Source organism: Methanospirillum hungatei (genome assembly GCF_019263745.1).
In the GTDB taxonomy this organism is placed as follows: domain Archaea; phylum Halobacteriota; class Methanomicrobia; order Methanomicrobiales; family Methanospirillaceae; genus Methanospirillum; species Methanospirillum purgamenti.
In genome coordinates this window covers 3,055,489-3,170,831 of sequence record NZ_CP077107.1, presented here as the reverse complement: position 1 = coordinate 3,170,831, position 115,343 = coordinate 3,055,489, and the positions used below count along the sequence as shown (strand labels likewise).

106 protein-coding genes and 2 pseudogenes (2 of these 108 only partly in view) are annotated in these 115,343 nt (G+C 40.6%); 50 read left to right on the top strand and 58 right to left on the bottom strand.

The genetic code is table 11. The annotated features are described in order from the left end of the window. From KSK55_RS15350 to KSK55_RS15285, 14 genes are all read right to left on the bottom strand, one after another. A protein-coding gene (locus KSK55_RS15350) for an FHA domain-containing protein (RefSeq protein ID WP_218607562.1) crosses the window boundary here: on the bottom strand, positions 1-400 show its 5' portion. Its footprint begins 101 nt before the window's first position; only the first 400 of its 501 coding nucleotides appear in the window; the start codon lies at positions 398-400; its stop codon lies beyond the left edge, outside the window. 16 nt (positions 401-416) lie between these two features. After that, positions 417-1,436 carry an AAA family ATPase gene (locus KSK55_RS15345; RefSeq protein WP_218607561.1) on the bottom strand — a complete coding sequence of 340 codons (1,020 nt, stop codon included), beginning with the start codon at positions 1,434-1,436 and terminating at the stop codon, positions 417-419. Between the two features lie 134 nt (positions 1,437-1,570). Continuing rightward, complete coding sequence (locus tag KSK55_RS15340; RefSeq protein WP_218607560.1) at positions 1,571-2,209, bottom strand: hypothetical protein; 639 nt, start codon at positions 2,207-2,209, stop codon at positions 1,571-1,573. A 146-nt stretch (positions 2,210-2,355) separates the two neighbouring features. After that, complete coding sequence (locus KSK55_RS15335) at positions 2,356-4,959, bottom strand: serine/threonine-protein kinase (protein WP_218607559.1); 2,604 nt, start codon at positions 4,957-4,959, stop codon at positions 2,356-2,358. Between the two features lie 50 nt (positions 4,960-5,009). Further along, the gene (locus KSK55_RS15330; protein ID WP_218607558.1) at positions 5,010-6,617 is read right to left on the bottom strand and encodes a hypothetical protein; all 1,608 of its coding nucleotides are present in this window, start codon (positions 6,615-6,617) and stop codon (positions 5,010-5,012) included. Further along, positions 6,617-7,411, bottom strand: a complete 795-nt coding sequence (locus KSK55_RS15325) for a PP2C family protein-serine/threonine phosphatase (RefSeq protein WP_214421041.1) — start codon at positions 7,409-7,411, stop codon at positions 6,617-6,619. The genes KSK55_RS15330 and KSK55_RS15325 overlap by 1 nt, the downstream gene beginning before the upstream one ends. Positions 7,412-7,532: 121 nt before the next feature. Then, positions 7,533-9,776: an efflux RND transporter permease subunit gene (locus KSK55_RS15320; RefSeq protein ID WP_218607557.1), complete on the bottom strand. Its 2,244-nt coding sequence runs from the start codon at positions 9,774-9,776 to the stop codon at positions 7,533-7,535. Between the two features lie 12 nt (positions 9,777-9,788). Continuing rightward, on the bottom strand, positions 9,789-11,249 hold the full coding sequence (locus tag KSK55_RS15315) for a COG1361 S-layer family protein (protein WP_256664054.1): 1,461 nt from the start codon (positions 11,247-11,249) through the stop codon (positions 9,789-9,791). A gap of 81 nt (positions 11,250-11,330) precedes the next feature. Continuing rightward, on the bottom strand, positions 11,331-11,774 hold the full coding sequence (locus KSK55_RS15310) for a MarR family winged helix-turn-helix transcriptional regulator (RefSeq protein ID WP_218607556.1): 444 nt from the start codon (positions 11,772-11,774) through the stop codon (positions 11,331-11,333). Positions 11,775-11,931: 157 nt separating this feature from the next. Next, a complete protein-coding gene (locus tag KSK55_RS15305) occupies positions 11,932-12,378 on the bottom strand; it encodes a MarR family winged helix-turn-helix transcriptional regulator (RefSeq protein ID WP_214421037.1) in 447 nt (148 codons plus the stop codon). A gap of 150 nt (positions 12,379-12,528) precedes the next feature. After that, positions 12,529-13,707, bottom strand: a complete 1,179-nt coding sequence (locus KSK55_RS15300; protein ID WP_218607555.1) for a radical SAM/SPASM domain-containing protein — start codon at positions 13,705-13,707, stop codon at positions 12,529-12,531. Continuing rightward, entirely contained in the window at positions 13,704-14,189 is a 486-nt protein-coding gene (gene ahbB, locus KSK55_RS15295) for a siroheme decarboxylase subunit beta (RefSeq protein WP_218607554.1), read from the bottom strand. The genes KSK55_RS15300 and ahbB overlap by 4 nt, the downstream gene beginning before the upstream one ends. Beyond that, entirely contained in the window at positions 14,176-14,670 is a 495-nt protein-coding gene (locus KSK55_RS15290) for an Lrp/AsnC family transcriptional regulator (RefSeq protein WP_218607553.1), read from the bottom strand. The genes ahbB and KSK55_RS15290 overlap by 14 nt, the downstream gene beginning before the upstream one ends. A gap of 3 nt (positions 14,671-14,673) precedes the next feature. Beyond that, positions 14,674-15,768, bottom strand: coding sequence for a radical SAM/SPASM domain-containing protein (locus KSK55_RS15285; RefSeq protein ID WP_256664053.1), 1,095 nt, complete (start codon positions 15,766-15,768; stop codon positions 14,674-14,676). Between the two features lie 192 nt (positions 15,769-15,960). Here KSK55_RS15285 and KSK55_RS15280 point away from each other — a divergent pair, with 192 nt between their 5' ends. The 6 genes from KSK55_RS15280 (at position 15,961) to KSK55_RS15255 (ending at position 23,138) form a co-directional block, all read left to right on the top strand. Continuing rightward, the gene (locus KSK55_RS15280) at positions 15,961-16,221 is read left to right on the top strand and encodes an AbrB/MazE/SpoVT family DNA-binding domain-containing protein (RefSeq protein ID WP_218607552.1); all 261 of its coding nucleotides are present in this window, start codon (positions 15,961-15,963) and stop codon (positions 16,219-16,221) included. Between the two features lie 22 nt (positions 16,222-16,243). Continuing rightward, complete coding sequence (locus KSK55_RS16770) at positions 16,244-16,630, top strand: type II toxin-antitoxin system VapC family toxin (protein ID WP_218608968.1); 387 nt, start codon at positions 16,244-16,246, stop codon at positions 16,628-16,630. Then, positions 16,582-17,703 carry a DUF2117 domain-containing protein gene (locus tag KSK55_RS15270; RefSeq protein WP_218607551.1) on the top strand — a complete coding sequence of 374 codons (1,122 nt, stop codon included), beginning with the start codon at positions 16,582-16,584 and terminating at the stop codon, positions 17,701-17,703. The genes KSK55_RS16770 and KSK55_RS15270 overlap by 49 nt, the downstream gene beginning before the upstream one ends. A 151-nt stretch (positions 17,704-17,854) precedes the next feature. Further along, positions 17,855-19,057 carry a hypothetical protein gene (locus KSK55_RS15265; RefSeq protein ID WP_218607550.1) on the top strand — a complete coding sequence of 401 codons (1,203 nt, stop codon included), beginning with the start codon at positions 17,855-17,857 and terminating at the stop codon, positions 19,055-19,057. Between the two features lie 243 nt (positions 19,058-19,300). Further along, entirely contained in the window at positions 19,301-20,578 is a 1,278-nt protein-coding gene (locus KSK55_RS15260; RefSeq protein ID WP_218607549.1) for a tetratricopeptide repeat protein, read from the top strand. A gap of 169 nt (positions 20,579-20,747) precedes the next feature. Beyond that, positions 20,748-23,138 carry a cache domain-containing protein gene (locus tag KSK55_RS15255; protein ID WP_218607548.1) on the top strand — a complete coding sequence of 797 codons (2,391 nt, stop codon included), beginning with the start codon at positions 20,748-20,750 and terminating at the stop codon, positions 23,136-23,138. Between the two features lie 72 nt (positions 23,139-23,210). On the opposite strand, the gene KSK55_RS15250 is transcribed toward KSK55_RS15255, so the two are convergent. Then, on the bottom strand, positions 23,211-23,585 hold the full coding sequence (locus KSK55_RS15250; protein WP_218607547.1) for a tetratricopeptide repeat protein: 375 nt from the start codon (positions 23,583-23,585) through the stop codon (positions 23,211-23,213). Between the two features lie 169 nt (positions 23,586-23,754). Further along, entirely contained in the window at positions 23,755-24,840 is a 1,086-nt protein-coding gene (locus KSK55_RS15245; RefSeq protein WP_218607546.1) for a hypothetical protein, read from the bottom strand. 183 nt (positions 24,841-25,023) lie between these two features. Between KSK55_RS15245 and KSK55_RS15240 the strand changes: the two genes are divergently transcribed. Further along, the gene (locus KSK55_RS15240; protein WP_218607545.1) at positions 25,024-25,656 is read left to right on the top strand and encodes a TMEM175 family protein; all 633 of its coding nucleotides are present in this window, start codon (positions 25,024-25,026) and stop codon (positions 25,654-25,656) included. Between the two features lie 170 nt (positions 25,657-25,826). Here KSK55_RS15240 and KSK55_RS15235 read toward each other — a convergent pair whose 3' ends face one another. The 3 genes from KSK55_RS15235 to KSK55_RS15225 form a co-directional block, all read right to left on the bottom strand. Further along, the gene (locus KSK55_RS15235) at positions 25,827-26,384 is read right to left on the bottom strand and encodes a hypothetical protein (RefSeq protein WP_218607544.1); all 558 of its coding nucleotides are present in this window, start codon (positions 26,382-26,384) and stop codon (positions 25,827-25,829) included. A gap of 165 nt (positions 26,385-26,549) precedes the next feature. Continuing rightward, positions 26,550-27,422: an HD domain-containing protein gene (locus tag KSK55_RS15230; protein WP_218607543.1), complete on the bottom strand. Its 873-nt coding sequence runs from the start codon at positions 27,420-27,422 to the stop codon at positions 26,550-26,552. Positions 27,423-27,506: 84 nt separating this feature from the next. Next, a complete protein-coding gene (locus KSK55_RS15225) occupies positions 27,507-27,659 on the bottom strand; it encodes a hypothetical protein (RefSeq protein WP_218607542.1) in 153 nt (50 codons plus the stop codon). Positions 27,660-27,697: 38 nt separating this feature from the next. Between KSK55_RS15225 and KSK55_RS15220 the strand changes: the two genes are divergently transcribed. Then, entirely contained in the window at positions 27,698-28,060 is a 363-nt protein-coding gene (locus tag KSK55_RS15220; protein WP_218607541.1) for an HNH endonuclease, read from the top strand. Positions 28,061-28,135: 75 nt separating this feature from the next. Here KSK55_RS15220 and KSK55_RS15215 read toward each other — a convergent pair whose 3' ends face one another. The 4 genes from KSK55_RS15215 to KSK55_RS15200 all read right to left on the bottom strand — a co-directional run bounded on the left by KSK55_RS15215 (position 28,136) and on the right by KSK55_RS15200 (position 32,446). Next, positions 28,136-28,795: a LytS/YhcK type 5TM receptor domain-containing protein gene (locus tag KSK55_RS15215; protein WP_218607540.1), complete on the bottom strand. Its 660-nt coding sequence runs from the start codon at positions 28,793-28,795 to the stop codon at positions 28,136-28,138. A gap of 316 nt (positions 28,796-29,111) precedes the next feature. Further along, on the bottom strand, positions 29,112-29,951 hold the full coding sequence (locus tag KSK55_RS15210) for a cyclase family protein (RefSeq protein WP_218607539.1): 840 nt from the start codon (positions 29,949-29,951) through the stop codon (positions 29,112-29,114). A 167-nt stretch (positions 29,952-30,118) separates the two neighbouring features. Further along, positions 30,119-30,976, bottom strand: a complete 858-nt coding sequence (locus tag KSK55_RS15205; protein ID WP_256664052.1) for an alpha/beta fold hydrolase — start codon at positions 30,974-30,976, stop codon at positions 30,119-30,121. 216 nt (positions 30,977-31,192) lie between these two features. Beyond that, positions 31,193-32,446, bottom strand: coding sequence for an ABC transporter substrate-binding protein (locus KSK55_RS15200; RefSeq protein ID WP_218607538.1), 1,254 nt, complete (start codon positions 32,444-32,446; stop codon positions 31,193-31,195). 311 nt (positions 32,447-32,757) lie between these two features. Between KSK55_RS15200 and KSK55_RS15195 the strand changes: the two genes are divergently transcribed. Then, positions 32,758-33,453, top strand: a complete 696-nt coding sequence (locus KSK55_RS15195) for a hypothetical protein (protein WP_218607537.1) — start codon at positions 32,758-32,760, stop codon at positions 33,451-33,453. Positions 33,454-33,587: 134 nt separating this feature from the next. Here KSK55_RS15195 and KSK55_RS15190 read toward each other — a convergent pair whose 3' ends face one another. Then, positions 33,588-34,613 carry a PAS domain-containing sensor histidine kinase gene (locus tag KSK55_RS15190; protein WP_218607536.1) on the bottom strand — a complete coding sequence of 342 codons (1,026 nt, stop codon included), beginning with the start codon at positions 34,611-34,613 and terminating at the stop codon, positions 33,588-33,590. An 88-nt stretch (positions 34,614-34,701) separates the two neighbouring features. Between KSK55_RS15190 and KSK55_RS15185 the strand changes: the two are divergent. Beyond that, a pseudogene (locus KSK55_RS15185) lies at positions 34,702-35,687 on the top strand (IS701 family transposase). 28 nt (positions 35,688-35,715) lie between these two features. Here KSK55_RS15185 and KSK55_RS15180 read toward each other — a convergent pair. Together KSK55_RS15180 and KSK55_RS15175 are read right to left on the bottom strand one after the other, a co-directional pair. Further along, positions 35,716-36,753 (bottom strand): LytS/YhcK type 5TM receptor domain-containing protein, encoded by a 1,038-nt coding sequence (locus KSK55_RS15180; protein WP_218607535.1) that lies wholly within the window; start codon positions 36,751-36,753, stop codon positions 35,716-35,718. A 96-nt stretch (positions 36,754-36,849) separates the two neighbouring features. After that, entirely contained in the window at positions 36,850-37,230 is a 381-nt protein-coding gene (locus KSK55_RS15175; protein ID WP_218607534.1) for a cytochrome c family protein, read from the bottom strand. A gap of 115 nt (positions 37,231-37,345) precedes the next feature. Between KSK55_RS15175 and KSK55_RS15170 the strand changes: the two genes are divergently transcribed. The 5 genes from KSK55_RS15170 to KSK55_RS15150 all read left to right on the top strand — a co-directional run bounded on the left by KSK55_RS15170 (position 37,346) and on the right by KSK55_RS15150 (position 42,590). Continuing rightward, the gene (locus tag KSK55_RS15170) at positions 37,346-39,358 is read left to right on the top strand and encodes a PKD domain-containing protein (RefSeq protein WP_218607533.1); all 2,013 of its coding nucleotides are present in this window, start codon (positions 37,346-37,348) and stop codon (positions 39,356-39,358) included. A 177-nt stretch (positions 39,359-39,535) separates the two neighbouring features. Next, positions 39,536-40,909, top strand: coding sequence for an amidohydrolase family protein (locus tag KSK55_RS15165; RefSeq protein ID WP_218607532.1), 1,374 nt, complete (start codon positions 39,536-39,538; stop codon positions 40,907-40,909). Between the two features lie 404 nt (positions 40,910-41,313). Then, positions 41,314-41,802 carry a GNAT family N-acetyltransferase gene (locus KSK55_RS15160; protein WP_256664051.1) on the top strand — a complete coding sequence of 163 codons (489 nt, stop codon included), beginning with the start codon at positions 41,314-41,316 and terminating at the stop codon, positions 41,800-41,802. A gap of 88 nt (positions 41,803-41,890) precedes the next feature. After that, positions 41,891-42,214, top strand: a complete 324-nt coding sequence (locus KSK55_RS15155; RefSeq protein ID WP_218607530.1) for a nucleotidyltransferase domain-containing protein — start codon at positions 41,891-41,893, stop codon at positions 42,212-42,214. Then, on the top strand, positions 42,192-42,590 hold the full coding sequence (locus KSK55_RS15150; RefSeq protein ID WP_218607529.1) for a HEPN domain-containing protein: 399 nt from the start codon (positions 42,192-42,194) through the stop codon (positions 42,588-42,590). The genes KSK55_RS15155 and KSK55_RS15150 overlap by 23 nt, the downstream gene beginning before the upstream one ends. A gap of 672 nt (positions 42,591-43,262) precedes the next feature. Here KSK55_RS15150 and KSK55_RS15145 read toward each other — a convergent pair. Further along, positions 43,263-44,165 (bottom strand): hypothetical protein, encoded by a 903-nt coding sequence (locus tag KSK55_RS15145; protein ID WP_218607528.1) that lies wholly within the window; start codon positions 44,163-44,165, stop codon positions 43,263-43,265. Between the two features lie 286 nt (positions 44,166-44,451). Here KSK55_RS15145 and KSK55_RS15140 point away from each other — a divergent pair, with 286 nt between their 5' ends. The 4 genes from KSK55_RS15140 to KSK55_RS15125 are packed head-to-tail and all read left to right on the top strand — an operon-like array spanning position 44,452 to position 47,304. Further along, on the top strand, positions 44,452-44,862 hold the full coding sequence (locus tag KSK55_RS15140; protein ID WP_218607527.1) for a hypothetical protein: 411 nt from the start codon (positions 44,452-44,454) through the stop codon (positions 44,860-44,862). Further along, positions 44,859-45,593: a hypothetical protein gene (locus KSK55_RS15135; RefSeq protein ID WP_218607526.1), complete on the top strand. Its 735-nt coding sequence runs from the start codon at positions 44,859-44,861 to the stop codon at positions 45,591-45,593. The genes KSK55_RS15140 and KSK55_RS15135 overlap by 4 nt, the downstream gene beginning before the upstream one ends. Next, positions 45,563-46,954 carry a hypothetical protein gene (locus KSK55_RS15130; protein WP_218607525.1) on the top strand — a complete coding sequence of 464 codons (1,392 nt, stop codon included), beginning with the start codon at positions 45,563-45,565 and terminating at the stop codon, positions 46,952-46,954. Before KSK55_RS15135 ends, KSK55_RS15130 begins: the two co-directional genes overlap by 31 nt. Next, positions 46,951-47,304 (top strand): DUF6009 family protein, encoded by a 354-nt coding sequence (locus tag KSK55_RS15125; RefSeq protein WP_218607524.1) that lies wholly within the window; start codon positions 46,951-46,953, stop codon positions 47,302-47,304. The genes KSK55_RS15130 and KSK55_RS15125 overlap by 4 nt, the downstream gene beginning before the upstream one ends. 124 nt (positions 47,305-47,428) lie before the next feature. Here the strand turns inward: KSK55_RS15125 and KSK55_RS15120 are convergent, their stop codons facing one another. From KSK55_RS15120 to KSK55_RS15110, 3 genes are all read right to left on the bottom strand, one after another. Further along, positions 47,429-47,758, bottom strand: coding sequence for a nucleotidyltransferase domain-containing protein (locus tag KSK55_RS15120; RefSeq protein ID WP_218607523.1), 330 nt, complete (start codon positions 47,756-47,758; stop codon positions 47,429-47,431). After that, on the bottom strand, positions 47,755-48,129 hold the full coding sequence (locus KSK55_RS15115) for a HEPN domain-containing protein (protein ID WP_218607521.1): 375 nt from the start codon (positions 48,127-48,129) through the stop codon (positions 47,755-47,757). Before KSK55_RS15115 ends, KSK55_RS15120 begins: the two co-directional genes overlap by 4 nt. A gap of 291 nt (positions 48,130-48,420) precedes the next feature. Then, positions 48,421-49,596: an ATP-binding protein gene (locus KSK55_RS15110; protein ID WP_218607520.1), complete on the bottom strand. Its 1,176-nt coding sequence runs from the start codon at positions 49,594-49,596 to the stop codon at positions 48,421-48,423. Positions 49,597-49,750: 154 nt separating this feature from the next. Between KSK55_RS15110 and KSK55_RS15105 the strand changes: the two genes are divergently transcribed. From KSK55_RS15105 to KSK55_RS15080, 6 genes are all read left to right on the top strand, one after another. Further along, the gene (locus tag KSK55_RS15105; protein WP_218608978.1) at positions 49,751-50,077 is read left to right on the top strand and encodes a hypothetical protein; all 327 of its coding nucleotides are present in this window, start codon (positions 49,751-49,753) and stop codon (positions 50,075-50,077) included. 254 nt (positions 50,078-50,331) lie between these two features. Next, positions 50,332-50,754, top strand: a complete 423-nt coding sequence (locus tag KSK55_RS16575) for a hypothetical protein (RefSeq protein WP_256664050.1) — start codon at positions 50,332-50,334, stop codon at positions 50,752-50,754. Between the two features lie 275 nt (positions 50,755-51,029). Next, a complete protein-coding gene (locus KSK55_RS15095) occupies positions 51,030-51,488 on the top strand; it encodes a PAS domain-containing protein (protein ID WP_218607518.1) in 459 nt (152 codons plus the stop codon). Positions 51,489-51,617: 129 nt separating this feature from the next. Then, positions 51,618-53,096, top strand: coding sequence for an IS66 family transposase (tnpC, locus tag KSK55_RS15090; RefSeq protein WP_218607127.1), 1,479 nt, complete (start codon positions 51,618-51,620; stop codon positions 53,094-53,096). 32 nt (positions 53,097-53,128) lie between these two features. Continuing rightward, positions 53,129-54,133, top strand: coding sequence for a PAS domain-containing protein (locus tag KSK55_RS15085; RefSeq protein ID WP_218607517.1), 1,005 nt, complete (start codon positions 53,129-53,131; stop codon positions 54,131-54,133). 44 nt (positions 54,134-54,177) lie between these two features. Continuing rightward, on the top strand, positions 54,178-55,389 hold the full coding sequence (locus tag KSK55_RS15080; RefSeq protein ID WP_218607516.1) for a transporter substrate-binding domain-containing protein: 1,212 nt from the start codon (positions 54,178-54,180) through the stop codon (positions 55,387-55,389). A gap of 267 nt (positions 55,390-55,656) precedes the next feature. Here the strand turns inward: KSK55_RS15080 and KSK55_RS15075 are convergent, their stop codons facing one another. Both KSK55_RS15075 and KSK55_RS15070 read right to left on the bottom strand, forming a co-directional pair. Further along, positions 55,657-56,229, bottom strand: coding sequence for a hypothetical protein (locus tag KSK55_RS15075; RefSeq protein ID WP_218607515.1), 573 nt, complete (start codon positions 56,227-56,229; stop codon positions 55,657-55,659). Between the two features lie 282 nt (positions 56,230-56,511). Beyond that, positions 56,512-57,216: an alpha/beta hydrolase gene (locus KSK55_RS15070; protein ID WP_218607513.1), complete on the bottom strand. Its 705-nt coding sequence runs from the start codon at positions 57,214-57,216 to the stop codon at positions 56,512-56,514. 388 nt (positions 57,217-57,604) lie between these two features. Between KSK55_RS15070 and KSK55_RS15065 the strand changes: the two genes are divergently transcribed. Together KSK55_RS15065 and htpX are read left to right on the top strand one after the other, a co-directional pair. After that, positions 57,605-58,090 carry a TIGR00725 family protein gene (locus tag KSK55_RS15065; protein WP_256664049.1) on the top strand — a complete coding sequence of 162 codons (486 nt, stop codon included), beginning with the start codon at positions 57,605-57,607 and terminating at the stop codon, positions 58,088-58,090. A gap of 89 nt (positions 58,091-58,179) precedes the next feature. Further along, complete coding sequence (gene htpX, locus KSK55_RS15060; protein ID WP_214420999.1) at positions 58,180-59,058, top strand: zinc metalloprotease HtpX; 879 nt, start codon at positions 58,180-58,182, stop codon at positions 59,056-59,058. A gap of 63 nt (positions 59,059-59,121) precedes the next feature. On the opposite strand, the gene KSK55_RS15055 is transcribed toward htpX, so the two are convergent. After that, positions 59,122-59,418, bottom strand: coding sequence for a hypothetical protein (locus tag KSK55_RS15055; RefSeq protein ID WP_214420998.1), 297 nt, complete (start codon positions 59,416-59,418; stop codon positions 59,122-59,124). A gap of 207 nt (positions 59,419-59,625) precedes the next feature. Here KSK55_RS15055 and KSK55_RS15050 point away from each other — a divergent pair, with 207 nt between their 5' ends. The 5 genes and pseudogenes from KSK55_RS15050 (at position 59,626) to KSK55_RS15025 (ending at position 65,257) form a co-directional block, all read left to right on the top strand. Then, positions 59,626-60,837 (top strand): ABC transporter substrate-binding protein, encoded by a 1,212-nt coding sequence (locus tag KSK55_RS15050; protein ID WP_218607512.1) that lies wholly within the window; start codon positions 59,626-59,628, stop codon positions 60,835-60,837. Beyond that, a complete protein-coding gene (locus KSK55_RS15045; RefSeq protein WP_218607511.1) occupies positions 60,834-61,604 on the top strand; it encodes an ABC transporter permease in 771 nt (256 codons plus the stop codon). Before KSK55_RS15050 ends, KSK55_RS15045 begins: the two co-directional genes overlap by 4 nt. Next, positions 61,604-62,353, top strand: coding sequence for an ABC transporter ATP-binding protein (locus KSK55_RS15040; RefSeq protein ID WP_218607510.1), 750 nt, complete (start codon positions 61,604-61,606; stop codon positions 62,351-62,353). The genes KSK55_RS15045 and KSK55_RS15040 overlap by 1 nt, the downstream gene beginning before the upstream one ends. 628 nt (positions 62,354-62,981) lie before the next feature. After that, positions 62,982-63,428, top strand: a pseudogene (locus KSK55_RS16570) (Rid family detoxifying hydrolase). A 218-nt stretch (positions 63,429-63,646) separates the two neighbouring features. Beyond that, the gene (locus KSK55_RS15025; RefSeq protein WP_218607505.1) at positions 63,647-65,257 is read left to right on the top strand and encodes a cache domain-containing protein; all 1,611 of its coding nucleotides are present in this window, start codon (positions 63,647-63,649) and stop codon (positions 65,255-65,257) included. A gap of 98 nt (positions 65,258-65,355) precedes the next feature. Here the strand turns inward: KSK55_RS15025 and KSK55_RS15020 are convergent, their stop codons facing one another. The 4 genes from KSK55_RS15020 to KSK55_RS15005 all read right to left on the bottom strand — a co-directional run bounded on the left by KSK55_RS15020 (position 65,356) and on the right by KSK55_RS15005 (position 68,987). Then, positions 65,356-66,780, bottom strand: coding sequence for a C45 family autoproteolytic acyltransferase/hydolase (locus KSK55_RS15020; protein WP_218607503.1), 1,425 nt, complete (start codon positions 66,778-66,780; stop codon positions 65,356-65,358). Between the two features lie 112 nt (positions 66,781-66,892). Further along, positions 66,893-67,768 (bottom strand): proline iminopeptidase-family hydrolase, encoded by an 876-nt coding sequence (locus KSK55_RS15015; protein WP_256664048.1) that lies wholly within the window; start codon positions 67,766-67,768, stop codon positions 66,893-66,895. A gap of 200 nt (positions 67,769-67,968) precedes the next feature. Further along, the gene (locus KSK55_RS15010; RefSeq protein ID WP_218607501.1) at positions 67,969-68,667 is read right to left on the bottom strand and encodes a hypothetical protein; all 699 of its coding nucleotides are present in this window, start codon (positions 68,665-68,667) and stop codon (positions 67,969-67,971) included. Positions 68,668-68,837: 170 nt separating this feature from the next. Further along, positions 68,838-68,987, bottom strand: a complete 150-nt coding sequence (locus KSK55_RS15005) for a hypothetical protein (protein ID WP_218607499.1) — start codon at positions 68,985-68,987, stop codon at positions 68,838-68,840. A 254-nt stretch (positions 68,988-69,241) separates the two neighbouring features. Between KSK55_RS15005 and KSK55_RS15000 the strand changes: the two genes are divergently transcribed. Then, a complete protein-coding gene (locus tag KSK55_RS15000) occupies positions 69,242-73,144 on the top strand; it encodes a PAS domain S-box protein (RefSeq protein ID WP_218607498.1) in 3,903 nt (1,300 codons plus the stop codon). 220 nt (positions 73,145-73,364) lie between these two features. Then, the gene (locus tag KSK55_RS14995) at positions 73,365-74,672 is read left to right on the top strand and encodes an ABC transporter substrate-binding protein (protein WP_218607497.1); all 1,308 of its coding nucleotides are present in this window, start codon (positions 73,365-73,367) and stop codon (positions 74,670-74,672) included. A 123-nt stretch (positions 74,673-74,795) separates the two neighbouring features. On the opposite strand, the gene KSK55_RS14990 is transcribed toward KSK55_RS14995, so the two are convergent. Continuing rightward, positions 74,796-75,272 (bottom strand): nuclear transport factor 2 family protein, encoded by a 477-nt coding sequence (locus KSK55_RS14990; protein ID WP_218607496.1) that lies wholly within the window; start codon positions 75,270-75,272, stop codon positions 74,796-74,798. 35 nt (positions 75,273-75,307) lie between these two features. After that, positions 75,308-76,522, bottom strand: coding sequence for an ABC transporter substrate-binding protein (locus KSK55_RS14985; RefSeq protein ID WP_218607495.1), 1,215 nt, complete (start codon positions 76,520-76,522; stop codon positions 75,308-75,310). Between the two features lie 382 nt (positions 76,523-76,904). On the opposite strand from KSK55_RS14985, the gene clpB reads away from it, so the two are divergent. From clpB to KSK55_RS14965, 4 genes are all read left to right on the top strand, one after another. Next, the gene (clpB, locus tag KSK55_RS14980; protein WP_218607494.1) at positions 76,905-79,496 is read left to right on the top strand and encodes an ATP-dependent chaperone ClpB; all 2,592 of its coding nucleotides are present in this window, start codon (positions 76,905-76,907) and stop codon (positions 79,494-79,496) included. Positions 79,497-80,206: 710 nt separating this feature from the next. After that, entirely contained in the window at positions 80,207-82,249 is a 2,043-nt protein-coding gene (locus KSK55_RS14975; RefSeq protein ID WP_218607493.1) for a PAS domain S-box protein, read from the top strand. Positions 82,250-82,695: 446 nt separating this feature from the next. Next, entirely contained in the window at positions 82,696-83,688 is a 993-nt protein-coding gene (locus tag KSK55_RS14970) for a TIGR03557 family F420-dependent LLM class oxidoreductase (protein WP_214420977.1), read from the top strand. 47 nt (positions 83,689-83,735) lie between these two features. Continuing rightward, positions 83,736-84,113: a cupin domain-containing protein gene (locus tag KSK55_RS14965; protein ID WP_218607492.1), complete on the top strand. Its 378-nt coding sequence runs from the start codon at positions 83,736-83,738 to the stop codon at positions 84,111-84,113. 145 nt (positions 84,114-84,258) lie between these two features. On the opposite strand, the gene KSK55_RS16765 is transcribed toward KSK55_RS14965, so the two are convergent. The 3 genes from KSK55_RS16765 to KSK55_RS14950 all read right to left on the bottom strand — a co-directional run bounded on the left by KSK55_RS16765 (position 84,259) and on the right by KSK55_RS14950 (position 85,033). Further along, positions 84,259-84,363: a 4Fe-4S binding protein gene (locus tag KSK55_RS16765; RefSeq protein ID WP_218607491.1), complete on the bottom strand. Its 105-nt coding sequence runs from the start codon at positions 84,361-84,363 to the stop codon at positions 84,259-84,261. After that, positions 84,364-84,648: a 4Fe-4S binding protein gene (locus tag KSK55_RS14955; protein ID WP_218607490.1), complete on the bottom strand. Its 285-nt coding sequence runs from the start codon at positions 84,646-84,648 to the stop codon at positions 84,364-84,366. Positions 84,649-84,817: 169 nt separating this feature from the next. Then, on the bottom strand, positions 84,818-85,033 hold the full coding sequence (locus KSK55_RS14950; protein ID WP_218607489.1) for a DUF5683 domain-containing protein: 216 nt from the start codon (positions 85,031-85,033) through the stop codon (positions 84,818-84,820). Positions 85,034-85,171: 138 nt separating this feature from the next. Here KSK55_RS14950 and KSK55_RS14945 point away from each other — a divergent pair, with 138 nt between their 5' ends. Together KSK55_RS14945 and KSK55_RS14940 are read left to right on the top strand one after the other, a co-directional pair. After that, on the top strand, positions 85,172-87,628 hold the full coding sequence (locus KSK55_RS14945) for an ATP-binding protein (RefSeq protein ID WP_218607488.1): 2,457 nt from the start codon (positions 85,172-85,174) through the stop codon (positions 87,626-87,628). Positions 87,629-87,750: 122 nt separating this feature from the next. Then, positions 87,751-90,552: a PAS domain S-box protein gene (locus KSK55_RS14940; protein ID WP_218607486.1), complete on the top strand. Its 2,802-nt coding sequence runs from the start codon at positions 87,751-87,753 to the stop codon at positions 90,550-90,552. A gap of 160 nt (positions 90,553-90,712) precedes the next feature. Here KSK55_RS14940 and KSK55_RS14935 read toward each other — a convergent pair whose 3' ends face one another. After that, complete coding sequence (locus KSK55_RS14935) at positions 90,713-91,408, bottom strand: hypothetical protein (protein ID WP_218607485.1); 696 nt, start codon at positions 91,406-91,408, stop codon at positions 90,713-90,715. A 117-nt stretch (positions 91,409-91,525) separates the two neighbouring features. Then, complete coding sequence (gene rsgA, locus KSK55_RS14930; RefSeq protein ID WP_218607484.1) at positions 91,526-92,626, bottom strand: ribosome small subunit-dependent GTPase A; 1,101 nt, start codon at positions 92,624-92,626, stop codon at positions 91,526-91,528. 356 nt (positions 92,627-92,982) lie between these two features. Between rsgA and KSK55_RS14925 the strand changes: the two genes are divergently transcribed. The 7 genes from KSK55_RS14925 to KSK55_RS14895 all read left to right on the top strand — a co-directional run bounded on the left by KSK55_RS14925 (position 92,983) and on the right by KSK55_RS14895 (position 98,730). Beyond that, entirely contained in the window at positions 92,983-93,462 is a 480-nt protein-coding gene (locus tag KSK55_RS14925) for a flavodoxin family protein (RefSeq protein ID WP_218607483.1), read from the top strand. A 9-nt stretch (positions 93,463-93,471) separates the two neighbouring features. After that, entirely contained in the window at positions 93,472-94,272 is an 801-nt protein-coding gene (locus KSK55_RS14920; protein ID WP_214420969.1) for an EFR1 family ferrodoxin, read from the top strand. Between the two features lie 175 nt (positions 94,273-94,447). Next, a complete protein-coding gene (locus tag KSK55_RS14915) occupies positions 94,448-96,169 on the top strand; it encodes an ATP-binding protein (RefSeq protein ID WP_214420968.1) in 1,722 nt (573 codons plus the stop codon). Next, a complete protein-coding gene (locus tag KSK55_RS14910) occupies positions 96,166-96,870 on the top strand; it encodes a 4Fe-4S double cluster binding domain-containing protein (RefSeq protein WP_214420967.1) in 705 nt (234 codons plus the stop codon). Before KSK55_RS14915 ends, KSK55_RS14910 begins: the two co-directional genes overlap by 4 nt. A gap of 72 nt (positions 96,871-96,942) precedes the next feature. Then, on the top strand, positions 96,943-97,791 hold the full coding sequence (locus tag KSK55_RS14905; protein ID WP_218607482.1) for a pirin family protein: 849 nt from the start codon (positions 96,943-96,945) through the stop codon (positions 97,789-97,791). 117 nt (positions 97,792-97,908) lie between these two features. Continuing rightward, on the top strand, positions 97,909-98,442 hold the full coding sequence (locus tag KSK55_RS14900) for a hypothetical protein (protein WP_214420965.1): 534 nt from the start codon (positions 97,909-97,911) through the stop codon (positions 98,440-98,442). 30 nt (positions 98,443-98,472) lie between these two features. Continuing rightward, on the top strand, positions 98,473-98,730 hold the full coding sequence (locus KSK55_RS14895; RefSeq protein WP_214420964.1) for a UPF0158 family protein: 258 nt from the start codon (positions 98,473-98,475) through the stop codon (positions 98,728-98,730). A 68-nt stretch (positions 98,731-98,798) separates the two neighbouring features. On the opposite strand, the gene KSK55_RS14890 is transcribed toward KSK55_RS14895, so the two are convergent. After that, positions 98,799-99,647 (bottom strand): hypothetical protein, encoded by an 849-nt coding sequence (locus tag KSK55_RS14890; protein WP_218607481.1) that lies wholly within the window; start codon positions 99,645-99,647, stop codon positions 98,799-98,801. A 138-nt stretch (positions 99,648-99,785) separates the two neighbouring features. Then, complete coding sequence (locus tag KSK55_RS14885; RefSeq protein ID WP_218607480.1) at positions 99,786-101,627, bottom strand: glycoside hydrolase family 3 protein; 1,842 nt, start codon at positions 101,625-101,627, stop codon at positions 99,786-99,788. Positions 101,628-101,745: 118 nt separating this feature from the next. Between KSK55_RS14885 and KSK55_RS14880 the strand changes: the two genes are divergently transcribed. Beyond that, positions 101,746-102,387 carry a DUF2284 domain-containing protein gene (locus tag KSK55_RS14880; RefSeq protein WP_218607479.1) on the top strand — a complete coding sequence of 214 codons (642 nt, stop codon included), beginning with the start codon at positions 101,746-101,748 and terminating at the stop codon, positions 102,385-102,387. A 128-nt stretch (positions 102,388-102,515) separates the two neighbouring features. On the opposite strand, the gene KSK55_RS14875 is transcribed toward KSK55_RS14880, so the two are convergent. The 8 genes from KSK55_RS14875 to KSK55_RS14840 all read right to left on the bottom strand — a co-directional run bounded on the left by KSK55_RS14875 (position 102,516) and on the right by KSK55_RS14840 (position 111,103). Then, on the bottom strand, positions 102,516-102,680 hold the full coding sequence (locus KSK55_RS14875) for a type II toxin-antitoxin system Phd/YefM family antitoxin (RefSeq protein ID WP_218607478.1): 165 nt from the start codon (positions 102,678-102,680) through the stop codon (positions 102,516-102,518). Positions 102,681-102,768: 88 nt separating this feature from the next. Continuing rightward, entirely contained in the window at positions 102,769-103,587 is an 819-nt protein-coding gene (locus tag KSK55_RS14870; RefSeq protein WP_218607477.1) for an ATP-binding protein, read from the bottom strand. A 40-nt stretch (positions 103,588-103,627) separates the two neighbouring features. Next, on the bottom strand, positions 103,628-104,440 hold the full coding sequence (locus tag KSK55_RS14865; RefSeq protein ID WP_218607476.1) for a 2Fe-2S iron-sulfur cluster-binding protein: 813 nt from the start codon (positions 104,438-104,440) through the stop codon (positions 103,628-103,630). Between the two features lies 1 nt (position 104,441). Then, positions 104,442-106,130: a NuoF family protein gene (locus KSK55_RS14860; RefSeq protein ID WP_218607475.1), complete on the bottom strand. Its 1,689-nt coding sequence runs from the start codon at positions 106,128-106,130 to the stop codon at positions 104,442-104,444. Next, positions 106,127-106,609, bottom strand: coding sequence for an NADH-quinone oxidoreductase subunit NuoE family protein (locus KSK55_RS14855; protein WP_214420957.1), 483 nt, complete (start codon positions 106,607-106,609; stop codon positions 106,127-106,129). Before KSK55_RS14855 ends, KSK55_RS14860 begins: the two co-directional genes overlap by 4 nt. 21 nt (positions 106,610-106,630) lie before the next feature. Next, a complete protein-coding gene (gene cooS / locus KSK55_RS14850; RefSeq protein WP_218607474.1) occupies positions 106,631-108,517 on the bottom strand; it encodes an anaerobic carbon-monoxide dehydrogenase catalytic subunit in 1,887 nt (628 codons plus the stop codon). Positions 108,518-108,532: 15 nt separating this feature from the next. Continuing rightward, positions 108,533-109,138, bottom strand: coding sequence for a 4Fe-4S dicluster domain-containing protein (locus KSK55_RS14845; protein WP_218607472.1), 606 nt, complete (start codon positions 109,136-109,138; stop codon positions 108,533-108,535). A 129-nt stretch (positions 109,139-109,267) separates the two neighbouring features. Next, positions 109,268-111,103 (bottom strand): alkyl/aryl-sulfatase, encoded by a 1,836-nt coding sequence (locus tag KSK55_RS14840; protein ID WP_256664046.1) that lies wholly within the window; start codon positions 111,101-111,103, stop codon positions 109,268-109,270. Positions 111,104-111,377: 274 nt separating this feature from the next. On the opposite strand from KSK55_RS14840, the gene KSK55_RS14835 reads away from it, so the two are divergent. Continuing rightward, positions 111,378-111,680 carry a hypothetical protein gene (locus tag KSK55_RS14835; protein WP_218607470.1) on the top strand — a complete coding sequence of 101 codons (303 nt, stop codon included), beginning with the start codon at positions 111,378-111,380 and terminating at the stop codon, positions 111,678-111,680. A gap of 99 nt (positions 111,681-111,779) precedes the next feature. Here KSK55_RS14835 and KSK55_RS14830 read toward each other — a convergent pair whose 3' ends face one another. Continuing rightward, positions 111,780-112,337 (bottom strand): HdeD family acid-resistance protein, encoded by a 558-nt coding sequence (locus KSK55_RS14830; RefSeq protein WP_218607468.1) that lies wholly within the window; start codon positions 112,335-112,337, stop codon positions 111,780-111,782. A gap of 67 nt (positions 112,338-112,404) precedes the next feature. Then, positions 112,405-113,076 carry a DUF2115 domain-containing protein gene (locus tag KSK55_RS14825; RefSeq protein ID WP_218607467.1) on the bottom strand — a complete coding sequence of 224 codons (672 nt, stop codon included), beginning with the start codon at positions 113,074-113,076 and terminating at the stop codon, positions 112,405-112,407. Positions 113,077-113,251: 175 nt separating this feature from the next. Here KSK55_RS14825 and KSK55_RS14820 point away from each other — a divergent pair, with 175 nt between their 5' ends. Continuing rightward, the gene (locus KSK55_RS14820) at positions 113,252-114,316 is read left to right on the top strand and encodes a class I SAM-dependent methyltransferase (protein WP_218607466.1); all 1,065 of its coding nucleotides are present in this window, start codon (positions 113,252-113,254) and stop codon (positions 114,314-114,316) included. 15 nt (positions 114,317-114,331) lie between these two features. Here KSK55_RS14820 and KSK55_RS14815 read toward each other — a convergent pair whose 3' ends face one another. Beyond that, positions 114,332-114,934 carry a hypothetical protein gene (locus KSK55_RS14815; protein ID WP_218607465.1) on the bottom strand — a complete coding sequence of 201 codons (603 nt, stop codon included), beginning with the start codon at positions 114,932-114,934 and terminating at the stop codon, positions 114,332-114,334. 44 nt (positions 114,935-114,978) lie between these two features. Beyond that, on the bottom strand, positions 114,979-115,343 hold the end of the coding sequence (locus KSK55_RS14810; RefSeq protein ID WP_218607464.1) for a PAS domain S-box protein. The gene runs 1,309 nt beyond the window's last position; only the last 365 of its 1,674 coding nucleotides appear in the window; its start codon lies beyond the right edge, outside the window; the stop codon is at positions 114,979-114,981.

Here is a 115,343-nt window from a genome sequence, read left to right as displayed (position 1 = left end):
TATACGTACCATTTGTAGAGTTTTCGTCACGGATGAGCCATTTGCCATTGAAATATTTGAATGTTGCATGCTGGCGGGAGACACCATTATATTGTTGTAGAAGTGTTCTGCCAACAGCATCTCTGCCAACTGTATCTCCGTGATGTACGGTGATCGTCACACCGGGGGACATTGATAGCGTCAGAGGTGTTACTTCCCTGATGGTTCGTCCTTCCTCAAATCCGAGATTCGCAAACCTCCTGTCAGGAGGTTTTTTAACGATTCCCTTTCCATCCATTTGCCGGATTGTTTTTCTTTCAACCGGTTTTTTACCTGAAATATCTGAGAAACATCGCATACAGATCATTTCAGTGGCAGGATTCGCCATCCCACAGGTATCGCAAATTTTTTGAAGCACCATGATAGTATTCCTGGCATCACACCCTGGAGAGGGTAACCTCCCATCCTGATTCACTATCTGAGATATGAGATATTATTACTTTTTCATTCGGTTCAAATCTCTCTTCAATCAACTGTTTTGAGAGAGGGCTTACCAACATCTCTTCAAGCCGTTGATTGATACTTATTCCCCCACGAAAGAGATTCTGGCAACAATAATTTTCAACATTCGTTCTGACTTCAGGGCTCAATGTTACCATGAGATGATATTTAGCATATATCTTTTTTAAGACATCATTCAACATTGAATCTAGAATCCTCTTTGCCGCTTTATCCTTTATACCTCTAAATATTATAGTATTGCCTCGAACTAACTGGGAAAAATCAAAACTCATGTGTTCTTCAAAAAACTGTGCAATGATTTCAGAAGCCATCTGTTCTTTTGTCTGATATTCTTTGATAGTCTCTTCTGTCACTTTTCCTTGTTTATATGCATCAGGACAACATCCATGCAGCCGGATAGTACATATAACCAGGCAGCCCGAAAAATCAATGATGGTTCCATCTTCTGTCTGTAATTCACCTTCTCGAATAATCAGATTCAAAAGGTGCATTACTTTCCTGGATGCTGATTCAATGTTATCAAAGACCACGATTGAATAGGGATTACGTCGGACTTTTGCAAGAACACTGCCATTCTCAATTGAAGCATTCACGAGAAAGTGCTTCCCTGCATCATTATCCTGATAATCACTCATGTTTACCATTATCAAATCACCAGCTGTCCCTAGGAGAAGATCTTTTAGTGCATGGATAAGGGCAGTTTTGCCAACTCCCTCGTGACCCGCAAGAATGAAAAAACCTCGTGGTTGGGAATATTTTTGAGAATGAATCGTGTGAGTCAGACCAAGATAGGACTGGCTTAAAAGACTACATATTCGTTTTATTGCATGAGTCTGTCCAAAAACACGATTATTCAAGAACTCTTCGGCACCTTCTACCAGTTTATTATGTACTGTCTTCCAAAAATTTTCAGATGGTCCACAGGTATACTGCACTACTGCTTCTGGAAGATCTGATACTGATATAACATCACGTCTGACAAGTGAGATGAGAGATATCAGTTCATTTGCCTGAAAATTGTGTGTCTTCTTTATAAGGAGTGATAGTGACTCTTCCTTCTCGTTATCACCTAAAGACTCAAATAATGGCAGGTTTTTGTCAAAGACTCAAGGAGCACCCTTCGTGAATGAAAATTTGGTTTTGGAACAATTATCTCTCGGAATTTAGTGTTATCATGGATATACCATGAAGGGAGGGGAGCATCCCGGCTATGTATCCAGATAATGAGATTAAACCTGGGATATGAACTGCCGGCTAACAAACGAGGCTCTGCATCCTGACAGAGAGAGAAAAGATGATACAGGAATGTATCAGATGAAACGAATTCGTCCCATGGTCGTGATACCTGATTTAATATGATTGCAGAATATGCAGTCCGGTTTTCCACACTTTTCCTGATAATTTCAATGGTTCTTTCAAGTGAAGGTGGCTCCGTTTTTTCTGCCGATAAGACATCTCCAAGCACTGCATGAATGGTGTCAGGATCCCCATGCATATGCGAAAATCCTACAAAAGGCTCGAAGGTTAAAATGATATCATATCCTTCTCTGACCAGGATAGTCCGAATGTAATCTTTTAGACGCAGAGTCGTAATTATGCCATCAAGGTCCACCGGATACACGTCAAGTATGTTTCCGGTGAAAGAAAACTGTGGAGTAACTGAAAGAAACCTGACAAACTCCATACTCCATTTTGGAAGATTACTCATATAGGCTCCAATAAAATATTCCGGATAATCCTAACTCCTGATGGCAATGAAAAATTGCGACAGTTAATAGTGATACTTATAATTACCTGGCATTTAAACCTTCATAAAATTTTTCAAAAAGCAAAAAAATGAAGTGAATATCTCTTTCAATGAGTTTTTATACCCGAAATTGACTGCATTTTGAGAGCCCATGAATTCTCCGGATCAATTGTTAGAATTTTCGAAAGCCACTGCTTTGCTTCAGTCTTAATCCCCCTTTTCAGAGAGATATAGGCTTTTATCCGTAATGCTTCAACGATGGTTTCATCTTTTTCAAGCACCTTTGAAATGCAGGTATTTGCCTCACCATATTTTCCCATCTTGAGAAGACACCTGGCAGCTTTTACACAGCCCATATAATTATCCGGATGGTTTTCACAGATGAGATCAAAACATATAAGTGCTTCTTCAATTCGATCAATAGCGTAGAGAGAGTCCCCTTTATGCAATAGGGCTTTCACATTCCCTGGATATGTTTTCAGTATGGTATCACATATCTCGATTGTTTCCCAGTACCTTTTTTGTTTAAAGTATATTCGCGCCATTCCGATCCGCGGAAGTGGCTGGACAAAATGCTGTTCTGGAACTTCATTGTACTTCTCTTCAGCAACAGAAAGGTTTCTACTTTCTTCAGATTGTTCTCCCAAAATCCATGTCATCAGGGGATCGTCGGCAGTATGGATCGAACGATGGGAAAAACAAAACTCTGCTTCATGGCTGCGTTTTATTTTCAGAAGGCTCAGTCCTCTCATAGCCCAACCATGAGCACCCATTTTATCCATCTCGATGATTCGTTCAGAGAGTGAAAGAGTGAGAGAAAAGTTATCTTCCTCATAGAATTGGAGGTATTTTTTCTTCCAGAAGGTGATGGTTTCATTCCATGGATCTGAAGAGATGAAGATGAGGTTTTTTTCAAATTCACGAGTCAATGAAGAATAGAATCTGAAACGCTGAATTCCTATCCTTTTATTAAAAAGAAGAGTTAAAACACGGATATCCAGATTGTAAGCTTTCTTGAGAAGCATTTTTCCGGTTTTTGGATCCTGCAATTCTTCAAACGCTGATGCAAGTGCTACGAGGAGATCAGGTTCTATGACCTGAGCAGATAATGCATGATTTGCCGCGGTTATCATATCTTTTTTACATTCTTCAGCATCTGATTTCGCAGATAACCTGATAAAATTGTGATAGATAGAAATAATTGAGATTACTGACTTTGCACTCCATTCAGTAGGAATTCCTGCAACCTCTCGTTCATGGAGAATCTTTGCATACTGGAAGAGACGTTTCCTCTCGTTCGTCCCACGTGGGTTACTTTTAATCCAGGTAAAAAGACGTGTGAAAAAAATACTTTTTACTTCCTGTTTAGTAATATCAAGGAATCTGTTATACATCGCCTCAATATCACCAGAGAAAAGAAGTGAAAGTATTTTTTCTTCATATTCATCCTGTTCTCGGTTTAGAGAACGACCCAGGAACCAGACAAGGTTCGTGATATCGATTACTTTTCCATACAGGGTAAAAGGAATATCCTTGTTTAATTCAGCAGCGATGTATACGAGTCGCTCATCTTCGTCTGGACAGGTTTCATTATATTTCGAGATTATGACGGCTTTGTTATACTGTTCGGTTGCCTCAAGCCACCTGAGTAGATACCCCCGCCCAATGTGGCGTTTTGCATCTTCCCATGAGGCTGGATCGCCGATGAATGCATACATCAGATCATGCAGGCTATAATAATTCTCATCATGGAACTCGTATGGTTTTGATATTCCCTGTCGTCCGATATGCTCCTCTTCATAAAATACCGGGATATTTCGCTTCCCTGAAAGCCATAACGAAACTTCACGTTTTCCCCATCGCTTTTTTGGATTTCGCGTCAGAAGGCCTTTTAGCAAAATGAGGCGATCCGGGTGTATCTGCTCAGAAAGAACAATTCCTCGTGAAGCCAGGGTTGAGAGAATAAGATTATGATTCAGTCCCTCGAATGGGTGTTTTTTTTCTGTTATCTCAAGTGCGATAATCCCAAGAGCCCAATAATCTGATTCGCGTCCTACAACATTACCCAGTTGTTCAGGCGCCCAGTACATCGGGGTTCCTTTCGTGCTGGTAATGTGCCGTGATAACTCTGTGTCAAGCAGGGTAGAAATACCAAAGTCAGTAAGAATAAGATTTAATGGGCGTAACTCTCGAATTAATATATTTGAAGGTTTTAAATCAAGATGTAAAACATTATTTTTGTGCAGGGTGTCCAGACCAAATGCAATCTCTTCAATTATAGATTTAAATGTGGCATTACTAATTGATTGTTTTTGAACGAGATCGCGAAGAGAACCATACCGAGCATATTCTAAAATCTCGTACCATCGTTCCGATTCTTCATCAAATCCATAGTCAATAATCTTAATCAGATTTTTTGGATTACGTAAAGAAATGTGGCTGACCTGATCTAAAACATCAATTTTGGGTTCAATACCAAGTCGATAATGTTTTAGAATATAATAGACCCTGTCCTTTTGAATGAGCCATATATCTGCTTCTCCTCCGGTTGCAGGAAATTGTTTGATAATTCGGTAGGATCTAAAAAAACGTTGTTCGTCTGATGATATAACCTCATGATGAACCGGTTTTGATGGTTCTGTATGATCCTTTAGACCGTCCCGTAATGTTGTTCCTCTTTTATCAGGATGGTCCATTTCTTTTGGGATCATACGACACTATGGATACCATGTATAGGATCGAATAAGAATTAAGGTATGTGCTAAGAAATGTAGTCATCAGTCAGGAGATCAAACCGCGTTACCTGATGGATCGGCACTTCTTCCGGTTTTTTTCGAAGACGCTCAATTAACACAATGTTCTCATCTTTTAGTTCATTGGTGAGAGAATCAAAATCATCACTCCAGGCTTTGGAAGATGTGACATCATTCTCTTGGATAAGATCAGGATCAAATTCATTCAGATCAAGCCCATCGACAACTCTCACCATTCTGAAGACGAGTTCATCTAGCGGATTTATTGAAATCATCACCGAATAATGAGGAAGAGGAGTTCCTATCTCGATACTGGCTTTTCGAAATGCATCACGGAGATGGTTCATTTTTTTCAGATGAACCCGATACCCCATTACCTGAAGATGATTGTTTAGAGCCATAATTACACGATCCCACTCATCATCAGATAGCGATTTTCTTTTTTTCTGGAGAAAATATGTATCGTATTGTCTTCTGATAACAGCGAGTTCCCGGAGTTCAGGGAAGGGATCATGAAAGAGGATCATGGCTGCATCAAGTAAAGCTCCGGCATCTGGATCAACCGAAAGAGATTGAATCATCTCATCAAGCTCCTGCCGTATTACTGTTTTTTCAGGGATTTTTTCTTTGAGCAGTCCATATTCAAGCTGTAGATTATCTCGCTGTAATGCTAATCGTTCGGACGGAAGATCTTTATCTACTGGCTCATAATCATCGTCTTCTGTATTATCATAATCTAAAAACCTGATTCGTCCATGAAAAAAATCCGCTTCAAGGACTAAAAGATCTTTTGATGCTTCTTTTGTTATAAGGACTTTATTTAGACTTGTTTCAATATCGGATTTTTTTAAATCGCCTATATCTGTATGTTCAAATCCAGATATCTGGTGTGAAAATGCAGAGATACGGGCATCTATCTCATTTAATTGTGTTTCCTGAAGGTTGACATCACCATGACCGAAAATCTTGGAAATCTCTTTTGTGAAAGAATGAATTATCTCCAGATCCTGCATAGAAACTTGTTTTAACTCTAGTGAAGCAAGCTCCTTCTTTAGCTCATTTATCCGGTTGTGTATAAGCGGACGCTTCTGTCTGCTGGTATGGTAAAGAAGTGCAAGTTCAGGTATGAGTGTTTTATATTGTAGTATCCTGTCGGATAATGATTCTACATCTGATATCCTCATTACTTTTTGAGAAAAAGCAACATATTGCTGATTATCAACACTCATGAGGTGCTCATCAGATAGACCAGAAAGGTATCTTTGTATCTCATTCAGATATGTCTCTTCCATGAGTTTAATCTCATGTTCTTCTAAAAGGATCTGAACAAGCACTATTTTGAACCGCTCTGCTTTTCTAAATAGTGATTCCATCGCCTTTCGAGCAGAATCTGGTGTTTTCCAGGTTATTGGATCTTTTTTTAGAAAAGATTCTCCCCTTTTTATAAGATCATCATATAATCTGGTGATCTTTGGAGTTTTTTGAGTGAGCGAATCATATCTCCTGCTCACACCCGATAGTAAATCCTGAACCCTTTTTTCAATCCATGAAAATGACTGCCCAGTATCATCATCAGAATGAACCAGGCTGACTTCAACAACAATCAGAGAACTCATTATGACTGACTTTGTGTGGTTGAGAGAAGGATAGCCGTAACATTGTCTGATGCCTGGCGGGCAAGGGCGGCAACCAGAACCTTCTCGCAGAATGCATATCCGGGATACTTCTCAAATATCATCTCCAGTTCATCCTGTGAGAAACATTCCCATATCCCATCAGAACATATGAAAAAAAGATCCTGATCCCGAAGAGAAATTGATTTAAACCAGACATGGATAGAATCTTTTATTCCATCGCCAGAAATAGAGGATGTAACGATATTTTTCCGTGGGTGATACCGCATCTCGTCCTCGGTAATTACTCCTTCTTCAAGAAGATGCTGAACGACAGAATGATCCTTCGTTATCCGTTCAAAGAATTTTCCATTAATCCTATATACCCTGCAATCCCCGATATTAAAAATAAGTGCTTTATCATCATGAATAATAAGCCCTGCAAGAGTACAGCCAAGATTTGATGCTTCTGGATATTTTTCCACGTACATTTCCAGTTGTTCTTTCGCTCCATATGCAACAGAGGAGAAGGTCTCTTCATCAGTTATTTCCGAGAAATGATCTCGAAGATGTGTCAGGATAACTTGACTTGCCACTTCACCCTTTTGTTCCCCTCCGATACCATCTGCAACACAAAAGATTGCATGTGTAACATCTCCATGAAATGATTCAGGAATTTTCATGGATAGATTGGATATGAGCGTGTTTAAAACCAACAACCCATCTTCGTTATTTGACCTGGTTCCTCCTTTATTGGTGAAAAAGGAGGCTTCAATCCGCTGTTTTATTGTATGCATACCCTATATGAGCATCGCGTTTGAAAGAGATATATCCTACCTCTCTACTCATTTAATACACTACCATAGATTATTCAGAAAATGATCGTTAAAAACTGAATTCTGTGAAAAAAACAGAAAATTATGGTTTATGAGGGATATGAAGAACTTCTTCTTCAATCTTTTCAACCCCATGAACAATCTGATCAATGAAGGATAATATTGCTGGCATCACCACAATCGCTCCAATCAATGAAAATGCAAGAGCGATGATCGTTGTCAGGCCAAAATTACTGATGATTGGAAAGGTAGCAAAGAGTAATGCTGAAAATCCAAAGAACGTAGCAAGCCCTGAAACCAGAATAGCAGATCCAATCTTTCTGACACTATTTTTAATCGCTTCAATAGGATCAGGGGTAACCTCCCGCTCTTCAAGGTACCGTTCCATCACAAGAATTGTCCACTCCGCAGCAATACCAATAGTCATGGACCCAAGACATGCTGTCATAGGATTATAATCAATCCCAAATACGTACATTGCAACGCCGTTCCATCCAACAATGGCAATAATCGGAACAATTGGAGAAACAGCATTTACATTCCGGTATACAACAATCAGAAAGACGACGATAAACAGGAATCCCAGGTAGATCATAAGTTCCTTACTGTCAACAAGCTCCGGTACAAGGGTAGAGAAGAGTTCAAATGAACCCGTAATATGAGCCTGAACCCCTGGTGGGGGCGTGATAAAGACAAGATCCCCTTCAATCTGCTTCTTTATACTTGTCATCTGGTCGGTCTCGAGATCAACCGTCGAGATCTGAATGACAGTTTCCATCCTGCCATTGACAAATTGTTCCTTCTGAGTATCCGGAATTTTATCTAAAACAGTGTTTAATTCACTCTGTGTCCGGGGCATTACTCCATCATTATAGAGTAAAATATAATCCACAATGCTTGAAACACCAATTATTTTAGACTTGGTCTCTTTTTCAAACTCAGAGAATGTTTGTATCCATTGAATGGTATCAAGCGAGAGAACATCTGACCCAGTAATAAGAAGAGGAATTGATGTCGTAGATCCCAATACGCGGGTTACCTTCTCCATATTCACTTTTGCAGGCATATCTGACGGCACAAAGGTATTTTCATCAGTACTGACCGGTATCATCGTATCAGCCTGAATACCTATGATTGCAACGAATAATACCACCATCAGAATGGGAACCGGGCGTTTTGCTATCCAGACCGCTGTCTTTGAAAGTCCATTATCAATAGTATCTGCCATCTTTGAGGTTCCATGGCCTTTTGGTTTATATTGAATAAGAACTGCGATGAGAGGGATGCCAACTAATGATGTCAGATAACAGAACATAACTCCGATAATGCTAACCAGGCCAAATCCCTGAATCATCGGAACCGGAGAGACATACATGGCTGCAAATCCGATTGCTGTTGCAAACATAGCATACATAACTGCCGGCCCAGTCTTGGTTATGGTTGTTGTTATGGCTTCAGAGAGTGGATGATCTCTTGCTTCTTCTTCAAGTCGCGAGTGAATCTGAATCGCATAGTCTATACCAAGACCTAATAGGACTGGAAATGCAGCCATCACGGTCATACTGATCTGAATACCAAAAAGACCCATAAATCCGAAGGTCAGCAAAAGACCAACTGCTACCATCAGAATAGGTAAAAACCGGTGGTTGACATAACTAAAGAGAAGACTGAGCACGATAACCATGAGAATGAGAGCTGCACCGATGAGGATTCCCATTGATTTGCTCATCTCCTGCTTCATCTGTTGTTGAAATGCAGCCTGACCGGAAATATGGATAGAAACACCAGGAGGTATACTGGTACTGTCAATGAATGATTGGATATTATTCAGAGCAACTGTCTTCCGGTCATCTGAAAGACCTGGCTGAAGAGTTATCTGAACAAGGGTCATAAGCTGGGATGGAACCAGTTTACTCAGGATGGTGTCTGGAATTTTTGATTTGACCTCTTTTATTTCCTGTGAAGATGATGGAATCGTTCCATTATGAAGAGGTTTTATCACATCAACAATACTGGTTACAGAATTAACATACTGGTGGTGTTGTAAAGACGGAGTTATGGTATTCAGATAATTCAAAACCTGTGGGCTTGTTGAATCATCACATTCCAAGATCAGGATCACCGATTCTTTCTCAAAAGTATCGGTATAATGTTCCAACATAATCCCCCGTGGAGATGTTATGTCAGTATAAGTAGCGTTCCCCGTGGCCATTGACAGCATCGTCATCCCAAAAAGGGACACAACCATCATCACCAGGACTACCTTTGATACAAGTCCTGGTTTGTGAACTATCAGATTTGCCAGACCAGAAAAAATAGAATTCATAAGGTTACACCCTTATTTCGTCGGCATGGCCTTCCGATTCGTATATACGTAATATCCAGCCCCAAGAATTATCATGAGCAGTACAGCTATGACAATGGGATTTCCTAGCAGGGCTCCAATACCTTCTTTCTCTACAATTGTCACTGGTATTTTAATGGTATCAGATATCTGACTGTCATCCAGAGCGTCCCGGTATTTTACTTCTGAGTCAAGACCATATGATTTGACTGTAGCATCACTTCCAACAGATACCTTAAAGTGTGCAATCCCGGTCTCTCCTGGTTTGAGGTCTCCAATATATGCAAGATCATCGTCACTGGTGAATGGATCCACTGCACTTAATCTGGCTTCTGCGCCAAACACTGGAACAGATCCATCATTCCTGTATGCAACCTCGAGAATAACTTTTTGTCCAGGTCTAATCTCTGCTGGAGGATTGGTTATGGTGAATGTTACTTTAGATCCAACCGGAATGCCAAACTTTTGAACGGGAGTATCAACGGTTTCTCCATCTGCATTCTCATAGGTAACGAGCAGGCTCAGGGGATATTGTTGGGGCTCAGCATCTTCTGATACCGAAACCTTAAACTTTGCCTGCATGGTATCATCCGGATTAAATTCTCCCAAAAACACATTACTGTCTACCGGAATGATCGGAGAATTTTCATCACGAACCAATTTAGCAACTGCTTTTTTACCTGCATCTGTACCGGTGTTTTTTAAAGTCAGTGTAATATAACCAGAGCTTCCAGCACTGATGCTATCTGATTGAATATCAACAATGTCAAGATTAATTGCAGATTTTACTACAAAAGGTAGGATTTTTTCGTCTTTCTTGTTGATATACCGATAAACTATGCTATCGGTTCCAACCTGTTCTGAATTTCCAAGATAGGTGTAGTCAAGAACAATCGGCACATTATATGTTCCGGCTCGTGCCTCATCAGGAATCCGAATCTCAAAAGTTGCCGGAACACTTTCTGAGCTATCAACGTCACCAATCATTTGTGAATCGGATTTTACAAGGATCGGACAGTCTCCTGGATGAAGCGTTACGGTAACCATCTTTGCCGTACTTGGATTGTCATCTGTTTCAACAATTCCTGACTGCACAAATTTCATCTGATTTAATCCGGAGTTCTGGACCATAACCGTTAAAGGAACAGATGTACCTGGAGTAAATTCATTATTTCCGTCTATACTGACAGAAAGGTCCGGAGATCCTGACATGTATTTTGTTCCTGCTAAAACAGGGGTTGTAATACACGCAGAGAGCACCATGAGAGTTGTCAAAATGAGTAAGAAGTTCCAGCCAATTGAAATACAAGTTCTTCCAGTTTTTTGATGTGAATCCGATAAAGATACCTGCTTTTCTGGTATCAATGAATGAGAATTATTTGTCATAGTGTTTGCCCCAACGGTCCAAAAATCAGGAGAACCGTTTTTATCCGGTTTTTCAAGGGTTTTATCCAAATAACTCCTGACATCTCATCTCATTGCATGTTTTGTAGAAGGATGAACGATTGCTATGGGATGAGTTTTTGGTAGTCGGAATTAATGAATTTTTGAGACTACTCCTGTGAGATCTTTCCCAGATGTGCAGAGAATTTGCAGGTCAGACTCCTGAAGACCTGATATCAGGCATTTTAACTGTTTCCGAATTCGATTTCTGATGGATAGCAGTTTTTCTCGTCCTTTTTCAGAGATACTGACATTGATGACACGACGATCATGGGGGTTATAATGCCTTTCAACAAGATTTTCCTGGACAAGAGATTCTACGAGAGAAGTCATATAAGGCCTGGATATGTAAAGCATTTTTCCCAATGTTGACATGGGAAGCATAGGAGTGTTATGCAACTGGATTAGGAGGCGAAATTGTGCTACTTGTATTCCGGTTAACTCCTCGTACTCTGCCTTGAAGAGTTTTTCATGGTAAAATTCCATCAGATCTATCAGAACATCTAAGGCCTGATCCTGTGTAGTCTCATTCTTCATTCCGTTCTACATGAACATATATCTATTCAGTAAATAAATAGTTTTCTTAATGAACAATTATTTTATTGAATAGTGCATAAAAAGTATCACCCTCCAAAAAACAATCAAAAATAAATGAAACTTATTTTAGAAAAGAATAGAAAAAACAGCAAAAAAACTACCGGATTAGGTATTTCTTGTAGACTTCAATAATCTGTGTCGCTGCCGATTCAAGCACATCAAGATCTGATTGCTTTATCCGTTGGATCTGATTTCGAAGGTTTTCAGCCATAAGCACCCGTATCTCCCGTAATTTTTCACGTCCGGCATCAGTTATGGCAATATTTATAATTCGTCGATCATGGGGATCAGACAGACGCTGCACATACCCATCTTTGATGAGAGAATCAACAAGAACAGTCATGTATGGTTTTGAGATATACATCATCTTTCCAAGATTGGTCATACTTTCCATGGGAAACTGACAGAGATAATAAAGAAGCCGATACTGTGCCTCTTGTATACCTGATAAAAAGGGGCGGGTATTTCGAGTAAACTGATCAATTCCAATCTCCAATAGTTCAATCAGTTTTTCAGCAACCATCTCATGATTCTGGGTGGACATGTATCAATCTTCTGTATTTATTCATATTCTTCACCGATAATTCTTTTCGGAAAAACTAGATTTTTATAAAAGCTGATTCAGATTTCACTCCTTCTTTTAAGAACCTTCACTATCAGCGGAAAAGAATGGTTGAATTAAGAGAACCAAAAACTACCTTTTTATTAAACAGAACGGATCATCAGCATAAAAATCACCGGACTGCCAGTATGCCCTGACCCGGCATCCTCCCCCGCAGAGGTCAAGGTATGAACAGGATCGGCACTTTCCGGTCAGATGTTCCTTTTTTTCTCTGAACATTTTCAGGACCGGATTTTCAGAGTCGTTCCAGAGTTTGGAGAAAGGGTATTCCCGTATTGAACCGATTCGAAACTCTGGTAATTGTGCAAACTGGCATGGATAGATCTCCCCGGTCTCGGTCACATTTGCCACCCTTATACCAGCACTGCATCCTCCTTTCATGGAGGCAACAAGATTTTTTGCTTCAGGCAGATCCTCATAACCGGAATTTTCCATCCACTCAAGCAGATGTATTGCATCCTGCGGTCCGTCAACCGTCAGAAATTCCATAACCGATGATTCCGTTTTTTGTGCATACTGTTGCAATAGGTCAAGGACAGCACATACCTCGTCTCTGGTCAGCTGGAGGGCATCATATGATGCAGCACCCCGTCCGGATGGAACCAGCCAGTATACACAGAACCTGCATGCTCCAATCTGAAGAGCAAGGTCAATCAGGTCACCGAGTTCATGCATATTCTCACGAGTCAGGGTGACTCTGACACCACACCTGATCCCAGCCTCCTGGCAATATGAAAATGCCTGGACTGATTTTTCAAAGGCTCCCGAAGAATTTCTGAATCGGTCATGAGTCTCTGCCCGTGCCCCATCAAGTGAGATGCCTACATAGCCGATTCCGGATTCCTTGATCTTTTTCACAATCTCCGGAGTGATTAGAGTTCCATTTGTGCTGATAGCCGTTTTAATACCAATATCACGGGCATAGGATGCAAGTTCCCAGATGTCATCCCTCATCAGGGGTTCTCCACCGGTAAGCAGAAGAACCGGGACACGAAGTTCCCTACAGTCATCAAGAAAGGATAATGCCTCTTTCGTTGACAACTCATCTTCCGTTCCCCGGTCTCTTCCTGATGCATTGTAACAGTGTTCACAGGAGAGGTTACATCTCCGGGTCAGGTTCCAGAAGACAACGGGCCGGAGAGTTGGAGAATAGGCAAGATATTCCGGCCTAATCTCATCAGTCTTCCCCTCTCCGGCCATCATAGAGCTGACGGTTCCTTTACCATGCAGACATTGAGTAATTCGGTTCATATTACACAATCTAGGTCATCGACCCGGGTATGGGGTGTTCTTTTATATTCATCTGTACTGAAAAGGATAATAAAGTCATGATATCCGGTTTTTTCTGCAATCATTCTGATCTCCTGGATGACCTGTTCATGGGACCATCCGTGATGAACCGTATAGAGTGAATATTCCCATCGTCCGGGAACAATTGACCGTTGATAACAATGGGTAATACCGGGGAGTGCTGCAAGAGCTTTTCCTGCATTATCTGTTTCTTCCTCCGGGATTTTCCATCCGACCAGGGCATTTGCAATTATACCCACACTTCGCTGGTTTATCCGTGCCCTTACCCGCCTGATAACACCTGCCTGTTTGAGGTTTTCAATTCTTTGTATAACCTCTTCCCCGGTCATTCCAATTCGTTCTCCGATAATTGAATAGGGATGAGATTGTAGTGGGATTCCCTTTTCAAGTTCACGAAGAAGTATCTGATCAAAACTGTCCATGAAAGCCCCCGTGAAAATCAAGGAGTGGAAATGTTACATTTATTTTATACCGCTTTATGGTGATGAGGTTAAGATATGCATCAGGTGGTATTACAGTCTTTTCAAGGATCTCCCGAATTATCTCATCTATCCGGTCAGATGAGGCAGCTGCAATAGTAAACCAGAGGTTATACTCATGCTCCCGCCTGAAGTTATGGGATACCTCAGGGTACTCATTCACAATGGCTGCAATTTCAGTTATTCGTCTTTCTGGAACCCGGAGTGCTATAAGCGTTGATGCCATTTGACCTCTTTTTCCTGATTCAAAGGTTGGAACAATCCCCCGGATAATCCCAGAATCTGCAAGGCGGTTTACCCTTTTTTGCACCTCTTCTCCAGACATTCCCACCGCTCTTCCTATTACTTCCCATGGATCAGGGACCAGAGGAAAGTCGTCCTGGAGGGTATCAAGAATCCGAAGGTCCATATCATCCAGAGTCATTTCTCATCCCCTCTTTGGCTGATAAGGACAGAGTGGATCTTCGGCACAAAGTTCTCCTTCGATATCCTTTGGCCTGACCAGACTTCCACAGCTCTGAACCATAGTGCCGTATTCAGAAAATGCCCTGGCCCGGCACCCACCACAGATGGTCTTATATTCACAGATCCCGCATTTTCCCTGGAGCCGGTTATAATCCCTGAGGGCCTGGAACACTTCAGATCCTGCCCAGAGTTCAGACAGGGGTGTTTCCCGGAGGTTACCCGCAATGGCCGGAAGGTAGGGGCAGGGCGTCACATCACCGTTTGCATAGATTCGACAATAGGTGATTCCTGCAAGACAGCCCCGTCCCCACCGGGGATGAGTAACTCCCAATTCTTCTGCAACCCGACGGAACTGGGGGATGCAAGTGGGGCGAAGGGAAATGGGATCATCTGCATACCGGCGGATGATGTACTTCAGCAGTTCCTCGTAGGTCCCATATCGTTCATAGTTCTCCTGCATTGACCGTCCAGTTGGAACCGGGATGAAGATCTGGTAGGTATGGACACCGAGTTCTTTTCCCAGAGCCACAACCAGGTCAAGTTCAACGGGATCAGGTTTTATTATGGTCATATTAATCTGAACCCCGATCCCCTCCCCGACACAGGACCGGATGGCATTGACTGCCCTATTCCATGCTCCCGGAGATCCCCGGAATGAATCATGGACGACGGGATCGGCAGAGTCAATACTGAATGCTACACTGGAAATACCAGATTTCTTCAGGTTTTGAATAGTCTTTTCATCAAAGAGATATCCGCTTGTTCCCATTGCCATCTTTAGGCCAAGTCCGGTTCCATACCGAGCTATCTCGAAGATATCTTCCCGCATCATCGGCTCTCCCCCGCTCAGTATTACAACCGGGTTTCCGGTCGCTTTAATCTGATCAAGGATGTCAAATGCTTCAGTAGTTGAGAGCGGGTCTGACACATCACGAGTCCCGGCATCAGAATAGCAATGTGGGCATTTGAGCGGACATCGGATGGTAAGGTTCCATGAAATGATCCGGAGTGGTGGAGTAATTGAATGGCCCATTCGTGAGTATATTTCGATGTGCATTTGTTTAATGAGTTGTTATTACTCCTCAACCTGATTACAATGGTAAAAACAAATGACTGGGTTAAATTAGATGGTGGCCGGATAAGTGAATATTGGGGTAGTTTTTATGAATGGACCCGTGACTTCAGCTGGAGGTAATCACTCATTATTGATATATTTATCATATTATAGAATAAATTCCTGCAAGGTGGTATGAATTTCTTCAATACGTTCTCTTGGAGAAAAGGGTCAGGTTGTTATCCCAAAAAAAATCGGGATCAGTTCAATTTAAAACCTGGAGTTCATCTGGAGTTTTCTATTGATGATGGAAAGATCGTGATAAGCCCACATTATTCTGAATCATTTCTTGAAGATTTTTGTTCAATTGTTAAAGATAAGCTGAAAAAACCAATCAAATTCAAAGATATCATCGAAAAAGAGAATGTAGAGAGAATAAATTATGATCTATCTTGATTCAAATGTCTTTCTGTAAGCGATCCTGTATGATGAAAATTCTTATCCTCAAGTTCATCAGTCTAAACAAATATTAAATGACATCATAAACCATAATGTCCAGGCTTGTACATCAATTCTTACCTGGGACGAAATTGTTTTTGTTGTCAGGAAAAAAATTGGCATAGATGAATCCATTCGTGCAGGGGAAAAATTTCTTTCATTCCCTAATATGAGGTTAATAGAGCCAGATCATGAAATATTAACGATAGCACAGGATTTTATCACTACGTATAAAATTCGGCCAAGGGATGCAATTCACGCTGCCTCTGCTTATCATTACGAGGCGAAAGCATTTTTTTCTGATGATTCTGACTTTGATTGTATGAAAGAAATCCAGAGGGTGAACCTTCAAGATTATTCACAATAATACCTCATAATTGGTTTCAAGGAGGCCTTTTTATCCCGACTCACGATCTCACCCTCATCTTTCACGGAGCCGATGTCTTTGACTATGGCGATGCAGCCAGACTCATCTCCCTCCTTCACCCACGGTTATCACTCGTTGCCGGAGTCATGGCACGGACAGCTGCTGAAGAATCCGGGCTTTTAGTTACCTATGACGGAAGAAGACCCAGCGAAATCCTTGCTGAATCCCCGTTAGATCAGGTTGTTCTCATCCACCGGGCAAAAACCAATGCTTCTGCTCACCGGTTCGGGTCTCTCATCCACTCCCACCTCAAAGATCGGGGGCTCATTCTTATCGATCCCGGAACCTGCCAGATCTTTACCTGGGAACCTGGCGATCCCTCTCTCTCAACATGGCTGTCAGAGATAACCGGATATCCGGTCGTTTCTGGAAACTATCACGATATCAGTCCTCCTGATACACGAGTTATCGGTGGTTGTCTTCCTGGTGAACCAGTTTTTGTAAACGGGATTATTATCGGGTATGCAACTAGTGAAGAAGCGATTATCTCTCTTCAGAATGGGACTATTCAGGCAGTATCCGGGATTGACCTCAAAGATCACGGAGTCGAAAAACTCGTACGGTTTGGATGCCCGGATGTATCGAAAGCCTGGTGCAAGAGTGGAAATATCAGGATATCACGACCAAAGAAAGGTACCCGAAACGTGCAAAAAGGACATGTCGTCGTCATTGATCACGCTGCCATGTCCTGTTTTAGAGCGTTTAATCCTGAAATATGCGGTTTAGTCACAATCGGGGATGATACGACCTCAATCTGTGGTCATATCGGGTGTTTCCGGGGTATTCCGGTTCTTGGGATTACCGATGGGGACATTGATGGGATTGTGCCGGAAGGATATGCACCAGGCAGTGTGGTCTTGCAGGCTGTCAGGGAGCGGGATGACGACCTGGGAATTGAAATTGCCGGAAAAGTTCCGAATGAACCGGTGGATTGGGATACCTGGGTAGAAGAGATTATTCTGGAACTTGGGGACCGGGTACGGGTGGTGCATCGGGAACCTCATGATAAATAACGTATTTCGTTTTACCATATAAAGAAAAAGATATGCCGGGAAGAATACTTTGAAAAGATGGGGACATATTAGAATCTGCAAAAGATTCATGAAATTCATACAAACTTACATGAATGTGGTAGAGATATACTTCAAACCTTGATCTGCATACATGAAAAAAAATAATGAAGTAAAAATTCCTCTTGAGGTGATTTTTCTCCTGGCTTGTGGCGTATTGATGTTTGTCCTTGGTATTGTGTTGTTATTCGTGGCAAGAGGATTTTTGCCTTATTATCAACATGGAATATATGGTCTCCTTCTCATAATCTGTGGCCTGCATTTGCAAATATTGGGGAAAACACCTGTTAGACATACTTTGAGAACTTGGCCGGTACTAGCTTTTGGTAGTATCGTAACAATCATAGGTTTTGTATCAATTTTTGTCCCCGGGATACTCGGTGATATTCCAAAGATACTTGTAATAATCCTTTACGGAGTAGGAGGAATTTTACTGCTTTTGAATATTTTTCTTTCAAATGATATGTACCAATTATGGAAAACACATGGAAAGAAGGTATACAGCCACCTGATCTACAGATATGCAACAGTCTACATTATTACATCTTTCATAGTAATAACGACAATAATCCAGATATTTTTACCAAAGATAATTCATATAGAATTATTTGCAGTCTTCTTTCTTTTATTTGGCATTAATCTCTTCTATCTTGCATATAATCTGCAAAAACCAGGGCAAATTTCCACTGAATCTACTATACCTATTTCCCATTCGTGTATGTCGCTGAGAACAGTAATGGAGATGCAGTACGGATTTTTTATGCTCGTGAGTGGGTCTCTGTTGGTTCTAAAATCTATAGGATTAATACCATTTGCGTATAGTGCCCAGATGGGTACGCTAGTACTTTTATTGGGTGTTCAAGCACTGGTCGTCGGTGATATGCTCACATTACAATTCGATCGAAACTGGCTAATTATCTTAATTGGGATTATATTTGTTGCATTCGGCACCATTACGATCATAGTTCCGGATATTTTTATAATCTATCTGGCTCTTTTCATCTCACTTTTTAATATAATGGGGGGCTTTTACCTGCTCTATCACCTCCTCAGACCAAGATCAAAGTCGGAAAAAGAAGTCTGTAAACAAGAGGGTAATGATATCCTGATATTAATCTTTTTAGTACTCCTAGCAATTCTTACCGGCATCCTTATGATCCTTATCGGAATATCATTACTCATTTTTGACCAGATTCCGGTCCTTAATTTTGCAATTATTCTGGCATTTTTTGGGCTGACATTATTTGTCCTTTTTTATGTAAGATCAATTGCAGAGAAAAAACAGCTAATTGGTTAAAAAATGGGCATTTTCACTCTTTATCGAAAATACAAGGTTTTGAGAGATACCGTCTCATAATAAATATCCATCGTTTCATTTGTTAACCCTGGAAAATTTTGAAAAGGGGTTAAAATATTATACAATATTTCTTTCCCGTTTTTCGAATATTTTACTCGGCTTTCGAGTTATTGGGATAAGGGCCTATCTGGTGAATTGATACTAAATGGGAATACATAATAACTTACACAGGAATATGGTAGTATGTTAGGGGAAAAACCAGTTCTAATCTTTATTATCTGCTTTTTTCTAATTATATGCAGCCCTGTATCTTCTGCAGGCATTCCCTTTACCGGAAATCATACCTTTGATAATCTTCAGGAACTTATCGCAGACATACCTGATGAGTCAACATACCTGACCGACTATCAGCAAGGAATCAACAAAACACTCTCTGATGTCTCCTCGTCATTAACTCTGGGAAAAACCGCCCTCAAAGCCTCAAATGCATCTGAAGCAGAGCGTCAGTTCTCCTTTGTGATCCAGAAATCCCCCTCCTCCGTTCCTGCATGGAAAGGGCTCTTTGTATCGCTTGTTCTGCAGGAAAAGTACGATGAACTGTTCAATAAAACACAAGAACGAATCAACCTGTCACCCTATGATGACTGGGTCTGGATTGAACGGGGAAGAGTCGAACAGGAGAAGAACAAAATCCCTGAGTCATTACAATCCTTCAACAAAGCCCTTGCCCTGAATTCAAAGAACGTGTTTGCCCATTATTACTCAGCATGGAGTCATCAGGGATTAAAGCAGAATCAGAATGCAATTAAGGCCTTTGAAAAGGTAAAAGTACTCTCTCCCCAGTATGGTGGAGTTGATGGAAATATCGGATTTTTATATCTGGGAATGAACGAATACGAAAAAGCACTCCCCTATCTTGAAAACGCCCTGGTTTGGTACCCTGATTGGGCAGAAGCACGGCGATCAAAAGCCATGATTCTCTACCATCTGGGTGAGAAAGAAGAGGCATTAGCGGCATTTGATGAGGCCATCAGCCTGAATCCTGAATATTCCAATACCTATCTCTCTAAAGCTGAAGCGCTCAGGGATATGGAGCGGTACACAGAAGCACTCGTCCCGGTAGAAACCGGTCTTTCGTTTGAGAAGAATAATACTGATCTCCTGATGATGAAAGGGGACATTCTCATGGACTTAAACAGGTTTGATGAGGCACATGGGATTTTTGAGAACGTCACTACGATCTATGAGATGGATCCAGACCGGAAAAACAATGTATTTAACGGACTCTACTCCTGGTGGGCACGGGGTTATAGCAAAGAACAACTTGGGGAAACCGTGGAAGCGAAATCAACATATTCCACAGCATTAACTGAGTTAGAGCCTTATATGAACTCCCAGAGTTCCGGAGACCAATGGCATCTGAAGAGTAAGATCCTGACCGGCCTTGGTGAATATCTCCAGGCTGAGGTTGCAGAGAAGAAGGCACAGGAACTTGGATATAACGAACAATATTATCTCTAACTCTCCTCTAATTTTTTCCGATTGGGAAATCCTTAGCCCAATCAGGAGTATCCAGAAACAAATTTTCATTATTCACATGATTCACCTAATTTCCCATTATTCTCCCTTCCGGTTCTCTGGCAAATATTGCTGCAGGATCTTATAAATGAGTGAAAATTAATATTCTGGTATGCGTACGAGAAATGGACTGTTCTTCCTTTTCCTTTTCTTTAATTTAATTTCGCTCACCAGTATCGCTGCAGTTCCCGCACCTCCTGACCTTCTCATCCTGACTGAGGATTATGCCCCGTTTAACTATGTTGAAGATAATCAATTAAAGGGGATTTCAGTAGAGATTCTTGAATCAGCCTTCCATCATATGGATATGGATATCTCCCGGGATTCATTTCACCTCGGTCCCTGGGCAGAGGGATATGAAACCGCCCTGATCCGAAACAATACTCTTCTTTTTACTACTGCCCGTATACCTGAACGGGAGCATCTGTTTACATGGGCCGGACCTCTTTTTACTGATAAAAAAGTCTTGTTCGGAATAGCGGGTCATGAAACTCATCTCACCTCTTCAGACATCACATCGTACCGAATTGTTGCAATCAGGAACGACAGCGGTCTTCAACTTGCCATCGATGCCGGTACATCACCTGACCAGGTAATCGTTGCAGAAACCCCCGGACAGGCCATTGCCATGGTTGAGAATGGAACTGCCGATGTATGGAGTTATGGTGAGATGGCCGGAAGACGAATGATAAGTAAATATGCACAAAATCCCGGATTATTCGCTCCGTTCATGGAGATTGCAACCGTAGATGAATATCTTGCCTTTCATCCAGATACTGATCCAGCATTTGTGGCTACAGTCAATGAGACCATAAGGGAGATGAGGCAGAACCGGGCTATAGAAGGTGTATCTGAGTATGCTCAGATTCTCTACCGGTATCTCCCGGTTGAGTGTCATGAGGCTGATATCACCCCGCAGATGGTCACCGATCTAGTAAACCTGACCTGTGATGCAATCATCACAAACACATCTGACTCGATTACACGGATAAATTCGGGTGAAGGTCCATTTAAGGATCCAGTGAATCCGGGTTTGTACGTCTTTGTCTATAATTCAAAAGGAACGGTGGTTGCCCATGCCGATGATCCACTCCTTGTAGGGAAAAATTTCTCTAAAAAGGCTGATATTACCGGGAAACTGTATCATGATGAGATATTTGAAGGTGCCGGAACGTATGGGACCGGGTGGGTCCATTATGTTTATACTCATCCGGCAAGGAGTGGGATCTATCCGAAAAAGGCCTACTACCGGCTCGTAACCGGAATTGACGGGGATGATTACATTGTCGTCAGCGGTCGGTACATGTCCTGTGCCTATCTCTGGCAGTCACCCGGAGGAGAACAGGATCGGAGTATTGAGATAGAAGTGATGCCTGATGGAAAAATGGTCCTGTGTGGGACGACAAATACCACAATGCAGAAAGATATCCTCCTTCTCCGGTATCTTCCAGATGGGAAGAATGATCCTGCATTTGGGAAAAACGGGGTGGTGAGATGGGCTGGAGGTGCCGGAAAGGATGATTATGCATTTGGGGTAGTTTATGATAATGAGGGGAGAATCCTGGTTGCTGGAAGGGAACACAACGGTCATGATGCCGATGTCCTCGTTCTCCGGTATACATATGATGGAGAACTGGATACCACATTTGGAGAAAACGGCGTATTCAGATATGCAGGGCCGGGGAATGGAACAGACTCAGCACGTGGGATAGTAGTCCGACTGGATGGAAAGATCCTGATCACCGGTGAGATGAACTCGAGTGTTCATAAGGAGATGATTGCCATACAACTCTTACCTGATGGAAAGCCAGATACAACGTTTGGAGATGACGGGTTATTTGTCCTGAACATTACCGGGGAAGGAGACCGGTATGGATTTGGAATTGCCCTGGATGCTGAGGATAATGCAGTCATAACCGGGGGAGCGGTCCGTCCTGGTGATGGAAACAGTTCGATAGTCACCACCCGCCTCCGGAATGACGGTTCGGTAGATGAATCATTTGGCCTCAATGGGACCGTTTTTTATATGGGAGAAGCAGGTGGTCCTGATTACGGAAACTGGGTGAGTGTCACACAGGATGGGGAGATTCTGGTCACCGGAGCGGTAGCGGACGCAGACGGTTCATATGACATCATCCTTCTCAAATATACGAACCAGGGTGTTCCTGACCCGGCATTTGGAGATGAGGGGATCGTTCTCTATCATGGTCTGGGGTATGACTATGCCTGGGGGCAGGACATACAAAAGGACGGAAAGATAATCATCGCCGGGACGACAGAGGTGCATGGGAAGCGATATCCTGTTCTCCTTCGGTATGGTCCGGATGGCCGGCCTGATCCTTCCTTTGGGGAGCACGGGGTGATGACGTTTGAGGCATTCGGAACAGGATTGCTCTATGGAGTCCATCTGGATAATGAAGGGAATATCTATGCAAACGGCTATATTACCAAGGATGGGAAAGAGACCTCCTTATTTGTAAAGATTCATGGAGATGATACGTAGGTAATAATTACTTGAGACAGAAAAGGAAGTTGTGGATGGTTTTCTCCTTGGGTTTATTTGAGGGGTAATTCTCTAGCTTTTCGATTTTTCTTTGGCCTGCTGAAGAAAGACCGGGGCGAGATAATGCTCCGGGTCTATCTCTAATGCCCGGTTACATTCATTTATTGCCTCTTCATATCTCCCCATTTCAATCAGAGCTGAAGCAATATTGACAATGGTGTCTGCATTATCCGGAAAAGTGCGGAGGACATGATTATAGGCATCAATGGCTTTTTCATGCTGACCAAGTTCAAGGAGGGTATTTCCCTTTATAGTCCAGATTCTTGCATCTTCAGGACCCACCTCCAGTGCCTTGTCAAACGCTGCGATTGCCTGATCTAGTTTTCCCTGTTCTTTCAATGCATATCCTTTATTGTACCATGCATCAAGATCACCACGGTATGCCATAGGTACTGGTACCCCGGAGTTTGTATTAAGAATAGTGCTTTGATAGATGGATGGGATGATGGATTTAAACGAAGGAGATACCAAAGGATATTCTGACAGTTTTTATACAAAATACCCTTACCTGAAAAAAATGCTTTAAAAAATTCAGAGACATTTCCTGACACTTACCCTATTCAAGATCAAAAGGAGGTTGAGGTCCAAGGGATCCATCCATCTCTCTCCTCATCATCGCTTTTCTCTCGATGTCAGGATCCAAATTGAGCAATATGTCAAGAAGATGTTCATAATCTATGTCGTTTCCTGCCTCTGTGAAAAGATTCAAGAGAGTATACACCTGATACACATCTCCACCAGTCTCTCTGACTAGATTATACAGGAATGACTCATTCGGTTGAAAAGTGGTTGTAGGTATGGTGAGCAATCGTTCGCCGATGGTAAAGAATGTCTGGTATTTCCGCACCCCCTCAAGGTTCAGGATCAGTTCCTGATATACTTTCGGTTCATCAATGGTCACCATATCTCTGAGTTCAGTAATCCAGGACAGAGCTCCGGTTGAGATGGCAAGAGCAACCGTCATACCAGTAAATGCCTCATATGGGCCGGAATTCTGAATCATATCTATGATAGAATTATAGACAATGCCAACCTGATAATGGATCATTGAGACCAGGGCATATAATTCAATGTCCCGGTTTTCCCTGATATCAAACCGGTAGAGGAGGCGGACTCCCTCATTCCACTCACGTATATGCAGGTGGGAAAGGCAGTTATATGAGTCTGGATTACTGAATATTTCCTCATGAAAAACCTGGTTTTCAAGTTCTTTCTCTTTTAATAGTTCTTTCCATACTCGTGCTGTAGATACCTTATCGTCTAGACGACCAAAAGCTATAAATGCACATTCTTTTTCATGTTCATTGCATGGATGAGAAAAAAGTGAATAGAGGGATTTTTTCACTCCTTCTTTATCATTTAAACCAGCATAATGGGAAGCACGTCTGAGCATACGCATGCCTGATCCATATTCACCATCGATTTGATCTAAGAATGTGATGGCTTTTTCATGATCACGGAGAAGAGCAAGTAAACTCTCACAATCATACAATATATCAATACTTTCCGAATCTTCAGCCCATATCTTTTCATATTCTGAAAGAATGTCCTGAATGAGGGATTTTGATAACTGGTCTCCAATGAAATCAAAGCAATCTGTAAAATCCTCCACTAAATGCCGCTTAGATAAGATAGGGCTCATTCCTTAGTATATCGTCCTGGAAACAAAAGGAAGTTTCATCACGCATATTGTATCAGGAAAAAAATATAAAATGAACGAAACCAAAATCTCATGAGATAATTTGATTATTGATAAAAAGTGCCCTTACTGTAGCCATCATACGGGTAGTTGTAGGTATGCCTATCATATAAACCGGAGTGAGGTATGAAAAAAAGTGATTACTACGAAAGACGAGGATTAGATCGTATTATCGGGATTAGTGATGCGGTCTTTGCATTTTCTCTCACACTACTGGCAATTGACCTTGCAGTTCCTGACCTACAAAAACAGCAGGATGCACTTCTGGTCCAGGGTCTGGTTGATGAATACTCCCATTTCCTGTATTTTTTCCTTACCTTTATCATAACTGCTGCATACTGGTCAAATCATCACCGTATCTTCCGGTTTATTACCGGGTATGATGGCATTCTGATGCGGCTGAATACTTTTTTTCTGCTGTTTATCATTATGATGCCGTTTGTTACGAAACTCATCAATGAATATGGACATATCCAGCTGGCGGTAATTATTGCTGCACTGGGGTATGCTGCTCCAGGAATATTACTGGGTTTCATCTGGCATTATGCATCGCGGAGATATCTGCATATCAAAAAGGATCTGCCAGAAGATTTTGTCAGACTGACTACGTTTAAGAATTATATCAGCCCGGTCATCTTTCTGCTCTCAATACCAATCTCGTTTATGAAGCCGACATTTGCCCTGTATTTCTGGTTATTGTTGTTTCCTGCCCATATCATCACAGAGATTCTGTTTCCTGACATAATAGAAGAAGATTAATGTGTCATCCGGTTATCCAGCATGGGTACCCCTTCTCCCTTTTGATTGTTATTTGAGAGAGATTTCTTCATCTGTTGGGAACAGGGCCTTCATAAACGGTGTTCCTCTGCAATTACATCCTTAAATGGGTAGAACCGGTCAAAAAGTATGGCCGATAATTTCATGGTATTTTATTGGGTCTGACTTTTGGCTTTCGCATAAGCCGGGTATTTCATGGTGAAAACGATCCCGACGATAATGGATATCCACATGTACGCATCTCCAAAGATACCCAGCGTATCTGGATAAAAGAACTTGTATATACTCAGCAGTAATCCCAGCAGGAAGAGAATCCCCCAGAATGCTGTGAGGACTTTATTAATCTGAATGAAAACCGGGTTCTCCCAACGTTCGCGGGGAACATCCCGTTTAGCATACTGGATGGTAAAGGGAATACCAATTGCAAGGCTTCCGAATGCAATTCCCGTGAGAACTGTGTTTGATGCAATTCCAATATACGGGATGATACTATACCACTGAAGGACTATCAGGGCTACGGCCATTCCTACAAAGAAGGAGAATGTCACCCAGGGAACGATGAGTTTGTCCCGCATATCTCGGTATCCGACGATAACCGAAATAACCAAAGAGATAATAAGAGCAGTTTCAAGTTCAACCAGAGAATGCCCGGCAAATAATCCGAATAGTATCCATGGCAGAAATGAAATCAAAAATACGATTGGGTTCATTTTAAGACAGGTTTGTCATTATTCAATTAATATTTTTTGAACCCATAATCAGGCCCAAAAAAGTGTTCTGATGAATATCAAAAACACCTGAATCTCTGCAATAATTAGTGCAAAAATCTGGTATCCTGATCAGATCGGTGTTGATTATTTCCCATCCTGCCTTTTTTAATAGATATACTGGTCCTGGAGCGGAATATAGACATTTATCTGTTCTTTTAATAATCCTGCGTTGATCTTTGGTATCAGAGTTTCATGGACCTGGAACATCCCGGCAATCTGGGACATAACAATCTGGATCTCGACCGGACGATTCAACCCTCTGGTGATGCTCACATCATCTATAGCCAAAGTGGATATTGCATGCATGGAAGCGGTGGAGATATCGGTTGAATGATATGCCCGGCCTTTTGTCATATCACAGGCATCAGCGACACTAATGATACTCCCTTCGATAGTAAGAGGTTTTGGATCTCCATGATGTGAATGAATTGCAGATAGAATAAATGTTCTGATAAGCAGAGAGGTTTTCGGATCTGGATAAATAACTGGAAGGATATTGTCAAGGATTGGCTGAGCCAGCATCATGGAATGTGACAGATGGTCATCCCGGTGAATGGCATTCCCGATATCATGACATACGGCACTTACAAGAACAATAAGCGTCGCATCATCCAGATCACCCCCCTTTTTCATAATGTCAGGTTCAATCTCTGATGAGGAGAGAAGATCCAGAATGGTGAGGGCAGATACGGCAGTGACCTGTGCATGTATACTCCCATGATCATTCATCCTGAGCCGCCCGGTGGTCGTGAAAGCAGCCATGTCCCAAAGGACAGAAATAGGACTTACTTTTGTTAATAATTCCCATGCAAGGGAGGTCTTTTGATATGGGCGAATATGAGTTTCAATCCTGTTTCTAGCTGAGCATCTCACATCCGGCTCAATATTGTCTTCCTTAGATCGTGGGGGGAAAGTGGAAGATGCATTTTTTTCATGGGTTTGTACTTCTTCCAGGTATGGAAGGGCGGTTGGGTTCATAGCATGTTTTCATAGTATTTAGTAAAGATAGTGTTTTTCTCATGAGAATATATTCGTTACAATAAAATCATAGTTCAATATATTTTATTGAAGATAATAGATTAAATCGTTAATAATATATGTTTGCAGGTTGATGTATTGTCTGGATGAATCAATCCGGTGAGACAATCCAAAAGCACACAGGGCTTTGTCGCTGGTGTGAGATGCCTCTTGATTCCGACCAATCCTTTGATTCATGCTGTTCTCCCCGATGTAGGGATCTTTTTTATTCATGGGTGGAGCAAGAACATGCATCCATCAGAGGAAGACGACCGCAGTATTGGAATGTTATCCGTCGGCAGATACTGCAGAGAGATGGATACCGATGCCAGATCTGTGGAGAACAAAAAGATCTGTCGGTCCATCACATCATCCCACTCTCCATGGGAGGAGACTCAACTACCGGAAACCTTCGTGTTCTCTGCCATACCTGCCATCAACAGGTACATGGAAAAAGAGTAGTCCGGGACCGTACGAAAAAGAGATTTCGTATCAGAATTCGGTATAAACCCATGTTTGTTCCTGCTGTGCTGGCTTGTGAATGGCTCTGGAATGATCACCGGTTTTATAGGTATGAGATAGCTGATGAGCAGGTATGACCTGATCATCGTCAATATAAAACCATACTAATTTTTATGTTCGCCCTCCCTCTGACGGAATGGTGCCTCTGGGATTCATGACTCTATTTCTTTATTTTCCTGCACTTCTGGGTGTAAAAAGGACTCAAGTTCAATTTTACTATTCACAATAATGATACTGATTGCCAGACCAAGTGCATTTGCAATAACCATGCTTGGCGTTACCCTGAAGAATAATTCTATTCCTTCACTCAATGGCTGCACCATTATCATTCCAATGAATCCATGAAATATTTCAAATGCTGCAGCAAATGCCATAGCAGGGATGATTCCCGGTAATTTCCCTTTATTCAGGTGATACAATATGCCTGCAAAGAGCCCTGCCAGAACTGTTGCAATCAGACAGGTAACTGCGGTCTCTCCTCCTAGAGAGAAGCGGTGAACTCCTCCGATTAATCCTACTATGAATCCCACATATGGGCCACCCACAAGCCCGCTGATCATTGGTGACAGATCCCTGATGTTACTTATAACTCCATCCTCCACAGGGATACCGATATAAGTGCCAAAAATAGAGAATAAACCAAAGATTATCACAAAACCGATATAGTCACGGTTTGTTGCCCTTTTAAAGATTACTTGTTCTACAACGTGAATTTTTGTAACAATCTCCATGAAAACATAAATATACACTTCACATGCTGCAAAAAGGGTGAGATAATCTCCAAAAAAACCATGGGGCTGTGATGATGTCATAATAACGATATTCAGATGATGTAGGTGTGATGATATTAAGATATTCTTTTCTTTAATTCTAAAAATTCTCTCTGATATGTCTTTTATGACTGGATGGATATCCAACTCCCCTCAACGCAGGAGAGAAGCGAAGTGATGATTATCTCTGTATGATGTATAAACGCAAGATTTTATTAACCCGGGATTTGAGATGGAGATCTACTGAAAATATACAAAAGAATATGGATAGATGTACTTCTTTTTAAGAAGGTCGTTATAGGAAAAGGGGAGGTAGTTACTGATTTAAAAAATTAACTCATTGTTTCATTTTTCTTTTTTACGGGCATATAGCAAAAACTCTGGCTGGGAATCCAGATCCATCGAGAGGTTTTGGGAATGCAACAACGATCAGAGCTCCAACTTCAGAAACCTGATCCAAATTTGTCAATAATTCAACCTGATATTTATTCTGGGAAAGAATGTAGGTCTCCAGTGGATATTTGTCCTGGCTTACAACAATACCTGGGTCAGTATCGGTTGTTTCATGTCCGGATGCAGTAATATTTCGCTGTTCATACAGGTAGGTGAGTACCTCCTGGCTCCATCCCGGATAGTGGGCAACCCCGAAGGAATCGGTATTCTGCATTTCATCTTGGTCAGGCCAGTGTTTTGACCAGTCGGTCCGAAGAGCGACAAAAGAGCCTTCAGGTATCTGACCGTTTTTCTCTTCCCAGTCCTTTACATCATCAATTGTGACAACATAATCCGGGTTTTGATACACCTTTTCGTGAATATCTATCACTACCAGGGGGAGAATCATCTCCCGTGGACTTATCTGATCAAGGGTTCGGAGTCCTTTTATGAAATGTGCCGGAGGGTCAACATGAGTTCCCCATTGCCCGACATGGCAATAATACTGCATATAAAAACCTGAACCGAGTGTTCCATTCCCTGGTTCGTACGAGTAGAGGGTTTCTACTGTCTCATCTGGATCCCCTTTCCAGTGTGGGATACCTGGTTCAAAAGTATGGGTGAGATCCACAAAACGGTAATCCTGCATTTGTTGCCAGATCTGAGTGAGATTTCCTGATCCCGGATCTACTGCCAGAACCGGGAGAGAAATCAAGAAAAATGAACATAAACAGACAAGGAATATTCCATATTTCCATATAGACATACAGTACTGTCAATTTAAAACCAAATAAGGAATTGTAAAAGGCGAGTATTTCTCCATATACTCCATAATTAGGGATTTTTTCTCTGAATACCCGAGAAAAATGGTTCGGTGAGTTGATCCGGTTACCATAATTCCAAAAAAAGAACGTATTACCGGGAATTTAGTATTCACATGGGCGATTCATTCATTGCAAGGAAATTTAAGGCATTCTGTCCGTACTGGATCGGGGCTTTGTGGTATCCAGTATGAGGAAGTCCTTTGAATCGCACAAGCCATGATCCATTGATTCTCCCTGCAATCTGAAGAGAAACCTCATCAGGAGTAAGAACATCGTCAGTCCCGACGACAAGCATTACATCATTATCAATCCCTGAAAGACCCTCAAAGGATCCATTCCACTTTAGGTTTGCTTGAGCTTCATTTCGAAGCCCTTGTGGTTCTGATGAGTTACTTGCTACAGTCTCGATAACATTATGTAAGGCTTTCGTTTCCGGAATTAAGACACTATAGGTATTTGAATCAAGGATTAATTTCCATACCCGGTCAGGATGATCTATGACCAGTTGTTGGGATATCGAGGAGCCCATTGAAGCGCCATACACATGCATACGCTCATGCCCAAGAGCAGACATCAGGGCTGCAGCATCATCTGCATATTGTGTCATTGAGGGAGCGATATCGCCATCACTACTATATCCCATTCCCCGGTGATCATAGGTATACACATGGTATTTGGAGGAAAGGATGCCAATGAAACTCTCCCCCCAGTTATCCATGGTGGCACCGAACCCCTCAATCATCAGGAGCGGCTCTCCGGAACCAAACTCCCGGTACCCGAGGGTTACTCCGTTTACCTCTGCATATTGAACCGGGGTGTCGTTAAATGAGATCGTGGGGACCGTGGGAATGAATGGTTCCATCGCACCATAATATTGATCAGTGTCGGGAGTGTCGGCTGCTCCTAAAAGGGTTATGAAGCAAATAGTAATCGAAATTGTCAATATAATCTTTAGAGAGTTGTTCATGGAATTCCTCCTTGTAGGATAATATGAGCATACGGTTCATTAGGTAATTAATTATCCCATAATTATTCTATTTAGGTCAGTACTAGCCATGGATTTCATATGAACAATCTCCCGCATATCTGTGGGTATTACTGGTGGTAGTATCAACATCGGCGAGGGTGAGTACCAGGATCTTTTCTAATCCCTGGATCTGATTCTCAAGAAAAGAAAGGATGGTTATTCTTCATTCAAATGATCTTCTTTCATGGTGATGACCGGTGATGATTCGCCTTCCCATTTGTTTGCTTCACCGACAAACTCCCAGGTACCCTTTCCAGATGAATCGGTTGTTACAGTCCAGAATGCATAATGGATCTCAGATCGGTCACCAGTTTCAATAAGAGATGTTTCACCAGTAGGGCCTGAATACATATCTGCAACTGCAGTTACTGCTGTCTTTAATGCACGTGCATCATCAGATCCCTTGAGTTCGATTGCATGTACTGCGATTTTCGCCATATCATAGGTACCATATGCATATCCGTCAGGGTCATACCCAATTTTCGTGATAAATTCACCCGTAACCGGCGTTTCCTGGGCCATAATGAAACGGGAATATGTTGTTCCGGTAAATTTTTGATCTTCTGCAAATTTCGATGCAACTCGTGAGTTCGTGATGTCAGGAATCAGGGTGTTTCCATCGGTTCCAAACCATCGGACACGTGAGATGTTTGGATACTTTGCATCAGATGCCTCCTCCATGATCGGTGCTATCTCACCAAACGTAAGTGCCAGCACCCCTACATTCTCTGCTTTTTCTTCTGCCAGAACGGCTCCGACCTGAGTATCAAGCCTGGATACAACATCTTCATAGGAACTTACTTCAGGATCGTATCGTTCGATATCATCCAGGGTCATATCTGTTTCCATTTTTTCATGAATTAACAAGCTCAGTTCATTGCCCCAGATGTCATCCCGTACCAGGGGAACAATATCATGAATGCCCTCATTTTTCAGAAGCATTACTATTGTATCAGCCATGTTTGAGTCGTCAGGATTGAATCGGAGTATGTTATCATCAACAGAGAGTGAAGTTGCTGTGCTCCCTGTTGACAAGATGAGCATGTCATGTGAATCAGCAAATGGTTTGATTTCTGTCAGTTCGCTACTGGCAAAATACCCCAGGACCATGTGAATTCCCAGAGAATTCAATTGTTCTATGGCGGCGAGGGCTGAACCTGGTTCTAATGTGTAATCGGTGGTATTAACAACGACTCTTTTCTTAGATCCGGTCTTTTCATACAAGGCATTCATATCCTCTGATGCAATTTCCAGAGCCGCTTTCGTTGCCTCCCCCTTTGATAACATATCTTCTCCAGTAGGAATTAAGGCATAAAGAGAGATCTCTTCTTCATTAGCCGTACTATCTGCAGCACCGAATCCGGAGAGGGAAATTGTGCAGATGACCATAAGGAGAAATATTCGATTCAATATATACAATGGCGACAGGTTTTCCATAAATTTTCTTTGGATTGAAGATATTTAAGTGAATATTATTTATATCTCTGTCATCTGAAGGCATGATTCCGAAAATTACATGTTTTTAAGTCGTGAATTCTCTCATTGGGGGTAGAATATTGCAGAAGAGATCTCTACCTGGATATGATAAATCTCAAAAAGGAGATGCAAATAAGAACACATGAGTCAGGGTAATTTTATCACATATTTTTTTACTCTCACAGTATTCCGACATCTTTATCTCCCCACATGATAACCTTTCGCATGCTAACAAGTGATTGTTTATGAAGATTATTAGCAAAATTGGCTTATTTTTGGTATTATCAATTCTGATTACAGGGATTGTATCCGCAGAGAACGCAACCGATATAAAAACAGCATCAGAATATGCATGGAACGGTACCTGGTCATCTCCACAATACACTCTTTATATATCACAGGATGAATCTGGAATTTCTGGTGCCTATGTTCCCATGGATCTTCTTGAATATGATTCTGGCTATCTTGAAGGAACCCTCTCTTCCGATGGAAAAACCTATTCAGGAATTTGGATAGAAAGTGGAAAAAGTACAAATACCTTTTCAAACGACCGAATGTCATTTACCATCAACGGAAGTACCGATCCCCAGGGTCCGATGACCGAACCAGCACAGTATACCAGCAATGCGACACGGATAGGCGAAATTGTAGATACAGCAAATCCCTGGACTGGAAATTATGTTTCCGAGTGGAAATCGTATAATCTCACCCAGGATGGATTCGTACTCACAGGAACAAACGAGCCACTTCCCGATAATAATGATAATCCAGGAGTAATGAACGGAACCGTATCAGAGGATGGGATGACATCTAACGGAACATGGATCGAGAAAGGTGGATTTACCTTTGTAATGGCTGATGATGGCAATTCAATGAATGTAAACATCACCAAGAGCCTTGAACCTGATGCGATTGCTGAAGAAATGACCTTCACCAGGTAATTTTTTTTAGATATTTTCAGAATATCTCATTTCGCCGTGTAATTTCTTTACAGCTATTTTTATGAAATGGTTCCAGATAACATTTAAACCAAAGGATTTGAACCATTTCTTATTGTGTTCCGTCCCGGATCCTCTTAATCCTCTTTCCTGAATCCCGTTTTAGGTACTATGATCTCAAAAACTGCTCCTTCTCCCGGAGTCCCGATTTCCCGGATAGTAATTCCAGTTATTTCAAGAATCTCTTTTGAAAGGAACAATCCCCACCCGGTATTTTTACCATATCCCCGTTCAAAGATGTACTCTTTTTCGCCAGAGGGTATTCCTACCCCATCATCGTTCACCGTGATGTGAAGTTCCTTATCAGTTATTGCATACAATACCCGGATATGACTGACTTTCTCTCCATGTCGGATTGCATTTTCAAAAAGATTGTAAAAAACTTTTGAAAGGAGAGCATCTGCAAAGATCTCAATCGAAGATTCTGGAATATCAATCACAAACGGCCCGGAATCAAGTTCCCTGACCGCTGAATGAAAAACGTCGGATAGGTTCTGCCATACCGGAGCCTTGATTCCGAGCTCCTGGTATTCACGGGTCATTGCTAACTGACGCTGAATAGATTCATTCGTGTCCTTAACTCTTGTAAGAATCTCTGTTCCCTCTGGATCATGTACATATTCGGTGATGAGATACCACAGTCCTGAAAGAATTGATAATTTATTGAGCAGATCGTGCCTGGTTATACTGGATAAGAGATTTAATTTTTTAAGGGTGAGTTGCAATGCAGATTCAAGTTTTTTAGTTTCACTGATATCCTGAAATGTTTCAACTGCTCCAATGATCCGCCCATTGATATCCCGGACCGGTGCAGCAGTAAAATAAAACCACCCTCCAGGTGATTCTGCATCTGGCATAAATTCTATTCCTTCATACGATCCACTCACATATGGTGCCTTTATCACTCTATCGCTATACCACTGGGATATATTCTTAACATCCTCATCTACCAGAAAATCAGCAAGCATCGGACGCTCTTTCCGATAAAAGGGGTTCCAATGATTTGTCGTTCCGATTATGGTGCTTGCAGAAATACCTGAAAATGTCTCAATGGCCTTATTCCAATATAATACCCGATGATTTTTATCAATCACAAACTGCATCAGGGGTGAACTTTGTAATATGTAGGAGTTACGCAGTTAACTTTTATCATAGAAAGATCTATATATATTAACAACACCAATAATATACGTGCCTGTAACCAAACAGCCAACGGATGTTGATTACATCAATTATCTCATCGCTGCTCGCTGTGATGTTTCTTGTGTAAAAGTAGCCGATTGTTATTCAACCTCTGAATCTTCGATATCGCACGACACTTTTAACCGATTTCTAACAAGACAGTCTCTAACACCTGAGACGTTGTGGGGAGAGGTAGAACCATTTGTTGAACGAAAAAGCGGCTGGTTGGTTCTTGATGACACTGTTCTCGATAAAAATCATTCTAAAAAGATTGAAGCAACTTACTATCAATGGAGCGGGAAGCACCATAAGGTCGTTAAAGGAATTGGATTAATTACCCTGATTTGGACAGATGGAATCGTTTCATTCCCCATTGACTATCGAATTTATGATAAAGATGTTGATGATAAGACAAAAAATGATCATCTACAGGAAATGGCTAAAACGGCGTATATGAGGGGATTTAAACCTTCATTTATCATGTTTGATAGTTGGTATTCTGGGAATGAGAATCTAAAGTTCATTAACCGACTTGGGTGGAATTATTTCACACGAGTTAAAAAAATCGAATGGTGAATCCTGACGCCCTAGGTAATGTCCAAGTATCAGAATTGGCGATTCCAGAAGATGGATTAGAAGTTCATTTGAAAAAATATGGATTTATTCGCCTTTTTCACTCTGTGAATCGTAAAGGTGCAAGTAGGTATTGGATCACAAATTATATTCCGTTGAATAATGAAGATAGGCTTGTTTTACAGTCAATTTGTTGGACAATTGAGAACTATCACAGGGCAATTAAAGAACTGTGTGGAGTTGAAAATTGTCAGGCTAGGAAAGCAATTATTCAACGAAATCATATTAACTGCTCACTTCGAGCATATCTAAGACTCGAAGTCAACAATTTTTTGAATGGTGTTACTCCTTACAATGCTCAATGGCAAATCACAAAAGTTGCAATTTCAGAGTATATTCAGAGGCCAAAATATGCGCTATAATTTTTTTGGAGGGCAATCTGCGTAACTCCTATATGGATGATAATCGGGCTTCACTTTCTTTGATAGTTTCCTCCATCTTTTTCCGCATAGAAATATCACGGATAATCCCGACAATATATTCCTGACCATTCGAATCCACATACAGCGTATTTTTAGAAATAACGGTAAAATTCTGACCATTAAGGCCGGTAACAATCATTTCGGTCTCTAGAGAACTTCCGGTATGAAATACCCGTTCACTCTGATCGCGGATGACCTCATACTCTTCAGCGGGAAGGAATTCTGCAACCGGTCTTCCAATAAGGCTATCCCGGGTTTTCCCAAAAAACTGACAGAACCGGTCATTCACTAATCTCCAGGTATACTGTTTATCGATGAGAAAAACAGGATCTGCTAATGTATTGATTATTGATTCAAGATTTTTTCTATCAGCGTTTTGTCTTTCCAGCTGTTTATATTCCTGATCTCGTTTCCTCTCCGCCATCTGTGCATGGATAAAATAAGAAAAGATAAACACACCGACGGTAGAACCAACAATCATCGGAATTGCGATATTCCGGGTAATTGTCCAGAGTTGTTCAGGAGGGGTTACGATAGTCAGGGTATAAATGGAAATGAGGGTATCACATAACGCCATATAGAGTGTTGCCATCCAGGTTGGCACAAATTCCCGGTTATTTGCAAGATACAATACTCCCCCGAGGATCCCACAGAGTATCGGGGCAGAAAGACCGGTATACATATACGGTCCTCCCTGCAAAAACCGGTACACTCCTCCAATTATTCCTGCTCCAAGTCCAATCACCGGACCACAGGTCAGACCGGCCATCATCGGGCCGATATCACGGACGTTTCCAATCGATCCAAAGAGGCCGATTCCCGTGACGGTTCCAATTATGGAAAGAAGCCCATAAAAGACCATAAAGAGAATCTGTGTGATAATCCTGGGCCGGTGTTCAAGGATCTCAGTAAAATAATTACTTCGGATAATAAATATTGCAAAAACAGCAATTACACATATAATTTCAAAAAGGATGAAAGAATTATGGAGGAGGATCTCTTCCATATTCTATCCATTTTAACTTTTAGGTATATCAATTATTGTCTTTATTAGTGTAAGAAATTTTGAATCATGTCGGTGATACATTCAATTCAAGGAAATTCAGTGCATTTTGTCCACACTGGAAGGAGATTTATCGTATCCGGTATATGGCAGACCTTTGAACCGAACAATCCAGGATCCATTTATATGCCCTGCAATCTGAAAAGATATTTCCTGTGGGGTTAGAATATCCTCTGTCCCGAAAACAGGCATTACATCACAAGTTGTACTAACCGGAATAAACGAACCTCTTGCCGATATTGATGATAATTCCGGAGTTATGAACGGGACGATATCAGAAGATGGAATGTCGTATACCGGAACCTGGATAGAAAAAGGTGGGTATACATTTGTCATGGCTGAAGATGGCTTGTCGATAAATGCAACCATCTCAAAAAGCCTTGAGTCCGATGCTGTAGTAGAGCAAATGACCTTTTCCAAGTAATCTTTTTTCCCGGGTAATTCAGAAGGATTTGATTCACCCTGGTATTATTAGGTATTTTTATCACCCAAAGGAGCTTTTAGCAATACACAGTGTCCTCATCGGGTGTTTTGTATGAGTAATAAAAACTACGGGTTTTTTCTACTTCTTTGCAGTATTGGGTTAATTATTTCATCAGCATCAGGAACCGGGTATCATATTCCAACTGTAGCTGAAGGTTTACTCAACGATACTGGATGTTATATCGGTGCATATCTTGGGGGAAACCAGGGGGCGAACAATGCTATGTGTGTCAATTATTACCGAAAATCTAACAATGCCCCGTATGAAACCCAAATCCTTGATCATCCCCTGGAATATGGGGAGAAAAAGACTGGCAATAGTAATGAAGAATTAAAAGAGACAGACACCGGAATCGAAACGTTTCGAACAGCTATTAATGTACTGAAACCTGGTGGGGGGAAAAAACAACTTCTTTTCTCCCGTTATTACAATCTGTATTATTATCCGGATAATGATTATGGAAAAATCCCATACACAGAATCTCCCGCTCCTTATATCTGGGCTGAAAAGGTCCTCCAGCAGAATGGTATTCCAGTCCTGGTACTCTACCCCTGGGCACTTCAGACTAACGGACTTTTGGATCTGACTGCTCAAAATGGATATCATGCTCCTATGACTGGTGTTGCTATTATAACCGAGATTGCCCAGAAATGTGATGCATTAAGTAAGAAATATGCTGACTCAAACGGAAAACCCGCAACAATTCTCCTCTGCTTCGGGCTTGAATTTAATACACAGAAAATAGTAAATCCAACCGGGATTGATGCTGGAGACAACGAAAACAAAAAAGCATGGAGACAGATGTTCCGGTCAGCATACACCATCGTCCGTGCACATGCCAATCCATCCGTCCAAATGGTGTGGGCAGGCAATATTGCCCAGACGAAAAACGACCGGATTTTTTATTGGCCCGGGACGGATGATAACGGAAATCAGATGGCGGAAGACTTTGTTGACTGGGTCGGGATGACCTGGTACCCCTGGAAAAACGGTCCCACGACTCTGGATGATCTCGCCGGATTTTATTATTATTATGCTCGGGATCGGAATCATCCAATGATCTTCATGGAGACTAGTGCTGATGGCAACGGAATTTCGGCGGATGAATTATCTTTGAAAAACAATCAGGTCACATATCTGTATAACAAGAATACTCTTCAAAAATATCCAAATATCAAAGGAATTATCTGGTTTAATGTAATAAAGGGGGAAGATAATACCAACCAGCAACTGGTTACCAAAAATTTCCTGATTCCGGATGGAAACTGGAATAATCAGGGGAAAAGTACCACAAAACCCGGTTATGTGTATTCTTCATCAAATCAAACTGCTATGATGAGTTCCCGATATCCAAACGCTGTTACAGATCCTTATTTTATCGGATATTCAGCCCCCTCCCTATCGGCAGATTTCGATCTGGTTATCGACAAAGATTCAATGACGATAATCTGCACGGATACCAGTACAGGACAGGGAATTAATTCATGGAAATGGGATGTCAATGGCGATACAAAACCTGAATATTATTCACAGAATATCACTCACCGGTATAAATCACCTGGAAATTATCCGATTACCCTGGTGATCTCGAACGGGATGCAAACCCATAGTATAACCAGAATTGTTACCATTCCATCTGGAGATCCTGAGCGGGATTGTTATCTCTTTATCGGTTCTTTCCCTTCGAATGCTGAAATCTGGGTGGATGATGCTCAAAAAATCGGGATAACCACACCCAATATGATGACACGGTATCTTGTGCCTGGGGGAGCCCATTCGATCTCCCTTATAAGAGATGGGTATACAACCTGGACCGGATCTTATTCTCTGAAATGGCCTCAGGTCCGGTACTTCGGACAGATAACACTAAATCCCGTCCTGAGATCATCACATCAAAACCGTACCGATTTTGGAGGAATAAAAACAGGAATACTGACGACGGGGAGTACCGGTGGGCAAAAACCTCAGGGTATTATGCCTGGAATATCTATCAAATTGGATTCCGGGATAGGAACGGTACCATCAATCCCGGACGTACTCCCGGCTTCTATTCCTTCCATCTGATTTTCGATTATATTTTTTACAGGAATTGGGTACCACCAATTTCGAATCATTCATCCATCCTGCAGGTCAAATTACTGTATATCTTCCATGAATATTCTAAAATGTAATGCAATCCTTTTTGTACTGTTTCTCGGTTATTTTGGTCTTTTTCTCGTGGAAAATCAGGATTCATATATAGTGCAGATATCAGATACGGGTTATCAGGGTACTACTGTTTCGATATATTTTGAAACAATTCGAAAGAATCCTGATGATCTCTTGATTTTTTTTAAGGAGATGCCAAAGGGCGGAGATATTCATATCCATGCATCAGGAGCAATGCATCCGGATGATATCATCAATATTTCAGTTCGGCATGGATTATTCGTAAATCCAAAAGATGGGCAACTGGTTGACCAGGTGACCGGACAGCCATATAATTATACTGATACACAGCATCTGGTTCCGACCTCCTATGCATATAATAATTCCACCCTCTATTCAGACCTCGTACATTTCTGGACAATGAAAGACTTTCCGTTCACTACTCAGTCGGGTCATGACTGGTTTTTTCATACGTTTGATCTTATTGATCCGGTCACCTACTATGATGGAGATGTGTATGCAACCATCCGTGACAGGGCTGCGAACGAAAATATTCTCTATGTGGAACTCATGACTTCACAGACGAATGGAGATGATGTCCGGAAGGTAGTATCCATAGTTGATTGGAATGATAACCTGTCTCAGCTCAGGGATGATCTCCTGAAGGCCGGTCTTGCTGAAATAATTGAACGAAAGGTAGACAAACACTCATCATATGATCAGATATCGGGGGAACTCTCTCATCCGGATGGGAAAAACGTTACCACCCGGTATATCTATGAGGCTCTCAGGTTCTATCCAAAAAAGGAGGTTTTCACCGACCTTCTCCAGGCTTTTGAGATTGCCAACAAGTCACCGGTAATTTCCGGTATTACGCTGGTCGGGGATGAGGCTGACCAGTATTCCGCAGATGATTATCATCTTCACATGGAGATGATTGCCTATCTCCATTCAGTATACCCGGATGTACATATTGAACTCCATGCCGGAGAATTAACAAAACAGATTGCAGGGAAAAAGGATTTAGGTTTCCATATTTCTGATGCAATCACCACCGGGAATGCCTCCCGAATCGGACATGGGGTAGCCATCCAGGAAGAAGACGATTGGGAGAATACCCTTGAATTGATGAAAGAGAAAGAAATTCCGGTGGAGATTTTGCTTACCAGTAATGAACAGATTCTCAATATCAGTGGGCCGGAGCATCCGGTTTCTGTATATCTGTCTCATGATGTTCCGGTTATCCTTTCAACCGATGATCCTGGTATTGAATATACGAATCTCACCCAGGAATATGTAATATTTACTTTGAATCATCCGGATGTGTCGTATAACGAAATACGAGAGATAAACAAAAACAGTATCAGGTATAGTTACCTCACAGAAGAGGAGAAGACGAATCTTCTTTCCCGGTTAGAGAATACCCTGGCAGTGTTTGAAAAGGAGATAATTGTACCAGAAGAATAAACTATTCTTACATGGGTTTCAAGAACGGTTTGCTCGGATAATTTCCCCCAAATCGGAATATGAATATGAGTGTTTCGCGTAGTGAATATTCACGAAAACTCCTTTTTCGCTGATCTCAACGATTCGAAACAATGGAATTAATGTTATTGAGGGGGTGATACTGGCGCTTGAAAATACACCCTGTTTGCCAAAATTTGAGATGAGCCCCTCTTTGGTACCCAATACGTCAACAGTATATGAATCAACCTGCTGAATAGTTACAAAGGTTTTTAATATGAGTTAATCACTTCAATCTTTTTATAAACCTTTAAAATAAAAAACCATAATCTCCCCCCCTTATCCCTGAAAAATTATAATTCCCTCCTTCGAAACAATCAATACCATCCCATCCATACCAGATGGTAATGACTCATTTCACTCCCGTAACCCATAGAGACCTCCCGGAGATCAAAGAGATATACGATCATTACATCCTCCACTCAACCGCAACCTTCCACAGCGAAAAAATAACCCTCCCGAAACTGGAGGAGATCATCTACCTTAACAATCCCCGGTACCCCTCCTTTCTCATTCACGAAGCAGACGAGGTCATCGGATACTGTTTTCTCTCCCGGTTTAAAAAAAGACAGGCATATGACCGGACTGCAGAAGTAAGTGTATACTTAAAACCGGGTTTTACAGGAAAGGGAATCGGAACTTTAGCCATGCACCATATTGAGGGGGCAGCAAAAAAAGGAGGTATCCATGTGCTAATAGGGACACTTTGTGGGGAAAACTATGCCAGTATCCGATTGCTGGAACATATGGGGTACACAAAAGCCGCTCATCTCCGGAACGTCGGGGAAAAATTCGGCAAAATCCTTGATGTGGTCATGTACCAGAAAGATGTATAAATCTCATCTCCGAACCCTAGTCTATCCCTGGTTTCTCATCAGTACCTCATAGTAATCCATTTATCCTTTCCTCTCGAAAAGAATGATAATGGATGATACCTCTCTTGCAAAAGTGATCCGGATAATTATCGAAGCAATAGATCCCGATTCTATCATCCTTTTTGGTTCACGTGCAAAGGATAGTCACAATAAAGAGAGCGATTATGATATCTGTGTCCTTAAAACCGGATTAAAAGAGAGGAGAAAAACAGCCAAGATGCTATATCGATCCCTATATGGAGTTGGAGTCCCGGTGGACATCCTGGTCGAAACTCCTGATTCATTCAATACACATAAAAATAATCCTCACCTGATATATCGTGAAATAGCTCAATTTGGAAAGGTACTTTATGAAAAACCGACCAATTGTTGAAGACTGGCTAATCCGTTCACGAAGTAATCTTTGCAGAGCACAATCTGGGCAGACCTCTGATGAGATATTATTTGAAGATCTCTGCTTTGATTGTCAACAATCAGTAGAAAAATCGTTGAAAGGACTTCTTATTGCAATTGATATCGAAGCTCCACGAACTCATAATATTAGTATATTAATAGAATACCTTGCAAAAACCGGGATTACAATACCGCATCAGGTAATAATTGCTTCAGACCTCACAGAATTTGCAGTGCAAACACGATATCCAGGAATATATGAACCCATAACCGGAGAAGAATTTGCAGAGTCTCTTGAAATTGCTGAAAATGTTTATTCCTGGGTTTTAAGTGAGTTAGCTAAATTACCGGATTAAAGTTACATAAGGAAAAAATCAGATGATTTTGTGAAGCTTCTCCAGGTCAAGTACCCAGTCCGAATTTTTTTCTAACATTATTGTTTATAATCTTCTTTATTCATTCTTGATTAGTAGTATAATGCACACCTTTCTGGAATAATCCTGAAAGGTGTGCTTATACAATGAAGTGCATATAGAGTCCAGGCTTTAGAATAACCATCGTTTTACTTATATTATTCTAAAACCTTTTGAATTGCACAATAATTATGGAATCACATGTAATTTTATTTTTACCTTCATGATCTACCAGTCATCTGGATTACTATGATGAGATGACAAGGTGCAGCTCATGCAGCTCTTGTAGCACATTCAGGGAAGTCCCCCTTCGAAAAATTTTCAAAAAAAAGATACTCCTATTATATCTACTACCAAAAACCTGAAATATATTGGTATATCTTCAAAAAAATTAAAATTCCTGTTATTGAAACCATATCTCCGGGCAAAGCGAATATTGACAGAAGCAACCCGAAGGACAAATAAACTCCTTGGTACCCAGGATTTATCCGGATATTTTCTCATTTAGATAATTTAACTTCCAGATTTCATGCCATCCAGAAAAATTTAACCAGGTGTGTGCACAGATCCTGCTACAAGAGCTGCATGAGCTGCACCTACTATGTCCCTGACAAACTATAGTTTCTGAAACATACTGGAATCAAGAGTAAAGGCTTTTTGAGTACCATTCTCTCCGGAATCGAACGTATGCCGCTCTTGTAACATCTTATGTGCCTGAATCATATTCTCAAACAACCGTTCCGGGTATTTCAGGGATGTATGAAAAAAGATATCTATTTTGTTCTCAGTCAGGAATTGAGCGATTTCTTCATACATCTCTCCTTCGGACCGGCTGTAATCAACGATAAGTCCCATTGTCCCGACAAAATAGAGGAAATCAAAATCCTTCCAATCGGTCTTGAGCATATAGGATCCAAGAATTGATTTGAGGTATGGTTCAATACCTCCAGCATCCTGGAAGTAATACAGGAAAAAAGAGGGAGAGTGAGTCACAACATACCGGTAAAAAGCTACATTCTTCTTCAGATCCTCAGAGAGATCATCATCATCATCATCATCACTGTTCTGGATTATTTCGTCGTTTAAAAATCCCCAGTAATATGAAATTTTTGTGCTGCTATATCCCATTCGGGTTTTTGGATGATTCTTTTTTGCTAAAAATCCTGCAATTTTAAGCACCAGTTCCTGGACATAGAGAGATTTGAAAAACAAAATCCGGTCCTTCTCCGGAAGCGTCGTTACAATATCCTTAATGAATTCAGGAATTACATCAGAATTGAAGTTAATATTCCAGTAATTCACCCCGCTACGGCTTTCTTTGAGTAGGAGTCCTTCTTCGAGTGCAGCAGCGAGCTGAATTTTCGTACTTTTAGGCTCTTTAATTGCAAGTTCACTGGCGATTTCATCCCGGATATCTGGTTCAGGTGTCCAGTCTGATTGTTTTAATAATATCTCGATTATCTTTCGTTTCGTAACACCCGGATTATTGCCCTGACCCCGCGTTCTCCTCTCACTCATATCTTATGTATAAGAATCCATTAGTAATAATAGATTATGGTTAATTAATTACTAGTTATACAATACCAATATATATATATAAGAGTGACAACATACGACAGTATAGAGAACAAATGAGAAAAAAAAGGCCATTAATCACGTATTATTGTTGGACCAGTATCGGGATAATAATGAGCTACAAACCAAAAACACAAACATTCTGCACATGTTCAAAACCAATGGTTGGGACCATTTCAGGAGAAATTCAATCCCCATTTCCGTATAGTGGACCCCGCAGGAGTAGTACATGAGTGTGGGAATATCATTCAGCCACACCTCCTGCGATCTTATTCCCTGGCAGATACAGTGTGAAGACCTGGTATTTCTCCAAATCCCGGCCGGAGAGAAGGGACACAAAGAAAAAGGCTGGAACAAGGTATCACATGGCAAACGGTATGATGATCCAAATGTAATGGCACACCTTGAGCGGGGAGGAAATATATCTATGAATCCTTCAAAGGGCTTCGTATACTGTTTCCGGTGCGGTTCCGGTTATGATGCTGCACAATGGGATGCAGTATGCAGGGGAATCATGCCCTGTGGAGGGATATACGATACGGATGTGATGAAAAGACATCTTGACCAGCTCAATAGCGAGATGCCGGAAGTGAGGTTTTTAGAGAGAATTGCCTGGAAGAAGGCCAGGAGAAGAAGATGACAGAAGCAATAACATCAATGCCCCAGTTTAACGAAAAGACGAGAAGAGCGTTAGTTATGGCCGGAGATAGATCCTATTCAGCTGTAAAAGAATCGGGAGCATACCTCATCTCCGAAGACCCTGACGAAGAAGGAGATCTTAACCGTGAATACTGGGATATTGCAGTGTATCTGCTCTCCAACCGGAAACGATCAGATGTGGTTATCAAAACGTTGCAAAAAAGAAATAAAAAACTCAAAGAATACCAACAACTTGACTATGAAACCCTTCGGGACATCAAGGATCTGGCATTTTCATATATTGAAACTGTGAAAAAATATGACGCTCCTGAGGAAGAGGAATTAATCCGGCATATTCCGTATTTTGAGAAAGACGGGAACCTCTACCTCACCTGTATCAGTGAAGGTGATCGGTATTCCTATGCTCATCTAGCGGAAGGAAAAGTGCTATTCTCTGTTGAAGAGACTGATATATCAGGTATGAGGACCGTCCCTCCGGAGCTCCCCATCCACCAGGATCGGGGTACCACGTCCTATATTGTAGGGTTACCCAGGACTGACCTTCTCAAAGCTGCACAGCTCCTCTCTCCGGGAGATCTTTATACCCGGATAAGGGACCATCTGTACCGGTACCTGGATGCTGAAGAGAGAGACTATGAGTTATTTGTCTACTATGCCCTTTATTCCTGGTATTTTCCAAAGTGCAGTACAACTCCGTACCTCCGGTTTTAGGAGATACCGGGAAAGGAAAAAGCCGGTTTCTGAAAGTCATTTCTGATCTCTGTTTTTATCCTATCCGTGCTTCGGGAGCATCTTCGCTCTCTGGTATCATGCGGTTTAAGGAGAAATGGATGGGAACACTTCTCATTGACGAATCAGACCTGAAAGGAGACCAGTCCGATCCCCTGGTCAAATACCTTAACCTGGGATTTGAAAAAGATAATCCGTTCCTTCTCACAGATAAAGGCGACCTTTCTAAGATTCATATCTTTGATCCCTTTGGTCCCAAGCTCATCGCCATGAGACAACCGTTCAGAGACTCTGCAACCGAAGGAAGATGCCTATCCTTCTCTCCGGATGAAACAACCAGGGAGGATATTCCCCCTGAACTTCCATCCCGGTACACTGATGAAGTAGCAGAGATAAGAGCTCTTATTGCCAGGTTTACCCTTGAGCACTGGTCAGAAGTATCAGAAGACTGCATGCTATCCTGTAATGGAATGGGAATAGAAGGGCGGCTGAAACAGATGGCAAGGCCGCTTTCTGTTATCCTGACACTTTTTCCGGATGGTCAGGAACGGTTTTTGCAGTACCTGAACGCCAGGCAGAAAGAGATCCGGCGGACAAGAGCAGAATCCATGGAAGGAGGGATGTTTAATTATGCCCTGTCACTGGCACAGGGGGAAGAAGATCTGATGGGAGACCCTGAATTCGGGAAATATTATTATGAGGGACGAATCCAGGTGGTTCTTCCTAAAATGATAGCTGAAGGCCTGAAATGCAGTTCCAGGACAGTAACACGGACGCTTGGAGGAATTGATATGGAACTCAGGCAGAAAAGAATTCAGACAGCGAAAGGGATTAAAAATGTCCGGGCATTATTCGTCCCGAGCAGGAAGAAATGGATAGAGATTATGCAGAGGTATTACTTTGACGAATCTGGAGGAGAAATCCCAGAATGCCCTGAATGTATGAAAGGACCTGAGTATCATACCCGGCAGTCCGGGATTTCTGACAGGAGTTCTTCCTCCGAACCGGTTCCCTCTGTTGGTGAAATATCAGGTAGATCTGATGAAAGGTCAGAACATATTTCAGAGGATACTTCTGCAGGAAGGGAATCTTCTATACAGTCTGAAATTACAACGCTCCGGGAGTTTTTATCATATCATGGCCTGGATCCTGACCTTTCTGTTGATGAATACGTGCCTGTCCCAACGGAGAACATGGTTGATATATTCTGCAGATGCAAAGGATGCGGAGAACCAGACCGGTTATCACAACTCTACTGGATTCCAGGCAGGCCTTATAACCAGGTCTGTCAGAAACACTACGATGAAATGAAGAACCTGAACGAAAAGGAGAAGAAATTATGATTACATGGCTTGAAAATCCTCAAAATTATTCATATTTACGACAGGACCAATATCTGAGCACCTCATCCCGGTTTCCGGTAAAAACCATCGGGAAGAGAATTCAGGAATTTTCAAAACTTATCGGATATGAACTGGTTGAGAAAAGGGATTCCAATACGAAAGGAGTGTATTTGTATTGTCACCGGTTTTACTGGCTCAAAAAACATGACCGTGACTTATCTCCGGACGGAGTGTATAAGGGTCCACGGGAATTTGGTGGACGTATGCCCACCGAGGCAGTTGATCCGGCCCGGCTATTGGAGCGAACTCCGTATATGGAGGACAAGGGAATAATTGAGATAAAAGTATAATATATTCTGGTGATGAATGGGTTGAAATTTTTTGAATTCGAAGTAAAACTCTGATATCACCTGTTTTATGAATGAATAATTACGTATAAAAAACAGATTTGATTAATGGGGAATAATAAACAATTCAAGCTGATCCAAGCACCATCTGGTGAGGCCCGGATAATGCACTTTCCAAAACACTTGAACGTGTTTTCATTCGTTCAAATTCATCCGGAGTGTAACAAAGATAATCGATGGAATAGGGCGTCCTAACCCGTTTCCGGACCATAGGGAATCTCTCATGTAAAGGAATGTCTTTGAAAATTTCTGAAACAATAATTACATCCAGATCTGATTCTTCATGAGCATTTCCTGCCACTCTTGAGCCAAACAGAATAATTTCTTCAGGTATGAAATACTCTATTAATTTTGGGATTATTTCAGATCTGAATACTTCTACAACAGGATCATTCATTGATAATTCCCCTCATGATACAGTACTGCAAATACCTTTTTTGCTTTCCGTACTCTATCACGGGCAATTGATTCTGTATAATACTCACAGGGAATTATCTCACTCATGTCAGGATATCGTGATGTCTGATAATCACCCATGAGATCAATAAGATCTGATAAAACATCTTCTGGACAATCCAGCATATCTCCTAACCGTTCTAAATCATGAGTCCTCGGGATTGAGTAGCCAGAATGTGAAATTAACCCTTTTAATAATTTTTCAACGGACTGGTGTGAGTAAAATGCTGCAGAATCATAGCATCCAATTGACATATTTTTATCTGCAATCTGAAGATCAGGGAGTGCCTGCTTGATCCAATCTCTCTCCAATTTCGATGTAATCTGTCAATGCTGTGACACCATTTAATTATATAGAATATTTGCGTTCGTATAGAAATAACTGAAGGATAAATCAATTATACATTGAATAGTTAATTTAATTTTAATTCAGATGATATTATAACCTCTGAATATTATTGTCAATTCTTCCTTTCTAATTATTGACCTGTTTCATTAAATTTCAATATTAACTCTCTCATTGAGTGTATTAAACAATTTTTTTTTTGTAATTTATTCTGAACAAAAAAGATAACCACATATAGAATAACTGACTTGTTTTTGTTAGAGAAATTCGAATATCGAATCAAGATGTGAATATCCTATTATTCTTCCATCACTCCGGTTTTGATCCTGGTCACCCCCATACACAATGAATGATCTATCCGGACTCTGTCCTGACAATCTATTGTAATAATGAATATTTTTAAAGAAATCTCCGGCTATTGTCCTGCCGGCCTTGATTTCTACAGATATTGTTTCATGTATTGATTTTTCTATGATGCAATCAATTTCATGCCCTGTTTTATCACGCCAAAAGTAGAGATTAGAATCCAGGCCTCTGTTATATCTGTATTTTAGAAATTCTCCGATGATTAACGTCTCAAAAAGTCCTCCTTTCAGGGGATGAGTTACAATCTCGTCGGCAGATTTGATGTCTGCAAGATATGCTGCAAGTCCGGGATCTGAAAAATATAATTTTGGCATCTGTATGAGGCGTTTATTGTAATTTTTATGATGCGTTTTAATCAGAAATGCAATTCCCGACGTTTCAAGCAGAGATATCCATTCTTTGGCAGTATTGTGGCTGATACCACAATCAGCACCAAGGGATGTGAAATTAACTATCTGTCCAATTCGGTTTGCACACATTTTGAGAAATATGTGAAAAGTAGATCGGCTATGGACTTGTTTTAGTTGGGTTAAGTCCCGTTCAAGATATGTCTGAACATAGGACGAATAGAAATCTGATGGAAGAATAGTGGAGTTATAGAGCCGGGGATAAAAACCTTGATACAAGTATTCCTCATACTGGTCACACTCTTGTCCTGCCTGATTCAATTCATTCATTGAAAGGGGTAGAAGTTTTATAATTCCAATTCTCCCGGCTAGTGACTGGGATATTTTAGCCATCATGAGGAAATTCTGTGATCCGGTCAGGATAAACCGGCCAGGACTTTCACTTTGATCTAATATTCCCTGTAAATATGAGAAGAGTTCAGGAACATACTGAGCTTCGTCGATGATTGCTCCTTTATCCAGATATTGACCCAAAAAACTTCTGGGATCTTCTTCTGCAAATCTCCGGGTATCAGGTTCTTCAAGAAGGAGATAGGGTTTGTCAGGAAACAGGTGTTTTACCAGGGTTGTCTTACCGGATTGACGTGGTCCGGTAACAACTACGGCAGGAAATCCTGATGCTAATTCTCGTATTTTTTCTCCGGCTGCTCGTAGGATCATGAATGTACCTGATTGGACAAATTGGAAATTCAATTTACAATTTGTCCGAAGATGAAATCTTACTTTCGGTTAACGATGGGATTTTCATTTTTCATTTTTGAATATAGGAAAATACATAATTTTTAGATTACCAATATTTTTACATAATTAAGTTATGAGATTTTCTAATTTACCCACGAGAAAAACCAGAAAAACCCGGAATCAGAGAGAACAATCATTTTCTCGAAAAATAGAGACCCAAAAAATAACCACAGAAAAAATATTCTCGGGAAAAAAAGAAGATAGTACTTTATTACATTGTGTTCCATTAGAAGAAACTGAAAAAAACCGGATTATGATGAGGATGTCTCCTGAAAGTATCAGGATTTCAAATGAAACAAAATGGAATGAAAAAGGGTTTATTCCTTCATTTAAAAATACTGATAAAAAATTGATAGCAGCTTCTCGTAGGGCATATAAAATCCTCGGTTACTCTGAATAATGAGGATATTCTCTATTTTTGCCGGACCAAACGGATCTGGTAAGTCCACTTTAGTTCCTGAAGATGATAATCGAATTTTCATAAATGCAGATTATTGTGCACGAGAACATCCGATAATTTCAAAGATGTCTGATAGTTTTGAAAAATTATAGTGTGCTTAGGAAGAAACCAACAGACAAATTCGTGAAATGTTATCTAATGGCTTGTCTTTCACATGGGAAACGGTATTTTCTCATGAAAGCCGCCTTGACATAATGAATTATGCGAAAAATTGTGGCTATAGGGTCCATCTGACTTATGTCACAACAAAAAATCCGGATATAAATGTAGCCAGGGTTCGAAATCGTGTTCTAGAAGGAGGACATGATGTTCCAGAAGATAAAATCAGGAGTAGATATGAATGTTCCATTTCTTTTTTGCCCCAAATGATCCTTGCAGCAGATGAGGTTTTGATATATGATAATTCCTATGAAAATACTGCACCAACTCTCTTATTCCAAAAATTAACAGATGGAAAAGAAAATTTAGATCCGGAATTGATATTTTGGGATGTTAAAGATGAGGATGTTAAGAACTGGGCAATGAAATATATTTTCAAACCATTAAATGTTATGGGAATTTCTGTTCGTTGTTATAAAGTAATTCACTCTTCATCATTTAATATTGGTACAAAATAAATTGTAATTCATTCATTTTTATGATTTTACATTGCGCAGCCAAATTGGAATACAATTTAGGATTTGTCCGCATCTATGAATTGAATAATTTTCGCTGAAAACCTATGTGAAATTTAAATGGACTCTGGATGATAGGTTTTCATGAGTTAAACATGAGGCAGAGCTTCATGGGTGTTTTTTTTAACATAAGTTTTTATTGTTCCCACCAGCATTTTTCCCACACCCGGACCAACATAAACCTTAATCTCCCGGAAGTCTATCAATAATTTTTTAACATGACAGAGGTTCAGGAAGCATATACTGCGATCCTCAAGAGCCTGAAGTCAAGCCCACGAGGACTTACTATCACGGATCTCTCAAGAAAAATAAAAAAGGACCGCAATTTTACCGCAAAGTATCTGGAAGTACTTCATGCAGAAGGCAAAGCAGAGGCTAGACAAGTTGGGTCAGCAAAAGTATACTGGCTCTCGCAACGGGTCCCAATGTCAGCATTTCTCTGTTTTACTAAGAATATGATTATAATCCTGGACCTGAACATGAACATCGTCCAGGTGAATGATCAGTATCTCACATTTTCCGAACTATCCAAGGAAGATCTCGTTGGGCGAAATATTCTCGAAAATGGACTTCCAATCATTTCCACCCCTGAAGCCCTCTCAATAATCACCTCGGTTACAAAAGAACAGGTCATACATGATGTCCGGTTTTCAAAAAATAATATTGATTTTTTGTAACTATTCAGCCGGTCTCAGCGCCCTTATCCCGTCCATCTGAAAACCTACTCTAATATTAGTCCTCTTCTTCTAAAAATTCATTTTTACCGAAAGATCTTTTTATAATGACTATTAACGTTAAATTATCAAATGGACTTTCCAGAAGAACTCAAAGCCAAAATACTTGAATGTCCTCCTGAAGTAATTGCATATATTGTTCACCTACATGAAAGAATTGATCAATTAGAATCCAGAGTCAAAGAACTCGAATCCAGGCTAAACCTCAATAGTCGAAATAGCGGAAAACCACCATCTTCTGATGGGTATGCTAAAAAGAATCGAAATAAATCAGATTCTCGAAAGAAATATCCGGGAGGTCAACCCGGCCATAAAGGGACAACCTTAAGGCAGAGTCCTCATCCAGATCATATCGAATATCATAAACCTCATGAATGCTCCAAATGTGGACATAGCCTTGTTTCTGGAAAAATACTCGGCATTGAAAAAAGACAGGTTTTTGATCTTCCCCCTCCTCCCACAATCGAGATAACAGAACATCAGTCTTTCACTATCTGCTGTCCTCATTGTGGTTTAAAAACATCAGGGGATTTTCCCGAAGATGTTACACATCCAGTTCAATATGGATCCAGAGTCAAATCTTATCTGACCTATTTTTCTCATCATCAATTAATCCCTTATGAACGAGTAACTGAAATCTGCTCAGTTCTTTTCGGTTTTTCTGTTAGTCCTGGAACAATCGTAAATTTAACTCACAATCTAGCGAAGAAATTACAATCATTTAAGGATGATATTGTAAACGTTCTTCAAAATGAGCCCGTAATCCATAATGATGAAACTGGAGTCAGAGTAGAAGGAAAACTTCATTGGCTTCATGTGACCTGTACTCCTAACCTAACTCATTATTCCCTTCAGAGAAAAAGAGGTAAAGAAGGAATGGATAATATTGGAATCCTTCCTGAATTTCATGGGATTAGTGTTCATGATTTCTGGGGTCCTTATCTTTCCTATTCCTGCGAACACAGTTTTTGTTGTGCTCATATTATCCGAGAACTCATCCGGGTTGAAGAAGAAACCTCTCAAAAATGGCCTTATGATCTTATTGAGTTATTATTAGGGGCAAAAGAAAACAAAGAGATATTTCATGGAGTTGGGGTTCCTATTCCTCCAATCATTCGTACCAGTCTGATGGAGTCATACGATGAATTGATACAGATAGGACTGGATGAAAATCCTCCACCGGTTGTAGATGAAGTAAAAAGGGGCAGGAAGAAAAAGGGATTTGTACGAAACTTACTCGAAAGGCTAAAAGAGTGGAGAGAGAGTGTGTTGAGATTTATAAATGATCCTCTCGTTCCATTCGACAATAATCAGGCCGAGAGAGATATTCGTATGATGAAGGTAAAAATGAAAATATCAGGTGGATTTAGAAGCTTCGATACAGCCAGTGCGATTGCTCTGATCAGAAGTTACATCTCAACTATAAGAAAAAATGGAATTAATGTTATTGAAGGAATTGTTTCAGCATTTCATAATTTTCCATGGTCACCAAATAGAACCAAAGATATTAGTGGAGAGTCGTTACTCTCTCAAAATCTTGCATTAGCCTAAGCCGACTGAATAGTTACGATTTTTTTTACAAAATGGAAGTTATCCCTACACTGTTTGAGGAAAAAGAGAAGGGCCTTACCATAGTGCTTGAGGATATAACCGAGAAGAAACGTCATCTAAAAAATATGGAGTTTTTAGCCCGGACGGCTGAAGAACTGGTTGACCTTCCCCCGGAATCTGACATCTATGTATATATTGCAGACCAATTGAAAAGTCTTGTCCCAGAAAATCCACGATACTATATTCATTCCTATGATGAGACGGAGGGACAATTTATTTTTCGAGCAATAGAAGATGAAAAAACACGGGAAGGAGTCACACAACTGTTTGGTTTTAATCCGGTCGGAATGAAATTTCCGGTTAAAGATTTCTTTTATTCTGCCCCTTTCCATGAGAATGCCTTTACTTTTAAGGAAATGCGGGTTATGCATTTCAAGCCATTTTATGAAGAAGAAGAATATTCATTTTATGATGCATGTGCCCATATATTTCCAAAAGAAGCATGTGAACAAGCATCCTTGACATTTAACATTGCAAAAATATATCTCACCGGACTGGTATGGCAGGAACAATTATTCGGACTGGTCGGGATATGTCTTGGTAAGGATGAAAAACTCGAAAATAAACAGGTAATATTATCATTCTTTCGCCAGGCATCAATAGCACTTGCCCGAAGGATGACAGAGCAGCGGTTATCCAGGAGTGAACAGAAATTTAAAGAATTTGCATCAGCCCTGGATATTCCGGTCATGATACTGGACAAGCAAAATACCATTTTATATTTGAACCGGAAGTTTTCAGATGAATTTGGGTATGATCTGAGTGCTATTTCTTCCTGGAATACCTGGGCAGAGAAGGCATTTCCGGACAAAAATGCTCAAAAGATTTTGGAAGAGATGGTAAAGAAGAATGAGAAAGATACGTCAGAATTTCAAAAAGAGATCTTTGAACTCACCTGCGGGGATAATACAAAAAAACCTGTATCTATGAAACTCATTTCTTTCTCCGACGGTATGAAAGGAATCATCATACAATGAGGTGAATATTTATAGTTTTACATTTGACCTAAAAACCTGAATTTATGAAACGAATAATAGTATTTCTCCTCATAGGGTTTCTCACTCTTCCGACCTTTTGTTCCGGAACGGTAATACCAGAAGACATCCAGATTATCACAGAAGATTACTATCCTCTAAACTTCGTTGATAATGGAACATTACAGGGCATTTCTGTGGACCTCTTCGAGAAGATTTTGCAGAAAATGGGAAGTGACATAAACCGGAGTTCATTCAAGCTCCTTCCCTGGTCTGAGGGATATAACCTCGTTAGAACAACCCCTGATACGGTTCTTTTTACCATCACCCGGACTCCTGAACGGGAGAATGATTTCTTATGGGCAGGGCCCTTCTTTACCGATCGTGATCTCATCTATACGAATGAGGGCGTAAATCTGTCAGAAAAAAGTGATATCGCAGCATTGAAGATAGCAGTCATTAAAGATAGTCGAACCATCAATTCCACTCTGAATGCAGGTGCTAACGAAAAGAACCTTATTGAAGTCCTCACCGCAGAAGACGCAATAAAACTGGTTGATGACGGCTCTGTCAATGCATTTGCTTATGGAGATTATCCGGGTCAGAAAGCTATTGCGACGTATGCCAAAGATCCATCCAAATTTGCACAACAAAAGGAGATATCTTATTTTGAAGATTACTTTGCTTTTAATCCGGATACATCTGAGGAGTTCGTTTCTGCGGTGAACAATACTCTCAAGCAGCTCAAGATGAACCGGGCTGAAAGCGGTAGCACCGACTATGAGAAGATTTTCTTGAAATATCTTCCGATAGGATGTATGGATAGTGATATTACCGATGAGATGTTGGTCGATCTTGTCCAAAAGACCATTGAAGACTTGAAAAGTGATCCCAGCGGAACAATTGCCAGTATTAACGCAGGTGAGAGCCCGTATGTGGATTCTACCGATCCAAATTTCTACGTATTCGTCTTTGATACCAATGTAACCCTTCTTGGGAACGGAGTCAATCCCCAGACCGTAGGAACCCATTATTCAGGAAAACCTGATGCGGTAGGGAACATGTTCCGGGATGATTTGACGGAACTTGCCTTAAAGAAAGGAAAAGGCTGGATTAGTTACGTATACTCAAACCCGAAATCACTCATCCTCTACAAAAAGAAGAGTTATATCGAACTCTGCACCGGGAGTGATGACGCCCGGTATATCGTCGGGGCTGGCAGGTATCTGAACTGCTCGGAGATGCAAGAGGAACCCTGAACAGAATACCAAAAACCTCTTCGGATTATCATAAGGTATACTTAATTATCCTTTTTCCTTTGCCTGCAATCGGAATCGTGTTCCGGATTATCGGATCAGATCTCATCACCAATGACTCCCAGGTTTGTTTATCATTCATTATACATAGATATCACAGAAAAGAAAAGACAGTTTATCTCAGGGTTTTTTTATCCAAAAGAACAAAAACCGGCTAAGTATCTCACAAAAAAAGGGATGAATTAGTTCCCTACTAAATTACCAGTAACATCATGTAGGTGTACAACATTCGCATATATTCCCACACTCTCCACTACCTCCAAAATCACAACAGAAACAAGGGATACAATTCAGAGCATTTGATGGTGCCTCCCAGACTGCTTCTAAATAAATACCGGCACGATTGTATTCACCGATCTTCTCGTCTGATAGTGGTGTCTGCCCATTCACAAAGGATTTTAGCCTCTCACCTTCATAAAACTCAAGCGGGGTGACATCAAGGGTGAGAACCTTATTCTCATCCGATAAAGAAAGATTTGAGACATGAATTATTGAGTTGGTTTCATTTTCAGCATTAAAAAGATTAACTACTGCTTGTACGGGGTAGGAAATATCGGCAAGAGACCCTACCGGAACTAATTTACTTTCTACACCATCGGTAATATGGAAATATGGAACGACATCCTTTACCGTAATTATCATCCCATTTGATCCGTTCGTGATTGCACTTTCACTCCCTTGGATATAGATCAAAGCGGAGGATGATTCAGCAGCAGAACAGAATCCAGTACAAAAAACTAGAACCAATGAACAGAGAATTCCAAGTTGTACACAATAGCCCATACTCCCTATTCTATATGTTATTATATAATCGTGTTGTTTTTTCCCGGGAATAATATGGCTGTTGTACCCTTAATCACTGGATATTTGAGCAAATTAATGAATAGGTGTGAATAGAGGTTTTCGCAGGTACACGTGAAGTAATTGCAAAATTTATTCCAGTAAAAAATATTTAATTGACCGGTAAACTAAAGGAAATTATAGGGAGATTTCAAGATACTGATTGGAATTGTAGATACTCCCATATCAGATATCTCCATTATTTCTCGATACCATGGGATACACTTATTCAATATTTTTTTCCAGCCACTGTGTGAATACGTTTATCTGATCATCCGTATGGAAATAATGTTCTCCTTCATCCATAATTTCCAGGGTACACGGAAATTTTTCGATGAAATTGCTGATGGTATCAACCTCGACCAGATTATCCTGTGCTCCATATAAGATTCGGGTATCAACATCCCACTTGTCAACCGGGTGCTCTAACACATAACAGAAGTAATCCCAATATAACTTCTGACCAACCGGGGTATCTATCGTCCCTTCTTTCTCCAACCGCTCCGGAGATACTTGAAACCACATCATCATATTCCGGATGATTCGTTCCATATCAACCACCGGAGAGAGAAAAAGGGCTGTTTTCAGACCAATATCACGATAGGTTAACAGGCTGAAGTAAGCTCCCATACTGCAGGCAAAGAGGGATACCTGGTCCCAGTGTTCTTGAGCATACTTCCCGATTTCTTTGAGATCATGGACACAATGCTGCACCTTACATGGGATTTCCTCTCCTTTCCGATCTCCATGCTCCGGGAGATCAAAGCTTAATACCTGATAACCCTTCTTAATTGCCTCATTCGCGAGAAGTTCGATGACAGTATCTTCCTTATGCGAAAGGTTACCATGAACCGCAATGAATAGTTTGTTGCTCTTTTCGCCCCATAATAACGCCGGGATATTGTTAATTTTAATTGTATTCTTTGTCATTTACATCAATTTTTCTGGTATAATACCTTTAGTCAATCAAAAATCTGTATACTTATTCTCTCGGATATTTGGGTTTTCTAAAATTCCCTTTTGAGATGATTTTCCTACTCACGAATGGATTGAATTACCATATTGAGTTCATATATCTCAATCAGAGCAGATTCATGAATATCAAGATCTGATAGGGTATATCAGGGTAGGAAAATTGTTTGGGCCATTCCAGAGTGAACAATTAGGAATGGATGTTTGCACGATTCAAGATCTCATTATTTTTTTATATCTGCTTCGTTTTATATATGACTACAGTATATTGAGGATTACAATAGGGGAAGAATTTTCGGATGCAGATCAGTCAAATTACAAGATTTTCCGATAGAAAGGCTGATGTATGCTTCCAGTAGAGGGTATCACTATGACTTCGGACCAGGCATGGCAACGAAAAAAGCAGGTCGCAGTTATCGGAGCGTCGAATGCATCTGAATCAGAAATTCTTCAGGCAAAAATGGTCGGGTCCCTGCTTGCCCGTGCAGGAGCCATTCTCCTTTCCGGTGGAATGGGTGGAATAATGGAAGCATCATGCCAGGGGGCTATTCAGGAAGGAGGAGTCGCTATTGGTATTGTTCCTGGTTGTGAAGGGAATCCTTTCCTATCTGCAATTATTAAAACGCAGATGAATCATGCCAGAAATTTCATTCTTATCGGTTCATGTGATGCTGTCATTGCAATAGGAGGAGAATATGGTACACTGACTGAGATCGCGTATGCTTTAAAATCTCAAATTCCTGTGTATGGTCTTTCCACCTGGGACATACCCGGTGTTATTGCCTGCACCGGTCCCGAAGAGGCGGTCCGCATGGCGGTCATTGATACCTGATTAAATCCTTTCTTCTTCTGTTCAGGCAGATATATTCAGTGGATCGGTATAACTCTTTATCCTCGGAGATAATAATACCTTAGAGCAATATGAAATGGAAACGTGATGCAGGCCTGACAGGACGTATACTCCTGACATGGGCACTGCTCTTACTCGTGTATCTGGTATTCATGGGTATCTTGTTTGCCCTTGGACTGCCATCTGGATTTATTATCGTGATAGCAGTTGTAATGGGCGTTGTTCAGTACTTCTTCTCTGACAAACTGGTACTCATGAGTACTGGTGCTAAGATTGTCGAATATGATGAAGCCCCTGATCTTCATCGCATGATCGAAAAGTTATGTACAGAGGCAGATCTGCCAAAACCACGAATTGCCGTGATGCACTCTCCAATGCCAAATGCATTTGCAACTGGCAGAAGTCCGAATCATGCTGTCGTCGCTGTAACAGATTCTATCATGCAGACCTTAAACAAGGACGAGCTTGAAGCAGTATTGGCACACGAGCTTTCACATGTCAAGAACCGTGACATTCTTACGATGACAGTTGCAAGTTTTGTTGCCATGATTGCCTCAATGATCATGAACAACTTCCTGTTTGCTTCATTATTCAGCAATCGTGAACAAGGCGGTGCATGGATAATTGCAGGAATTGTTGCAGCGGTTGTCTGGGTTATTGCAACTCTCCTGATGATGGCACTCTCCAGATACAGGGAATTTGCAGCAGATCGAGGTGCAGCATATATTACTACTAATCCTGATGCTCTGATCTCTGCTCTTCAGAAGATCAGCGGACGGATGGATCGTCTGCCAACTGAAGCAAAGGTTGCAGCAGAAGGTGCAAATGCATTCTATATCATTCCGGCCCTTTCAGGAAAGACTCTTGCAGGGCTCTTCTCTACTCATCCATCACTTGAGAAGCGGATAGAAAACCTCGAAAAAGTTCGGGCTGAGCTCCGCGGATATTAATTATCTATTCTTCTTTTTTCGATATCCTGGTAATTGACATCTTTTGAATAAATGATGAGGATATTATATCTCTCTGATCTCAAACCAGGGCAGATCATTATCCGCATGGGTCGGATGGTTTTCTGAAGGGTATATCAGATTCTTTCTGATTTCAAACCATGCAACAGGTTCATCAGGATGTGTTGGATGGTCTGGTGAAGTGAAAATCTCCTGTTCTCGTATTATAAACCAGGAAACAGGTTCCTGGGGGTGAGTCGGATGATAGAGGGTGGTATAAATTTCGTTCTCAACAATTTCATACCACGGGACTGGTTCATCAGGACTGTCCGGGTGAAATGACGTGGTGTATATATTCATCATTATCTATCGTTCATAGAACGTTCTTAATGTATGTATGATATAAGAATTTTTGACTATTCTGTGGATTTTCAATATCCTATCTGTGCTCAAGAGGAAGATTCATAAACAGCAGAAGTTCGAGATATTTATATTGATCAATTATTATGGATATGAACCTCAATCTGATGCACCTCTTGTTAAACGTACTGATAAATAAGGCCTCGTGCTATGGTACTTGGAATGAGGGCAGGGTATATTCTCCTGATTTGTATAATTATTATAGCATCTCTGGTTCTCGTTTACGAGTTGCCTTCAAATTACAGAGTAAGGGATATTCCTGACCAGCCCCAGGTTCAGATAGTATATGGAACATCAGGAATTATGCCCCAGCTCCTGAATACCAGCCAGGTAGATGCCTTTTTTGTGTGGGAGTCAGTTGTCTCGACGGCAGAGATGGGAGGGATTGGAAAGGTAATTGCCAGGGATGCAGATATTCCGCCTGACAGGAAATGGGAGAACACTGCATGTAATGTTCTCGTAATGCGAAATTCATTTATTACTGAATACCCAGAAATTGCCTCCCTCCTGTCTGCGGTGACAATTGCCGGAATACAAAAAATATATGATGACCCAGGTGAGGCTGTCAACATTACCGCACGATGGGTGTATGGCTCTAAACCCATCAGGTCAGCAGGTCTTTTCCTTGATCCTATTGAGTTAGAGAAAAATGCGTTTCCTCACATTGTATTTACCGATAATGCATCTCTTCCGGATCTAGGTTTAATTGAAAAATCCCTGTCAGATAATATAATGTCAGATCATTCTTCATCAAATACGGTTGGTTCGGTATACAAACGTGCTTTAGATCTCCTCAATGGCTCAAAACCACATATTTCCAAGACTCCTTCATCTGTCCGGATTGGGTATCTTCCTTCTGCTGATCTGTATGCTCCTCTATATGTTACAATCATAGAATCTGATAGGATTTGTGAAACCTATGGATTTTGTCTTGCACCAAGATCTGACACATCCGACCGACCGGATGAATGTCAACTTATTGTCAATGACAAACCGGTTGCCGACGTTCAGTTACTGCCTGGCCAAGTCGGAGGAGGGATTATGACCGGGCTTGGACAGAGAGCGATTGACGTTGCATATATCGGGAGTGTCCCCACCCTAATGCAGATATCAATGGGCAATCCTGCTTCGATTATTCATTCTATTAATGCAGGGGGTTCTGGTCTGGTTGTGGATGATCAGGCTCCCTGTGACGATTGGAACTCATTTATTGAATGGGTGGAAAATCGGTCTTTTTCAGGGCAGCCGTTAATTATTGCTGTTCCTCAAAGTTCAATTCAGGAAGAAATGATGCGGGAAGCATTTGAATATGAGGGAATACAAATCTCCCTATACGGACTTCCGAGTTTTGGAGCACTATGAAGCGGTTTCATGGATTTATCAAGGGACTTGCCATACCTGTAGGAATTATCTTAATCTGGCAGGTTCTTTCGATATACATTCAAAACAGTTTCATACTGCCCGGCTGGGAAACAATCATTCCAGTCCTGATTCACCCTTTTGACCCATTATTTGGTGGGGCTTCACTATATCAAAACAGTTTCACCAGTCTTCAGCGTGTTTTAAATGGATTTTTCCTTGCGGTATTAATTGGTGTATTTTTAGGGCTCTTATGTGGGTGGTCAAAATCTGCAGAGGATTATGTTAATCCCATTATCCAGATCTTACGACCAGTCCCACCTATTGCCTGGATGCCTCTAGCGATTGCATGGTTTAAAATTGGATTCGGCTCTCTCATCTTTATTATTTTCATCGGTTCGTTTTTTCCGGTCTTTATCAGTACGATTGAAGGAGTCAGGAGTGTCAGGGTACGATGGCTTGAAGTTGCACAGACTCTTGGAGCCACGACCTTAGAAATATTCAAAACGGTAGTCATTCCTGGAGCTTTACCTTCAATTTGGACTGGATTGCGTCTGGCATTCGGGGTTGCATGGATGTGTCTTGTAGCAGCTGAGATGTTACCCGGAACAAGTGCTGGCCTAGGATATCTGATTATGTTTGCATATAATCTGGGACAGATACAGGTCATTGTTGCTGGTATGATTATCATCGGGGTGATCGGTATTGTTGCAGATTATTTCTTCAGAATGGGACAAACAAAGCTCTTTAACTGGCAGGGGAAGGAGTAATGCAGGTTTTAGTCCTAAAAGGAATATCAAAACAGTTTCAGAATGAACAAACACATTTTCAAGCATTATCAGACATCTCCTGTGTAATAAATAAAGGAGAGATAGTCTGTCTGATGGGACCTTCCGGGTGTGGGAAATCAACGGTACTTCGTATCCTTTCAGGACTCGAATCTGCCGATACCGGGACTATCTGTGGGAGTGAAGGAAATGTCTTTGATCCTGTTCACACTGCAATGGTATTTCAGGAACATGGTCTTTTTCCCTGGCTCTCTGTTTATGACAATATTGCATATGGTCTTCGAATGAAAGTTCGAAAGATCCCTAATGAGCAGATTACACAAAAAGTGAAAGAGTTGCTCACTCTTGTACACATGGAAGAGTTTGCGAATGCCCTTCCCCATCAGTTATCAGGTGGAATGAAGCAGCGGGTTGCGGTTGCCCGTGCTCTTGCCATTGAACCGGAAATTCTCCTTATGGATGAACCATTCAGTGCACTAGATCCATTTTCCAGACGTGAACTTCAGGATGAAGTGATCAGAATTCGTGATGTACTTGGAACAACGTTTTTTATTGTAACTCATAATCCGGAAGAAGCAGTCTATCTGGGAGATCGTATTTTAATTCTTTCAAAAAGACCATCATGCGTTATAAAAGAGATTCAGATCCCTTGTAAACGCCCCAGAGATTTAGCAGATTTCTTTATGATGCAATGTGTCCGTGAAGTTACCAGGGATGTGACATCCAGATAGAGAGTATGTATCACGATTTTTCACATGATATTCTCGTGATAAATCATATCGAAATTAATGAAAAGGATATGCTTCTCTGTTTAAAAGATGGTTTTATTGTTTGCGGCAATGAAAATTATATATAGTAATTATTAAGGATAACTTTTCATCCCAATTTTTTATTGCTTATTTTTCGAAAATACGGTCAATTTTACTATTTTTTTCATTCTAATAAGAACCAGAAAAAAATTCCGATTTATTTTGATTTATTTTGTGATTTAAGAACATAAACCGATTTAATAGCGGCCCGCTATTGTACTAGCCCATCATCCTTAAGAAACTGTACTAATAACGTGAGATCCCCCAATAGCGGGACGATATGGGGGCAAAAATCAGGGCACATTCCCTTTATTTTTATGACGGATTTTCTATTATTTTTTCCAGAAATGGGCCTCATTCATCATCATATGAGTTTGACAGTAAAAAATGCTCTGCACCTTACCTCTCAATTGATGGTTGTAGTTTTCATCTTTTATTCCAGAAAAAGTGGATCAAATGGCATAGATGGAAAAAAAAGAAGTGACTAGTTATAATATGAAATACACAAAAAACATTTTATGAATCTGAAAGAGGATAAAATACTATTTTAATGGCAATTGTATGCATTATTCTGGGCATGGTTCTGATGAGTCTTTTTACGGTACTGATCAATTCCCCACACAAAGTAATTATCTACACAGATCAGGCTCCAAAACCAATTGGACCATACAGCCAGGGAGTTGCTGTGAATGATTATGAATACACATCAGGTCAGATCGGAATTGATCCACAAACCGGAGCTCTCGCAGATACTTTAGAAGACTAGACTCACCAGGTCATGAAAAACCTCAAGGCAATTCTGGCTGTTTCTGGACTGGGGTTTGATGATGTTATAAATACTCATATATATCTCACGAACATCTCTGATTTTTCGACGGTTAATGAGATATATTCCCGCTATATGGGAAATGCAACTCCTTCACGATCAACAGTCGGTGTAGCCAGCCTTCCGAAAGGAGCATTCATTGAGATTGAAATGATTGCTAAAAAATCTTAAATTTTATAGAAACCATCGATAAAGGATTATGATAGTTATTGGATATTCGCTATAATCATCGTATCGAAAAGGACACAACTGTCATATTAATATCGGAACTATTAATTGGTTCGTTACGAAAAATCTACATAATGTCCTTAAAATTTGCCATATTGGCTTTGTTTCTAATCTTTATGTATCCGGTTTCTGCCGATATAAATTCGCTTGCTGAGGAATCAATGAATAATTCAGGAAATGTCCAGGATAGTAGTATGGTATTAGCCCTTGATAGGATTATCACAGAAATTCAGGATGAACTTGATTTAGTCAAGGAACAAAATAAAATAAGTGTTGAATCGCTTAAAAGATCTGGTTTGTCAGGAAGTGAAGCAACAAAAATTCTCTCAGAAAAACTCTCTAATGTTACACATGGACATTCCTCTTTGATTATTTCAAAAGAAAATGATGTTACCGCCGCATCTCCTATCCGATTCATAAGCCTTATTGGTAGCGATTTAGGTTATCAGAATGAAACCCGGTTTGCGAATGAAAGAAAAGAACCGGTGATTAGTAATATATTTTATCTTGAAGAAGGGTTTTATGGGATTTCAATAAGTTACCCGATATTTTCTGAAAAAAATGAATATCTCGGGTATACTGATGTAACGATTCGCCCAGAAGAATTCCTTCGTCCTATCCTTGTTCCCTTCACTGAACAGACCGGTTATGAAGTTTTCATTCTGGAAACAGGAGGTATGACTGTTTATGAGACCAGTGAGGCAGAGATTGGAACAAATGTCCTCACGGATCCAATTTATGATACGAATGAGATGAGAAATGTTTCACGTACTGTTGTGGAAAATAAAGAGGGAGCTATAGAATACACATTCTGGAATCAAAACTGGGATAAACAGGTCAGACGTGAGGCAGTGTGGACATCATTGGAACAGGATAATCAGGAATGGCGAATTGGTCTTGTTAAAAACCTTGATGATTCAAATATTGAAAATAGATCAGTCACTCAAATATCTTCATCAGATCTTGATACAAGTATTTCTGACCTGAAGCAATTTGTTCAGGATGCAGCAGCAGCAGCACGAATGAAAGGTAAGGAGAATGCTTGTGCCGATTTTAACAACCTTTCGGGGGCGTATGTTACTGATGACATGTATATTTTTGCTTATGATATGAACGGAACAACTCTGGCACTTCCGTATCAGCAGGGCCTTATCGGAAAAAGCCGAATGGATCTTACTGATGTGAATGGATTATCAATTATGCCTGCCTTTTTGGATGCAGCCAAACGAGGAGGAGGATTTCTTTACTATATCTATAAAAATCCTCATAATGAGTACCAGAATCAACTTAAATTGTCTTTGATTGAACCAGTTGATGAAAATTGGTTCATTGGTTCCGGTGTATATGTTCCCTGGATAAATGCAGAATTAAATCAAGAGGATATAAAAGCACTTATAAACCGGGTAAAACATGCAGTCAGTCATGCACAGGAGGTTGGAAAAGAGCAGGCTGTAAAGGATTTTAATGACATAAATCAATCATTTGCAAATGGTGGATCATATATCTTTGCCTATGGATATGATGGCACTACCATTGCTCTTCCCTATCAACCAGAAATAATCGGAACAAACCGGATGAACTATTTGGATATGTATGGTGTACCAATTATTGCTCAGGAAGTCTACACTGCAGAGAGAGGCGGGGGATTTGTTTATGTGGTTTATTATAATCCGGATACCGCAAATAATGAATTAAAACTCTGTTATGTTCTTCCAGCCGGAGATGACTGGCTGATTGGTTCTGGTATCTATACCGGAACAAATCTCATATAATTCATTTATATACTCATTTTTGGTACTTTTCTCTGAATATATGTAAAAAAAGATGAAGCACATATTTTTCTGGATACTACAATATGCCGGAAAAACGGTTATTCTTTTTCCCCGGCATGAAATACATTCCACGAGTGTGTAGGGAACGATTTGAGGTAACCTTTGAGATATCCATATTGTGGATGCTCTGAAAGGAACGTATCAGCATCAAAGACTCTACCAGACGGAGATCCCCACCGGGCCTCTATACTCATGTTTTTCGCCATTTCAGAGTCCATAACTTTCCCGTCATATGCACCCATCGGTTTAAATGGCGGCCGGTTTGGATAGGGATTTGAATCAAGCCAATATACACCATTCACTGTCCGGGTGGATGGGTTTTCCTTCTGAAGCCAGACATCATACTCATCAGAGAGGATCTTTTTTCCTGTTTCAGTGGAAATTTTTCCTTTGAACTGCTCTATTAACTGTGGGATCCTGACCATCCTAGCACTCACTCCTGTTCTGATATCGGTCGGGTCAAGACTTGAACACTCAAGATTTCTAATCCGGGGATCTTCAGCAGAGTTGGCACCGGCGAAATACCCATTATCTGTCTTTGTGACATTGAAGAATTTTAATCCCTGTTCAAACCGCATAATCTCCCCGGTTTTGGCATCGCCTACAAGCCAGCTGTTCGCAAACCCGCCGCTCCGGTTGGTATTCATAATGGAGACAAATTCATCCAGATTATCTGCATATTGTGCAGCATTCCGAAGTCGGTAAAAAGCAGGAGACATATTCGCCTTATATTGATTGAACGAGTTTATCGTCGTCTCTGCAATCATGAGTCCTGCACTGGTCACCAGGTAATCAGTAGAGCTATCCAGAAGACCTGGTGCGGTCTGCATGAAGATACGGTTCCCGTCTTCAGGCTGAACATCTGCCAACAGATCAAAGAAATGTGCCCGTTCAAATGCTGTCCAGGTATTATGACCAAGGACAATATCCCCATGTTCGGTAAAATCCCCAGTTGCGATAAATGCACTACATGAATCAGTTTCAATCTCCATCTTTTTGTATGCTTCGGATTTCACCGTCGGCCACCAGTATCCGGTCAGTTCCTTGTATGCATTCCACCCAAGAATCTCCTCAAAACTGACATTTGTTCCGGCCTCCTGTGCCCCTTCTGCAATTCCTTTCATCTCGGTCAGGAACTCTTCATCGATGTGTGCTGGGAACATTTCATTCGCAGCATGAAGAAAATAATCCCATTCCATTCCGGTATCATGATAGGTTAGATACCTGATGGTGTCCTGAACTTCAGCAATTTCAGGTGCCATCAGATATCCATGCTGGAATCCTCGTTCATATGGGGCACCTTCAATATGGAGGTACGTCCACCCGTCCTTTTCAAACCGGTAGCCTTTCCCGTCCGGAGAGGATATGGTATCTGCAGTAGCATTGCTTCCGATGCCTACCAGAACAAAAAAGCATAATAGAATGAAAAGGTTTGAGCGATACTTAAAATTAGATTTTTTCATGCATTCTCCAGGTAATTGATCATAGATGATAAATAATCCTGAATAAAGGTATTGTCCTATACCCAAGTCATAAAACCAATGAATATGTGACAAAGTAATTGAATCCAGTTTATTATAATGGTAATAAAAAATCTTTGATTGTATTGAGATAAGCAGTCTCCTGTTCAAGATGATGTGAATGAGATGCATCTTCAAAAATTACCATTTTGGATCCAGGAAGCATACTCTGATAATATCGTGTTGATTCTGGAGATGCTTCATCATATCTTCCACAGGTAAAGAGAGTAGGTATGGTGATGTTCTTTAGGTCATTCGCTCGTTCATAATTTTTCAGAGTTCCGGTTATCGTGAATTCACTAGGACCCCACATATGTTCGTAGACATCAAATGCTAGTTTTTCCATGGATCTTTCAAGACACGGAGGCCAGGGATCCAGTCTGCAGACATGCTTATTATAAAAAACCTGCATTGCTTCCTGGTATTCAGAAGAATCACAACTTCCTTCTTTTTCACACCGAATAATTATCTCCCGTACGTCTTTTGGGAGCTCATTGATATACTTACGCTGATCATTGTGCCACCTGGTCACTGAAAGACATGGGGCAGAGAGGATTAGTGAACGTATTCCTTTGGGTTTCATCGAAAGAACGTAATTAACTGCTAGCATTGTTCCCCATGACTGACCAAGAATATGCACCTCGTTCAGGCCAAGTGCTTCGCGAATTGCAACAAGTTCCTGAGTGTAGTAGTCCAATGTATAATGTGTTATATCCTCGGATTTATCTGAATTCCCACACCCTAATTGATCATACCAGATAACTGGTCGTTCGTGGGCGAGTATAGAGAGAGGAGTCAGGTAGTCATGGGGTACACCTGGTCCTCCATGAAGAATAAGAAGGGGGATACCTGAATGCTCTGATCCGTCCATTCGAAACCAGATTTTTCGTTTGAATATTTCAATAAATCCTTCTTTACTGGTATTTGACATAACATCCTCATTGAACATGAGCTGATGTAAACCTTTGGAAAAGAAAAATAAAGCAGGATACATTACTATTCTTATGAATATCAATAACCCTGATTTTTTCATTAAATATTTAAGATAATGCCTTATCAGGAGAATGAGAACGGAATATCTGACCAATTTTGATAATGATATTTGATAGGTGCATTAAAAAAACGAGGGGATTATAAAATCCGTGTGCCATTCCAGGAATCATCTATTGAGTCATCTATACTGTCTGCAGTCCCGAATCCATATGTTCCGTTAAAGAACATGGCATCTTCTGAAAGAATGTATTTCAATCCCCCGAATTCTTTCCATGTTCCGGTAAACTCAGTTTCGTCAACAGATAGAGTTCCCTCAATTACTCCAGGTTCTTCAAGATCATTTTCACCAGGATTAAATGGTTCATATGTACCGGATACGACTGAGCCATTTTGAACAAGATACAACGTCTCTGTGTTTGATCTCCAGGTTCCGGTCCATCCTGTTTCATTTGCTGAATCATCGGTCATGATCCGGGATGCATTCCAATCTGCAACATACTTCTGACCCTGGGAATTAACAGATTCATAAGTCCCATTAAAGGCGTTACCGTCTTCTGAAAGTTTAAAGAAACATGTTCCGTCTTCGATCCATGTTCCGGAAAGGACTTTTTCATCCTCATCTAATGTGCCTTCGATAACACCCGGATCTCCTGTTTCAGGATCTAATGGCAAATATGTTCCAGAAACCTTTCCATCATCGGTCTGGACAAATATAAGTTCATATTGTTCTGAATGCCATGTGCCATTCCAACCAGATACATTACTTGCCGTCCCGATACTCACACAGAGCAGAGTAATCATGACGAGAATCCCAATTGTGGTTCGTTTTTTTATCATGCGATACACTCCCACAATATAGGATATATTTAGGAGTAATATTTATGTATTATGAAATATTTTCGGATATATCTCTGAAAAAGACGGTAGCATTGATAAAAAATCCTCTAAAAAATTGGGATAATGTCCCTTATGGTGAAGGAAGGTATAACACCTATTTTTACTCATAATTATTGTCCGGATACCAGATCAAAAACCGGCGTGCTCTCTCTGACCTTGTAACCGGTATATGGCTCCTGACAACATCCAGTAAATTCAATCAAAACATCGATATACCTGGAACCTCGTGATGTATATTCAGTATTCCTTCGTCCAGACATACCACTCTGTTATGTACTGGCGTTTCCTATAATTCGGATAAAAATAAAGATAATCGTCATTTAATGTCTGTTCTTCGGTTTTTTACAATTACTAAAAGACATCACTATAGATTATCCTGCATTTTTATTGTCACCATCAATAAGATTAATTACGTTCTACCCCTATCACTATTTATCCTTTTATCGCTTCGTCCATGAGGGACTGGGTACTGGAATAGAGTTCAGTGTTTTTTATTCCTCCTGATGTGATCGAAATGGACACAGACCAACCCTTCAATCAAAATGACTTGATTACTCTGCTCTATGTAGATGACGAACCGGATCTTCTCATGATTGGGAAGATATTTCTGGAGCGAACCGGTGGATTTCAAGTAGATACCATGACATCTGCCGAAGAGGCAATAAAAATCCAACTCAACCAGACCTATGATGCTATAGTGTCTGATTACCAGATGCCTGGAATGGATGGGATAGAATTCTTAAAAGTCGTGAGGAATTCATATGGTGATGTCCCATTCATCCTTTTTACTGGCCGTGGTCGGGAAGAAGTCGTTATTGAGGCTATCAATAATGGTGCAGATTTTTATCTTCAGAAAGGGGGGGAAACCAAGTCACAGTTTGCTGAGTTGTCTCATAAAATAAAACAAGCAGTCAGAAGAAGGCGAGCAGAAAATGACCGGCAAAAACAATTCGAAGAACTAATAGAGACGAAAGAAGCTCTTCAGGAGAGTGAATCCAAATTTCGAGCAATTGTTGAAACTACTCCTGATGTTATCTGGGAAATAGACCTGGACGGGATTTTTACCTATATTAGTCCAAGAAGTGAGGATATTATTGGGTATACTCCTGATGAAGTGATCGGAAAATCATACAATTCAATTCTTCATCCAGATGGACAAAAATCACTTAAAAAGCTCTTTGATAATATTAATAATCGAAACCCTGGACTTACCTCATTTGATATCCCAGCAATTCATAAAAATGGACATATCGTTATACTCAATTGTCGATCACATCCCTTGATCCATTCAAACGGGGCAATCATCGGATTTCGGGGTATTACGACTGATGTGACCAAGAAGACAGAATTTGTAAATGCACTCCACGAAAGCGAACTCCGCCTTCGATCTTTCTTTGAAGCGACAAACGAAGCGGTTTTTCTAATCGACGAAGATGGGAGAATCATTGAATGGAATTCAAGCGCTGAAAGGATATCAGGTATTCGAAAGGATGAAGCTCTTGGCATGTATCTTTGGAACCTGATGTATCGTCTTGTCCCACCGGAACATCGGAATGAAATAAGTCAGACACAAATAGTACAATCAATCCAAACCTCACTTAAAACAGGTATTCCTGTTTTTCGAGAACCCAGGATATTTGAGGCAATTCGTCCGGATGGAAAACGAATATTTACGAGACAAACTGTTTTTCCAATAAAAACAGAAATCGGATATCGATTTGGTTCGATATCACAGGATATTACTGAAGAACGGTATATGGCCGAAGCACTCAGGGAAAGTGAAGAAAGGTTTCGTGGGATGGCAGAACGATCACCTGACCTAATTATTATCCTTGATAAGGAGATGAATATCTCTTATGTTTCGCCTTCTGTAAGAAATATTCTTGGATATAAGCCAGATGAACTGATAAAACATCCTGTAGACTCTGCTTGTGCACCTATTTTTTCACGAAGTTCATTGAATCTTCAGGAGATTATCAGTAAAGTAAAACGAGGGGAAGCTATCGAAAATGAAGAACTCCTCTTACAAAAATATGACGGAACAGGAGTTTTTGTTAATTTCTATGCAATACCGGTAATGAATGCAGAAATCTTATCTGGTGTTCAGATTTCCATGCGGGACATTACCCAAAAGAAAAATACCGAACAAATACTTCGAGAATCAGAAGAAAAATTTGTAACGTTGTTCAAAAAAAATCCGGTGCCTCTTACGCTGGTATCAGCAGCTGATGGTAGTTTTGTAGATGTGAATGATAATTTTGTACTCAATACAGGTTTCAGTCGGGATGACATTATCGGAAAAAAAGCGCATGATATAGGTATTTTTTTAAATGATTCTGAGTATCTAAAATTCTCTAAAGAGATCAGGGAAAACCACGCGGTTAATGGTTTGGAATTACAGTGTCGCACAAAATCCGGTGATATTCGAGTATGCAGGTTTACATCAAGCATTGTAATAATCAGGGGTGTACCTCAAATCCTTTCTTCCATTGAAGACATTACGCAATATAAACAGAACGAGAATACAGTACGTGAAAGGGAGGAGAGATACCGGCTCATTATGCAAAATGCATATGAGGGAATTTTAGTAAACGACCTAACTCCCAATGGACCTGGAACTTTTGTTGATGCGAATGAATCTGCCTGTAATATCCTTGGCATGCCACGAGAGGAGTTACAGAGCAAAAAATTGATCGATCTGGACACTCCGGATATGAAAGTTAGAGCACCTGCAATCATGAAAGAAATTTTAAAAAACGGGCATGCTTCCTTTCAAACAAATTATATTTCCCCTGATAACCAGGAAAAGTTTATCGACATAAGTGTTTCTTTGTTTACCCTCAACAAGAAACCCACGATGCTTTCGATTATTCGAGACATTACTAACCAGAAGGCTGCAGAATCAGCATTGAATGCTATGGTTACCAGTATGGTAGGTATATCTGGTAAGGACTCCCTTGATCGAATCACAGATAGTATCAGCGAATGGCTTTTTGCAGATTGTGTCATGATTGGTGAGATAAGTCCAGATAAAGAATACGTACAGGCCCTTTCGATGGTTTTTGATGGGAAAAGAGTTGCTGAATTTTCATTTCCTATTAAAGGTACACCCTGTGAAAAAACATTAAAACATGGATTTACTTTTTTTCCTGACAGTCTTTCGACAATTTATCCAGAAACTAAGAAAATTACTGGACGGGATTTCCAGGGATATATTGGATCCCAGTTAAAAAACTCGAACGGGGAAATCACGGGGCTTATGTGCATCGTCTCAAATAATCCTATAAATCCTGGTATTTCGGTTAAGGAAATTATTGATATTATTGCAGGAAAGGCAGGTGCAGATATTGAACTTGCACATATTGAACAAGTCCTGCTGGAAAACCAGCGAATGCTAGCCGAAACTATGGATATGGCCAATCTCGTTAGTTGGGAATATATTTTTTCATCACAGACATTTGTTTTTAATGACCGGTTTTATGCCATGTATGGAACAACAGCAGAGAGGGAGGGAGGCTATCACATGGATGCTGAAACATACATTCGTGAATTTGTTTATCCTGCTGATATACCTAAAGTAATTGAAGAAGCGAGCAAGAGTTCGAATGCTATTGATCCAAATTTTATTTCTGTTTTTGAACACCGGTTCATTCGAAGGGATGGTGAAATCCGCCATGTATCTGTGCAGGTAAGAGCGATTTTTGATGAACATGGAACCCTTATTAAAACTCATGGAGCCAACCAGGATATTACTGAACGAAAACTGATCGAAGAAGCTATTTTGAAGGCCAACAGGCAATTAAATCTTCTCTCAAGCATTACACGTCATGATATTCTTAACAATATTTCTGTTTTTTATGGATATCTTGAACTTTTAGAGATGGAATCAGAAAATTCAGGTACATCTGTATATATTCAAAAAATGTCCGAAGGAATTCAGAAAATTCAGTCACAAATAGAATTTTCACGGATTTATCAGGATCTTGGTTCACAAAAACCTATGTGGATATCTCTTGATACCATTCTGTCAAACTTATCCCCACCGGATACCATTCATTTTACGGCCAATGTATCCGGAATTTTTATTTTTGCTGATCCAATGCTTGAAAGAGTATTCTATAATTTGCTGGATAATTCCATCAGGCACGGTGATAATCTAACAACAGTATTCGTTTCAGCATATGAATCAGAGCGTTCCTTGATGATAGTTTTTGAAGATGATGGTGTCGGAGTTCCTATAATAGATAAAAATCAGATTTTCGAGAGAGGATTTGGTAAAAATACCGGGCATGGTCTGTTTCTGGTCAGGGAAATTCTTTCATTGACTGGAATTACAATACAGGAATCAGGTGTACCTGGAAAAGGGGCCAGATTTGAAATCATCGTACCTTCTGGTTCGTATAGGATAAACCGATGATCTTGAACGAATAAAAATGCCAATATTTGTCAAATTTCAGAAATCGTGCTTTTTTATGGCATATTTCTTTATATTGGATCAATAGAGAAAATCTAATATAACAATACTAATCACATAACACAAACACATACCATATCATGTACCTTCGAGAAGGATTGGGAGAAACAAATTCTTATCTGCCGGGATCACTCGTACATGGATTATATTTTAGGTGTATTTTATGAGCAAATTTTCAATCATCCTATTGGTTATTATTCTTTTATCATGTTTCGGATTGGTCTCCGGAGAAAATGAGATCCATATCGGGGCAATTATTGCTGATAATGGAGAGAGTGCCTCGTATGCTAAAGGGATAGAGGCAGCGATTGATCTGGCTATCAGCGATTTAAATGACAGTTTTAAAAATGCCGGGATAAATACAACGACAATTGTTACAAAAGTCTTTGTTAACGGAACAAAAGAGGGTGCTTTCAACGGAGCAGAAGAACTGTCAGCTCAGGGAGTAGAGGTAATTGTTGGACCATATACTTCAGAAGAAGTTGTCGGAATTCTCCCGGTGTTGAACGAAAAGAATATCCTTTCTGTTAGTTCCTCGACATCTGTAGAACTTTCAAAACCAGGAGATCCAGTCATCAGACTCGCACCAAGTGATGCTCATCTTTATAAAAGTCTGGTTGCCTTTAATACACTCACGTCTGATAGTTATCCAATGAAAGGGATTATCCTGGCGAGAAATGATGTTTATGGTGGAACCCTTTCAGATTTGATGAAGTCAAAATCTTTTGTTGCACCACTCCAAGACAATAATGTGGAAACGAACTCATTGAATGGAAATGTCACTGAAACGTTATTGTACTCTCCACAAACCCGTGATTTTTCAAAAATCCTTAATGAACTTGACACTTTGGTAACTCCGCTTATTGAAGAATATGGTGAGAAAAATGTTGTAATCCTTACGATATCTTTTGATGAAATTTCTGATATCCTGGCCCAAGCTTCACAGTATCCGAATTTGTATAAAGTTCGTTGGCAAGGAACGGATTCTATCGCATTAAATCCTGCAATTCTAATGAATGAAACGGCAGCCAGATTTGCAGCGGATACCGGATTCACCGCCCTTTCCTTTAATATTATTCAACCTGATGGAACTGATTACTGGCGAGTGTATGATGTCGTAAAAGAGGCAGGGGATGGGCATAAACCAAGTATCTATGAGATACTCCCGTATGATCAGACATTGATGGCAGCATGGATCATGCAGAGTAAACCTTCAACACTTGACGAAATGCTTTTTATTGCTGATAGTTATGGGAAATTATCTTATGGGGCAACTGGATGGTTGAAGTTAAACACTCGGGGAGACAGACAATTCGGGGATTATTTCTTTTACCAGATCATGAAAAAAACAGATGGAACATATTCTTGGATCCCTGTATCAATGTTTCTGGATGAGTCAAATACCCTTGTCCCCCTTACTGATACTGATAATATCTTTATGAAACAATATGGGGATATAAAAGTTACCTAATAATTATTATTTTTAGAAGTAAGGCATGTAATAGGGATTCAATCATGACAGGATCCAGAATACATTATGACTATTTTTTAATGAATTTTACATGTCACCAGGAATATTCTATAGTTTTATCGTTTAATTCTCTGTGCACTGCTGTTCAACCGTACCAAATTTAGAGAGTGTTGAATTCGGAAACGACTGCCCATTAGATTGCTCTCCGCAGGGCAAGGAGAAATGGAGCTGTTCGATAATAAAGCCGTTCCCTGTGTTCCGAAGAACCATCGTTGACCTTCCATGGATTGTCTGTGTTGTTGTACCATCTGTTGTGTATGTCATCGTAGATTGTGAAGTAACCCATGCAATCATACCATCACCAAAAATCCTGCGATCTGTAAATTCAACCGAATGTATTGTCGCCTGGGTCATATCACGCTTTATGTGCTGGATAAAATCATCATGCGTCCTGATTATCTCATCTGGTCCGCTGCCAAATCCAGATATATTCTGAGAAAAAATCGCAGATAATGTTTCAATATCCTTATTTTTGTAAGAATGAGCATATTGGTCCATGGTCCTTATTATTCCTGCTTTATCTTCGATTGTGAGTGCCATATACTCTGATTGGCAGCCATGAGTAATGGATTTTTTTATCGCAAAACGGGTATCATAGTTATAGAATTGGTACCTATACTTCTCTTCCCTACTTCAGCATAGGATGTTACTTCCCATCTAATCCCGTTTTGATCCTTCACCAGAGTCATGATATCATATGTTCCGGTTATCCGGTCTCCGTTTTTATTCATCTGGTATAAACCAGAAAGGCCATAGTGCTGCTCAGCAATAGGAAGAACTGCTGTCTCTGTCGAATGGCTGTCTGATGCACCACCCATTACTAGGGTTTTCAGAACTATCCAGACTGAGTCATATGTTGCAAGAGCAAATCCATCAGGATTCTTCCCTGCAGTTCTGGAAACAAGGGTCAGGTACGTTGGATTTTGTTTTGCATAAATGTCAGATCCAAAGTCAATTGCAGTAAAATTTCTGGCATATGCATATTCTGCAGGCTTTGACAGGCCAGTAAGCTCCGGAAGCACGGCGTTAGAATCGCATCCAATCCATGACACTTTTGTCAGATTCATATACTGAAGGGTGTCAGCTCCAGCCATGATATCCTGCAGTTCACGGGAGGTGACAGCATATATCGCAATTTTTTCAGGTTTTAATGTTTTTAGCAGAGTTCCAATTTTTTGGTCAAGTTGTGAGATAACCGGGGTAAAGTCTGTCGTATCCGGGCTATACCAAATCTCTTTCTCTATTGAAACATCTTCTCCCAGACTTTGGGATACAGCATTCATGAGACTCCCTCCGTGGTGATCATCCCGGACAATAGGCACAATTCGTGTAAATCCTTTATCCGAAAAAAATTGTGATGTAACTTTTCCCTGCAGCGTGTCATCAGGATTAAATCGAATGAGATTATCATGTGGATCTGCATGGATGGGAGAGGTAACGCCGGTTGCAAGGAGTAAAATGCCATGAGATATACAATATTCTTTTATTGCATCAGCCTGGTCATCCGATAAATACGTTAATATTGCTGTTGCCCTGGAATCACCAAGTTTTATTACTTTTTCAACAGCAGAATCCGTTTCAGAGGTGATTTCGAGAACATTTGGAACAATTTGGATATCTGATCCGATTGATTTGAGGTATGTATTGAAATCAGAGACTGCAAGGTCAAAGGCAGCAAGAGATCCATCACCAGTTGTTTTGAGATCTCCTGATGTTGGGTACATCCCATAGAGGGTGATCTGTCTGTTACCCCCGATATGAGAATTTTCTGCATAAACAGAGGTTGTCATAATTATGAAGCATATCAGAATATAGAATACTCCGGAAATGAGGATGGCTTTTCTCGCATGGATCATATAGAGTGATTATAATATAAGCCCTTATAATTTCTGAATTGATATGTTCAAGTCAATTTGAAATATATTGTTGGGTCATTATCTCATCTTTGAAATATGACTTCCAATTTGGTATATTCACCGAAAAAAACTCTGGCAAATTTATGTATCATATTTTCCAGAAGGACAGTATCTCTGCTTACTTCTAAAATATGGCATATTCCTCACAAAATAGTAATTATCACACAAATACACCAATAATCAACGAATTTATTTTCCTCATACCATACGATAAATATATATAGAATTACAAATCAATAACAAAGTGATCATTATTATGAATTTCAACAATTTTACCCTTAAATCGCAGGAAGCAATCCAGAAAGCAATGGAAATTGCCGCAGGAAAACAGAACCAAGCTATCGAGCCTGGGCATCTGCTTAAGGGGATGCTAATCGTGGATGAAAATGTCATCCCATACCTGCTTAAAAAACTCAATGTAAATCTGGATCGGTTTAGTCAGGTTCTGGACCGAAATATCGATGCATTGCCAAAGATCACAGGGGGTGAGCCATATCTGTCTCATGATATGACAAAAGTTCTCCAAAAGGCAAGTGCTATTGCCCAGGAATTTAAAGATGAATTTGTATCAATCGAGCATCTACTACTTGGAATTCTCTCTGTAAATGAATCTACTGCCCGACTTCTCAAAGAAAACGGAGTATCTGAAAAAGATCTGAAAACCGCAATTAGACAACTCCGGAAAGGTTCCACAGTGAGCAGTCAGACTGCTGAAGAGACATATAATGCTTTAAACCAGTTTGCCAGAAATCTGAATGAACTAGCATTCTCCGGCAAGTTAGATCCGGTCATTGGCAGGGATGATGAGATCCGGAGGGTTTTACAGATTCTTTCCCGCAGGACAAAGAATAATCCGATTCTGATCGGAGAACCAGGAGTTGGAAAAACTGCTATAGCAGAAGGTCTTGCACATCGTATAATCGATGGAGATGTTCCAGACAATCTCAAAACCAAACAGATCTTTTCGCTAGACATGGGTGCTCTTATAGCAGGAGCAAAATACAAAGGGGAATTTGAAGAACGCCTGAAAAGTGTTGTAAAAGAAGTTGTCTCATCGGACGGGGAGATCATACTCTTCATAGATGAAATTCATACCCTTGTCGGGGCTGGGGCAAGTGAAGGAGCGATGGATGCAGCAAATATCTTAAAGCCAGCTCTTTCCAGGGGAGAATTGCATGTTATCGGTGCAACAACTTTAAAGGAATACCAGAAATATTTCGAGAAAGATAAAGCTCTTGAACGACGGTTCCAGCCGGTTATGGTGAATGAACCTGACACTCTTGATGCGATTTCTATCCTTCGAGGTATCAAGGAGAAGTATGAAACTCATCACCATGTCAGAATTAAGGATGAAGCTATCATTGCCGCTGTTGAATTATCCCAACGATACATTTCTGACCGGTTTCTACCAGATAAGGCGATAGATCTGATTGATGAAGCAGCTTCGAAACTTCGGCTTGAAATTAACTCTGTTCCAGAGGAACTTGAGATTATTGAGCGTCGGATTCGTCAACTGGAAATTGAACGGGAAGCAATAAAACGGGAGAAGGATCAGGTCAAGCTGGATTCCCTGAACGAGGAGATAGGAAACCTCACCGAAGAACGAAACCGGCTGAAAGCAAAATGGCAATCTGAAAAAGACATTGTTGAGCAGATACAACTTAGTAAGAACGAGATTGAAGACTTAAAGTTTGAAGCAGACAGTGCAAATCGAACTGGCGATTTGGGAAAAGTAGCGGAGATCAGGTATGGTAGGATCCCGGAAAAAGAAAAGAACATTGAGGGATTAAAAAATCAACTCACCGACCTGCAAAAAGATTCTGCCATGGTAAACGAGGAGGTGGATGCAGAAGAGATCGCTGAAGTTGTATCCCGATGGACAGGAATTCCAGTAAGCAGAATGCTTCAAAGCGAAAAACAAAAACTCCTAAGCCTTGAAGAGGAACTTCACAAGAGAGTCGTTGGGCAGGATGAGGCAATTCATGCAGTCTCTGATGCTATCCGCCGGAGCCGAGCTGGGCTTTCAGACTCAAAGCGTCCGATTGGTTCATTTATATTTCTGGGAACCACGGGGGTAGGGAAGACCGAACTCGCAAAAGCTCTTGCAGAGTTCTTGTTCAACAATGAGAACAACATGGTCAGAATTGACATGTCTGAATACCAGGAGCGACACACGGTCTCCAGACTTGTCGGTGCTCCTCCGGGTTATATTGGATATGAAGAATCAGGACAATTAACTGAAGCAGTCAGGAGAAAACCATATTCAGTTGTATTATTGGATGAAATTGAAAAGGCTCATCCGGATGTCTTTAATATACTACTTCAGGTACTTGATGATGGTCGTCTGACTGATAATAAGGGTCGCACGGTGGACTTTAAAAATACCATTATCATCATGACCTCGAATATTGGGTCACATATCATCCAGGAAAATCTGGAACATGTTACAGATACGAACCGTGATGAAGTATTTGATCGAACCAAAGAGTTGGTTTTCGACCTCCTGAAAAAGACGATTCGTCCAGAGTTCCTGAACCGTATAGATGAAGTTATCATGTTCCGGCCGCTGTCCATGGATGAGATTCGGACTGTCGTCAGATTGCAACTGGATATTGTTCGCAGAATGCTTGAAAAGAATGATGTTAGGTTTACTGTAACTGATAATGCAATCAGTCACATTGCTCATCTCGGGTTTGATCCCCAGTTTGGAGCACGGCCAATCAAGCGAGTTATTCAGAAGAATCTTCTCAATGAATTATCGAAAATGATCCTGGCCGGTACAGTAACAAAGGAGCAGGAGATTGTGATTGATGAACAGGGTGGAAATTTACTTTTCCGAAATAAATAAAGTTAAAATTATTTCATTTCTATTCTTTTTTAGAAGTATAAAGTGTGAACCTAGACAATTTCATGAATAAAACCATAGTGGATTTCATTACATGAGAGAAAAGGGAGGGTAATAATCTGCAAAATGGTGGTTTTCCTGGATTCATTTTTATTTCAACCATCATTTCTTTATGATTATTGAATGTTATTATTATCAGAGGATTAAAAAAATAAAATCTCAAATTTCCTGAAAAAATTGAATTCACCATAGAGTAACTGAAATAATTTTATTGGTTGGAAGCATAGGTTTTTTATTCATCTGGATTATATAATTACTGCTTTAAGGATATTGATAACTGGTAGATTTTTTGTTCTAAAATATCAACACCGAATTAATTTTCAAATTCATCCCAATGTAACACAATACATTTACGAAATCGTTAAAGAAGATATCCTGGTTATAAATTCCAATCTTTATTGTGGCTATATTTTTTCACAATGATATATGAAAAGGATTTTCCAAAAATGTTATGATAATGTAATGATAATCTATCATCTCTAAATCCTATGATAATTCTCCTCTGCTTTAATAATTAGGTTATTTTAATGAATGAGACAAAGGATAGGTATTCCCAGATACGTGAATATCTCCAAGAACGTTTTCCTGAGTCAGTTTCAATTTCGAGAATAGCAAGAGATTTAAAAATAAACCGGGGCTCGGTTTCAAAATACATGGAAGTACTGCTAACCCAAGGACATGTGATCATGAAACCATATGGGAAAGCAAAACTCTACTCATCATCACAGAAAATTCCATTTGATGATCTTTTTGATTATCTTCCTGATGCAATTTTAATACTTGATGAGGATCTTCGTATTCTTATGGTCAATAAAAGTTTTATAAAAACTTTTGATATCGGGAAACACCAGCAGATTACTGGTTTCTCTCTCGAAAAATTAGATTTATCTCTCTTCAGAGATCCCTCGGTTCGTGATAATATAGATCGAATTTTATTGTCAAAAACGTATGTGAACGAGATGTTGCTCATTGAACCTGTAAAAAACCGAATTTTTCTTACCGAGTTCATTCAGACAACTGTTCCTTCTCTTTCATTTACTGGAAAAACGGGAATTATGATCAGTTTTCGGGACATCACAACCTGGAAAAAAACTGAAGATGAATTAAAAAGCAGTGAACGGAAGATCCGGACCCTATTTGAAGAAGTACCAAGTGGTATCTTTATGTTTCAGGAGGATGGTACGATTTTGAATGCGAATCGGGCATCACTTGAAATACTTGGTCTGACTCGATTTACTGATATTGCTCACATCAATCTTTTTGATATCATGTGTTCTCGTGAACCTATTGAACGCCTAATAAAAGAAGGAAAAAATGCAGAGATAACACTTACCTGTAATTTTGATCGTGTAAAAAGAACTACCCTTGTTCCAACTAGCAAAAGTGGCGTTGCATATTTTCAAGTGGTGTTTGCACCAATAATAGATAGACGAGCAAATAATCCTCGTGAGTTTTTTATTCTATTCCTCGATATTACCCAACAGAAAAGAGCTGAAAAAGAATTAAAAGAACGTTTTAGAGGAATCACGAGTAATCTCCCTGGTATTGCATACCAATTTTTTGCCCGTGATTCAGGTGAATGGGGAGTTTATTATGTTGATGAACGCTCTGACAAAATTTATGGACTGTCTCCTGAACCTCTTTACAACTGGTTTGATCGGTTCACTGCTTGTATCGCAGAAGAAGATAAGGAGCGGTGGACTGCCTCAATTCAAGATGTAATTTTACGGATAGTCCCTTGGGATTTTGAAGGGATCTTTATCCATCCAGATGGAAAAAGGATGTATATACGAGGAGTATCTCAACCGATACGCCTGAAAAACGAAACCATCTGGAATGGGCTTTTCCTTGATATTACTGATAGAAAAAAAGCAGAAGAGGAATTGCGAATCAGCGAGCAACGGTTTTTTGGGATTGCCAGAAACCTTCCAGGTATTGTATATCAGTTTTATGTACGAAATACAGGGGAATCTGGAATGTACTTTGTAGATGAACGATCAGAGGAATTATATGGCATCTCTCCTAATCCCCTTGATTCCTGGATCAATCGTTTTGGTTCACATATTGCACCTTCTGATCAGAAACGATGGACTGATTCAATAGAATATGTTATTCGTAGAAATGCACCTTGGGAATTTGAAGGACAATATATTTTTTCCCAAAATGAGGAACGATATATAAGGGTAATTTCACAACCAATTATATTGCCAGAAGAAACAATATGGAACGGTCTGATTCTTGATATCACAGAGTATTGGAAAGCAGAGGAAGCACTTCGGAAAAGTCTCTTTAATGAAATCAGATATCATTCTTTTTTTGAGAATACCTGTAACGGGGTGTTAATTTACGAACCCATTAACGATGGAAACGAATATATCCTTAAGGATGTCAATAAAGCAACGGCTAACCTGCTTCGTATGAATAAGGAAGATCTCATCGGGAAAAAGTTATTTGAAGAATTTCCTGATCTTCCAAATCCGGAAATCAGAGACCTTTTACGACGTGTCCTCATGTCAGAAAAACCTGAATTTGTTGCTCCGTTGAAATACCGGAAACGGGATGACTTTCCCTGGATTTCACATTATGTGTTTAAATTGCCTTCTGGAGAAATCGCTTCATTCATGGTTGATGTTTCTGATGAAGTGCAAAAAGAACATGAGATGATTGGACAATTCTGCGAATTGCCTCTGGATTGAAAATGTACTGTCTGAATTTTGCATAATTCTGTTTGTTATTGATCATCAATACAAATAATTAGGTTTCGATGACTTTTAATGCTGATCTGTAACCCGATAGTATTTTTGGTATTTCTTACGAGAAAATCTATGTTTAACAGGTCTTTTGATATTTGAGTATTTATTAATCCTTCCGGAAATCAGATTTATTGCTGAGCAATAAAAATCAAGTTTATTATCATAAAGATGAAAGAATCTATGTGGACAACCGTCCACAGAATACCGACAAGAGATAAACTGTACCATTAATGGCGATGACCAGCCGGATTCAATTGACTCACAATCATCCTATGAATCCAGGTTGGTTCGCTCGTTACCCATGATTATTGGATACTGATAGGTATCAATATTCCGGTCACGAAAGATTGCGCCATTTTTGGTCCTTATTATCGGAATGAGGAATTATCATGGAAACAAAAGTAGGCTATTTTGCGTCTATTGAGCAGTATAAACCAATGGATGCTCTTGAACAATCAGTCAGAGCAGAAAAAGTAGGTTTTGATTCTATCTGGGTTGATGATCATTTTCACCCGTGGTACCACTCAGATGCCCAGTCAGGTCAAGCTTGGGCATGGATGGGTGCAACATTACAGGCGACCAAAAAAGTATTTGTCTCTACATGTATTACATGCCCAATTTTAAGATATAATCCTGGTGTTGTTGCCCAGACGTTTGCAACACTTCGTCAAATGTACCCAAAACGAGTTGGAGTTGCAGTTGGAGCAGGTGAAGCACTTAATGAAGTTCCGGTAACTGGGCAATGGCCGAGTGTTCCTGAACGTCAAGAGATGACGATTGAAGCCATAGAGGTTATGAGAAAACTTTGGGAGAGTAAAACACCCGTTACATTTAAAGGAAAATATTACACCCTCGAAAAAGCGTTTATGTATACAAAGCCAGAAGATGAAGTACCCCTCTATTTTAGTGGTATGGGCCCTAAGGGAGCAAAGCTCGCCGGAATACACGGCGACCATTTAATGACCGTTTCTGCCGATACAGAAACCTTAAAAAACGTTACCATTCCAAAATTTGAAGAAGGTGCAAAAGAAGCTGGGAAAGATCCAAAAAAAATGGAGAAAGCCATGTTAATATGGTATTCCGTGGATCCGGATTTCGAAAAGGCGGTCGAAGGGAACCGGTTCTGGGCTGGGTGTTTAGTTCCTGCTATGTTTAAGTACCGTGTCAGTGATCCACCCGAAGTAGAACTTCATGCAAATGCAGTCGGATCTGAAATGATTAAGAAAAACTTCTTATGTGCAACCGATGCAGAAGGTCTAATTCATGAGATCGAGCGGTTTAAGAATGCAGGTATAACTCATTTCTGCCTTGGTAACTCAAGTCCAAATGTCAATTATGGAATTGATATATTCAAAGATGTCATTCCTGCTGTAAAGGATTGATCTAGATTTCATGACTCCCATATTGATTAATAATGAGGAACGATGATATGTCGAGTACATTAGAAAAAACTACTATTTTTTTTCCTGAGCAGGTAGTACATGCTGATGATATGCCCTGGTATTCTCCACCTGGGTGGAAAGGAGTATTCCTAAAAGACTTAATCGGAGAAAACCAGACATATGGGAAATTTAGTTATCATCTTGTCCGGGTTCAGGAAAATTGTGAAGTCCCATTACACAGCCATGATACACAATGGGAGTGGAACGCAATTCTTGGAGGTAATGGTACTTTTATTCTCAATAAAAAAGAAATTTCGGTATCAAAAGGCCAGACATTTGTTACACCTCCAGGAGTATCACATATTATTCGTGCAGGGAATAGAGATATTGTTTTATTGGCGATGTTTGTTCCACCTTTAGGATGAAACTCCTTTTTTTAAAATAATTTACGATGAAAATAGTTTCTGATCTATTAACTTTCATCATTTGTTACTGATGCAATTTTCATAGTTACAGGTGAGAAATGAAGTGGTTCATGTGGTTTTCTGTTATTGTCATGAAAAAAGGGGATTAAAACGTGTAGGAGATATCATTTTGTGGACAGATATCTGCACATGATGCACAGAGTATACACTCATAATTTTCTATCTCACCAGTGTTTAGAATCCAGACCAACTAGATTCCGTATTTTATAAAGCTTAGTTTTTCTCCAGAGACTGGACTTTTTTGAATTTCTCCACATATTTCCTGCTCTGCTCCCATAGGACAGAACCAGCCACACCAGAATCGACCAAAAAAGAGCGATGCTATAAAGGTTATGTTAATAAGCACCATGATTCCGGTTATTATGCCTTCTGACACTCCTCTGAGCAGAATAATTGGGGAAATATACACAAGAATTATCGGGAGGGTGATAAACATCCAGAAGAGAATAACTCTCCTTATCTGTTGTCTGTTCATAATATCGGATCACCTTTTTGGTTCCATTTCTACCATTTTCGCAATGTAATGTTCATTTACATCACATTTATGTGTAGACCAAATATGAAAGTATGTAATATTCAGCAATTACAGGTTACTTAAGTGACGTTAGCCGTAGGTTCACATAAAACGGCCGAAAAATAAATGATCAGGTATTCATCTCCTTTGCTTTCGTGTATGCATCAAACATGCTGTATATCCATACGATAAGATAGAAAGGAATTCCTATCAGAATAGTCGATAGACCAGCAAATATTGCTGCTGCTACGAACAGCAGAATTGCTTTTAGTAACTGGCCGGTATAAAACTGACCAAGTCCTGGGATAAAGAACGAGAGAATCAAAGCGATGAGTGGTGATGGCATGGGGAAGTACGTCTCAATCGATTGTATATATGAATTCTGGTCAAATGAATGCCTGCTATTATTACATTAATTTCTGCATACCTCTACACTTACAATACCGTCATGAGTTTTATCATCTCATAGGATAATCCAAGTTTTATGTTCTCTCTGCTCTGGGTGGATGATGACATACTCTTCCTTTCACTCGTCATCGCAGAGACAAAAATGTGGGCCCATATTCAAGTAAAAACTGTTTTGAACGAGGAGGAAGCTGAGAAGATCCTGGCAAAGAACAGGATTGATATGGTGATATCTGAGTATTTACTCCCTGAAAAAAGTGGTATCGATCTTCTTCGACATATCAAATCAAGATATGGGGAACTCCCTTTTTTATTACTAACAGGGCATGGTAATGAAGATGTAGCCATTGAAGCCTCACGGTATGGAGCAACAGGATATTTTCGAAAAACCGGAGATATTATTGCACAATTAAATGAAATCTATGGTATTGTCCGGATTGAAATGGTGCGCAAGGAAAAACGCGAGTCGCATAAATTACAAGAGTTACCTTCTCGAAGCATTCTGAATATACAACAATCGTTTCTTCTTCGGATTAACCTGAATATGGTTGTATTATTTTGCAATCCTGTGTTATTAGCCACTATTCATATTTCTTCTAAAGACATTATCGGGGAGAATTTTTTAAATTACATTATTAAATCCGATAGAGGGCCTTTTGTAGATGCAATAATGAAACTTTCTTCAGAATCACCGAATATTTCATTTAAGTTTCGTCTCTTTCCTGCAGATAATAAAACCCAAAAAATATGGACTGAATGGATATGGACTGCATTTTTTGATAACGATGGTAGTTGTAACTTTATTCAGGGGATAGGAATAGATTTAGAGAAAAATTTGGAAACATCAAGGAGGGAAGAACAGTATTTTACCAATCTGGAGTTTTTATCCAGGACTGCCATGAAACTACTTGATATTGAAGATCAACAGACTTTGTACCAATTTATCGGCGATACTATACTTGAAATCGTTCCTGATTCATATATTACCGTTGGAGCAATAGATAAGAAAAATCACACACTTATTTTAAAAACCGTGGTTGCTTCGGAGGATATCCTTCCAATTGTCAGAAAGGAACTTGGAAGTAATATTACCGGTTATGCGTATCCACTTTCATTAGATCCCTCTGCTGAAGTAGTATTTTTAAAAAAAGGACCCGTAAGAGCCCCATCACTCTATTATTTACTCTTTCACATGGTTCCTGAAGAAAAATGCAAGAGAATAGAAGAGATGTTATCACTTGGGGATAGTTATATTCTGGGATTTTCAAGTCAGGGAGAAGCATTTGGTCATGTAGCAATAACTCTGAAAAAGGGACATGAACTGGAAAATCGTGAATTATTAGAAGCATTTGTATCACAGGCTTCAGTTGCATGTCTCCGGCTACACACCCTGCAGGAACTTATTGAAAGTGAGGAACGATATAAAGCGGTTGTTGAAAGTCAGACGGATGTTATCTTACGCTTCAGACCCGATGGTACTCATATCTTTGCTAATGATGCATTTTTTACATATTTTGATATCACACCTGAAGAATTGGCCGAACGAACAATTATCCCGTTTATTTTTAATGAAGATTTTGAATTATTAAAAAAACACCTCACTAAACTCACCGCTTCTGATCCAATCTCAACCATAGAGATACGTCTGATCCTGAATGATGGTTCTATCAGATGGCAACAATTGAATATCAGGGCTATTTTCACCCCTGATGGAGAATTGATAGAATATCAGGCTGTTGGTCGTGATATTACCCAGCGAAAATGTGCTGAAGATGAACTGGTTACATTATATGCTGAGCTGGAAGAGAAAGTCAAAGAGAGGACACGTGAACTCTCAGCAGTGAATAATGATCTTTCTATGTATACCTATTCTGTCACCCATGATCTACGGGCACCTCTTCGTGCGATAGATGGATTTACTGCTATTTTTTTAGAAAAATATACAAAGGATCTTCCTTCAGAGTCGATTCGTCTTCTAGAAATAATTCGGAAAAACGTAGCGAAAATGAATCAGTTGATCGATTCGCTTTTTTTTCTTTCAAAATCCACACATCATATCCTTCAAAAAGACATGATTCATATGGAACAACTTGTCAGGGAAGTTCTTGAGGAATTACTGATAGACAATAAAAAAAGAGATATAATTACCATTATTGGACCTATTCCTAACGGGTATGCAGATAAAGTTCTCATTCGACAGGTGTTTGTAAACCTTTTTTCGAATGCACTAAAATTTACCCGTTTAAAACCTCAAACAATCATCGAAATAGGATTTGGGCCCTCAAGTGGAGAATTTGCATATTTTATTCGGGATAATGGAATTGGATTTGATATGAATTATGGAGATCGTATCTTCAAATTATTTGAACGAGTTCATTTCGGGAATGAGTACGAAGGATCAGGAATTGGTCTGGCAATTGTAAAACAGATTATTGATCGACATGGCGGAAAAATCTGGGCTGAATCTTCTCCTGGAAAAGGGTCTGTTTTTTATTTTACTCTTGGTCCGGAAAAAACTTTAGATCCGGTCATATGATTGAGTAAAATTGATTTATGTACACAAGTTTTTTCTCTGTTAACCTGGGTAAGGGAATATCAAAGGGATACGTTTATCGTCAATGGATTTGAATGATACTATATCGGTCTCTTTAGTTATGCATGAAAGATGATGAATACGTATCGGTTTCAAATGACTCATCTGCCCCAAATAAAAAGAAAGATAAAGGGCCCCTTCATCAGATTCATCGCTTTTTTGGCCGGTTGAAATTAAGGACCGTGCTTACCCTTCTTTTTGGATTGGTTGTAGTTCTTGCAATTTGTATTACTGGATTGTTAGCATTTCAAAACAGCCAATATAGTGCAAATGAACTTGCAGGTCAGCTACAACATGAAGTAGCGAACAGAATATCAGATCAGCTCGATTCTTACCTGCAGGTTCCCCACTTTGTTAACCAACTCAGCATTGACTCATTTAAACATAATCGTGTGTCTGTTCATGATACAGAAGATTTAAAAGAATACTTTCTGGAATTATCACACCAATTTGATACTGTAGAAGCTATTTGTTATGGACATGAGAAAGAGGGTAATTATACCATTATTTCAAAAGTTGGATCACCAGGTCTTGCAACAGGAAAAGAACGATATTATGGAATTTCAAATCAGAACACAAATTTTTCCTTTGTAGAATACCATTTATTTCCGGATGGTCGGACTGGAGAAAAAACAATCACCATTCCAGATTACGATCCCCGTACCAGACCCTGGTACCAGGAAGCAGTTCAGGCAAAAGAACCTGTCTGGACACCGATTTATATGTGGCTTGAGGGAATAGTCAGTATAGATGCAGTTCGTCCTGTCTATTCTGATACTGGTGAATTACTTGGGGTTATGGATACTGCTCTGACTTTATCTGGTATTAGTGACTTTTTACAAAAAATCGAGATATCACCACACGGTCAGGCTTTTATCATTGAAAAATCGGGTGTACTTGTCGCTTCTTCAACGGTCCGGGAACCATATGTTAATGAAAATGGGACGCTTGTTCGCCTATCTGCTTCAGCCTGTAAAGATCCAGTAATTCAGAGAACATCTCATTACTTATTAGAACATTTAGGCAATCAAACAATTATAAGCTCAAAACAGTTCCAGTGTGATTATGGGGGAACCAGACAACTTGTTCAAATCTCTCCATACCAGGATCAATATGGACTTGACTGGCTCATTGTGGTTGTCATTCCTGAATCTGATATTATGGGTAGTATTTATGCTCATAATCAGATAACGTTTATATTTTTAATTTGTGCGATTATTGGGACAATTATACTTTGTATATTTCTGGCGAGATATATCACAAAACCAGTTTTATCCATGAATAGGGCTGCAAAAGCTCTTGCACGCGGAGATTTCTCATTGTGGACTGATCTTGATAGGGATGATGAACTTGGAGAACTATCACATTCATTTAGTCAAATGGCAGTTCAACTTCGGACCATGTTCTCATCACTTAAAGCGAGTGAAGAACGATATCTGAGCCTTTTTCAGTCATCAGCAGATGCTATTTTCCTTCTTGATACATGTACCTTGCTTGAGATGAACCGGGCTGCTGAAGAGATGTTTCAGATTTCTGCTGTGGATGCATGTGGAAAAGAGGCTTCATCGCTTTTTGATGAGATCGGTCCGGTAATTTGTGAAATGATTAATTCATACCGATTGGAAAATAATGAATATCTGTCTAAAACCATCTCCAGGATCAATAATGACGGAGAGCAGTACCTCAATATTCAGATAACCAAGATCCCAGAAGACAACAGGATATTAAGTCTTGTTCATATCAGAGATATTACAAAAGAGCGTCAGGCAATAATTTCATTCGCCGAACAGGAAGCACTTCAGAAATCTTTCTCTCAAATTCAAATGATCCTGCAGCTTCTCCCTGATCCGACTTTTGTAATAGATGCTGATGGATATGTTCTCTTCTGGAACAGAGCATTTGAGAAACTGACTGGATATTCATCGGCCTCAATGATTGGAAAGGGAGATTATGAATATTCTGTTCCCATTCATGGAATAAAAAGACCAGTTCTCATTGACCTTGTACTTCATCCGGAAATTTCATCTGATAACTTATATGACCGAATTGAACAAGAAGGAGACATTATAAAATCCAGTTTCTGGGTTGATATCTCCGGAGAGATGAAATATATATCTGCAATCGCTGCGTGTCTTTATGATTCGACTGGAACCATTATCGGTGCCATCGAAACAATTCGTGATATTACTACTCTGAAACAAGCTGAAGAGGCATTGCTTGTTGCAAATAATAAATTGAACTTGTTATCCAGTATTACCAGACATGATATACTGAATAAAATCATGATTTCTAAAGCGTATCTTTCATTTATAGAAGAAATTGATCTGAACCCTGATCAAAAAACGTATATGGACGCCATAAAACGTTCTTTGAGTGAAATTGAGCATTTTGTCTCATTTTCCAAAACCTACCAGGAACTGGGGATGAAGGTTCCGGAGTGGCAGGATGTAGGTGAAATATTCCGCCGAGCAGAGAAAGAAATTGATACCGGAAATATTACGGTCAATATTGCTATATCTGGAATTTTCATTCTTGTTGATCCGTTATTTGAAAAAGTGTGTTATAATCTCATTGAAAATGCTATCAGGCATGGGGAAAAACTGACTCGGATTGATATTACATCATATGAGGCCAACACAGGTCTTCTGATAAAGATCAAAGACGATGGTGTAGGGATACCTGATGATCAGAAAAAATTAATCTTCGAGAGAGGGTTTGGCAAAAATACCGGGTATGGACTCTTTTTAACCCGGGAAATCCTATCCATCTCCTCTATTACTATCTCTGAACAAGGATCATTTGGAGATGGATGTCTGTTTGTAATAGATGTTCCAAAAGGAAAATACCACATTGATGAACAGTCTTAACAGAATTCCTTTTTTTCATAGGTTTGCAGAACGGCTGTCTGATAATAGAGATGATAATAACAGTTATTTGAAATTAATTTTTGGTAAATTCTGATGGGAAGTATTAGGTCAAATTGAACTTTGTAGTCTGTGGTATATTGTGTGCCTGTTTAAAAAATGATTATTCCATTTTTGTACCATTCCAGAATTCAAGAGATCCGGAATCAGAAAATGAAGTTGTATATGTCCCAGTATAACTCTTCTTATCTTCTGAAAGAACAAATGTGAAATTTCCTGTTTCAACCCAGGAGCCAGTAAATTTTTTCCCATCCTCTGAAACTACTCCATCTATGTGACCTGGTTCATCTTCTTCACTATGGAATGGAGAGTAAGAACCAAAAACTACCGATCCATTCTGAGTAAATGTGTAGATATTGCTGGCTGATTTCCAGGTTCCTGTCCAGGTATTATTCAGGTCTTTCACTTCTCCTTCTCGTGTGGCGTTACTTAAATACGTGAAGGGATCTCCAATATTTCCTTCCTGATTGACTGTTCCTACTCCTGAAAATGACATGAGATCATCTGACAGAATATATGTAATCGTTCCTGATTCTGACCATATTCCTGAAAATGTTTTTTTGTCTTTTGATAATGTTCCTTTAAGTAGACCAGAATCCAAGACTGAGATGTCTTCGGGGTCATAACTTCCGGCAATATTCGCATCATTTTGAAGGATGAGTACAGTATAATCATCAGACATCCATGACCCATTCCACCAATTATCAGATGATGAAACCTGAGGAGTTTCTGCGAGGACAAAGTTCATGCTTATCAGAATAAGGATAACCATGCCTCCTGTAAACATGTATGATCTCATTTTTTAACCTCCTGTAATCTGTTATACTCATTTAAAACCTAAAGATTTTCTCTTTTTATAGGAAGAAATCAGCGTATTTCTTTCTATAACAATGAATCTTTTTACGGAGAAGTACCTTTACCGTTGTGCTTTCCACTTGGGACTCTCATGAAGCTCATGAGCAAGCTGACTTATCCCTTTGAACTTTTTCTTTTCAAATCGTTTTAATCCAATTTCAGCTTTTTCTCTTTCAAATGACATTTCTTTCAGAATTTTTCGATATCGCTCTAATCGGCTCTCTAATAGTTCACCATTATCTATTGCCTGTCTAACAGCACAACCCGGTTCCTGCTGGTGAGAACAATCAGAGAATCTGCATCCTCTGGCAATCCGGATAATATCCTGAAATAATTCCTCAACCTGATCTTCAGCGGTCCAGATCCGGATTTCCCGAAGCCCAGGAGTATCAATCAGTGAACACTTGGATGGAAGTACGATTAGGTGACGGACAGTAGTGGTGTGCCGGCCTTTTCCATCATCCTCCCTGATACTCCCCGTTTGTTGAAGATTAAATCCTGAAAGGGCATTCATCAGTGTTGATTTTCCTACTCCTGATGATCCAAGAAAGATTATTGTTTTTCCTGGTTTCAGATACTCTTTTAATTGATCGAGGCCGTTTTTCTGAAGGGCACTGATGGCAACAACCGGAATGTGTCCAAGTTCTGTATGAATTTCATTTATTTTGGATGTGGTATCATCACATGTATCGGTTTTGTTCAGGATGATTACCGGCTCAGCTCCAGATGATCTTACAATGAGGAGATATCTCTCAATCCGCGAGATATTAAAATCCATTCCTGGATCAGTGACAATAAAAGCCGTGTCAATATTTGCCGCTAATATTTGTTCTCCGGTTGATTCTCCGGCTCCTCCACGTGACAGACAGGTTCTTCTGTCTAATATTGATACAATCATCCGGGATGTTGGATCCTGATTTAAAATAACAACAAAATCTCCCACTACCGGGTGGAGGTTTTTAGATCTCATTACTCCAGAAATAGGTAATGAGATGATCTCTCCAGGTATGAGTACATCATATTTCGTTTTATGAGCAGTTGCTACTCTGCCAGATATATACGGGCCTTTATATGGGGAAAAAATTAAATCCCATTCTTTATCCCATCCAATTTCTTCAAGAGAGGTAATTTGTGGTTGATCACAATCAGAATTATTCTGCATTGAGAAGTTTGATAAGGAATACTATAACAGATTTTTCAATTGTAATGCCCGGGGTTTGAATTGTTTAGGATTATAATTTCTACCATCCATCTCCACAAGTCAGGATCTTAAGAAAGAATATTATAAGAATATAAGCAATTAATTATATGGTTCAGGTTTGAAAGATCTAATTTGAACCATCTGGATCTTTATCTATTACAGATAATTCCTGGTGATTTCATAATCTGATGGTAATCGAGTATCTCATATGTTCAATACATTATTTCCGGACATATGATTTATTATTTCCAGTATAATCATCAGATGAAAAACGTTTTGACTGACTGGCAAAATTTACTTTCGTGTGAGGGAAGAAGATGAAAACTGCAATTATTTATCATTCCCATTCCGGGATAACCAAAAATGTAATTCAGAAGATACATGATGAGATATCTGCCGATATTATTGAAGTAACCCCAATACATCCGTATTCATCTCTCATGGTAATTCCAAAAGGATGCTACCGGGCTTTAAGAGGATTACATGATTCTGTTCTCCCAGAAAAAATTGAAGTATCTGCTTATGACCTCCTTATTATTGCCTCACCGGTTTGGGCAGGAAAACCAACACCTGTAATTAATGGAGGAATTGAAGGTCTCACAGGATGCCAGGGTAAACATGCCTTTGTATTACTGACTTGTAAAAGTACAGAGAGTGGTGAGCAAGCACTTATATCGATGGTAGAACGGCTGAAAGCAAAAGGAATCTCCATATCCGGCACTGTGGTGCTTGATCAGGCAGGATCAATAGAGATTGAAACCATTCAAACTGTCATCCGCGATATCTCATCTCTGTGAGGAGGGATCATGCATACAACAATATATTATTTTACTGGAACTGGAAATTCTCTATCGGTAGCCAGAAAGATTAGAGACATCCTAAGTGATACTGATCTCGTTCCTATTTGCCCTCTGATGCAGTCTGAAGAAGAAATTATCAGCCCTGAGGGAAGAGTTGGTATCATCTGTCCGGTATATGATGCTGGAGTTCCCGTCATCGTCCGAAATTTTCTCAAGCGGCTAAACACAGGTAATACAGCATATGTTTTTGGTATTGTGACCCTGGGAGGGACAGGTGGTTCTGCCTTGAAGATGATGGATGTTACTCTTCTCGAGAAAAATCCGACCGGACTTAATGCCGGATTTTTAATCAGAATGCCCAATAATTTCCCTCCTGTTTCTACTCCCCCTTCAGGAGAAAAAATTATGTCCATTCTGTCATCTGCGGATGTTGAAATAAACCGGATCACAGAAATAATCAGGGAATGTAAAAATCAGAAAATTGGGATGTACCCCATCTCTTCTCTCATGCAGACTGTATTATATGGCGGATTTGTCAGAGGAGTTCATAAGGCCGATGAAAAATTCTCAGTTTCAGATACCTGTACCTCCTGTGGGATTTGTGTCTCTGTCTGTCCGACTGAAAACATTTCGCTTGAAGACGGAAAGCCTGTTTATCATCATCAGTGCGAACTCTGTTGTGCCTGTTTGAATTTTTGTCCGGTTCAGGCTATTGATCTGAATCTCATGAGGGGAACGAAAGGAAGGGGCAGGTATCATTATCCGGAGGTAACGGTCAGGGATATGATAGGGCAAAAAAACTTATAATATGTTTAAATTATAAATCGACTAAAATTTGAGACTCATTTTATAAAAAATTACAAAAGATACCTCTTTCATTTATTGTATTAATTTTGATTACTATTCTTAATTTCAATGATATCATGACATATAAATATCCATATTACATAACGTGTAACCACAGAACCAGGGTGAAATAACTATGAACCGCCGAGTCCCGTATGGGATTATGAATTTCGCTGAGCTTATCGAAAAAAACAGTTATTTCGTTGATAAATCCCAATATATAGAAAAATTAGAAAAATATCAAAACCCGGTTTTTCTTCGCCCAAGGCGTTTTGGGAAATCTCTCTTCTGTTCAATGCTTCAGTATTACTATGACCTGAAAGAAGCATCACGGTTTCATGAACTTTTTGGGAATACCTGGATAGGAAATAACCCTACTGATACTCATAATCAATATATTGTCTTAAAATTTGATTTTTCCGTGATTTCAGTTTCTGAAGATATAAAAAAAACTGAATCGGCCTTTAACCAAATTTGTGTAGGGCGGATATCTCAATTGAAATATGCCTATCCTAACCTGATGTATGATTTCCCTGATTTTTCTCCGGATACTGATGCCTCAACTGCTTTTTCATTATGGCTTGGATATCTGCAAAAATCTGATGCTCCACAGGTATATGTCATTATTGATGAATATGATAATTTTGTCAATCAGTATATTACCAGTCACCAGGATCACCTGTATCAGGAAGTAACCTCCGGTGATAGTTTTCTCAGAACATTTTTTAAGACACTCAAAGAGGGAAGACAAATGGGAATTATTGCAAATATTTTCATCACCGGAGTCCTCCCCATTACAATTGATGATCTGACGTCAAGTTATAATATTGCATCATTTCTTACCCTTGATTCATCTTTTGAATCTATGCTTGGGTTTACACAGGGAGAAGTAAATGCCCTTCTGGATATGATATTTGATGAATATCAGATTGATCCAATCATTCGCCCGGTAATTCAAGAGATAATAAAAACGCAGTATAACGGATACCATTTCGTGGATCCTGATGGTGATGCAATATATAATTCTACCATGCTGATGTATTTCTTGCAGGATTTCTGCGATAAGAAAAAAATTCCTAAACAACTGACCGATTTAAACCTGAGGACTGATCTCTCTTGGGTGAAACGGATAACCAGCAGCACGGAGAACACCCGGGATATTGTCAGTGAACTTTTACAGACTGAATCCATCCCGTATGATGAAGAATATCTGGTCTCGAAATTTAACAGATCCCAGTTTTTTGACAAACATTACTATCCCATTTCATTCTTTTATCTTGGTATGCTGACAAAAAAGGATCAATTTTTCCTTAAACTTCCAAATGTGAACATGCAAAAGATATTTGCAGAATATTTTAATGAACTCTATAACATCGATGTCTCTACCCGGTATGCTGAAATGATGCAGGGTTTTCTTAATAATCCTGATTTAAAGAAGCTCTTTGCTGATTACTGGCAACTCTATGTTGGGCAGCTTCCGGAAGCAGTGTTTAACAGAGTGAATGAGAATTTTTACCGGACGACATTTTATGAACTCTGCAGCAGGTATCTTTCTACCTGGTTTACCTGGAATCTTGAACGATCATACCCGAAAGGTCGTAGTGATCTTGAATTTGTCGGGAAATATCATGAAAAATTTGCCGGCATCCGGTGGGTTATTGAGTTTAAATATTTTTCAAACACTGAATGGTCCAGGATGAATACGTCGATAGAGGTTTTTACTGTCAGAGACGAAGATACGAAGCAGATTTTGGGATATAAAGAGGGGCTCAGGTATGAATACCCGCAGGCACATATACAGATGTTCGTCATATATTGCATTGGAAATCAGGGTTTTAAGGTTATTGAGGTATTATGACTGATCTGTATGATTCACTCTCCTCTTTCTGCACGATGCAGGGGACATCATATTTCGGGATTGCAGATCTCACATCTGTGCAGGATGAGGTCATAAGACAGGGAGGTGAAATGACCCGGTTTCCTTACGCCGTGGTGTTTGGGATTAAACTGCAGCATTCAATTGTAGATCTTCTCGGACAAGGGAGTCGGGCTGCAAAGATTCTCTATCATCATCATGCGTACCAGGTAATCAATACTCAGCTCGATATTATCTCATCCGGTGTGGCTAATCTTATTCAAAAGACCGGATTCTCCGCTCTTCCTGTTCCGGCTTCTGTTCGGGTGGATGATGAACAAATCTGCTCAGTATTCTCTCATAAACTGGCTGCCCGACAGGCTGGATTTGGATGGATTGGCAAGAGCTGCATGCTTATCACCCCAGATCACGGACCACGGGTCCGATGGGGGAGCGTTCTGACCGATGCCCCCCTACAGGCAGTGTCTGCACCCATGGAGGACCGATGTGGATCCTGCCAGGCTTGTGTTGATATCTGTCCGGTGAAAGCATATACTGGAGCATCTTTTCGAGAAGAAGAACCACGGGAAGCCAGATTTGCTGTTGAACGATGCGACGGGTATTTTCTTGAGATGAAAAAGAGGAATGAAGAACCAGTTTGTGGACTGTGTCTGTATGTGTGTCCCTATGGGCGAAAACGGTAATTTTTAGTGGACATACGTACGTCAGGTTTTTTTAGACCATATTTATTATATGTCTCACGTTGATTATGTTTTATGGGGTTAAATCAGCCGGTATGGGAAATTCTTATTGCTCGTGAAACAATCGAAGGAGCCGGAGTCAGGCTACATCGTGCCTTCGGATACCATGAGATCCCCCGGTTTGATCCATTTCTGATGCTTGATGATTTCAGGGGAGATTCTCCGGCTGATTATGTGAAAGGGTTTCCCTGGCATCCACACCGGGGCATTGAAACGGTTACGTACATGCTTGATGGACTGATTGAGCACGGTGATAGCATGGGAAATGCCGGAATTGTGGGAACCGGAGCAGTTCAATGGATGACAGCAGGTTCAGGAATTATTCACCAGGAGATGCCAAAACCGGTTAATGGAAAGATGGGCGGATTTCAACTCTGGGTTAACCTTCCCCGGTCAGAAAAATATCATGTTCCCCGGTACCAGGAGATTTCTTCTGATATGATTCCAGTAGATACTCTTGAGAATGGTTCGAAAGTCCGGGTGATAGCAGGAACATATGGGCGATTAACAGGGCCGGTTCGTGAGATCATTGTTGATCCAGAATATCTCGACGTGTCTGTTCCTGCAAATTCAAAATTCTATCACCAGGTCCGGCCTGGTTTTACCGGGATCATGTATGTTTTTGAAGGACGATGCACGGTTGGGATGGGAGAACCTGTTTTTTTGAAAAATCGTAGTTTGGCACACCTGGCTCCGGGAGCGGTCCTTGATCTTACAACCGGGGAAGATGGCTGCCGGTTTTTATGGATCTCCGGAAGACCTATCAGAGAGCCGATTGCCTGGGGTGGGCCGATAGTCATGAACACCCAGGAAGAAGTGGATCAGGCATTTGCAGAATACCGGAATGGGACGTTTATTAAATAAAAACCTTTCATATTTTTATTTTTTACTTGGTTTGAGGGAATAGGTTCTGATACGGTCATTCATATTATTTCGGAATTATACGGGCTATTCAATATCCAGAAAAACGTATATTTTTTTATGACAAAAAAGCATGATCTCTCATTTCTCTCTACCATAACTGATGACCAGGCTTCGAGAGTTCTTACACATTTACTTAATGAAAACCCGGAACTGATTTCTAAAGCTGCTTCAATTGCAAAAACTCTATTGTCCGATGTAGATGAGGAAGAAATTTGTAAGGATGTTTGTGATGCGTTATCAGAACTGGATGTCCATGACCTCTGGGAACAATCAGGGAGAACACGGTATGGGTATGTAGAACCCTGCGAACATTCATACGAAATGATGGAAGAAAAAATCGAACCATTTTTAGACGAGATGGAACGATATTTAGATCGAAAAATGGTTGATGATGCTCATGCATACTGCAGGGGGATAATCCGGGGAATCTGTGTTTACATGTCAGAAGAAGCCGGAGAATTTGCTGACTGGGCTGTCGACAATGATGATGGTCTGACATATGATGTTATCGAGAGATGGAAATTGAAAAATAAAAAACCAGAAATAATTGCAGACCTGGAAGCATGGCGAAATGAATGTCTAAAGATTTAATCCATGAAATATTTGATAAGATTGATAACGATGAAACCGGAAGATATGTCCGGTTTCCAATCCGTAAAGGGTCACGGGATGGGTATCCAGACAATAAATGACCCGGAAGTCCATGAACTCGCCTATCAGGCCATCAGGGGCCCTAAACCTTTTCGGAGATTTAAAGATTTTATCCAGACTTATCCTGACCTACAAGATCTGTGGCACACATGGAAAGATCACCGGTCACGAAACAGAGCTCTGGAATGGCTGGAGGAAGAGGGATTAGGCCTTTCAAATGAAGATTGAAATCCGCCTGATCTTATATGTTTCAGGCAAAAATATAGATTTTTTTAAATTGAAGGGTAAAAAAGGGATTAAATGGGTACTGATTCATCTGAAGTTTCATTTACCCCTTCATCAGGTGTCTCCTCAACTGGTTCATCAGATGATTCATCATCACACCCGACACACCCTTCACAGTATCCCATCGTGTACTGTTGATTGGGATCAGGGTTTTCCTGTAAATATCTCTTCAATATCACAATACCCGGATCCATACTCTTTACATTCGCCCCAGAGATTATGTAATCATTACACAGTGTCTCATCCTCACATTGCTCAGTTCCATATACTCCGATGAACCATTCGGATGAGTTCACCACGAGACCACAGTCACATACCGCATATTCTGACGCTAATCTGTCAGTATTTATGTCTGCATGGATGTCCTGGGGAAGAACAGAACATGGTTTATTCCAACAGTCAGCCCAGTCTCCATTCATACATTGTTTCAGATAAATATCTCCTGAATAATCAGGTGAGGTGTTATTTGGATCAATTTCATTACCTTCGATCGGGGCTGCGTGGTAAAATGAGTACGTAGATGTTATCTGACCGACTGGATAACCCGCTTTAATCATCCAGTCCCCATATTCATTAACATACATCCCAATTGGAGCTAAAACTGAACAATTATTGCCACCTAAAGACGGTCCGTCAACCATGTAACAGGAACAGAGGACTTTTGATGGATCATCCTGTGCCGGGACACAATATGCTGTATCACATAATACATAGGGCTGATCACATACAACCGGGACAGTAATCTCTTTATCTGAGAGGGCCTGTGTTATCCGTTCTCCGGTTAATTCAGCCATTGCACATGAGAAAAAACAGGTCAGCAGGACAATCCCGCATATAAGAATAACAAATTTTCGAATCATTTTTTCGCACTCCCTGTAAAAACAGGATAATACACACTTTGTATGGAACTATATAAAGTGATTTATTTGAAATTATGGAAGATTTACACCATTTTGAAGAAAAAATTTGAGCGTAAAACAGGAGTGTTTATAATCGAATCAGATATGAAAATCCCGGATGATCCCGGAATTCATGGGAAAAATAATAGTCCCGTTCTCGTCCTCAATATTCACCGGAAGGGTTCCTGTTATCGGAATTTCCCCAAAAAGTGCACGAATTGCAGAGTGGATATTCTGTCCTCCGGCCCTTCCGGCATATGTCGCAACATATATCGGAACATCCTGCATGAACATGATATCATACGGTTGGTTTAACGCTAAACCTGCGACCGGGATCTCATACTCATTGGCAAAATCCAAAAGACACCGTGAAAACTGTGGGATGTAGTATTCATCAGTCCGCTGTGTTGCATTAGATGAACTTGTTCCAAGGATTACCAGAGAAGTATTCATCACCGCCTGTTGCTGCTCCTCGGATAACTCCGTTTCATTTTGATAGGTATAAGTTAATATTTCCGGAGAGTATCTTTGCCCATTGCATATCTCCTCAACCGCCAGAGATGTTTCATTGGTAAAGAGCAATGTCGGGGTGAATATCGCAATGCTTTTCATTTCAGAGCATGAAAAAGGAACAAGCATATTCCGATCTGATAGAAGGGTGACTGTTTTCTCTGATGCTTCCCGTTCAATTGTATAGGTTTTTTCTCCAAGACAAACTTCCTGTGCATAAGCAATTCGAGATGCTATATCAAGGTTTAAATTATTTTCCGATACGAGAGGATTGATTATCCCATACTTTTCTTTCATGGCAAGGATTCGTTTCACTGATTCATCGACCCTGGTCTTCACCTCCGGATCAGATTGGTATGCTGTTAGAACGGCTTCATATGCTTCATCTACCGGGTCAGGATAGAGGATGATGTCTGCTCCAGCCTTGACAGCTCTCACCGCTGCATCTCCGGTCTTAAAATTATCAATAATTGCTTTCATCATCATGGCATCCGTGATAATGAGGCCATCAAAGGAGAGTTCCTCACGAAGCAGCCCGGTCAGGATAGGTTTTGAAAGTGTTGCCGGCGTTGCAACTTCTGTTCCGTCATCAAGGAGGTTTGTAGAATTATCATATGCAGGGAAGATGATATGAGCAGTCATTATGGCATCTACTCCTGATGCAATAGCTGATCTGAAGGGCACCAGTTCTACCTCATTCATCCTAGCTTTGGTATGGTTTTCAAGTGGAAGTCCGAGATGGCTGTCGATGTCCACATCTCCATGGCCAGGGAAATGTTTCCCGCTGCATATAATTCCTGCATCATGTATTCCGGCAATATAGGCATCTCCAAGCTCTGCAACCAGATTCGGGTCGGCTCCAAATGACCGGATTCCAATCACCGGGTTATTCTGGTTTGTTTCCACATCGAGGACCGGTGCAAAATTCATATGAATTCCAAGGGAAGAAAGTTCATCTCCTATTGTCTTTGCTACATGCCTGGTGGTTTCTGCGGACCTGCTAGCACCAAGAGCCATGTTTCCCGGCATCCTGGGACCAAAGGGAATTCTGTTAATTAATCCTCCTTCCTGGTCTATTGATATAAAAAATGGGATTTTGCCACCATGTTCAAGCACTGGCCCTTCAATTTGCAGGGCATTGGTGAGTGTCACTATCTGTTCAACTGATGAGAGATCCCGTGCAAACAGGATAATACCGCCTGGATGAATTCTCTTTAGCATTGATTGAAGTTCTGGTGTCATCTCCTGTGTCCCATTTCCTGATAATGAGGAGATTGCAGGCATGAAGATCTGTCCGACCCGCTCTTCATCCGTCATATTCGAAAAAACCAGATTGACATACTGGGACTCTGGAGAATCACTCCATACTGAAGAGATATTGATTGCAATAAAAATAAGTGACAATATCAGAATCGTTATGTGCCTTCTCATGACAGAAATTAAATCGCTGAGATGGATAATCATTTGTGTTCGCCAAATTAATTTCTATTAACAATAGGGTTGAGAAGGATTCTCATACCATAAACCCATATATTCTTACTGGATTTTTATGTCTGATTCACATATGAATGACGAAGATGATTTTTCATTTCTTGTGAAAAAAGCCCTTGAAATGGGTGCAGCCGACGCGAAAATAATTCCAGCATCCCATATCTGTGTGGAAGACCGAGTAGCCCTGAAGTGCAAAAGTGGCTGTATATCGTATGGTAAAAAACTCACTTGTCCTCCATATGTTCCCACACCTGACCAGTTCCGAAAGATAGTCAGTGAATACCAATATGCACTTTTAGTAAAATATCTCTCACCAGCAGTAGCCGAGCCTGATATTATCTGTTCAATATACCGATATTGGCTTGACCCAAAAGCTCCGGAGGATAAAAAAAGGAAGGCACAGGATTTCTGGACTAATCACTTTAATGGCACAAAGAACCTCTCTCCCATGATGTTAGAACTGGAACGGCTGGCCTTTAATGCAGGATATACGTTTGCACTGGCGTTTATGAACGGATCCTGCAGATTATGTGAAACATGCAATGTTGAAAAAGGGCTCTGTCTTCATCCGACACAGGCACGTATGACTGAACATGCGGTTGGAATAAATATGAAAAAGACAGCAGAGGCAGCAGGAATGCCAATCCGTTTTCCTGTTATCGGACATCCTGAATTAATGGCTCTTCTGCTTATTGATTAAAATATACAATCTCAAATGGCGTTATCAAGCTTGAACTCTTGGATAAAGGAACTAAACATTCTGGTTTTTCCTTGTTCTATATCCGGTTCTGCAGATGTAAGTAATCAGGCAATATTCCCGGCATGAATCTATTTTTCATACTCTTTTACATCAAGCAATACAGAAACTGCACGGCCATTGACGGTAAGGAAAACCGGGCGACCAGTTGTATGAATATGATTTAGGATCTCCCGGGTGTGACGCTTGAGATCAGTTACTGATCGAATATCTTCAGAAGGAGAGAGAGTAGACATATGATGTGAAATAGAGTGTATTATTAGAGATTAAATTTGATGTCATAGGGATAAAAATAAAAATATGAACTCACTCATCGGTCGTTTTTCACGTTCTCATAAGCCCATGCATCTCAAGAGATATCAAAAGTTCCCTGACACCATCCACAAATTCTGACTGTTCCTCAAGCATTGGTCGTACATCCGGATCATAGAGGAGCATCATCTCATCATACGGAATGTAAAATTTCCCCGAAAAATACCCATCATAATCGGCAAGTAATCTGTCAACCCGTGATATATCTCCGGGCGATCTGACCCGGTTGACGACCAGGTGAATGTCTGGTATCTCCAGTTCCCTGGCAAGTTCTGCTGCATGTTTAACAACCTGAACTGCGTTATATGTCGGATCTGCAACCAGAACCGCTTGATTAAAGCCTTTCGCAAGTGCCCGTCCAAAATGCTCAACTCCGGCCTGGGTGTCCATGAGAATTATCTCCCCTTCCCGCAGGTTGATATGTCTCATGACTGCGTCAAGCAGGGTGTTCTCCGGACAAAGACATCCGGTAGCAGCTTTTACTACGGTTCCCATAACCAGGATGTTGACACGATCCGGCCCTTTCATGCCAAATCGCTCAACTACATCTGATACATCCGGATTAAGGGAGAGCATGAGACCATATCCGGAATCAGGTCTGGCTCCGGTCTTTTCCTCAATATAATCCAGGTTTTTTGAGAGCGGGACAATCGATTCAGCATCTTCGGGAGAGACACCGATAGCATAGGGAAGGTTCATCTGGGGATCTTCATCAACTGCCAGGACGGAATATCCTCTTGCTGCAAAAAGATGAGAGAGGAGTGAGGTTATCGTTGTCTTTCCAACGCCCCCTTTCCCGGTAATGACTACCCGGAATCCATGAGTGCTCATTGTTTTATTTTACTCCTCAATACGGTTTTTAAGAATAATATCAGGATTTTGGGATTTTCCCTACCTCTTTTCGGGTGATTAATTTTCTCCTGCATTCAGGGCACAGGGTTCTGATCTCTTCGATGATTTCAGGTTCAAGGTTGTTCAGCACCTTTTGCATAAGTTTCTCCGGAGCAAATGACTTCCTACATGATGAGCATGTTGCAAGAGGAACTGTTGTATGGGACCATGATTGCATGATCCGGTTCGAACCCCGATCATCAAATACGATAGCATTCGTCGGACAAACCTGGGCACAGGCAGCACATCCTGCACAGTCTGGATTCTGTTCAAAAAAAGGTGTATTGATAACAGTATATGGCCCCCGGTTGATGAAATTGATTGCACATGTACCCATGATCTCATTACATACCCTGACACATAATCCGCAGAGAATACATTTTCCAAGAAGCGGGTCATCATGAACGATCTTCTTAAGAAACCTGGTCTTTGTGACTCCGTATTTTGCAGCCATCTCACGGACTACTTCTGATTTTGGTGCTTCAGCCAGGTAGAGTTCAAAGAGCAGGCTTCGGTGTTTTATGATCTCCGGGGTATCGGTCAGGATTTCAAGACCATTGTGGACTTTGATGGTACAAGCAGGAGTCATCGTTGTCTTTCCACAGGTGACCACATCAACCATGCAAAGACGGCAGGCTCCATACGGTTCAAGGGCTTTTTCATAGCAGAGATGAGGAATGTCAATATTCAGCCTCATAGCGGTTAATAGGAATATTTCTCCCTCCTCAGCCAGGTATTGATTTTTGTTGATGGTGATGGTAACCATCCGGTTCATGGAGCCGAATAGTGACATATCAGGCCTCCGGTGAGATGAGGTCATCATATTCCTCGAGAAAATACTGCATCGTGGTCAGAACCGGATTCGGTGCAGTCTGCCCAAGGCCACACAAGGATGTCTTCTGAACCGTTTCTGACAATTCTTTGAGCAGGTTGATATCCTCATGAGTGCCCTTCCCAGCGACAATCCGGTTCAGAATAAGGAGCATATGTTTGAGACCTTCCCGGCAGGGGACACATTTTCCGCATGATTCGCCTGATGCAAAATTAATGAAATACCGGGCAATGTCAACCATGTTGGTATCCTCATCCATCACCACAAGCCCTCCTGATCCCATCATGGTACCAACTTTATTCAGGTTTTCAAAATCAACCGGAGTATCAAAGAGTCTGACCGGGATACACCCTCCTGACGGACCCCCGGTCTGGACTGCCTTCACCTCTCTTCCCAGTGCTCCACCATTTCCGATATCATAGATGATCGAATGCAGGGATGTTCCCAGAGGCACTTCGACCATTCCGACATTATCAACCTTTCCAACCAGTGAAAAGACCTTGGTACCGGTGTTTCCCTTTGCACCAATTGATGAATACCAGGAAGCTCCTTTGGCAATGATAACCGGGACATTACACCAGGTTTCAACATTATTCAGATCAGTTGGCTTTCCAAAGACTCCTTTTTCGGTTAGTCGTGGGGGCCTGAGACGTGGTCTGCCGGTTTTTCCTTCGATGGATGCTGCAAGTGCGGTTGATTCTCCACAAACAAATGCTCCTGCACCGGTTGCTATCCGGATATCAAAATCAAATCCAGTATTAAAGATATTTTTCCCGAGCAATCCATATAACCGTGCCTGTTCCAGGGCAAGCATGAGACGTTCGATAGCGAGTGGATACTCGGCCCTGATGTAAATCAGCCCCTCATGAACTCCCATGGCAAATGCCCCGATGAGCATCCCCTCAAGAAGCATATGGGGATCACTTTCCATCTCGTTCCGGTTCATGTACGCACCAGGGTCTCCTTCATCGGCATTACAGACGATATATTTCTCTTCGCCGGGTGCTTTTTTCGTGATCTCCCATTTCAGGCCAGCAGGAAATCCGGCACCTCCCCGTCCCCGAAGACCTGATCGCTTCACCTCATCGATGATAGCATCAGGTTCCATGCTCGTAAGTGCCTTAAATGATGCAAAGTATCCACCAATGCCAATGTACTCGTCAATGTCTTCTGGATTAATAAGGCCGCTGTCCCGAAGGATTACTTTTTTCTGATGGGCGAAAAATGGTATCTCTTCATATTCAGGAATACTATCGAATCCGTTCCCATACACAAGGTTGCCTGTGATATGGTCCCAGTCGGAAATTTTACAGAGCACCCGATCAGAGGGAACATCACCTTGAAGAGCGAGGGATATAACCTTCTCTGCATCTTCCTGGTGCACCTTTCGAAGTAAAACAAGGGCTTTACCCGGGATGCTGACCGATACAATTGGTTCCTCTTTGCAAAACCCGATACATCCGGTCTTCACAAGTGAGATGTCGTGGTTTTCATTTTGAACTATCTCATTGATCCTGTCATACAGAGCTATGCCTCCGACAGCTATCCCGCATGATGATGTTCCAATCCCGATCCTGGGTCTTCCTGGCTGGATTTTTTTCAGCCCATTTTTTCGAACTGAGTCAAGATCTTCGGGTGTTTGAATCCTCATCGCGTCCACCCGTACATCTCTAATATATCAGGTATTCTTTCAGGAGTTACGTATCCATGCAGGTCTCCGTCAACATGGAGCACGGGAGCCATACTGCATGCTCCAAAACACCGTGCAATCTCAACCGTGAATTTGTTATCCGGTGTCGTCTGAAGATATTTGCCATCTTGTGTATCTCCTGACAACCCGAGATGTTCTTCAATGGTCTTTAAAATTATCTCTGCTCCTTTTACATGGCAGGGGGTCCCCATACAGACGGTAATCAGGTGCTCTCCAACTGGTTTCAGACTGAAAAATGAGTAAAAAGTAACAAGAGCAAAGAGTTCAGAAAGAGGAACCTGTAATTTTTCTGAGACCTGCTTCAGGGTATCCATGGGGATATGTCGTTCATGTATCTGAATTTCCCGCAAAATTCCCAAAGTTCTGCCAGAAGGATAGGGATATTTGTCAATAATTCCGTCAAGCGTCTTTTCATCCATTATGTTCTCCAAAAAGGAAGGTTAGATGTTCAGTGCTTTTCTCTTCCGGTTGATCTCTGCTTCAAGGAGATCGGCGGTTTTCAGGGGATCCGGCTCAACTGCAAAGGCAGAATTTGTAATTCCCTTCACACCGTCGGCGAGTAGATTCAGAACATTACTGCTGCCAAAGATTTTCGGTGGGATACCGAGGACTGTGTAGACACCGGATGAGACAAAGTAGGTACCGATGGAGATGGCTTTCTGGGAGTACCATTCAGGAGCGGCTCCACCGATTGGGAGATCCCCGATACCTACACCGAGTTCTTTGGCGATGTTTGCTGCTAATACGAGAATTCTCGAGCAGTCAACACAGGATCCCATATGGAGGACTGGCGGAATACCAAGCAATCTGCAGACTGAAGCAAGTCCTTCTCCGGCAAGATCTGCGGCTTCAGGAACTAAAAGACCGGCTTTCCCACAGGCTATTGCAGAGCATCCAGTCTCGACAACCAGGATATTGCGTTTAATGAGTTCTTTTGCAAGAGTTATATGTCCATAATCCTGCTTAATCCTGGGATTATTGCATCCGACAATTCCGACACACCCTCTGATTGTTCCGGCAACGATGGCATCGATAAGGGGTTTGTATGTTCCACCAAGAGCTTTTCTGATAGTCTCTTCTGAGAATCCTGCCATGACCTTCATGGGTCGTTCAGGAATTCTGACCCGGTCCGGATTTCTGTTCGGGAAGTTCTCAATAGCCAGTTTAATTATCTCATGAGCGGTATCCCGGGCATTTTCTGGTTTGAACTCTTTATAAATTGTTCCTGAAATCTTCCCCTTGGTACTAGTCGTAAAAACCTTCGTATGATAACAACCGGCAGTTAGTGGAATGGAGTGATATATACATTGATAATCAACAACCATTGCCTCGACCGCTCCGGTTGCAATAGCAAGTTCCTGGTCAAAAAATGAACCAGCCAGGGGGATGCCACTTCTCATGAGGAGTTCATTCCCGGTACAGCACATACCAACAAGATTGATACCTTTTGCTCCCTTTTCCTCAGCCATTCGTTTCAGATCAGGATCTTCGGCGACATTGACTATCATCTGAGAGAGAAGTGGATTATGGCCGTGAAGGACAATGTTGACTTTTTCCCTGCTGAGTGTTGCAAGGTTCGTGATGGATGTGAGCGGAGTCGGAGTGCCAAACAAGATGTCAGAACATTCCGTGGCAGCCATAGAACCTCCCCACCCGTCAGAGAGTGAAGTTCTCATCGCATGCAGGAGCAGATTTACATAATCTGCATCAACCCCCATGTGAATCCGGTGCATTGCCTCTACGATTTCACGATCAATGCTTCTGGGCATGATTCCGGTTTTTCTCCAGATCTCTTTCGTCTGTTCAGGGGCCCGTTCCGCTAACTGGATCCTGTTTTTAATGGTGCCATATTCTTCAAGGATACCTAGAGCAAGATCTTTTGCAATATCATTTGTAGCCCGCCCATCTGTCTGAATTCCGTATTCGGTTGCGAGCCGGTGAAGCTTTTCTACATCCTTGATTTGGTATCCTTGCCCATGACCTTCAGCAGTTTCAAGCAGAACCTGGACAACCTCCCGCCCATGATCTGAATGGGCAGCAGCCCCCACACTCAAATCATCGAGAAGATTTCTGGCAACAATGGTATCCACATTTGCACCGCATACGCCAAGGGAAGTCTTTCCTCCGAAAGGATCGATTCTACAAGGGCCCATAGCACAATTATTACAGCAAACTCCAAGTTGACCGAATCCGCACTGGGGCTGTTGCAAGGCAAACCTATCCCAGACGGTCTGTACTCCTTCATCCAGTGTTTTCCTGATTATCTCCTGGTCAGTTCGGTCAGATGCTCTTCTCTCTGCTTCTGCTCTTATCTCTTGATCTGTCATGTCTCCACCCTCCTCTTATGATAACGATGCAAGTTTCTCCATTACTTTCTGAAATGCCCTGATGTTCTCTGGAATGACGGGAACTTCGGTCTCTGATCCCCGTGATGTAATCATCCGACTGGTAAAATCCGTCCTCGCAATCCGGATAAGATCATTTGCCTCTCCAAATTCTAATGCAGATGTTTTACACGCTTCAGCACATGCTGGAATCCTTCCTTCCTCAAGTCTTCCGATACAATTGTCGCATTTTGCATTAACTTCACGGTTCATTTCATATTTCTGGATCTTCTGAAACTGAATAATACCGAAGGGACATGCCATTGCACAGACCGCACATCCAATACATTTTAGATAATCAATGAGAACAGAGCCGGTTTGTTCATCCCGATACAGTGATCCGGTTGGACAGACCTGCATACAGGGAGCAGGATCACAATGTCTGCAACGGTTCGGGAATTTTAAGTAATTGTCAATGACCTCAACAAAGATGCGTGGGTACGATTTTGTTTCCTCCTGGATCGTCGAGAGTAAACCCTTACCCTTCGAGTGTTCTATGGCGCAGGCAACCTCACAATGCCTGCATCCGACACATCGCTCCTGCCTGACAAAGACGGTTTTCATGCATGGTACCTCGTTAACCTTCCACCTTTTTTCAAAATTTCAAAATACTGCTTTGCTTGAGATAATTACTGTGAATCTGTTATGAGCGGGTATAAAGGTTATTATCAATCAGAAAAAATGGAAAATAAGTTATGGTAGAACAATATTAAATCCTGGATCAAATACATCAAGCATACCGACAAATCGGTCAAATAATCCTGAATCTCCAGTTACAGTAACATCTTCCAGTGTAACTGTTGGATTGAGGGCAATATTTTCAAGGGTCTTTCTTGCCATGGTAACGGTCACATCTGCTTCGGATGAGATTACATCAACCCAATAGACTATCACATCATTTTTGACCTGTATCAAAGCTTTGTCACCAGAATCCGAGAGGAACAAATTCATCTGGTAATCTTCTCCGGTGACCTTTTCCTTATTTACCCGTACAGAGATGTAATCAAGTAACTGACTCAGAGACATGGCTTTCATAATATCTTCGGAAATCCCGCTCATTTCATTGACTGGTTCTTCCCGCCTGAGATCCTGGGCCGCTGAGAGGTATGCATTTCGTGCAGTTCCTGATTCTGTCTGATATCCAAGTTGTTCAAGAGCAGCTGCTTCCATCTCCCGTGCAGCCATGTTTGTCGGATCAGCAAAGACAAGATAATGTGCAATAGAGGCGACCAGTTCATATTCCCCGGCATCATAATGCTCCTGAAGACGGTTCATGGTTGAATCGGCCCCTCCCATGTATTCGGTCATATAAGTGGCAAATTCTTCTGGTGGAAGGCGTTTTAAGTTAATTGGATTCCCATCATAAAATCCCAGATATTTCTGGTAGGTTGCTTTGACTCCCATGTAGATCTGGCCATAAAATCCGTATGTATACCAGAATTCCCTGAGAGATTCCGGTGGTTCAATCATACTCGCGATCTCATCCATAGTATACCCTTTGTTGATGAGATTCAGGGTTTGATCATTGATATATTTGTACAAATCTCTCTGGTTTTCCAGAAGTTCGATCACTTTATCATTTCCAAACCTTGGCCAGTGATGGGAACAGAAGACAACCTCTGCCTGATCTCCGTATAATTGTCTCGCTTCATCCAGGGCATTTGCCCAGGCAAGAGGATCCCTGACTTGTGCACCTCGGAGGGTGAGCACGTTATGAAGCGTGGCCGTGCAGTCCTCTGCCATCAGGAGAGCTTTTTTCTGTGGGAACCATATATCAAGTTCAACCGGGGCTTCAGTATTTGCAGTCAGATGAAATTCCATGTCTATGCCATCAATAGATACCTTCTGTCCGGTATGGGTGATATCAATGGTCGGGGCTATGAGTGAGGCCACCCCAACCGATGGGCTTTTTCCAAGGCCTATGTCAACATTCCCTTTTGCATCTTTTGGAAGCTGGATACCATACTGGTACGTTGCTCTCCGTTGCATTGCATTTCCTGCATATACATTTTCACTGAGAGCATGTTCCATGAAATGCTCCGGAGCGATGATCTGAACATCCCCAGTATCAACTTCATCTTCAGTGACAACTCCTTTTACTCCCTGGTAATGGTCAGCATGGGGGTGAGAATAAACGACTGCTTTGACAGGAAAATCTCCGAGTGTTTTATTTACCAGTTCCATTGCAGCTTTTGCTGTTTCTACAGAAGTCATCGGATCAATGACAATCCAACCGGTTTCTCCTTTGATGAGACTCATACTGGTGACATCATATCCCCGTACCTGATAGATCCCATCGGTGACTTCAAACAGACCATTGATGTTATTTAACTGGGACTGTCTGTATAAAAGCGGGTTTATCGTTTCCGGACGAGTTTCGTTATTTAGGAATTTGTACGCCTCCATGTCCCACGAAGTATATCCTGGATATACTGAAGGAATGGTCAGCGGATCATCCGTCGCAATAAATCCTCTGGTTGCAAAATCAAAATCTTCTTCATTGTTATCCCAGGCAGGTGTATCATTCATTTTTTCATGGATAGCAATGGTATACTCCGATGCATCATTCCTATTATCCGCAAACCCGGTCCCGCATATCAAAACGAGACAGAAAAGAGTTAAAAATATCCCAAAAATCCTCATATATGAACATAGGAGAATTAATTTATTTAGATATAAAAAGATTGTTTTTCTCTCTGAAAATATTATTATTTTTAGATTTTTCCCGATAGGTTCAGTAATCATTTTTTTATATCCAGAATCTGACTGGCCGTTGGATTGTCGAACAAAAGGTGTTATTTTAATGAAAGATGAGAAAAGTGGAGAGTATACTCATCATGAAGGAAAAATTAGTTCTATTACAGCTCATGTAGAAATCACTGAACAGGAAGGATGGGTTCAATATTGTGAATTTTCATCGGACAAAGGAATGAATGAAATACGTATATGGGTAATTGAACTTGATAATAAGACGGTTCATTTCGCTGCTATGGATGGTTTCCCTATATGTGAAATAATGTCTGACGATTTCATACATGTTATCTATGGTCATATTACCGATGATAACTCGGTTGTGGTAGGAGGAATCTGGATCTGGGTCCTATAAAAATCCCTCTTTACCCATCTAACACGATATAATTACTTTTTTCCGTGAAATCTTATAAAAAGAGGGAAGGCATTATAAAAAAGATTGAACTGGGAAATTTCAAGCCTGGGCTTTTTTTACCTGGAAAGCAACTACAACTGAACAAATACCTGCCAGTAGAGCGAACGCTCCGGCAATCAATGGCAGGGCTAATGCTGCTCCCCAAGGGAAAACCAGCAGAATGATACCAAAGATAATACTTAAAACACCAAGAATTCCAGCTCCAGCGTCCTTCGATCTATATGCTTCGTAGAGTTTTGTTCCACCAATTAAGATACCCCAGAATCCAATGAAAAATACCAGCATTGTCAACACAATAATTGAACCAAATAAAGGTTGTGCCATAATTGCGATTCCGGCAAGCATACTGATTACTGAAAGGAATATCTTCCATCCTATGTTGGATTTGTCACTGAACAAACTAACAAGGGTGAATATTCCACCGACAAACCAGTATACTCCCATAAACAAAACCAGATAATACGTTGTAATCAGCGGAGTTGTTATAAACATCAGTCCGATAATGATCGCGAGAAGTCCCCATACAAGGACCAGCCACCAGGGCATACTTCGGACAACCGCGTCAATTTCTTCGTTTGTTGGTACTTCATCATCCATATTATCACCGGTATATGGACAGAGGTACCGGATAAGTCTTTTCTTTCAATTTTTGCAGATTTGACTATCATCCATTAAAATGGTGATAATCATATATGTTTTTGATATATTCCTGTTTTCGATGTTTGCTTCCTTTTATTGGAGGTTTTAAGTATCCAATCTCGGGTGTTTGTTCTGCCGGACAAAAAGGACAGAGGGCAGCATCTACATCATGTGTTTTCGTCCGGACAGGGCAGTAATACACTCCATCGATGATCTCTACCTTATCCCCACCCGGAAATGGCATACCAACCGGATGTCCGGGAATCTCCTGAACAAACATGCAAAATCCTGATAAAAGAAATTTTAAAATACGTAATCTGGTTGTTGGATTATCTGAATCTGAACAGTTATCTGCTACCATCATCCAGTATTCGGGTGCTTGCTTAAAAACTGGTCCCTGAAGCGTGGCAAATGATCCTTGTTGATTCATAAGCCGTATCGTCTGATATGTACCGTCTAGATAAATGGCAATGGATTTTTCAAGTTCATTTTTATAATCTGGAGAAAGAGAATCAACCTTATTTGAGAAGTTCACTTTCATCTTCTGCAGATCTTTTGGTGAATAAGTAAGAACAATGTCCGCGATAGCGTGTCCTAATTCTCCTCGTACCTGGATTTCTGCAAGTTCTGTACAAACAGTAGAGATACTCTTATTCCCCGTAGGTGTTCTTTTATTTGATGACAAAAAACCAGTCATAATAGTACCGTCGTTCGGATTTGTGGAGATATAATTCTTACATCACACGAATGCGAATACATTTTTCTATGATGACATTTATATCCCCAAGTATCTGAAAAGATACTAGAGATTTGGCCTTCCATTTTTTTCAGAGGAATGGATCACCAATATTTCTGAAACCGGAATAACCATTATGTTGTTTTTATCAGACCTGGAAAAAAACCTTTGGAAGAATTACGGACAAAATATACTAACGAACGATGAATTTCCTGATAAATATCGGACAAAAATACGATCCAGCCTTTTGTCAGCATTTTATTATTATATTGGGACTCTCCTCGCAAAATCCGGGCAGTATGACCGTACGAGTGAATGGCTACATGCAGGAACATTATGTGAAGAAGCAGGTTTGTATTCATCAACCTATTTGCTTGGATTTTTAAAAAGGCATAATGGAATGATGATAAAACCCGCTGTAGCATTCGAGGATCCCCGTCCATTTATCCATTTTTCAACGGTGCCCATAATGGAACAGGCCAGAACGCATCTGATCAGGTTTTTTGCTGATTCATTGCCAGAATATGATAAACCAATTCGGTTTATGGATATTGGATGCGGGGATGGGGCATTAACTGTCAGGTTCTTAGAGCATTTAGTAAATTCAAAAAAAATTCCTGGTTTATCAGAGATTTTGTTAATTGACTCCTCACCAGCAATGATCTCCATAGCGGAAGAAAAGGTTTCCAAAGCATTTCCTGATGTTCTGATAAAAGCAGACCATGCAAAAATCCAGAATTTTTCAATATATCTCCATCAACATTATGATATTGCGATGAGTTCACTTGCCTATCATCATATGCCGGTTGAGGATAAACAAGTTCATTTATCCAAGCTCAAACCATGGATTGATCATTTCCTTCTCTTTGAGATGGATGCAAATAACGATACACCTGACATGAACTCACCGGAACTTGCATTATCTGTATATCAGTCATATGGTCGCATAATGGATTTTGTATTTTCATATGACGCTCCAGTTGAGGTCGTGATCAGTTGCATTGATTCGTTTCTGATGACTGAACTTGTTTCACTCATGTCTGAACCACGTGGTGTCAGGACAGATTATCACATGCTCCGATCTCAATGGCATGATTTATTTAAAAAATCTCTGGGCTCTGAGTTTACGCTCCGGTCTGATTGTACCTGCTATGCTGATGAATATCTCGGACTTTTTACTCTCCATTACGGCAGGGGGTAGGAAAATCCTTTCTGACTATTCTGAAATGCGAACCTCTTCAAGCCATTTATTTAGGTAATGGGTAAATTCAACTGTTTTTATCAGTTTTTGTGAAGTGGAGTTACTCTTTGGTTTTTCTTTCACGGAATTTGTTGAGATAACTGCAGGGAGGGTTTCAGATATGCCATCCCAGGGATCATTGATTGGAAATCCCGCTTTTCTTAAGAGAGGATCCCATGTAACATCAAGAAGACACCATTTGTCGTCTAAAAATGCTTTAGAACATAAATGATATACTGCAGGGAGATAAGACACAATGTTCTGCAACGATGGAGGATATTTTACCTGCTGGTCTTTCCACCTGAATGGAATTATTACATATTCTATATGGATGTTGAGTTTTTGAAACATCCAGATAAGAAGTATGTGTTTTGGTCCACACCACCCTCTATTATGTGTAATCATCATTTTCACAAGGTCTGATGATCCTTCCCAATCTGGTATGATTGCATATGGAATATTTCTGATATGGGAAAAAATGCTGATTCTCTGTTCTCGTGGAGATAATCCCCTGGTCCATTCAAGAAATAGTGTTTCACGAAACTCTTCTTCACCCTTTGATATTGTTCGCTTAAACATGGATGAATGTAGATGATGAATAAAAGCGAATTTTCATTTTTTTTTCAATGAGTATCATGTGTATAGGTGCCTGTAATATCATGAAAAAATGCAGCAATCCGATTTTTCGAAATTTGGAAGACAATAACTTCAAAAATCCTATGTAATTTACCATCTGGTGAATATTCCATTTCGGTTTTTGTAATCACTTCGCCGGTTTGTGCAACTTTTTTATAAATATTGGGTAGATCAGACTTCAGAAGGTGTGGAAATGCATCTTCAATTGTTTTTCCTAAATAAGAATCACTCTTAATACCAAGAATGATATCCGCTGCCTTGTTATGCCCGGTCAACACTAACCGATTATCATCTAGAAGCTGATAGGTAAAAATACCAAAAGGTGAGTTCTGGATTATTGCTTCAAGATGTT

Coding starts and splice junctions, on each gene's coding strand:
- KSK55_RS15340 (WP_218607560.1), bottom strand. CDS start 2,209: ATGAGTAATCTTCCAAAATGGAGTATGGAGTTTGTCAGGTTTCTTTCA.
- KSK55_RS15335 (WP_218607559.1), bottom strand. CDS start 4,959: ATGATCCCAAAAGAAATGGACCATCCTGATAAAAGAGGAACAACATTA.
- KSK55_RS15330 (WP_218607558.1), bottom strand. CDS start 6,617: ATGAGTTCTCTGATTGTTGTTGAAGTCAGCCTGGTTCATTCTGATGAT.
- KSK55_RS15325 (WP_214421041.1), bottom strand. CDS start 7,411: ATGCATACAATAAAACAGCGGATTGAAGCCTCCTTTTTCACCAATAAA.
- KSK55_RS15320 (WP_218607557.1), bottom strand. CDS start 9,776: ATGAATTCTATTTTTTCTGGTCTGGCAAATCTGATAGTTCACAAACCA.
- KSK55_RS15310 (WP_218607556.1), bottom strand. CDS start 11,774: ATGAAGAATGAGACTACACAGGATCAGGCCTTAGATGTTCTGATAGAT.
- KSK55_RS15305 (WP_214421037.1), bottom strand. CDS start 12,378: ATGTCCACCCAGAATCATGAGATGGTTGCTGAAAAACTGATTGAACTA.
- KSK55_RS15300 (WP_218607555.1), bottom strand. CDS start 13,707: ATGAACCGAATTACTCAATGTCTGCATGGTAAAGGAACCGTCAGCTCT.
- ahbB (WP_218607554.1), bottom strand. CDS start 14,189: ATGGACAGTTTTGATCAGATACTTCTTCGTGAACTTGAAAAGGGAATC.
- KSK55_RS15290 (WP_218607553.1), bottom strand. CDS start 14,670: ATGACTCTGGATGATATGGACCTTCGGATTCTTGATACCCTCCAGGAC.
- KSK55_RS15285 (WP_256664053.1), bottom strand. CDS start 15,768: ATGCACATCGAAATATACTCACGAATGGGCCATTCAATTACTCCACCA.
- KSK55_RS15280 (WP_218607552.1), top strand. CDS start 15,961: ATGAATTTCTTCAATACGTTCTCTTGGAGAAAAGGGTCAGGTTGTTAT.
- KSK55_RS15265 (WP_218607550.1), top strand. CDS start 17,855: ATGAAAAAAAATAATGAAGTAAAAATTCCTCTTGAGGTGATTTTTCTC.
- KSK55_RS15260 (WP_218607549.1), top strand. CDS start 19,301: ATGTTAGGGGAAAAACCAGTTCTAATCTTTATTATCTGCTTTTTTCTA.
- KSK55_RS15255 (WP_218607548.1), top strand. CDS start 20,748: ATGCGTACGAGAAATGGACTGTTCTTCCTTTTCCTTTTCTTTAATTTA.
- KSK55_RS15250 (WP_218607547.1), bottom strand. CDS start 23,585: ATGGCATACCGTGGTGATCTTGATGCATGGTACAATAAAGGATATGCA.
- KSK55_RS15245 (WP_218607546.1), bottom strand. CDS start 24,840: ATGAGCCCTATCTTATCTAAGCGGCATTTAGTGGAGGATTTTACAGAT.
- KSK55_RS15240 (WP_218607545.1), top strand. CDS start 25,024: ATGAAAAAAAGTGATTACTACGAAAGACGAGGATTAGATCGTATTATC.
- KSK55_RS15235 (WP_218607544.1), bottom strand. CDS start 26,384: ATGAACCCAATCGTATTTTTGATTTCATTTCTGCCATGGATACTATTC.
- KSK55_RS15230 (WP_218607543.1), bottom strand. CDS start 27,422: ATGAACCCAACCGCCCTTCCATACCTGGAAGAAGTACAAACCCATGAA.
- KSK55_RS15225 (WP_218607542.1), bottom strand. CDS start 27,659: ATGAATCAAAGGATTGGTCGGAATCAAGAGGCATCTCACACCAGCGAC.
- KSK55_RS15215 (WP_218607540.1), bottom strand. CDS start 28,795: ATGACATCATCACAGCCCCATGGTTTTTTTGGAGATTATCTCACCCTT.
- KSK55_RS15210 (WP_218607539.1), bottom strand. CDS start 29,951: ATGTCTATATGGAAATATGGAATATTCCTTGTCTGTTTATGTTCATTT.
- KSK55_RS15205 (WP_256664052.1), bottom strand. CDS start 30,976: ATGAACAACTCTCTAAAGATTATATTGACAATTTCGATTACTATTTGC.
- KSK55_RS15195 (WP_218607537.1), top strand. CDS start 32,758: ATGAAGATTATTAGCAAAATTGGCTTATTTTTGGTATTATCAATTCTG.
- KSK55_RS15190 (WP_218607536.1), bottom strand. CDS start 34,613: ATGCAGTTTGTGATTGATAAAAATCATCGGGTATTATATTGGAATAAG.
- KSK55_RS15180 (WP_218607535.1), bottom strand. CDS start 36,753: ATGGAAGAGATCCTCCTCCATAATTCTTTCATCCTTTTTGAAATTATA.
- KSK55_RS15170 (WP_218607533.1), top strand. CDS start 37,346: ATGAGTAATAAAAACTACGGGTTTTTTCTACTTCTTTGCAGTATTGGG.
- KSK55_RS15160 (WP_256664051.1), top strand. CDS start 41,314: ATGACTCATTTCACTCCCGTAACCCATAGAGACCTCCCGGAGATCAAA.
- KSK55_RS15155 (WP_218607530.1), top strand. CDS start 41,891: ATGGATGATACCTCTCTTGCAAAAGTGATCCGGATAATTATCGAAGCA.
- KSK55_RS15150 (WP_218607529.1), top strand. CDS start 42,192: ATGAAAAACCGACCAATTGTTGAAGACTGGCTAATCCGTTCACGAAGT.
- KSK55_RS15145 (WP_218607528.1), bottom strand. CDS start 44,165: ATGAGTGAGAGGAGAACGCGGGGTCAGGGCAATAATCCGGGTGTTACG.
- KSK55_RS15140 (WP_218607527.1), top strand. CDS start 44,452: ATGAGTGTGGGAATATCATTCAGCCACACCTCCTGCGATCTTATTCCC.
- KSK55_RS15135 (WP_218607526.1), top strand. CDS start 44,859: ATGACAGAAGCAATAACATCAATGCCCCAGTTTAACGAAAAGACGAGA.
- KSK55_RS15125 (WP_218607524.1), top strand. CDS start 46,951: ATGATTACATGGCTTGAAAATCCTCAAAATTATTCATATTTACGACAG.
- KSK55_RS15120 (WP_218607523.1), bottom strand. CDS start 47,758: ATGAATGATCCTGTTGTAGAAGTATTCAGATCTGAAATAATCCCAAAA.
- KSK55_RS15110 (WP_218607520.1), bottom strand. CDS start 49,596: ATGATCCTACGAGCAGCCGGAGAAAAAATACGAGAATTAGCATCAGGA.
- KSK55_RS15105 (WP_218608978.1), top strand. CDS start 49,751: ATGAGATTTTCTAATTTACCCACGAGAAAAACCAGAAAAACCCGGAAT.
- KSK55_RS16575 (WP_256664050.1), top strand. CDS start 50,332: ATGAATTATGCGAAAAATTGTGGCTATAGGGTCCATCTGACTTATGTC.
- KSK55_RS15095 (WP_218607518.1), top strand. CDS start 51,030: ATGACAGAGGTTCAGGAAGCATATACTGCGATCCTCAAGAGCCTGAAG.
- tnpC (WP_218607127.1), top strand. CDS start 51,618: ATGGACTTTCCAGAAGAACTCAAAGCCAAAATACTTGAATGTCCTCCT.
- KSK55_RS15085 (WP_218607517.1), top strand. CDS start 53,129: ATGGAAGTTATCCCTACACTGTTTGAGGAAAAAGAGAAGGGCCTTACC.
- KSK55_RS15080 (WP_218607516.1), top strand. CDS start 54,178: ATGAAACGAATAATAGTATTTCTCCTCATAGGGTTTCTCACTCTTCCG.
- KSK55_RS15075 (WP_218607515.1), bottom strand. CDS start 56,229: ATGGGCTATTGTGTACAACTTGGAATTCTCTGTTCATTGGTTCTAGTT.
- KSK55_RS15070 (WP_218607513.1), bottom strand. CDS start 57,216: ATGACAAAGAATACAATTAAAATTAACAATATCCCGGCGTTATTATGG.
- KSK55_RS15065 (WP_256664049.1), top strand. CDS start 57,605: ATGCTTCCAGTAGAGGGTATCACTATGACTTCGGACCAGGCATGGCAA.
- htpX (WP_214420999.1), top strand. CDS start 58,180: ATGAAATGGAAACGTGATGCAGGCCTGACAGGACGTATACTCCTGACA.
- KSK55_RS15055 (WP_214420998.1), bottom strand. CDS start 59,418: ATGATGAATATATACACCACGTCATTTCACCCGGACAGTCCTGATGAA.
- KSK55_RS15050 (WP_218607512.1), top strand. CDS start 59,626: ATGGTACTTGGAATGAGGGCAGGGTATATTCTCCTGATTTGTATAATT.
- KSK55_RS15045 (WP_218607511.1), top strand. CDS start 60,834: ATGAAGCGGTTTCATGGATTTATCAAGGGACTTGCCATACCTGTAGGA.
- KSK55_RS15040 (WP_218607510.1), top strand. CDS start 61,604: ATGCAGGTTTTAGTCCTAAAAGGAATATCAAAACAGTTTCAGAATGAA.
- KSK55_RS15025 (WP_218607505.1), top strand. CDS start 63,647: ATGAATAATTCAGGAAATGTCCAGGATAGTAGTATGGTATTAGCCCTT.
- KSK55_RS15020 (WP_218607503.1), bottom strand. CDS start 66,780: ATGAAAAAATCTAATTTTAAGTATCGCTCAAACCTTTTCATTCTATTA.
- KSK55_RS15015 (WP_256664048.1), bottom strand. CDS start 67,768: ATGTCAAATACCAGTAAAGAAGGATTTATTGAAATATTCAAACGAAAA.
- KSK55_RS15010 (WP_218607501.1), bottom strand. CDS start 68,667: ATGATAAAAAAACGAACCACAATTGGGATTCTCGTCATGATTACTCTG.
- KSK55_RS15005 (WP_218607499.1), bottom strand. CDS start 68,987: ATGTCTGGACGAAGGAATACTGAATATACATCACGAGGTTCCAGGTAT.
- KSK55_RS15000 (WP_218607498.1), top strand. CDS start 69,242: ATGGACACAGACCAACCCTTCAATCAAAATGACTTGATTACTCTGCTC.
- KSK55_RS14995 (WP_218607497.1), top strand. CDS start 73,365: ATGAGCAAATTTTCAATCATCCTATTGGTTATTATTCTTTTATCATGT.
- KSK55_RS14990 (WP_218607496.1), bottom strand. CDS start 75,272: ATGGCACTCACAATCGAAGATAAAGCAGGAATAATAAGGACCATGGAC.
- KSK55_RS14985 (WP_218607495.1), bottom strand. CDS start 76,522: ATGACAACCTCTGTTTATGCAGAAAATTCTCATATCGGGGGTAACAGA.
- clpB (WP_218607494.1), top strand. CDS start 76,905: ATGAATTTCAACAATTTTACCCTTAAATCGCAGGAAGCAATCCAGAAA.
- KSK55_RS14975 (WP_218607493.1), top strand. CDS start 80,207: ATGGAAGTACTGCTAACCCAAGGACATGTGATCATGAAACCATATGGG.
- KSK55_RS14970 (WP_214420977.1), top strand. CDS start 82,696: ATGGAAACAAAAGTAGGCTATTTTGCGTCTATTGAGCAGTATAAACCA.
- KSK55_RS14965 (WP_218607492.1), top strand. CDS start 83,736: ATGTCGAGTACATTAGAAAAAACTACTATTTTTTTTCCTGAGCAGGTA.
- KSK55_RS14955 (WP_218607490.1), bottom strand. CDS start 84,648: ATGAACAGACAACAGATAAGGAGAGTTATTCTCTTCTGGATGTTTATC.
- KSK55_RS14950 (WP_218607489.1), bottom strand. CDS start 85,033: ATGCCATCACCACTCATCGCTTTGATTCTCTCGTTCTTTATCCCAGGA.
- KSK55_RS14945 (WP_218607488.1), top strand. CDS start 85,172: ATGTTCTCTCTGCTCTGGGTGGATGATGACATACTCTTCCTTTCACTC.
- KSK55_RS14940 (WP_218607486.1), top strand. CDS start 87,751: ATGAAAGATGATGAATACGTATCGGTTTCAAATGACTCATCTGCCCCA.
- KSK55_RS14935 (WP_218607485.1), bottom strand. CDS start 91,408: ATGAGATCATACATGTTTACAGGAGGCATGGTTATCCTTATTCTGATA.
- rsgA (WP_218607484.1), bottom strand. CDS start 92,626: ATGCAGAATAATTCTGATTGTGATCAACCACAAATTACCTCTCTTGAA.
- KSK55_RS14925 (WP_218607483.1), top strand. CDS start 92,983: ATGAAAACTGCAATTATTTATCATTCCCATTCCGGGATAACCAAAAAT.
- KSK55_RS14920 (WP_214420969.1), top strand. CDS start 93,472: ATGCATACAACAATATATTATTTTACTGGAACTGGAAATTCTCTATCG.
- KSK55_RS14915 (WP_214420968.1), top strand. CDS start 94,448: ATGAACCGCCGAGTCCCGTATGGGATTATGAATTTCGCTGAGCTTATC.
- KSK55_RS14910 (WP_214420967.1), top strand. CDS start 96,166: ATGACTGATCTGTATGATTCACTCTCCTCTTTCTGCACGATGCAGGGG.
- KSK55_RS14905 (WP_218607482.1), top strand. CDS start 96,943: ATGGGGTTAAATCAGCCGGTATGGGAAATTCTTATTGCTCGTGAAACA.
- KSK55_RS14900 (WP_214420965.1), top strand. CDS start 97,909: ATGACAAAAAAGCATGATCTCTCATTTCTCTCTACCATAACTGATGAC.
- KSK55_RS14895 (WP_214420964.1), top strand. CDS start 98,473: ATGAAACCGGAAGATATGTCCGGTTTCCAATCCGTAAAGGGTCACGGG.
- KSK55_RS14890 (WP_218607481.1), bottom strand. CDS start 99,647: ATGATTCGAAAATTTGTTATTCTTATATGCGGGATTGTCCTGCTGACC.
- KSK55_RS14885 (WP_218607480.1), bottom strand. CDS start 101,627: ATGAGAAGGCACATAACGATTCTGATATTGTCACTTATTTTTATTGCA.
- KSK55_RS14880 (WP_218607479.1), top strand. CDS start 101,746: ATGTCTGATTCACATATGAATGACGAAGATGATTTTTCATTTCTTGTG.
- KSK55_RS14875 (WP_218607478.1), bottom strand. CDS start 102,680: ATGTCTACTCTCTCTCCTTCTGAAGATATTCGATCAGTAACTGATCTC.
- KSK55_RS14870 (WP_218607477.1), bottom strand. CDS start 103,587: ATGAGCACTCATGGATTCCGGGTAGTCATTACCGGGAAAGGGGGCGTT.
- KSK55_RS14865 (WP_218607476.1), bottom strand. CDS start 104,440: ATGTCACTATTCGGCTCCATGAACCGGATGGTTACCATCACCATCAAC.
- KSK55_RS14860 (WP_218607475.1), bottom strand. CDS start 106,130: ATGAGGATTCAAACACCCGAAGATCTTGACTCAGTTCGAAAAAATGGG.
- KSK55_RS14855 (WP_214420957.1), bottom strand. CDS start 106,609: ATGGATGAAAAGACGCTTGACGGAATTATTGACAAATATCCCTATCCT.
- cooS (WP_218607474.1), bottom strand. CDS start 108,517: ATGACAGATCAAGAGATAAGAGCAGAAGCAGAGAGAAGAGCATCTGAC.
- KSK55_RS14845 (WP_218607472.1), bottom strand. CDS start 109,138: ATGAAAACCGTCTTTGTCAGGCAGGAGCGATGTGTCGGATGCAGGCAT.
- KSK55_RS14840 (WP_256664046.1), bottom strand. CDS start 111,103: ATGAATGATACACCTGCCTGGGATAACAATGAAGAAGATTTTGATTTT.
- KSK55_RS14835 (WP_218607470.1), top strand. CDS start 111,378: ATGAAAGATGAGAAAAGTGGAGAGTATACTCATCATGAAGGAAAAATT.
- KSK55_RS14830 (WP_218607468.1), bottom strand. CDS start 112,337: ATGGATGATGAAGTACCAACAAACGAAGAAATTGACGCGGTTGTCCGA.
- KSK55_RS14825 (WP_218607467.1), bottom strand. CDS start 113,076: ATGACTGGTTTTTTGTCATCAAATAAAAGAACACCTACGGGGAATAAG.
- KSK55_RS14820 (WP_218607466.1), top strand. CDS start 113,252: ATGTTGTTTTTATCAGACCTGGAAAAAAACCTTTGGAAGAATTACGGA.
- KSK55_RS14815 (WP_218607465.1), bottom strand. CDS start 114,934: ATGTTTAAGCGAACAATATCAAAGGGTGAAGAAGAGTTTCGTGAAACA.